The sequence below is a fragment of the Streptomyces sp. NPDC002574 genome (genome assembly GCF_042889545.1).
In the GTDB taxonomy this organism is placed as follows: Bacteria; Actinomycetota; Actinomycetes; order Streptomycetales; family Streptomycetaceae; genus Actinacidiphila.
On sequence record NZ_JBIARB010000015.1, the window covers coordinates 110,625 to 196,154 of the forward strand.

The following is an 85,530-nucleotide window of genomic DNA, read 5'->3' on the forward strand; positions in this document are numbered from 1 at the left end:
CCAGGCTCCGCAGGTGCCGGGGGTGGGCGGCGGCGAAGGTGATGCCGACGTGTCCGCCCCATGCGTTGCCGACCCAGTCCACCGGCTCGTCGATGCCGAGGTGTTCGAGGACGTCGAGCGCGGCGCCGGCACAGTCGTCGAGGGTGAACAGGTGCTGCGGAGCGGCGCTGCGGCCGTGGGCCGGGCCGTCGACGATCACCAGTCGGCGCGTGGCGGCCAGCTGCTGCCTGACGCGCACCCAGGTGGTCGAGTCGACGAAGAGGCTGTGCCACAGCAGTGCCGGCGGGCCGGATCCGATCGTCTCGACGCTCAGTGGCCCGAGCCGGGTGGGGACGGACTCGACTGCACCGGGCGAAGGCCGGTCCATGGTGCCCTCCAAAAACGTTTCGGTAGCCGAAGCTTCGGTACCCGAAGTATCCTTCGGTGCTATGCCCTCGTCAAGCGATCTGCCGGTCGACCGTCTCGCCATCGGTCAACTCCTGGTCCGCCTGCTCCGGGAGTTCAGGACCGAGATGTTCGCCCCCGCCGCCGCGCGGGGCTACGCCGATCTCCGGGAGCCGCACCTGCAGATCTTCGGCAACGTCGGTGTGGACGGGATCCGCCTGACCGACCTCGCCGCGCGGGCGCAGTTGAGCCTGGCGGCGACCTCGGAACTGGTCAACGAGCTGCAGGAGCTCGGCTACCTGGAGCGCCGCCCCGACCCCGGCGACCGGCGGGCGAAGCTGATCTTCCCGACCGGGCGCGGCCGCCAGGCCCTCGACGACGCCGGCGGCCGGGTCGCCGAGATCGAGCAACGCTGGTCCGAGGCTGTGGCACCGGGGGACTTCACGGCGGCGTGCCGAACCCTGCAGCACCTGCTGGACGCCCTCACCGGCGCGCAGGACGACCACGGGCCGGCGCCCACGTCGTGAGTCCCCGCGCCGTCGGTGACCCCACAGGTCAGCCGGGGTTGCCCGCGCCCGCGAAGGGGACGTGCGCCGAGTGGGCCGCCTGCTTGCCGACGGGGTGCTGCCACAGGCCCTGGGCCTGGAGCTTGGGCAGGACGCCCTCTCCGAACCAGTACGCCTCCTCCAGGTGCGGATAGCCGGAGAGGACGAACTCCTCGATGCCGAGGGCCTGGTACTCCTTGATGCGTTCGGCGACCTCGTCGTGGCTGCCGACCAGCGCGGTGCCCGCGCCGCCGCGCACCAGGCCGATGCCCGCCCAGAGGTTGGGGTGGATCTCCAGGCGCTCGCGGCTTCCGCCGTGGTGCAGGGCGAGCATGCGCCGCTGACCGTCGGACTCGCTGCGGGCCAGCCCCGCCTGGATGGCCGCGACGCTCTCCGGGTCGAAACCGTCCAGGATGCGGTTGGCCTCGGCCCATGCCTGCTCGGAGGTGTCACGCGTGATGACGTGCAGTCGGATGCCGAAACGCAGGGTGCGGCCCTGTTCGGCCGCCAGTCCGCGGATCCACGCGATCTTCTCGGCGACCTGGGCGGGCGGCTCGCCCCACGTCAGGTAGACGTCCACGTACCTGGCGGCGACCTCGCCGGCGATCGGCGAGGAGCCGCCGAAGTACACGTCGGGAACCGGGTCGGGCACCTGGGCGAGCTGCGCGTTCTCGACCTGGAGGTGCTCACCGCGCATGTCGACGGACTTGCCCTCCCACAGTCTCCGCACGATGTCGAGGAATTCACCGGTGCGGCGATAGCGGGCGTCCTTGTCGAGGAAGTCGCCGTAGGCCCGCTGCTCGTGGCTCTCGCCTCCCGTGACGACGTTGAGCAGCAGCCGTCCGCCGGTCTGGCGCTGGAAGGTGGACGCCATCTGCGCGGCCAGCGTCGGCGAGACGAAGCCGGGTCGGAAGGCGACCAGGAACTTCAGGCGTTCCGTGTTCTGGCTGACCATGGCCGTGGTCAGCCAGGCGTCCTCGCACCATGCGCCGGTGGGGGTCAGCGCGCCGACGAAACCGAGGTCCTCGGCGGCACGGGCGATCTGGCTCAGATAGGCGACGGTCGGCGGCCGGTCGCGCCCGGACCGGGTGGCCGGGGTGCCGTGGCCGCCGCCGACGACATGGCGACTGTCGCCGTTGGTGGGCAGGAACCAGTGGAAGGTGAGGGGCACGTCGGGTCTCCGATCGAGGTCGTCCGTCACAGCAGGCCGTGCCGGGGCGGCTTGGTGCCGTTGAGCACGTAGCGGCCGATGTGCTGGACCTTCCAGCGGGCCGGGTCGTGCAGGGTGTGGGTGCGGGCGTCCCGCCAGTGGCGGTGCAGGCCCAGGGAGTCGAGTGCCGAGCGCGTGCCGGAGACCTCGAAGAGCGCACTGGCGACCTCCACGGCTGCCTCTCCCGCCGTCACCTTGGCCGCGGCCACCGCGATCGACGCCTCGGCCGCCGAGTCCTCGGTCAGATCGGCCCGGGCGGCGTCCACGGCCCGGGCAGCGGCGTCGAGCAGCGCGTCGCAGGCCCGCACCCGGATCGCGAGTTCGCCGAACCGCTGGATCAGCAACGGGTCCTGTGCCGCTGTCTCGTGCCCCTCGTCGACGCTCTCGAACCACGGCCGGCTCTTGGTGCGGACGAACTCCGCCGCCTCCCCCAGCGCGCCGAAGGCGATACCGGCGTCGATGGCGGCGTGCAGCAACTGAGCCATGGAGCCGTGGAGTTGAGGACCCTGGAAGGTGAGGTGGTGCGGCACCACCCGGTCCGCGGGGACGGGCACCGACTCCAGCCGGACCGTGCCGCTGGCGGTCGTGCGCTGCCCCATGCCGTTCCAGTCGTCCACGACCGTCACACCGGGCGCGTCCCGCGGCACGTACGCCACGTGCAGGTTCTCGTCCTCGCCGCGGGCGAGGACCGGAATCCAGTCGGCGAACAGGGCCCCGGTGGAGTAGTGCTTGACACCGTCGAGTACGTACCCCCCGTCCGGGAGGCCTACGAGCCGTGTACGGATGTCCTGCACGTGCTTAGTGCCCGCCTCGGACTGCGCGTTGCCGAACCGTTTCCCCCGCAGCACCTCGCCGAAGAAGAACTCGTTCTGCTCGCGAGTCCCCTGCCGACGCAGCACATTGACATACACGAAGTGGCTCTGCGGGATCTGGGCGAGGCTGGCGTCGGCGGCGGCCAGTACCCGCAAGACCCGGGCCAGCGTCTCCGCGCTGACGTCCGCACCGCCGAACTCGGCGGGCACCGTCACCGCGAGGAGACCGGAGGCGGACAGCCGCTCCAGCTCCGCCTCCGGAAGCCGGCGCCGCGCGTCGCGCTCGGCCGCGCCCTTGCGGAAATCCGCGGCCAGTTCGGTCGCGACGGCGAGGGCCTGGGCGTCGCCGGTGATCACTGCCGCGTCGCTCATGCGGTGGCCGCCAGCAGGGTGGGGCGCCCACCGAGCGCACGCGAGAACTGGTCCGTGACCTGGGCCAGTGCCTCGGCCGGGGCCGGCGCGACGTTCAGCGTGCCGTCGGCGTCGACGGAGATGTCCTTGTCGAGAGTGAACCAGCCCGGTGTGATGTGTCCCGCGCCCATGGAGCTCAGTACGGGGCGGAGCGCGTAGTCGATGGCCAGCACATGGGCGGTGGTTCCGCCGGTGGCCAGCGGCAGGACGGTCTTGCCCGCGAGCGCGTACTGCGGGAGCAGGTCGAGCAGCGACTTCAGCAGTCCGGAGTAGGCCGCTTTGTAGACGGGTGTACCTACGACGACCCCGTCCGCCCGCTGGAACGAGCCGACGGCCTCGACGATCGCCGGATGACCTGTGTCGGCGTGCAGCAGTGCCTCGGGCGGGAGCGAGCGGACGTCCAGCGGTATCACTTCGTGGCCCTGGGCCCTGAGCCGGTTGTCCAGGTGACGCAACAGGTGCGCGGTGCGCGAGGTGGCGGAAGGGCTTCCGGAGACGGACAGGACGGCGGCCATACGGGGACCTCTCACGGATGTCGGATGCGGTCGGCGAGTGGTGCTGGTGGTGACGGCGAGTGCGCCCGCCCCGGTGGCACGAGCCGATGTCCGGCGGGTCCCGCCGGCTCGACCACGCCGCCGCTCACGACCGGCACCCGGTCGGCGAATGAGCGAAGGCGCGAAAGCGCGCGAGCAGGTGAATGCGGTGATCTGAATTCAGGCCTGCCACAACGGCGGCCCTGTGCAGGCCTTCATCGCGACGGCGAACGGCCCCGGGTGGGCATCATGAACACAAGCCCGCGCGTGTGCGAGGGTTTCCCTCGGGTGCGCTCAAGCCGAACGGCGACAGCGGGCGCTGGAGACACGCCCGAGATCTACGTGGCGTCGCCGCGTGAGCTCCTGTCGCTTCATGCCATCGATACAACCAGCGTCGAGTCCGGCCGGTCAAGAATGCCCGGAGCGGATTCCACATGCTGAGAGTCGGTATTCACGAGGCCGTGACAGGGTTTCCCTTGAACTCGACGCGGTGAGGTCGGCAGTCTCCAGTGGTGCGCATCGAACAGCTGGAATACATCGCCGCCGTGACACGGCTCGGGTCGCTGCGGCGCGCCGCCGAGGAACTGCACCTGTCCCAGCCCGCGCTGAGCGAGACCGTGCGCAACCTGGAGCGCGAGCTCGGCGTGGACCTGCTGGAGCGCAGGCGGACCGGGGCGAGGATCAGCGACGAGGGCGCGGAGTTGCTGCCGCACATCATGAGTGTGCTGGACGCTGTCGACCGGCTCCGCGACGCTGCGGGCGACCAGCACCGCATCAGCCGCATGGTCCGGCTCGGCACGGTCAACACCGCCACTGTTCCATTGCTCATCCCGACCGTGCGCGAGTTCCGGGCCTCGCACCCGGTCACCCAGGTCGAGGTGGTCGGCGCACAACAGGCGGACATCCACCGCGGACTACTGGAGGGCGCGTTCGACCTGGGGATGGTGAACCATCTCCAGGGCGACGACATGCCGCCCGGCTTCGAGGCCACCGAACTCCTGCGGGGGCGGCCCGTGGTGTGCGTGCGCCCCGACAGTCCTCTGGCGGCCCTGGAGGCCGTGGACGCGGACACCCTGCTCGCCGAGCCTCTGATCGTGATGCGGTCCGGCTACGTCATGCACCGCTTCGTGCACCGTCTACTGGGCGGCCGGACACCGGCCTTCTCGTACTCCACCGACGGGGCGGAGATGGGCAAGCTGATGGTCGCCGAGGGTCTGGGGGCCACGGTGCTCCCGGATTTCAGTGTCATCGGCGACCCGCTGGAGCGGCACGGTGTGATCACCGTACGGCCGCTCGCGGGCGACGCGACGGAGGTGCTGCTGGTCCTGCTGCGCCGCCACTCCGGTTCCGTCCCGCGGGCCGTTCGTGATCTCCACGAGCTGTTCGTGCGCAACGCCGCCGGGTACGACGCCTCTCCGTGAGGCGCCGTGGTTCCTGTCACGGGCATGCGGACGGCCCACAAGGGTATCCGCGCCGAAGTGCCGCAACAATAGGCGTCTACACTCTCCCCGCAACGGCCCGCGCGACCGTGGCCGAGAGCGGGCAGCTTCTGCCAGACCCGAAGGGTATTCGGCGTTTTGATACGGATAGACTCAGTTACCAAGCGGTACCCGGACGGCACGGTGGCAGTCGACCGGCTCTCACTCGAGATACCGGACCGCTCCATCACCGTCCTCGTGGGACCGTCGGGCTGCGGCAAGACCACCACGCTCCGAATGATCAACCGGATGGTGGAACCCAGCGAGGGATCGATTCTCCTCGACGGTGTCGACATCCGGGAGCAGCCCGTCAACACCCTTCGCCGGTCGATGGGTTACGTCATCCAGAACGCCGGGCTCTTCCAGCACCGCACCATCCTGGACAACATCGCCACCGTGCCCCGGCTGCTCGGCTGGGACAAGCGGCGCGCGCGGGCCCGGGCCGCGGAGCTGATGGAGCGGGTGGGGCTCGACACCTCGCTCGCCAAGCGCTATCCGTACCAGCTGTCGGGCGGCCAGCAGCAGCGCGTCGGCGTGGCGCGGGCGCTCGCCGCGGACCCGCCGGTGCTGCTGATGGACGAGCCGTTCTCCGCCGTCGACCCGGTGGTCCGCAAGGGCCTTCAGGACGAGCTGCTGCGGATCCAGGACGAATTGGGCAAGACCATCGTCTTCGTCACCCACGACATCGACGAGGCCATCAAGCTCGGCACGACGGTCGCGGTGCTGCGCACCGGCGGCAGGCTCGCCCAGTTCGCACCGCCCGCGGAACTGCTGTCCGCCCCGGCGGACGAGTTCGTCGAGGACTTCCTCGGCGCCGACCGCGGCATCCGCCGGCTGTCCTTCTTCTCCTCCTCGGAACTGGAGTTGAGGAGCGAGCCCGTCGTCGCCGTGGACGCCGCCGCCGAGCAGATCGCCGCCCGCACCACCGCGGACGTGCCCTACCTGCTCGTCACGGACTTGGACGGCAGGCCGCTGGGCTGGAGCGAGCCCGGTGTGCTCACCGCGGGGACGATCGATCCCGGTCGCCTGCTGCCCTTCGGGCGGCCCTTCGAGCACGGCCGGGAGTCGCTGCGGGCCGCGCTCGACGGCGCCGTGCTGTCGCCGACCGGCTGGGCCGTCGGCGTGGACGCCACCGGCCGGGCGGTCGGCGTCGTCTCGCAGCGGGCCATCGGCGAGGCCATCCGCACCGCCCACGCCCGGGTCCACGAGACGGGCGAGGTCCGCGCCGGAGCCGAGGCCGCCGGATGAGTGGCTTCTTCGACATCCCGAGCGACCTCCAGCACAGCTGGTTCGGCCTGATCGGACTGCATCTGCGCGAGGCCCTGCTGCCGGTGCTGGCGGCCCTGGTGATCAGCCTGCCCATCGCGCAGCTCTGCGTCCGCTACCGCTGGGTCTACGCCCCGACGCTGGGCGTGACGACCGTGCTGTACGCCATCCCGTCACTGGCCTTCTTCGTCGTCCTCATCGACTACACCGGCCAGACCGAACTGACCGTGATGATCCCGCTCGCCGTGTACAGCCTGGTGGTGCTGGTCCCGGCCATCGTCGACGGCGTCCGCTCGGTGCCGCAGGAGACCTTGGCCGCGGCGACCGCCATGGGGTTCGGGCCCGTACGCCGTTACGTCCAGGTGCAGCTGCCCATCGCGGTGCCCGCGATCATCGCGGGGCTCCGGGTCGCGACCGTTTCCAGCATCAGCCTCGTCAGCGTCGGCATGCTGATCGGCAACCAGGGCGCGCTGGGCAACCTGCTCAACGACGCGCAGATCTACCACCGGCCCGAGCTCGCGGTGAACTCCGTGGTGACGACGGCCGTGCTGGCGGTCGTGGTCGACGCGGTCCTCGTCGCCCTGCGCCTGCTGCTGACCCCCTGGATGCCGAAGGAGAGCGCGGCCCGGTGAACGTACTGCACTTCATCAACGCCTTCTTCAGCGACAGCGCCCACTGGCACGGCTACGACGGCATCCCCACCCGCGTCGTCGAGCACATCCGGTACTCCCTGGAGGCGCTCGCACTGGCCGCCGTCATCGGGCTGCCGATCGGCCTGGTCACCGGTCACTACGGACGCGGCGGCAACACCCTGGCCATGACCGCCACGGCCGCCCGGGCACTGCCCACCTTCGGCCTTCTCGTGCTGGTGGTCACCTGGCTGGGCTTCGGCCTGGGGCCGGTGATGATCCCGCTGGTCGTGCTCGCCGTCCCGCCGATCCTGGTCACCACCTACGAGGCGGTCCGCTCCGTCGATCCCTCGTCGGTCGACGCGGCGCGGGGCACCGGCATGCAGGAGTCACGGATCCTCTTCACCGTGGAACTCCCGGCCGCGCTCCCGCTGATCCTGAGCGGACTGCGCTCGGCCGCGATCCAGATCGTCTCCACGGCCACCATCGCCGCGTACGTGGGCCTGGGCGGGCTGGGCCGGTACATCATCGACGGCCTCTACCAGCGCGACTACGAGAAGGTCGTGGGCGGAGCCACGCTGGTGGCCGTGATGGCACTGGTGACGCTCGGGGTCTTCTGGGCGATCGCACGGCTCACGGTGTCCCCGGGAGTGCGCCGCGCCGTCTGACGCGCGCGGCGGTGCGGACCGCGGGCCCGGGGCGATCCACCATCGCCCCGGGCCCGTCCGCCTGTTCCGTGCCACGGCTCAGCCGCCGGTGCGCTCCAGCGCCAACTCCAGCACCACGAGTAGCGCGTCCCGCACGGAGCCGCGCTCGCGGGCGTCGAACACGACGACCGGTACGTGCTCGGCGACGTCCAGCGCCCAGCGGACCTCGTCCAGCGTGTGCTCGACGCGTCCGTCGAAGGCGTTGAGCGCGACGGCGAAGGGGATCCGCCGGTGCTCGAAGTAGTCGACGGCCGCGTAGCAGTCGTCCAGGCGGCGGCTGTCGACGATGACGAGACCGCCGACCGCGCCCTCCACGATGTCGTCCCACATGAAGCCGAACCGCTCCTGCCCGGGCGTGCCGAACAGGTACAGCTTCAAGGTGGGGTCGATGGTGAGGCAGCCGAAGTCCATGGCCACCGTGGTCGTGGTCTTGCGAGGCGTCTGGCTGAGGTCGTCCACGCCGGCCGCCACCTCGGTGATGGCGGCCTCGGTGGTCAGCGGCTCGATCTCGGAGATGGAACCGACGGCGGTGGTCTTGCCCACGCCGAAGCCGCCCGCGATCACCATCTTGACCGGCAGCGGCGGTCGTACGACGGCCTGCGCGGCCGGGCCGGCGCCGAGGAGCGGTTCAGTCGGTGTCACGGAGTACCCCCCGGGAGTCGGGGACGGCCCGCAGGCCATCGATAACCCTTCGCAGGACGGACGCGTCATGGGTGGCACCGGTGTCCGGCACATGGACCGTGAGCTGTCCCGCGGCGCGCAGGTCCTCGGCGAGGACCCGCACCACGTTCAGATGCAGCCGCAGCCGGGCCGCGAGTTCCGCGATGGACTGCGGCTGCCGGCAGGCGGCAACGATGTCGTGCTGCTCGAAGGCGAGCTTGTCGAGCGTCTTGAGCCCGGCGGCCGTGGCCACCACCTGGGTCTCCACCGGCACCGGACGGCCGGACGCGGGCGCCACCCGGCCGGCCGTGAGGAGGAACGGGCGCACGGCAGAGGCGGGGCCGACCGGCTCGGGGGCCGGGGGCGTCACGCCGTCCTCGCCGGCCGGTGTGCGGCCGTCCGCCATAAGTCGTGTCTTCCTCTCCGGACCGGGGGGACGGCCGGTCAGCGGGCCGACGCGGCGCCGACGGTGTTCTTGAGTTCGAGCACCAGCTGCGGGCTGAGCGCGGTGCCGGCGCGGTTGGCGAACAGCGTCATCTCGTAGGCGATGTTGCCGAGTTTCGCCTCCTTGTCGGTGACGACGCCGAGCACGGCGCCGCTGCCGATCGCGGAGACGATGACGTGGCCGCCCTCCAGGTCGATGATGACCTTGTTCAGGCCGCCCAGGCCGTAGTTGCCCGAGGCGCCCGCGGCCAGGCTGGTGATGCCGGAGACGATGGCGGCCAGCCGCTCGGAGTGAGCGCGTTCGCGCAGCTCCGACACGGCGATGAGCAGCCCGTCGGAGGAGACGGCGATGGCGTCGACGACGCCGGCGGTCTCCGTGGCGAAACGGTTCAGCAGCCAGTTGAAGTCGGCTGCGGCGGCCTGCAGGTCGGTCGTCGGAGTGTCACCTGTCGGCGTGCTCACTGCTCGGCTCCTTCTGGGAGGTCGTTCGGGCGGTGCGTGGTCCCGGTTCCGGGGTCCGCACCGGTGTCGGTGCGGAGGTCTCCTATGGCGTGGGTTCCGGTGTCGCTGTCGCGGTGGGCACGCTCGACGGCGGCCTCGAACTCCTCCAGCGCGGACCGTACGGCCTCGGCGTCCGCGGGTTGCGCGGGTGCGTCCTGGAGGCCCGCCTGCTCGGCGGCCGCACCGGTGGTCGTCCGCAAGGTGGCACCGCGGACCCGGCGGCGCAGGCCGGGCTGGCCGGCGGAGTCGTCGGCCGGTGTCTCCTTCCGGGGCCCGGGCACCAGCGGACGCTGTCCACCGGATCCGCTCGCCTCGCGCCGGGGGACGCGCCGTGGGAGCGGCGTCCCTTCCCCGGTGGCGGCCGCAGTGGTGGCGGCGGCGTGCGGGCCCGTGGACGGGACGACGTCCGCGACGGGGGCGGCGGCTTCAGGGTCCGGCGCGGGCTGCGGGCCACTGCCGGCCGGGCTCGTCGCCGGGGCGCCGGAGCCGCCCACCGCGCTCATGCTCAGGAGCAGCGTCGCCGGGATCGCGACCTCGGCGGTCACACCGCCGCCCGGGGTACGGGAGAGGGTCACCCCGACCTCCCAGCGGCGCGCCAGCGTCCCGACCACGAACAGGCCGAGCACCTTCGTCGGGACCAGGTCCAGGCGCTCGCGGCGGATGAGCCGGGCGTTCTCCTCGGCGAGGCGTTCTGCGCTCATGCCGAGGCCGTGGTCGGCCACGGCGATCAGGGCGTCGCCGTCGCCGGAGCGCACGGTCACCTCGACGGGGCTGCCGACCGGGGAGAAGGAGACGGCGTTCTCGACGAGTTCGGCGACCATCAGCGTGAGGTCGCCGATGATGTCCGGCTCGACCATGGACTCGGTCTCGGCGTACAGCCGCACCCGCTGGTAGCCCTCGATCTGGCCGAGCGCGGCCCGCACCACGTTGGTGAGCGCGGTGGGACCCGAGTCCAGGACGGTCTCCCGGATGCCCGCCAGCAGCATCAGGCTGTCGGCGTTGCGGCGCAGGCGCACGGCGATGTGGTCGATGGAGTACAGGCGCTCCAGGAGTGCCGGGTCGGTCTCGCCCCGTTCGACCGCGTCGATCAACGCGAGCTGACGAGTCGTCAGGTTGCTGACCCTGCGTCCCACGTTGCCGAACATCTCGGCGACGTTGCGGCGGCTGAGCACCTGGCGGGCCAGCAGCGCGGTGGCGGTGGTCTGCACCTGGTTGAACGCCTGGGCGAGCTCGCCGATCTCGTCCCGGGCCGTGACGGGCACCTCGCGCACGCGCGGCGGTCCGGTGTCCTCGGTGTCGTCGTCGGCCACCCGGGAGAGCTCGCGGCTGGTGGCGGCCGAGACCTCCTGCGCGGCCGCGGTGAGCGCCTGCACCGGGCGGACCACCGACCGGCGGACCACGACCGAGAGCGCCAGCCACACCAGGAAGCCGAACAGCGCGACGGCGAGCAGCAGCGCGGCCCGCCACCACGCGTCGCCGGAGGCGTCGTCGGCGCGGTCGGCGATCTGGTCGATGAGCGAGGAGGTGATCCTCAGCCGGTTCGCCGCCTGCGCGGGGTAGGCCGGGTAGTCCGTCAGCGCGCCCCGGAACGCCCGGTGGATCTCGGCCGGGGTGTCGGCCTGCAGGGAACTGGGGTCGATCTGGAGCTCGGCGTAGGCCTGCGCGATCCGGCTCTGCGGGTCGCTGTGCTCGATCCCGGAGAGCTCGTCGGACTGATCCTCGGTGGCGAACCGGGCGAACCGGTCGGCCTGGTAGGCGTACAGCTGGTACGAGCCGACCGCGGCGTTGAACTCGATGAGGGCGTTGGCGTCACCGGTCGTCGCCGAGAACACGCTCGTCTCGAAGGAGCTGTGCGCGGCGTCCGCGCGCAGCAGGGAGTCCAGCAGGTTGCCCGTGAAGGTGGCCGCGAGCGCCGCGTTGCGGTCCAGGCCGAGGCCGTCGATCAGCCCCTTGGCCACGCCCGTGTAGGCGGGGTCGATGTTGTCGGCGGGCAGGTAGCTCTGCTCCACCGTCTCGCGCAGGCTGGTCAGGCCCTCGATCTCGCGCAGGGACTGCGCCTCGGTGTCCGGCAGCCGGTCACCGAAGGCCCGGCGCACCGTCGCCACCTGGGCGTCCACCGATCGCTGCGCCGTGCGGTACGCCTCGATCGAGGGCCGTTCGCCGCGGCCGGCGGCCTCGTACCGCACCGAGAGCAGGATCGCCTGCTGGTGCTCGGCCTCCACCCGGTCCGCCAGTGCCGCCACTTGGGCGCTGTCGCGGACCAACTGGGCCGCGGACGCCGCGTCCCGCGCCCGTCCCACCTGGTCGGCGATGAGGTAGGTGAGCAGCACGGCCACCACGGCCAGCGGGACACCGACCAGGAGGTTGAGCTTGCGCCGGAAGGGCCAGCGGTCGGCGAACCCCAAGGGCCCGTCGCCCCGCGGCGGGGCAGCCGGGCGGGTGGGTACGTCCACCTGCACCGTGGACACCTGGCCTCCTTCATGGGGGTGTGGTCGATGATGCGCGACGACATCGAAGCGGCCCCCGCACACAGCTGTGGCCGATGCAACAGCGGTGAATGTATCGCGCCTTCGAAGCTGCGTTCGCCACGCCCCATGTCAAGAGTTCGTTACAAGGCGACCGTCCACTCTTCACATTTGTGCACCAAGGAGGCCAATCGGCGATCCGAATGCTCTTGACTGACGGGGAACCGGCTGGATTGGATCAGGATCGTACGTGTCCCCGCACGCCGCACGCCCTGCCACGACCCAGCCTCCACCAACCTCAGAGTCCGGAACGGGAATTGTGACTTCTAACGCGAAGAGCACCAGGTCAAGCACGCGAAACCGCGGCGTGGCCGCCGTCGCACTCGCCGCCGCCGCGGCACTCGTCGCCGGGTGTTCGTCGTCCTCCGACGACAAGTCCGACAACCCGCTCTCGGAAGGCAAGGCCAGCGGCAACAACGTCGTCGTCGGCTCCAACAACTTCGCCGAGAGCATCCTGCTGGCCGACATCTACGGCGAGGCCCTGAAGGCCAAGGGCATCAACGTCACCTACAAGCCCAACATCGGCAGCCGTGAGACCACCTACGGCCTGCTGAAGAACGGTTCCATCACCGTCCTGCCCGAGTACAACGGCGCGCTGCTGGCCTACCTCGACAAGGACGCCACGCCCAAGACGGTCGAGGAGACCACGGCCGCCATCGGCGGCAAGCTGGACCCCAAGCTGACGCTGCTCGACCCGGCTCCGGCGCAGGACAAGGACTCGGTCACGGTGAACGCGGCGACGGCCGCGAAGTACAAGCTCACCGAGGCGTCCACGATCGCGGACCTGAAGGACATCGCCAAGGACCTGGCCATCGGGGCCTCCCCCGAGTTCCAGACCCGGCAGCAGGGCCTGGTGGGCCTGAAGGACGTGTACGGACTGGACTTCAAGTCCTTCAAGGCGCTGGACGCGGGCGGCCCGCTGACCGCGGCGGCGCTGACGAAGAACACCGTTCAGGTGGCGGACATCTTCACCACGGACCCGACCATCGCCAAGGAGAAGTTCGTGGTCCTCCAGGACCCGAAGAACCTCTTCGGGTTCGAGAACGTGCAGCCGCTCGTCTACAAGTCCGGGCTGGACCAGAAGGGCGTCGACGCGCTGAACGCGGTCTCCGCCAAGCTCGACACGGCGGCCCTGCTCGACCTGGACACCCAGGTGCAGTCGCAGAGCAAGGACCCGCTGGACGTGGCGCAGGCCTGGCTGAAGTCCGTCGGTCTCGGCTGACCCACCGCAGATGGACACGACCCTGAACGGCTCGACGCGGGTGCCCCCGGATCCCGAGGGCGCCGGCGTCGAGCTGGACGGGCGTGGCCTCACCGTGCCGGATGTCGTGCGGCTGGCCGACGCGGCCGCCGCTCCGGCCGTGCCGCCCGGGGCTCTCGACCGGGCCCGGCGCTCCTGGCAGGCGGCCGAACGGCTCGCCGCCGCGGGGCGCCTGTACGGCCGCGGCACGGGCGTGGGCGCGCACCGCTCGGTGCCGGTCGCGGCTCAGGACGAGGCCGAGCACGGTCTGCGCCTTCTGCGCAGCCACGCCGGCGGCGCCGGGGCACTGCTGCCGGCCCGCCAGGTCAGGGCGATGCTCGCGGTCCGCGCCAACCAGCTCCTCGCGGGCGGATCCGGCATCCAGCCCGCCTTCATCACCGCCCTCACCGACGCCCTGCGCCTCGGCGTCCATCCGGCGGTCAACGAGTACGGCGGCCTCGGCACCGGCGACCTCACCGCCCTCGCCGCGACGGGCCTCACCCTGATCGGCGAACGCCCCTGGCTGACCGACCGCCCGGACGGGTCCGGGCCGCCGAGTGGTGACGACGGGGGTCACCCTCGGACGGAGGCCGGCTTCCTGCCGCCCGGGTTCCCCGTGCAGCGGCATGGTGGAGCCGCGGGGACGGGGCCGGGACACACCGCGGAAGCATCTCCCGCCGGGCCGTCGTCCCCGCTGCCCGCGCCCGTGGTGCCGCAACCCGGCGACGCGCTCGCGCTGCTCAGCAGCAACGCGCTCACCCTGGGGCAGGCCGCTCTCGCCTGCCACCACCTCGATGTTCTGCTGCGGGCCACCCACGCGGTCGCCGCCCTGTCGCTCGCGGCGGTCTCCGGCTCACTGGAGGCGTACGCCCCCGAGGTGCACGCCCTGCGCCCCTATCCCGGGGTCGCCCGGGCCGCCGCCGAGGTGCGCAGGCTGCTCGGCGTGCCCGGCCGGGCGTACGGCGCGGGCCGCCGGATCCAGGACCCGTTCGGTTTCCGCGCCTTCCCGCAGGCACACGGCCCCGCCCTGGACGCCGCCGGCGCCCTGCGCGGCATCGTGGAAGTCGAGATCAACTGCCCGTCGGAGAACCCTCTGATCTCCGCCGACGGCACGGCGGCCCATCACCATGGGGCGTTCTACGCCGCCCCGCTCGGTCTCGCCCTGGACGGGCTGAACCTCGCCGTCCTGCAGACGGCCCAGCTGTCCGCCGCCCGGCTGACCGCCCTCGGCCGCCCCGACCTGACCGGCCTGCCCGGATTCCTGGCCGCGGGCCCGGCGAGCAGTTCGGGCGCGATGATCCTGGAGTACACCACCAACTCGGCCCTGGCGGAACTGCGCTCCTGCGCCACGCCCGCGTCGGCCGGCCACGCGGTGCTCTCGCACGGCCTGGAGGAGGCCGCCAGCTTCGCCTCCCAGGCGGCCCGCCAGTCGCTGCGCGCCGTCGACGCGTACACCACTGTGCTGGCCTGCGAACTCGTCACCGCCGTGCGGGCGTTGCGGCTGCACCCGTCGCCGCCGCCCGTGCCGGTGTTCACCGTCGCCGCCGCCGTGCTCCCGGCCGGTACCGAGGACCGTCCGCTGACGGCGGACGTGACGGCCGCGGCGGAGGTGCTGCCGGTACTCGCGGATCTGTGAGGGCTGCTGCCCCGACGGTCATCGGGTACCGGGGAGCTTCGGTCGTCCGGCGGCCACGACGGCGGTGATCTCCGCCGCCTGACGGCGGGCCTGTGCGTGCGCCTCCTCCAGGCAGGCACGGTGCGCAGGGAGCAGGTGCCGAAGCGGCTCCATGGCGGGGGCATAGGTCAGTTCGGGCGTGATCGGGCGGACGTCCAGGGACATGAGGTTCGCGTCGCCGAGAATCGTCCGCAACGCGGGGACCAGGAAGTCCTTGCCGTGCTGGGGCGCACCGGGGCCATAGCCGCCTCCCCTGGCGGAGACGACGACGGCGGGGCGGCCAGCGCTCGGGGCGCCGCCGGCGACGCCGATGGTCCTGCCGACGATCATGATCTGGTCCAGCCAGGCCTTGAAGACCGACGGCATCGAGTAGTTGTAGAGCGGCACCGCGAAGAGGTACGCCTGCGCGCCGAGGAATTCCTCGACCAGCTCGTCCTGGAGGACTGCGGCGGCCTTCTGCGCAGGGGTGTGGTCGTCGGCGGGGATCGTGCGGGCCGTGATGCCGGCCGTGTCCAGGTGGCCGACGGGGTCGAGCGCGAGGTCGCGGCGGACGATGTCCCCGCCCCAGCCAGTAGTGAAGGAGTCGGCGACCTGGCGGGATATGGAGGCGTCGCCGGAGGCGGAGGCGTCGATGCGCAGCAGGTAGGACACGGTGGTGGCTCTTTCCTGTCGATGGGTGGGTGGTGACCCGCTCGCCGGGCGCCGGCGAGCGGGCAGGGGTGGATCGTGGCGTCAGGGCACGGGGGGCGGGGGCACGGCGCAGCCCTCCGGGCCGCAGACCCCGTCGGCCGCGCCGGGTACCTGCAGCGGCCGCGGCACGGGGCGGGCTGCCTCCCATGCCTGGGCCATGGCCGACAGCAGCGCGTCGGTGCCGACGGCGCCGGGGACGGCGTACCGTCCGTCGATGACCATGAAGGGCGCGCCGCGGGCTCCCAGGCGCTCGGCTTCCCGCTGGTCGGCGGCGACCCGGGCCCGGTAGCGCCGTTGGTCCAGCGCCCGAGCGGCCTCCTCGCGGTCCAGGCCGGCCCCGGCGGCGAAGTCGAGCACCTGCTCCTTGGTCCACAGTTCGCGCCGCGCCCCGAAGTGGGCACGGAACATCGCCGTCCACACCTCGCCGCCGCGGCCCTTGTCGGTGGCGAGGGCGAGCAGCTCGTGGGCGTAGTCGGTCGGGCCCAGCGTCCGGTCCAGCGCGTGGAAGGGGTCCAGCCCCTCCGCGTGGGCGGCGCCCTCGATCGACGCGAACATCCGCTGCGCGTCCGGTGCGGGGATGCGGTGCGTCCGGAGCAGTTGCCGCTGGGAGACGCCCTCGCGGGGCAGGTCGGGGTGGACCTGGAACGAGCGGTGCACGACCTGGACCTCGTCGGCGTGCTCGAACCGCTCCGCCGCCAGCCGCAGCCGGTTGTCCATCAGGCCGCAGTACGGGCAGACGATGTCCGACCAGAACTCGATCTTCATGGTGGGCTCCTCCCGAAACTCACTATCTGTTCGTAGCCCCACTGTGGATTAGGATGACAAGCAATACAAAAGGCACATTGATGTGCGTGGAACACGAGGGAGGCGGCTGACGTGGGCGCCGGCGGCGAGCTCCGGCAGGGGCGCACGAATGTACGGGCGAACGTGCGACGCGTCCCGGGTCCCTGCGCGCGCTGGGACGACGAGGACGCCGACTTCATCCGCGAGGTGCTCGACCTGGTCGGCGACAAGTGGAGCGTGCTGATCGTCGGGACGCTGTCCGACGGACCCGTGCGCTACTCCGACCTCGCGCACGCCATCCCCGGCATCTCCCAGCGGATGCTCACCCTCACGCTCAAGCAGCTCCAGCGCAGCGGACTCGTCGATCGCACGGCCTACGCCGAAGTCCCGCCCCGCGTCGAGTACTCCCTGACCGGGCTCGGCACGTCACTGCTGTCCACCGTGCTGGAACTGGCGGCCTGGTCCGCCGACAGGCACGCGGAGATCCGGCGCCACCAGGGCGACTACGACGCACGGAACGCGTAGCCGGCGACCTGCGAGACGGCCGGCCGACACCTCGACAGGCCGGTGGATCGGGGTTTGGGATACCGATCGGCCGTCATGGACGGTCCCCTGAGGCACATGCGTTGACTCACGACGCGATATCACACAACTCTCACGATTCCGCGCCAACCTGACCGGGCATATCTACAGATATTCGTCAGCATCGGCACCTTCGGCTGGTTCCGTCGCCCGTGCTCATCGGCACCGGGCGGCAGTCACTGGGAGGGGTGGGCATGTGGGCATCGTTTCTTTGATCCTGACCGTCTCGGTCCTCCTCCTCGCGGGCATGGCGTGGCGGCTCCACCGCTATCCCGGGGGCTGGAGCTACGCGTTCTCCGGCAGTCACGGCATCGACAGGAGCGGCCTGGACCGCGAACGGCGGGCCGTTCGGCAGGTGCGGAGCAGGGCCCGGCGGGAACTGGCCGTCGCGGAGGGCCGGGTGGCACGGGCCGAACAGGCCTACCGGAGCCGGATCAGTACCGCCGAACGACGGCTGAAGGGGCTGCGCCGGTCGGGCAACGGCGCCTTGCTCTCGGCGATGGGTCACCTGTCCCTGCACGAGCACGTGGTGGTGATATCCGGGCCGGGGACCAAGGTGCTGCCGCTGGGCGGTGCGCAGGTGCAGTTCGAGCACAGCCCGATGGGCAACCACATCTACCTCCGACGTCCGGACGGTGTGCACTGGGAGTCCTACGCGACCGGCGAGCACAGCGAGGACAGCGTGCGCCGGTTCAGCGTGCGCATCGAGAACCAGGTCGCCAAGGAGAACCGGCTTCTCACCGAACGCGCCGCGGCGGTCAAAAGGGCCGAGGACGAGCTCAAGGAGGCCCGGGCCGACACCCGGCCCGCCGACCGGGCCCGGCGGCATCTCAGCGCGGTGACCGCTCGCCAGAGCCGCGACAGGTCCCTGGACGAGGCGCTCACGAGGCTCGAGAACGCCCGGGACCGGTGGCAGCGACTCACCGGCCGGCGCCCTCCGCGCTGACTCCCGGCCGGTGTCGGTCGGCTCCGTCCGGTTGGTCAACCGCCGCGGGAGCGGGGCGGTTGCCCGCCCCGCCGCGACCGACCCGGCGCAGGCCGCCGGGCAGCCGTCACTCCCGCCCGGGTCCTGACACGGGCGTGCCGTGCGACGCCGGCTCCGGAGCGGTCCTGCGGACGTGCAGCACACTGCCGTCCAGGGGCAGCGGTGTCCGGCCCACCAGGGTCAGGCCCGCGTCGGCGAACAGCCGGGCGTAGTGGTCGGAGCGCCGTTCGCGGCCGCCGACGTTGCACATCATGTGCAGGTCCCAGGCCGTGGCCAGCGAGGCCGAGCCGTCGGAGGGCAGGACGCGCTCGACGACGAGCAGATCGGCGGTGTCCGGCATCGCGCGGGCGCAGTGGCGCAGGATCTCGCGGCAGCGGTCGTCGTCCCAGTCGTGCAGGACCCGGGACAGGACGTAGACGTCGCCGCCCGCGGGCACGTCCGCGAAGTCGCCCGCCAGGAAGGCGCACCGCGCCGCGTGGCCGGCCCCGCCGAGGAGCCGGCGGGCGGTCTCGACGGTGTGCGGGCGCTCCAGCAGGAGGCCGCGCAGGCGGGGGTGCGCGGAAAGGATGCGGCCGAGCAGTTCCCCGTTGCCGCCCGCGATGTCGACCACGGTGGCCCCTTCGGCCGCCGCGGCCAGGACCGGGTGGGCGGGCAGCGGGTCGAACATGCGTGAACCGGCGGCCATCGACCGGTCGAAGAGCTCGGCGAGTTCGGGATCGCGGGCGAAATGGTCGAAGTGGTTCTCCCCGAAGCGCTGCTCGAAGGCGACCTCCCCGGTGCGCACGGTGTGCCCGAGCCCGGCGAAGGACTCGTAGAACGGTCCCCCGTACATCAGCGCCAGCGGCCGCATCGACCCTTCGGCGTCGGCGCGCAGCAGTCGGCCCGTGTCCGTGAGCCGGAAACCGCCGTGGTCCTCGCGCACCACGCCGAGCATGGCGAGGTAGCGCAGCAGGGTGGCCAGGTTCGGGGCGAAGGCACCGACGTCACACGCCAGTTCGGCGACACCGGTGCTCCGCTCCTCGTCCATCGCGTCGGCCACCTCGAGCCGGGCGAACGCTGCCAGGGCCTGTGTCGTCCAGGCCCCGGTCAGCAGGCGCAGCAGGGCCTCCGGGGGCTGCCGCCTGCGGTGCTCGTCGAGGTGGGCGGCGAGGACGTCGCGGTGGTCGCCGGGGACGTACAGCTCCACGCGCCGGTAATCGGCCTTGGCGTCCGCGGGAGCGGTGAAGTAGAACACCGTGCCGTTCTCGTGCGGGTTGTAGCCGCCGCCGTCGGGGGTGGCGCCGTACCGTCCGAAGGCGGCGCACAGGCCGCGCAGCACCAACGGGTCCGGCGCCTCGACCTCGAAGGCGACATGTGCCTCGTGCTGCCGCTCCCGCTCGTGCGCGGCGATCGTGTCGAGGTCCGAGCCGGGCGGCACGGTCAGCGCGAACACCTCGACCACGCGCCGCGCCCCGTCCCGGCAGGGGACCGCGGGGCGCAGCACGGCGACGTCGAGTTCCGCCACCGACCGGTGGTGCCGCGCGGCCAGACGTTCGCGCACCACGACGCTCGGCCGGGGCGGCTCGTCCGCGTGCAGCCCGCAGTCGGCGAGCGCTGTCTCCAGCGCCGCCTCGTCGGGCGGGAAGACCAGCAGCGCCGCGTGCGAGAAGTCGCAGCGCTCCACCAGGGTCCGCAGCTCCGGGCCGTCGAGCCCGGGGAGCAGGAGCGGGAGCAGCCTGGCGGTGTCCTGTTCCTTGACGAAGTCGACCGTCGCGCGCAGGCGGGACGTATCGCCCGACAATGCCGTGATCATTGCGGGGGGATCCTCATTCCGGGGTTCGGATGTACGCATACGGATGTACGCGGATGCGGAGCTCGGGAGGACGGGTCAGACGCCGACGTAGTGCTCGGCGAACCAGTCCTGCTGGCTGCGGGAGGTGCGCAGCGAGGTGAGGCGCGCGCGGCGCAGGGAGTTGTGGAACAGCGACTCGCCGTCCGCGCCGGACGGGCCGTGCAGCAGCCCGATCATCCAGTGCGAGAACTCCTGCGCACGCCAGATGTGCGTCAGGCACCGCGCCGAGTAGGCGTTGAGGCCCTCGGGGTCCCCGACGGTGAGGTCGTCGATGAGGGCGCGGGCCAGGATCTCGGCTTCGAGGACCGCGAGATTGGCGCCCTTCGCGGCGGACGGGCTGATCAGGCCCGCGGCGTCGCCGGCGAGGAACAGCGCGCCGTGGCGCAGCGGTTCGAGCACGTCGGACTCCAGGTCGACGACGGCACGCTGCACGAGGCGGCCGCGGCGCAAGGGGCCGTACTCCCGTGCCCGCATCCGCAGTTCCAGCTCGTCCCAGATCCGTTCCTCGGACCAGGCGCCGACCGGGGCGCCGCGCTCGCACTGCAGGTAGTAGCGGGTGATCTCGCTGGTGCGGGCCATGTGCCCGGCGAACCCGCGCTCGTGCACCGCGTACCCGACGGCGTCCAGACTCGGCGGCGCCTCGGCGAGCAGGCCCAGCCACGTCACGCCGTGATCGCGGTGGTGGCGGACCGCCCCGGCCGGCAGGGAGCGCCGGGCCGCGCCGTGGCGCCCGTCGCAGCCGGCCACGTACCGCCCCCGCCACCGGCCGGGCCGCCCGTCGGCGTCGCGTACGTCCACCTCGGGCCGCCCGCTGTCGGCGCCGTGCACGGCCACGGCCTCGGTGTCGAATCGGATCTGTCCGCCGCGTTCCAGGAATCGGGTCAACAGGTCGGTCACCAGATCCTGTTGGGGGTAGACGGTGTGCCGCTCCCCCTGCCCGAGCCCGCTGTAGTCCAGCCGGAAACGGCCGTCCTCGGTACGGAACTCGCAGGTGCTGTGGAGCTGTCCGCGCCGGTGCAGCCCCTCGGCGAGACCGTGCTGTCGCAGGATCCGCACGGTGTTGGCGGCGAGGAAGCCGGCGCGGGCGCGCGTCTGCACATGCGCGCGCTCGGCCCGTTCCAGGACGACGCAGTCGATCCCCCGGTCCAGGAGGATGTTGCCGAGCACGAGCCCGGCCGGCCCGGCCCCGAGGACGACCACATCGGTCGTGTGGTCCACCGGTCGCCGCCGGCTCATACCGTCTGTCACGGAACCAGATACTAGGTAACCGAAAATCTGTGGTTGCACCGAAATCACCTGAATGCGCGGCCCGAACGGCAAAATGATCACAGCTCCGGCCGGCACGCCCGGGCCCGCACCGCCCGGCTCAGGAGGCGTCGGGGTCCAGCCGGGCACGCAGGGCCGCGGCGATCTCGCCCGCGACGGCCAGCTGCTCCGCCGTGAGGGGATCGACGAACAGTTCGCGGACCGCCTTGAGGTGCGGCAGCGTGGCCCGCCGGAAGCCCTGGGCGCCCTCGTCGGTGAGCAGCACCTCCGCACCCCGGTTGTCGGTGACGCACTCCACGCGCCGGATCAGCCCGCGGCGTTCCATGCGTCCGAGGTGGTGCGACAGCCGGCTGCGTTCCCAGCCGACGGCCGCCGCGAGTTCCGAGGAGCGCAGCCGGTGCCCCTCCGCCTCCTGCAGCGCCAGGAGCACCGAGTAGTCCCCGGTGGACAGCCCGGAATCGCCCTGGAGACGTGACGCCAGCTCCGAGCGGAGCCGCTCGGTCGTCTCCACGAAGTCGCGCCAGACCCGCAGTTCCTCAGTGGTGGGCAACCGCCCGTGCCGCCGTTCCATGACCGACCCCTCTGTTTGACATGTCAATCATATCGATGCATGCTTGACGCGTCAATGACTGGGCCGCCGGGCGCGCAACCGTTCCGGGGGCGGGGAGGAGAGGACCATGACGGCCACTGCCTTCGAACTGGGTCTGAACTCGTTCGGGGAGGTCGCGACGGACGGCGGTCGCGTGCTCAGCGACGCCGAAACCGTCCGGCTGCTCGTCGAGGAGGCCCGCCTGGCCGAGGCGGCGGGACTCGACGTCTTCAGCATCGGCGAGCACTACCGCCCGGGACACGTCGACACCGCCACCCCCGTACTGCTGTCCGCGATGGCCACGGCCACCGAGCGCATCAGGCTCGGCACCTCGGTGACCGTGCTCAGCACCAACGACCCCGTACGGCTCTACCACGCGTTCTCCACCCTGGACGCCGTCTCGGACGGCCGGGCCCAACTGGTCCTCGGGCGGGCGTCGGTCACCGAGTCCTTCGCCCTGTTCGGCCACGACGTCGCCGACTACGACCGGCTCTTCGACGAGAACCTCGACCTGTTCATGCGCCTTCAGCGGGAGGAGGCGGTGACCTGGTCCGGCACCGTCCGGTCACCGCTGGTCGACCAGCGCCTGCTGCCCCGGATGCCGAGCGGCGGCATCCCCACCTGGATCGGTGTGGGCGGCAGCCCCAACTCCACGATCCGCGCGGCCCGGTACGGCCTGCCGCTGATGCTGGCCGTCATCGGGGGCCGTCCGCAGCGCTTCGCCGGCCACGTGGACCTGTACCAGCGGGCCCTGACGCAGTACGGACACCCCGTCCTGCCCATCGGCCAGCACTCGCTGGGCCTGGTCGCGGACACCGACGAGGAGGCGGCCGACACCTGGTGGCGGTACTGGGAGCCGGTCGTGACCGCACTCGCCGAGGAGCGCGGGTTCTACAAGCCCACACGGGAGCGCTACGAGGCGGAGATCCGCGACGGCGCGCTGTACGTCGGCTCACCCGGGACCGTGGCCCGCAAGATCGCCCGGACGGCCCGCGACCTCCACCTGAGCCGCTTCGACCTGAAGTACGACATCCTCCACCTGCCCCGCCGGGCCCGCGCCCGCACGATCGAGCTCCTGGGCCGCGAAGTGGCCCCGCTGGTACGCGAACTGCTCACGAAGGAAACCGCTGATGTCTGACCTCGTCTTCGGCCTCGACACGTTCGGCGACGTGCCGGTGGACGACACCGGTGCCCCCGTCTCCCACGCCGCGGCCATCCGGCAGGTCCTCGACGAGGCGGTCGTGGCCGACCAGATCGGCGTCGACGCCATCGCGCTCGGCGAGCACCACCGCCCCGAGTACTCGGTGTCGACCCCGGAAACGGTGCTCGCCGGCATCGCCACCCGCACCGAACGGATCAAGCTCGCCTCCGGCGTGACCGTCCTCAGCTCCGACGACCCCGTCCGCGTCTTCCAGCGCTTCGCGACGGTGGACGCGCTCTCCAACGGCCGTGCCGAGGTGATCCTCGGCCGCGGGTCCTTCACCGAGTCCTTCCCGCTGTTCGGGTACGACCTCAGCGACTACGACGTGCTGTTCGAGGAGAAGATCGAGCTCTTCGCGAAGCTCCTCGACGAGAAGCCCGTGACCTGGAGCGGCACGACACGGGCGCCGCTGAAGGACGCGGACGTCTTCCCCAAGACCGAGTCCGGCCGGCTGAACACCTGGGTCGGCGTGGGCGGCTCGCCCCAGTCGGTCGTCCGCACCGCGCGCTACGGCTTCCCGCTCATGCTCGCCATCATCGGCGGCGCCCCCACGCGCTTCGCGCCCTACATCGACCTGTACCGGCGCGCGGCGGAGCAGTTCGGCACGACCGCCCATCCGGTGGGAATGCACTCCCCCGGCTTCGTCGCGGACACCGACGAAGAGGCACGCGAGGGGTTCTGGCCCGCCTACAAGGTGATGCGCGACCGGATCGGCAAGCTGCGCGGCTGGCCCCCGGTCCGCCGCGAGGAGTTCGACGCCGAGGTCGAGCACGGCTCCATGTACGTCGGGTCGCCCGAGACCGTGGCCCGCAAGATCGCCGCGGCCGTCGGCGACCTCGGGGTCGGCCGGTTCGACCTCATCTACACCGTGGGCCCCCAGCCGGCCGGCGCCCGTATGCGTGCCGTGGAACTCTACGGCACGAAGGTGATCCCCATGGTCCGCGACATCCTCGCGAGCTGACGCCCGAAGGCCCCGTAGAGGGCGCACAGAACGGAGCAACGACATGAACACCGAGGGCGTGCGCACGATCGGCATCCTGGGCGCGGGGAAGGTCGGGACCGTACTGGGCCGGCTGGCCCTGGCCGCCGGTCACCGGGTGCTGATCGCGGGCTCGGGCGACCCGTCGGCCATCGGGCTGACGGTGGAGGTCCTCACCCCGGGCGCCGTCGCGGTCACCGCCGCGGAGGCCGCGGCCCGTTCCGACGTCACGATCCTGGCGCTGCCGCTGGGCAAGTACCGCAGCATTCCGGCCGAGGCGCTGCGGGGCAAGCTCGTGATCGACGCGATGAACTACTGGTGGGAGGTCGACGGCATGCGCGAGGACCTGACCGACCCCCGCACCTCGTCGAGCGAGACCGTCCAGGCGTTCCTGCCTGCGTCGCGCGTGGTGAAGGCGTTCAACCACATGGGGTACCACGACCTGGAGGACGGGGCACGGCCCGCCGGAGCACCCGGGCGCAAGGCGATCGCCCTCGCGGGCGACGGCCCCGACGACCTGGCCGAGGTCGCCGGCCTCGTCGACGCGCTCGGCTTCGACCCCGTCGTCGCCGGCCCGCTCGCCCACGGAGTCCGCCTCGAACCGGGGACCGAGCCGTTCGGCGCCAACGTCGACAGCGAGGAACTGACGGCCATGCTCGCCCGCTTCCCGGAGACCGAGCGCGGCCGTGCCGTCGCCCGGGCCAGGACCGGGGCTTCCACCGCGGACCCGGTCGGGTAGCGCTGCCGGTCAGTGCAGGTCGGGGCAGATGAACTTCTCCGCCGCGCGGACGATCCGCCGTGCCTCCGTCGTGGCCACCTGGTGGCCCGAGTTGCTGAAACGGTCGGCGGTCCTGGCGATCACGGCGTCGTGGGCGACATCGGCCGCGAGGAGTACGCAGATGTCCCGGCCCGCCCAGACGGCCGGGTCCATGCCTCCCGCGTCCAGCGCGGGATCGATGTCGCCGATGGCCCGGAGATAGGCGTCGCGATGCGCGGGGCCGAGGTACGAAGGGACGTCACCGTCGGCCACCGCGTCCGCCAGCACGTCCTCGGAAACCGTGGTCCCCGACGTTGTCGGCTCGGTACGCGTGGTACTCGCGGCGCACGCGCAGACGGTGATCAACGTGGTGACCGCGGCGGCGAGGCGGAGGATTCTCATCGCCCCACACTCACCGATCGCCGCCCTCGATGTCGGCGCACCAGGCGACGTGGCCGGGCCGCTCAACCGAATGGAGGACACGGGCCGGCGACGTGATCACGGCATGCGGGGCGTCCCCCGCGGCCCCGTCCTCACACGGGGGCCACCAGATCGAACCCGGCCTTCCCCTGCGCCACACCGTTGATCTGCAGTTCCAGCAGGTGACTTCCGGGATGGAGGACACGCGTGCTGATCCGTTTGAAGGAGTGCCGACGGCTGATGGACAGCCGCTCCCCCGCCTCCAGGGTCCTGGTCGTCAGCTTGAACACCTTGGGGGCCGTACGACCGTTGGCCTTCTGGTAGTGGATGACGTAGTCGATCGCCAACTTGGCCGGGGTGTCGCCCGTGTTCTCCAAGTGGAAGGTGAAGGTCAGCTCTTCACCGACCGTCACGCGCCCCGCGGCCAGTTCGAGGCCGGTGAGGGCGACATCGGCGGCGGGTTCGAATCCCAGCAGGGCCAAGGCGCCCGGGTGGCCCTTCTTGACCGCGGTGCGCAGGGCGTGCCGGACCAAGCGGGGGGTGTGGTCGTCAGGGGCGGCCGCCCAGCGGGTGACCACGTCGACGGCGAGGTCGGGGTCGGCGTGGCTGATGTCGTTGACGTGGTTCGCGACCGAGCGCCGGACGTACTCGGAAGGGTCGCGGTAGAGGGCGTCCAGGATGCGCAGCGTCGCCTGGGGGCGGGCGAGGATCTCCGGGACGCGGATCGCCCAGGGCAGCCTGGGACGGGTCCCTTCCGTGGCGAGACGCCGGACGTGCTCGTCCGGGTGGCGCACCCACGGCTCCACGACCGCGAGAGCGCGGTCGAGGTCCGCGACGAGTACACGCCGGATCGCGAATTCGGCCGTCAGCCGCGGAGTGAGGTCGGCGAGCAGTGCCAGGGCGGACTCGAAGGCGTCGGGCTCCGCGGCCTCCAGAGCGCGGGAGACGACGGCTTCCGTGACGGGCCAGATCATCCAGCCGGTGAATTCCGGGTCCCGGAGCGCGGTGCGGACGACCGCCTCCACGGGTGGGTAACCGTCGGGCAGGTCCACCAGCAGCGCGTCGCGCAGCAGGTCACTGCGTTCCCGCAGCGCCAGTCCGTCGAGTCGCGCCGCGGCGGCGCGCACCGCGTCCGCGCCCCGGGGCCCGTTGGCCCTGTCCAGGCAGGCACCGAGTCCGGCCGCGGCGGCAGGACCCAGCAGTTCTTCCGCGAGGGGCACCGACGCGGTCCTTTCGGTCTCTCCCGGCCCCGTACGCGCGGGCGGGAGGCGGGTGGGCGTCGCGCGGCCGAAGGGACGGCCGGGCGACTTCGATCATAGCAGTCACTCGCCGCGGGCCCTTGTCCCGCCGCGTTCATGCGCCACCCAGCAGCGCCCCCAGCGCCGCGGCCGTTTCGGGGTGGCGCGCGACCAGCACCGCGCCGGACGAGCCGGGATCCGCCGTCAGCCACGTCCCCTCGCAGCCCAGGAGGTCCGCCACCGCGTCGCACGTGGCCGGGTGGGCGGCGAGCAGCGTGCCCGCGCGGGTGCCGCCCGCGGGCAGCGCCCGGTGCGCGGGCTCCGGCTCGGGCCGCGCGCGCCACGGCGGCACCCACGCGTCCAGCGCTTCGAGCCGGCCGGGGAAGGTGCGTCCGGCCTCGCGGATCAGCAGCGGGGCCGCCTCGGCGCCACTCGATCGCAGGTGGGCGATCAGCACGGGCAGCCAGGGCAGCAGCACCGGGTCCGGCAGCCGTGCGAACGCGTTCGACACCGCCTCCACGACGAAGCCGGCGAGCCCGGGAACGGGCTCCAGACTGTGGAGGAAGCCGCTGAGGTAGCGCGGGTAGGCGGGCACCACCAAGGGGTTGCCCAGCAGTTCGTCGCACCGCGCCCGCAGGTCCGCGCGGGAGAGGTCCCCCAGCTGTACCCGGGCCGCCCACAGCAGGGCCGTCTTCGACGGATCCCGCGGATGCGACTGGGCGACCGCCAGCTCGAGTTGGGTCCGGTCGCAGCCCAGCGACAGCGCCAGGCCCTCCATGCCGAACAGGAAGCCCAGCATCGCCGCCACCTGGCCGACCGTGGCGTCGTCGTCGGTGAACGCCGTGGGCAGCAGGGTGCAGTAGTGGGCGTATCCGGTCTTGGTGAAGGACTCGATCCACGGGGGCAGCACGGGTTCGCTGGTGCGGTAGTACGAGAGCAGGCGTCGTACCCGGCGCAGCACCTCGGGCGCGCCGTCGACGCCGCGTTCTGACGACAGCACGTCGAGCGCGTGGTGGCCCAGTTCGTCGGCGATACGGCGGCTGCGCAGGTACAGCGTCGCGTCCTCGACGGCCTCCAGGACGGTCGCGGCGGTGGCCTGCGGGCCGTACGCGGAGCGGCGCAGGCGCTGCTCCAGGACCTGCTCGATGCTGACGCCCTCGTAGCCGAGCTCGATGAGCGCGCGCTGGTGGGTGCCCAGGGCCAGGTCCCAGGACTCCTGGATCGGCCGCTCGCCGAGCTTGCGCTCGCCCATGATCGGCCGTGCGGTGCCCGGCGGCATGAGGTGGCGCAGCATCCACAGCACATCGGAGCACCGCGCCAGTTCCGGCCGGCCGGCGATGTCGAGCAGCGCCCGCTGCACACCGCGCTGCTGGAGCCTCAGGTTCAGGGGTGCGAGGCGGTCGTGCACGTCGCGGGCCAGAGGTGGCAGCGCGTCGTAGCCGACCTGGCCGATCCGGTCGCCCCCCATCATGATCTCCACGAGCCGGCGCACGTCCCGCCGGCCGGGCACGGAGTCCTTCTCGATGCAGGTGACGGCCGCGTCCTGGAAGTCGTACGGCGTGGGCCTGGCCCGGTCACGCATCCCGGCCAGCAGGATCGACGTCTCGAACACGGCGATGGCGTCGGCGGTGGAGGCGAGGTAGCCGTTGCGGCGCGCGGCGCGGACGATGTCCACGGACCAGCCGAGCAGTTCGGCCTCGTCCAGCCGGTCCAGGACCGGCGGTCGCTGGAGGAAGCCGGTCAGCTGGTCCATGGGCGGGACCTCCGCCACCGGAGCGTTCGCGGCCTTCTTGACCGGCGCCGCGCTGGTGCCCGCCTGCCCGGTCAGCCGGTAGGGCTTCACATGCGTCCGCTTGAGGTTCTTCGCCCAGACCGTCGCGGCGATCGACACCGAGCCGGCGGCGAGGCCGAACTGCGCCTCGATCGCCGCGTGGCTGGACGGGATCAGGCCGTGCAGCCACTTGGTGGCACTGCGCGGGCCGATCTGGAAGGTCTCGGTGCCATGGACGCCGAACTCCGCGACACGACTGGCCGCATGGAAGGCACCGCAGACGTAGAGGCACTCCGCGGGATCGGTGCCGGTCGCGGCCAGGTGCTCGCGCATCCTGGTCCACATGTGGCGTTCCCGGTCCTCGTCCACGCGCACCCGCCGGGGGTCGCCGGGCGCCAGACGCCGGAAGAGGCTCCCTATCAGGAGCATGACCTGCCGATAGGTGTCGTGGTCACTGTCGCCGAGCGGCAGTTCGACGTACTGGTGCCACCACTCCGACCAGTGCCGGACCCGGCCGTGGCGCAGCAGGTGTTCCTCCAGTTCGGCGAAGCGCGGCCGCAGGTCGCCGATCTCCACACCGACCGCGTCGCCGTGCAGCGCGGCCTCCTCCTCGGCGGGCGGCGCGTCCGGATCGCCGGGCGCGTCGGAGTGCTCCGCCGATGCGTCCCATTGGAAGACGTGGTCGGAGGAGCGGTCGACGAGCACCAGCTCCACCCCCGGGGTGTCCAGGGCGTAGGCGATGGCCTGGTACTCGGCCGAGGCCTCGGTGATCGGCGCGACCACCGACAGCGGGGCCCAGTCGGCCGGGAAGCCGTCGACCTCGGTGGCGAACGCCTGGACCGCCACCGGGAGCCTGCAGTTGCGCAGTTCGGTCAGCAGCGGCGCCATGTCCTCGCACAGCTCCAGGTAGACGACCTTCGGCTGCTTCTCCCGCAGGCGGCGCGCCATCGCGACCGCCGAGGCGGGCGAGTGGTGGCAGACGGGGAAGATCTCCAGCGGCTCGCGCACCGCGCGGTCGACGTCGTCGACGATGCCCAGGAGGATGCCCTCCAGGGTGTCGGGCCCGTCGGCGAAGGTCGCGGCGGCCTCCTGCAGCTGGGTGCGCAGCGCTTCGAAGGTGCCCTCGTGCGTGCCGGTCATGACAGGGTGGCGATCGCGTCGCGGCCGCCCTCCAGGAACTCCGGCCAGGAACCGCCCTCTTCCTTGCTGCGCGGCTCGACGACGCCGTGCAGGTACTTGTTGAGGATGGCCAGGTCCTCGGGCGCGCGCCGGGCGAGGGACCCGACGAGCGACGACGCGAGGGTGTGGGCGGTCAGGGCGCGCTCGCCGAAGAAGTTGCTGTGCAGGATCGAGTCCTCGAGCACGCCGATCTGCTCCGCGGTGGACAGCGCGGACTCCAGCTTCTCGTCGTCGCTGCCGGCCGCGGCCGCCGAGGCCCGCAGGTCGGCGAAGCTCTGCAGCAGCACGTCGAGCAGCGTCGGCGGCACGTCCAGCTCGATCCGGTGGCGGCGCAGCAGTTCCTCGGTGCGGAAGCGGACGATCTCCGCCTCGCTCTTCTTGTTCGTCACCATGGGGATGCGGACGAAGTTGAAGCGGCGTTTGAGTGCCGACGACAGGTCGTTGACGCCCCGGTCACGGCTGTTGGCGGTGGCGATGACCGAGAAGCCGGGCTTGGCGAAGACGATGCCGTCGCTGTCCAGTTCGGGAACCGAGATGTACTTCTCGGAGAGAATCGAGATCAGCGCGTCCTGGACGTCGCTGGTGGACCGGGTGAGTTCCTCGAACCGGCCGATCGATCCGGTCTCCATCGCCGTCATGATCGGTGAGGGGATCATCGACTCCCGCGACTGGCCCTTGGCGATGACCATGGACACGTTCCAGGCGTACTTGATGTGGTCCTCGGTGGTGCCGGCGGTCCCCTGGACGACCTGGGTGGAGTTCCGGCAGATCGCGGCGGACAGCAGTTCGGCCAGCCAGCTCTTGCCGGTGCCGGGGTCGCCGATGAGCAGCAGGCCGCGGTCGGAGGCGAGCGTGACGATGGAGCGCTCGACGAAGCTGCGGTCGCCGAACCACTTCTGCGGGATCTCCCGGTCCAGGCCGTCGGAACGCTCGGAGCCCAGGACGAACAGACGGACCATCTTGGGCGACAGGCGCCACGAGAACGGCTTGGGGCCGTCGTCGACGGACTCCAGCCAGTCCAGCTCCTCGGCGTACTCGGTCTCGGCGGGGGCGCGCAACAGGTCGGACATGAGGGGCCTTTCCAGGTTCTAGGCGAGGAACGTCTTCAGTTCGTGGACGAGCTTGCGGATGTGGCCGGAGACCACCGGCGTACCGAGGGCCTTGAAGCGCTCCCGGAACCACGGGTTGACCTCCTGGCGCCCGGAGCTGGTGACCGACCCGACCGGGATGAACCTCACCCCGGCGCGGTGGACCGCCTCGATGCCCTCGAACAACGGCTGGGAGCGGTCGAACTCGTAGAAGTCCGAGATCCACACCATCACGGTGTTCCGCGGCTCGGTGATCTTCGGCAGGGCCATCGCCATCGCGACCGGGCCGTCGTTGCCGCCCCCGAGGCTGGTGCGCAGCAGCACCTCGAACGGGTCGCCGACCCACGGGGTGAGGTCGAGGGCGCGGGTGTCGTACGCGATCAGGTGGACGTCCACCTTGGGCAGCCCGGCGAAGATCGATGCCAGAATCGTGCAGTTGACCATGGAGTCGACCATCGAGCCGGACTGGTCCACCACGACGATCAGCCGCTGCGGCGTGGTCTTCCTGGCCGTGTGCCGGTAGTAGAGGCGGTCGACGTACAGCCGCTCTTCCTCCGGGCTCCAGTTGGTGAGGTTCTTCCAGATCGTGCGGTCGAGGTCGAGGTTGCGGAACACCCTCTTGGGCGGCACCGAGCGGTCGACGGCGCCGACGGTGGCCTTCGCCACCTGCGTGCGCAGCACTTCCGCGACCTCGTCGACGAAGCGGCGGATCAGGGCCTTGGCGTTGGCCAGGGCCACACCGGACAGGTTGTTCTTGTCCCGCAGCAACTGCTCGATGAGCGACATGCTCGGGGTGAGCTGGGCGGCGAGCCTGGGGTCGGCCAGCACCTCGCGCAGCTGCATTCGCTTGACGAGGTCGGCCTCGATCGCGCCGAGTTCCGGGCCGATCGCCGGGATCAGCCGGCTGAGATCGGGCATCGCGCCCGCGGCGCCGGTCCCGGTCGCGCCTGCCCCGGGTGCTCCGGCCGGTCCCTTGGCGGCCGCGCCGGCCCGGCCGCCGCGCAGCTCGCCGGGAGGGCAGCCGAGCGCCCGCTCCAGCCAGCCGGCGTCGGCCTGCCAGCGCGCCAGCTGTCCGGCCGTGACCGTGCCGGAGCCGGTGGCGAAGACGTTGAGCAGCACCTTGGACACCAGCGCCGCGCGCCGTACCTCGGCGGCACGGTCGCGTGCACCGGCGTCGGCGTCGGCGTCTGGCTCAGGGACCATCAGGCCGTCGAACTCCGCGGCCAGTTCCGGGTGACGCTGCACGACCGCGTCGACGGAGGCCTGCGGGTCCAGGAGCGCGGACGGCAGCCCGATGTCCTCGACGACGGCGAGGCTCGCCGATTCCAGCGCGACCTGCTCCTCCGGGTCGAAGAGGCGGGCCAGGAGCCGCCAGTACAGGACCTGGCGGCGGTTGTCCTGGGCGGCCGCGTCGAGGCGCCGCACGGTGTCGTCCGAGGTGGATCGTTCGGTGGTGTGCTCCGTCATTTCCGCAGCAGCCTTCCGGCGCGTTCCCGCAGTACGGCCACGGCGTCGGTGGCGGCCTTCTCCGCCTTGGCGCCCGCCTTGTCGGTCGTGCCTCCGGCCCACCCTCCGGCGTGGAGCGCGACCGCCTTGTTCCGGACGGTCGTCTCCACGGCGAGGGGCTGTACGCGATACGTCCCGGCGTCCCAGCGGAGCAGCCCGATGCACGCGCCCGACGCGGCGACGGCCTCGGGGGTGAGGGGTCCGGCGGTCGGAATGCGGTCGGTGTCGACGGCGAGAGGCTGTCCCGCGACGGTGAACATCACCGTGTCGTCGTCCTTGCCGGCGGCGTACCCCTCCAGGAAGACGGGTACGGCGATGCGCGCCGGGTGGCGGTCCAGGGGTGCGGTCACCGTGTCGGTGGCGGTGGGCAGGGCGACCCGGGCGGTGGCGAAGGCGTCGGCGGGCTCACCGGCGTTCGCGTTCTCGTCGTTCCAGAGCAGGTCGCCCTCGGCCGTCACCGGCATGGCGTGCAGCTCCATCGAGCGGCCTTCGCCGACGGCGGCGAGGAGTGACATGTGGGCACGGAGCAGTTGCCAGATACCGGCTCCGACGACCGTGTCGGGCTTCGGCACCGACACGCTCGCCCGCACCAGGCGGGCGGCGGTTCCGTCCGCCGGCTCGAACACCGCGTGGACCTGGGCCTGTACGGCGGTGTCGTGCTCGTGCAGGTCGACGCCGAGCGGCAGGAGACGGCCGGTGACCGTGCCGGTCGCGGGGGCGTCGGCCGCGCCGGGCACGGTCAGCAGGATCGCGCGCGACCAGAGGTCGGCCCATCGGCGCACCGGGAAGCGGTCCACGGCCGCGCCCGGGCAGGAGGCGGCGAGTTCGGCGGAGAACCCGTCGAGCAGCGTCGCGAGGCGGCGCAGGGCCGGGTCCGGGAGCATCGCGGAGACCACCTGCGCCGACCCGGAGACCACGTCGTGGTCCATGCCCTGCCACCCCGAGCGTGCCAGGTCGCAGAGCCAGGAACGGGCGGCGGCGAGCAGGTTCGCCGCCTGCTGCCCCTCGTTCGCTGCCGGAACCGGTTCCTCGCCGCTGGACCGCCCGGTCGCCTCCGCGACACGGGCCGTCAGCGCGTCGTGGACGGAGCCGAGCAGCGCGGTGCGTGCGGCGGCGAGAGCGACGAAGTGGTCGTCGCCCGCGACTCCGCCTGCCGCCTTCTCGGCCGCCTCGGCGACCCGTGCGGCCAGCGGTGTTCCCGCGACGGCGTGGGCGAGTTCCGTCAGACCTGCGGCCTGGGCGGGCTGGGGACGGAGCAGACCGGCGACGAGGACCTCGTCGAAGGCGTCGACGGCCGCCAGGGCCTCTTCGAGCCCGGCGATGCTCTCGCGGAGCAGGTCGGCACGCATCACGCCACCGCCCTGGTCGGCGGGAACCACTGCATCTCCGGCAACGGCGCGGTGGTGGGGGCGAGTTCCAGGTAGGCCAGATGCCGCAGGAACCGGCTGAAGACGAGCGCGGCCGCCTGGGTGTCTCCCTGGGCCGGACGGGTGCCGCTCATGACGTCGGTGATCGTCTGCGCGCTCGGTTCCTCCCCCGCCGTCGCGTCGACCCGCAGGTAGCGGCCGACGCGGTCGGCGCCGTACTGCAGGACCGCCTCGCCGATCAGGGCCCGGATGTGATTGCAGAAGCCTCCCCGCGCGCCGCCGCAGGGCCGGTTGTTGTTGGTGCTGCAGGCGTACGCGTAGGTGCCGGCGGTGACCGACGAGACGTACACCCGCTCGACGTCCGAGCCGCTGGACACCACGCCCTGCAAGCGCCCGTCGGCCAGCTCGACGAACGGCACCTTGGCGAGCTTGCGCGGCCGCGCGGGTGCCGTCACCCGTGCCGTGCTCGACCTCTCCCGATCCGACAACGCCCATCTCCTGTGCACCGAGGGGGAATCCACGCCACACCGGCGGGACGCGACTGAACATACTTCCGATCACTGACAACGCCGCTCGAGCGGGTTCGGCCGTGGCGGGGCGCGAGCGGACCGGCCGGCGCCGCCCCTGTTCCGCGCTACGGCGACCCGCCCCCAGGTCCATCACACGATCTCCGTATGATCACCACACCTGATCCATCGATGAGACCACCCGGGGGACCGCCATGACCTGGTCGATCGCAGCGATCTGGCACGCATGGACGGCACGCAGACAGGGGTGGCACCCGGACATCGTGCGGGCGCTGCGGCTGCCGGTCCCCTCCCCCGTCCAGGACACCGCCCGCAGCCTGATCCACGCCCGCCGCTGGAGCGACGCCGTCGACCACATACGGCAGTCCACCGGACACAACCGGCGTGACGCCCGCTGCATCGCCCTCGCCCTGCAGTACGGCTGGCGGCTGCCCCTCCCGCGCGACGGACGGCCGGCAGGTCGCACCCGGCGCTGAACGGAACCCGCCTCACCGCTGCTAGCGTGCGCCTGTGCCTTCAGCGATACCACGCCTGGTCGACGAACTCGTCACGCAGATGGAGTCCGGCTCCGCACCCGCATATCGAACCGCGCTGCGGCAGCTCGCGGAGACCGCTCGCGCGGGTGGCCCCGAGAGCCTGACCGCCGCTGTGGAGGCACTCGCGCCCTTGCTGCCGGGGCTGAGCGGCGACTTCGCCAAGACCGCGGTCCTGGCAGGCGCTTGCGTCGAGTGGGGCGCGTCTCCCATGGCCCTCGTCGACGTCCTTCCGGCACGCGCCGCGGAAGCCATGATGCTCAACGCGGTTGTGCCGGAATTCTGGGAGAAGGCAACCTCCCCCGCACGGCCGCTGCCCGAACCGGTCAGCGCCGGCACGGCGGAGCTGGTGCGGACATTGACCAGGCTCAGCCGATGGCGCCGGGGCATCGACAAGGAGACCCTGACACGGATCGCCATGTCCTGGTCCGACATGGAGGACTGGCTCAAAGCCCTGATCACCGTCATGGCTCACACGGACTTTCGCGCCGCCGTGCCCGAGGACGTCAAAGCCGAGTTGCGCGAGTACGCCGCCGCGGTCGCCGACCGGTCCCAACGTGCCGGCTGGGTCGGCGCCCTGGCCGCCGTCCTCGATGACGAGCCCTTGATCGTTGTGGACCCCCGCACCCGCCGGGGATATGCCCTCACGATGACCGGCGTCGGGGACAACGGCCAGTTGCACATCCTCCTCGCGGACCGGCTCATCGGGGATCCCGCACAGGGATGGGTCGCCGGGCAGCGCCCCGCCCGGTCCTGGGTCGGCGCGGCGACCGACGGCGACCCCCGCCTCGGATTCGACGACGCTGCCATCCGTGCCTTCCGGCTCTTCGACGGCAAGGGCAACTACGTCGGCCCGCAGGGCGCCCCCGCCGACATCGAACCTCTCGACGGCACCCGTGTCCTCGTCCTGCATCCGCCGAACGGCACGTTCGGCCTGAGCGTGGGTCGAGTGTTCGAGAGCATGACACCGAACCTTCGACTCGACCGGATTCTCGAACCGTCCGAGACCGAGCAGTGGCTCGGCCGTCTGTCCCCCGCGGTTGAGGACGACCTCATGGCGCGTTAGGCGGTGCGGGAGTCTTCGACGCCGCCCGATCCGACGTGTCCCCGAGGCCCGGGGGCCGCCCCGCCACGTCATCGGGCGTGCCTTGTCCGGGAGTTGATCCGGCGTCGGGAGGCCGGTCGGTGCCAGGGCCGATGCCCGGCCCGTGGGGCGGATCTGGTAGATCTACCGCGGGTGGGTGTTGGTCTTGTACGAAGGGTTCAGTGTGGACGCTGTTGCCGATGTCGCGGGGTCGGACGCCGCCTCGGGCCGGGTGGTGGTCGACTGGTTCTCCGATGCCCTCGACAAGACGTACTTCCAGGGGGTGTTCGTCGGCAATCTGTCGGCCCTGGCCCTCGACCCCGAGGGCCGCATCGCCGCGCTTTCGGACCGCTCGACGCTCTTCACCCTGGACGCCGCGACGTATGAACCCGTGGGTGTCATGAGGCTGATGGACGAGCACGGGCGGGAGGCGGACTTCGAGGCGCTGGTCTTCGACCACGACGGCTCGCTCCTGGTCGCTTCCGAGAGGTCGGACATCCGGCGCTGCACGCGGCAGGGGACGTTCGTCCGCATGCTGCCGGCGCAGGACAGCCTCAAGGTCGCTCCGGCAGGGCGCGCCAGGGTCAAAGAGACGTTCGAAGGTCTCGCGCTGCAGCCCGGCGGTCTCACGCTGGTTGCCTCCATGGAGGGTTCGCTGGTGGGGGACGACCGCCGGCTGGTGCGCTTCCAGACCTGGGAGCGCGACGGACTCGACGCGGAGTTCCGGATCGCCGCGCAGTACGGCTACGAGTGCGACGCGGGTCTGGCGATATCGGACATCAGCGCGTCGGGCGACGGCAGGCTCCTGGTGGTGGAACGCGGCTTCGACAGAAGCGTCGGCAACATCATCCGGCTCTGTCTCGCCGACCCCCGCGGTGCGAGCGACGTGAGCGGCGTCGAGAACCTGACGCGGCGGGACGACGTCCGGCTCATGGGCAGGACCTTGCTGGTCGACATGGTGAACTGCCCTTCGCTGGGCGCCACCAACCCGCAGCCGCAGGCCAACCCGCTGCTGGGCAATATCGAGGGAATGACCGTCACGGGCCGCATCCAGGACGGCCGTCTGAAGCTGCTCATGGTGACGGACGACAACCAGAGCGCGAACCAGATCACCCGGTTGTACGGACTCACCGTCCGCCTGCCCGGGCTCTAGCGCCGACGGGCTTCGCGGTGCCGCCACTCGGGACGGGCGGCAGGAGTAGCCTGAGGCGATCCGGCCGTCTGCAGAAACGGGACTGACGTCGTGGAACTCGTCTTCGCCGGCCGTGTGATCGAGTGGCGCGGACCGTCACCGTACTTCTTCGCCGTCGTACCGGACGACGAGTGCACGCAGATCCGCGAGGTGGCAGCGATGGCCTCCTACGGCTGGGGGGTGATCCCGGTCGAGGCCCGCATCGGAGAGGTCGCCTTCACGACCTCGCTCTTCCCCAGGGACGGCGGTTACCTCCTGCCGCTCAAGAACGCCGTCCGCAAGCCGCAGGGCCTTGTGGCAGGCGACGAGGTGACCGTGGGCATGACCGTCCGGCTCTAGGGCACGCGTCGAAAGCCGATCTGCGATGTGAGCGGAGTCCGTTGCGGGGGTGGCGCCCGGCGGCCGTCTTTCCAACACTGGTGGCAGACAGGCGACGGGGGGCACAGACATGGCGACGCGCGCGGAACCGGCGCAGGCACCGCTACCGCAGCGGCGGCCGGAGCTGGACGCGATCCGGATGGTGGTCGTGATCGGACTGGTCTTCTTCCACTCGGCGCTCGTATTCGCCACCGACGACGACTTCTACGTCAAGAACGCCGAGACCACCGAAGCCATCATGATCATCGCCGGGTTCGGGGTCGTCTGGGCTATGCCCTTGCTGTTCCTCATCTCCGGCCTCGGCGCCTGGCACTCGCTTCAGCGCCGCGGCGCGGGCGGCTTCGCCGGCGAGCGGCTGCTGCGGCTCGGCGTTCCGCTGGTCTTCGCGACCCTCGCGCTGAACCCGCTGCCGCAGTGGCTGCGGCTGCGCTCGGCCGACGCCGACTACCACGAGTCCTACCTCGGCTTCCTGCCCCGCTTCTACGACGTGCACCTGGAGCTCAAGGAGTTCCCCTTCCTCGTCCAGGGCGAGCACTTCGAGACCGGCCATCTCTGGTTCGTCGTGCTCCTCCTGGCGTTCTCCCTCATGCTGGTGCCGTTCCACCGGTGGATGCCGCGCGAGCGCGTCCGCCGCATCCGCGACCGGGTGGCGGAGGCGACCCTGCACCGGCGGGGCGTCGTGTTCCTGCCGGCCCTCGCCTTCGCGGCGATCTGCGCCTTCGCACGGCTGGAGGAGGACTACGCGGGCTGGCACCGCTGGTCGTACCTGCTGTTCTTCGTCGCCGGCTTCGTGCTCGCCTCCGACGACCGCTTCCGCACCGTGATGCGGCGCGACGCCGGGACCGCGGCCTGGCTCGGCGCCCTGCTGTTCGCGGCGGCCGGCCCCGGCTTTGCCCTGGCCGACGAGCCCTTCACCGAGATGACCGCCCTGGCCACCGCCTCACGGGCACTGTTCGGTGCGGCCGGATGGTGCCTGGTCGTCGCCATCCCGGGCCTCCTGGACCGTCGGCGGGCGGAGCAACCGCGTGCGGCGCCGAACCCGACCCCGACGACGCGTCAGCGCCTCTACGGCTATCTCGCCGCGGCCGTGCTGCCGCTGTACGTCCTGCACCAGCCGATCGTGGTCGCCGTCGCATACTTCGTGATCGGCTGGTCCGCGCCGATCCTCGTTGAGTACGCCGTGCTCGTGGTGATCGCCCTCATCCTCACCCTCACCGCGTACGAGCTGCTGGTCCGCCGCACGCGGGCGACCCGCTTCCTGTTCGGCATGCGACCCTGAAGGCCTGTCGAACGCGCCGGTCACAGCCACTCGTTGACAGCGCCACGAGGACGGTCGCCTCGGCCGGGTGTCCGTGTATCGCGGGCGTATCGAAAACCGCATACGGCACCGCAACCGCCCGCCGGGTCCCATGGGCGCCATGAACCATGACACACCCTTGTCGGCACCGCCCCGCCGCATCCGCGGGATCGTGCTCCTCGCACTGGCGGTCCTCGTCCTGGCGGGCGGCGCGTTCGTCATACGGCGGCCGCTCATGATGTCGGCTCCGGTGTGCATGGCCGGGCGGTGGCACGGCTGCTTCGACACGTTCAACGGTGTGGTGCTCATGACGTTGGCCACGATGCCGTTGTCCCTGCTGGTGGTGTGGGCTCTGGCGGCCTGGCGGCGGGCCGCCGGGGGCACCTCGGCGTGGCGGATGTCGCTGGCCGAGGTGGGCATGGTCCACGGGACGGTGCCGTTCCTCTGGATGACCCTGATGCCGGGCGGCGGCGCGGGCGTCGTGCCCGAGCGGGTGAGCCTGGTGCCGTTGCGGGACCTGGTCACGATGGGGGCGGGCGGGATCGTCGGCAATCTGCTGGTCTTCGCGTCGCTGGGGTTCTTCGCCCCGATGCGGTTCACGGCGCTGGCGTCCCTGCCGCGCATCCTGGCGCTCGGGGCGGGCTGCTCGGTGCTGGTCGAGACCGCGCAGTACGTCCTGCGGCTGGACCGGGTGTCCTCCGTGGACGACGTACTGGTCAACGCCGCCGGCGCCGTGCTGGCCGCCCTGGCGTCGCGCCGCTGGTGGCGCACGAGGGCGGAAGCGCCCTCGGACGGGCAGCCCCGCCCCGTCCCGGAACCGGTCGGCTGACCGGCTCGACCGGGGCACGCGCGTCCCGCATACGTCGGCGATATCGCGTGCTGCTTAGGCTTCGGACATGCGCGTACTGATCGTGGAGGACGAGCCCTACCTGGCCGAGGCCGTCCGTGACGGCCTGCGGCTGGAGGCGATCGCCGCCGACATCGCCGGCGACGGCGACACCGCCCTGGAACTGCTCAGCGTCAACTCCTACGACCTCGCGGTCCTCGACCGCGACATCCCCGGCCCCTCCGGGGACGAGGTCGCCCGGCAGATCGTCGCGTCCGGCAGCGGCATCCCGATCCTCATGCTCACCGCTGCCGACCGGATCGACGACAAGGTCTCCGGGTTCGGGCTCGGCGCCGACGACTACCTCACCAAGCCGTTCGAGCTGCGGGAGCTCGTCCTGCGGCTGAGGGCGCTCGACCGCAGGCGCGCGCACACCCGGCCCCCGGTCCGCGAGATCGCGGGCCTGCGGCTGGACCCCTTCCGCCGGGAGGTCTTCCGCGACGGACGCTACGTCGCGCTCACCCGCAAGCAGTTCGCCGTGCTGGAGGTCCTCGTCGCCGCCGAGGGCGGGGTCGTCAGCGCCGAGGAGCTGCTGACGCGGGCCTGGGACGAGAACGCCGACCCTCTCACCAACGCCGTGCGCATCACCGTCTCCGCACTGCGCAAACGGCTCGGCGAACCGTGGATCATCGCGACGGTGCCCGGCGTCGGCTACCGGATCGACACCGGCTCCGAGTCCACCCGTCCCGGCCGTACGCATGCCTAGACGCCCAGGGCTCAGCGCCCGGCTGAAACTCGCCGTCAGCTACGCCGGATTCCTCGCCGTCGCCGGCGCGCTCCTGCTGACCGTGGTGTGGATGTTCCTGCTGCGCTACGTGCCCGACAACTCCCGCGGCCTGCTCGGGATCTCGCCCAACCGGTACCTCCTCGTGCACACCTTCGCCCCCGCCGCGGCCGTGGCGATGGCCTTCCTGCTCGTCTTCGGCCTGCTGGGAGGCTGGCTCCTCGCCGGGCGGATGCTGGCACCGCTCACACGGATCACCGACGCGGCACGGACCGCCGGGACGGGGTCGCTTTCCCACCGGATCCGCATGAAGGGCCGCCAGGACGAATTCCGTGAACTGTCCGACGCGTTCGACTCGATGCTGGAACAGCTCGAGTCCCACGTAGCCGAGCAGCAGAGGTTCGCCGCGAACGCCTCCCACGAGCTGCGCACCCCGCTGGCGATCTCGCGCACGCTCCTCGACGTCGCCCGCAAGGACCCCACGCGCGACCGGGGCGAACTCATCGAGCGCCTGCACGCGGTCAACACGCGGGCGATCGACCTCACCGAGGCCCTCCTGCTGCTCAGCCGCGGCGACAGCGGCACCTTCACCCGCGAGAGCGTCGATCTCTCCCTCACCGCCGAAGAGGCCGCCGAGACCCTGCTCCCCCTCGCCGAACGACGCCGGATCACGCTCGACGTCTCCGGCGGGGCGGCCCGGACCAGCGGATCCGGGGAGCTCCTGCTGCAGATGGTGATGAACCTCGTCCAGAACGCCATCGTGCACAACCTCCCAACGGGCGGCACCGTGACGGTCCGCACCGAGGCACACGCTGACGCGAGTGTGCTGCGGGTCGAGAACACGGGCCGCCGGCTCGCCGCGGAACTCGTCCCGACCCTCACCGAGCCCTTTCAGCGCGGAACGCAGCGCGTCCGCACCGACGAGCACGCCGGCGTCGGCCTCGGGCTGGCCATCGTGCGCAGCATCGTCCGCGCCCACGGCGGGACCCTCGACCTCGTCCCCCGGCCCGCCGGCGGGCTCCTCGTCACGGTCCGGCTTCCGGCCATGCCGTAGGCCTCGCGCGGGCGGGACGGACTACCAGGCGCCGTGGTGGGCCAGGCCCAGGATCAGGGCGGCTGCCGCGGTGGCCAGGAACACGATCGCGCCCACGATGTCACGGGAGCCCACCCGCAGGTGGGCGATGATCGCGCCGATGAAGTACAGCACGAGACCGGATGCGGCGAGGGTGCCCGCAAGGGGCACGGCGAGACCGGCCGGCAGGCCCACGGCGCCCAGTGCGAGCAGCGTGCCCAGCACCGGCACCCACGTGCGGGGCAGGCCCTTCATGTCCGCCTGGGCCTTGGGGTATTCATGGCCGATCAGGTAGGTGACGGCAGCGGCGCCATTGAAGACCGCGCCGAGGACGACGACCGTGACGTAGGCGGCGAACACGCTTCTCCGCTTCTGTGGGAACGGGACACTGCCGCTCGGCTCCCCGTGTGCGGATGCCGTTCTCCCGGCACGACGACTCGGCGGCACTCGATGGGTGGCATCGACGGCCCACCGAGTGTGCCACCGATCTCCCCCACCCGATAGCCGTCGGCTCGGCTCCGGGTACGCGAACGCCCGCCGGGCAGGGGCCCGGCGGGCGTGGCGTGGCCGGAGCCGGAGAGGTCAGGGCTGGAGCCACCAGGGGCTCGAGTAGGCGACGCCCAGGTCGTTGCAGGCGTGGCCGGCGGGACCGGGCTGGGCGTTGGGCTGTGAGGGGTCGGAGACACGCAGGACGACCCAGTTGCCGTCCGCGACGTCGAGCGGCACGGTGAACTCGGCCAGGCCGCCGGACGCGGTCGGGACGACGTCGACCACGGTCGGCGCGTTGGAACCGGGGCGCAGGACCTGGACGTTGAGCGACTTGCCGGCCCAGTCGGGGCCGCGGTCGAGGTCGACGGCGAAGCGGACGTCGCCCGCGGCGAGCGACAGCACGCCGCCCATCTGGACGCCGTTCGCGGTCGCGTCGAGGCGCAGTCCGGAGTACCGGGTGGCGAAGAAGCGGCGGGCGCGCATGGCTTCGAGCACACCGGCGCGGGTGTTCTCGGTGACCCAGAGGCCGGCGCGGCCGACGCCCTCGGCCTTGCCCCACTCGGTGCCGTGGTGGTCGCTGACGCCCGTGACGCCGGTGCGCCAGCCCGCGTTCAGAACGGCGTTGAGGTGGGAGGACTTGCGGTCGGACCAGCCGTCGAAGAGGTAGTCGTCGCCGCGGTTGAACATCTCGACGCTGACCATCTTGTCGCGTACCGCGGCCGAGTAGGAGAAGTCGTTGAAGCGCCCGATCTCACGGCCCGGGTGGTTGAAGCCGGCGACGGCGTCGCGGCCGCCGATCCAGTTGTAGAGGGAGCCCATCGAACCGGCCCCGCCGAGGTCGACGAACTGGTCGGTGAACCAGACGTTGGCGTGGCCGAGGAGCGGATGCGACCACTCGAAGCCCCGGATCGCCGTGTAGCTGCCCGGATCGTTGGCGGCGTCCGCGAGCTGCCGGGTGCGGTCCCACTCGCCCTTGGACAGGCCGTTGATCGCGAGGAGGGTGGTGTGGTCGGTGAGGGCCGCCACGTCGAGCCCCGCGTCGCGCATGGAGGCGAACGCGAGGGCCGGGTCGCCGTCGCCGTCCGACATCAGCGTGTGGTTGTGCAGGTCGGCGTGGACGAGTCCGCTCCCCTGGGTGACCCGTGAGGCGCGGGAGGCGCCGGCCCGGCTCGTGGCGGGGGTGTCCGCAGCGGTGCGGGTGTCGGCCGCCTGGGCGGTGCCGGGCATGGAGGCGGCGATCAGCAGACCGCCCGCGCCGGCGAGGAGGGAACGCCGGCTGGGTCCGTGAGAGTGCGTGTGCGCCGTGTGGGCGTGGGGTTCACTCATGACCGCCATGACAGCAGCTTGGCAGGAGCATGCCTAAAATTTGGGGTTCCCGAGGGGTGAACGCCACGCGCCCGCCCGATGCTCGCCCTACGTGCCGGCGCCGATGTCGTCCTGGCGGGCCACGAACCGTGTCGTGCCGTCCTGGACGTGGTACAGGAACCAGCCGCCGTCCGGGGTGGTCCGCAGGTACTGGGACTGGCTCTCGTAGCTGTAGCGGCGGGTGACGCCCTGCCAGGGGGCGCGTAGGAGTTCCGCGCGCAGCGACTCGCGCCGTCCGTCGCCGCCCGGCGCGGCGAGTCCGTGGGCGGCGAAGCGGACGGCGTCGTACGCCTCCGCCGCCCAGGGCCCCGGCGTGCCGCCGTGGCGGGCCCGGTACGCGGTCGCGAACGCCCGCAGCCGGGGGTCGGCGCCCGCGTCGGCGTACCCGGTGCCGATCCACCACCCCTCGCCTTCGCGCAGGAAGGACGCGGACAGCACGTACTCGTCCGCGGCGCGGACGCCCCTGTGGTCGGCGGCCCGCAGCGCCTTGGCGCAGGCCGCGGCGCGGGACGGGGTGATGCCCGCGAACAGGACGGCGTCGTCCGGGCGGGCGGCGATGGCCTGCGCGGCGGCAGTGAAGCCCTCGTCGGCGGCGACCTGCACGACGTCGACACGGCCGTTCAGATTGCCGTGGACGGTGACGATCCGGACGGTGGGCAGCCCCTCCTCCTCGTCCGCGAGGTCGTGCACCACGACCGTGCGCGACGGGCGGACGACCCGGTTCAGGTAGCGCACCACGGCACCGGGACCGGCGGTGCGGGTGGAGCGCAGCAGCAGCGCGCTGGTGCTCTGGACGACGTTGAGCTGCGTGGTGTCGGCGCGGGTCACCAGCAGGCAGACGCCCGCCTTGGTGCACACCGGCACGGCGGCGGGCACGGCCTGGTTGGTGCCCGCGCCGATCACCGCGTGCACGTCGGGGTCGCCCGCGAGCCGGGCGGCACCGGCGGCGGAACCGGCCGCGGTGCCCAGGTCGTCGACGGCGCGCAGCGCGAGGTCGAAGGCCCGGTCCGCCCGGCTGTTGTGCTCGGCGACCGCGATCCCCGCTCCTCGTTCCTGGGACCGGACGACCTCGGTGGAACGGTCGCCCAGGAGGCCGATGACGCGGGTGGGCAGCGTCCGCCTCCCCGTCCCGCCCCCGGCGTGCGGGCGCCCCCACCGCCACCAGGCGGTGCCGCCGCCGATCGCGCCGACGCCGAGCGCGGCCGACACGGCGAGCAGGCGCCGCCGGGACGTCGCGGGCGGAGGGTCCGGGACAGGGGCGGCGGGCAGCGCGGTCGGCTCCGGCACCGGCAGGTCGAGGACGCGGCCGGCGCGCTCGGCGACCACAGCGGGCAGTCCCCCGGGCAGCCACGACCGGGAGTCGAACGCACCGAAGAGCTCGCGCAGCCCGGCCACGGTGGGACGTTCGTCCGCGCTCTTGGCGAGGCAGGACCGCAGCAGGGCGTCGAGTTCCGGGGGCAGGCCGGCCAGGTCGGGTTCCTCGTGCACGGTCCGGTACAGCACGGCCGCGGCTCCACCGGCACCGAACGGGGGGCGTCCGGTGAGGGCGTGGACCAGCACGCAGCCCAGGGAGAAGACGTCGCCGGCGGGTCCCACCGTCGTCCCCCGGGCCTGCTCCGGGGAGAGATAGCCGGGAGAGCCGATGACGGAGCCGTCCGCGGTGAGCGCCGTCGCACCCACCGCCAGCGCGATGCCGAAGTCGATCAGGCGCGGTCCGTCGGCGGCGAGCAGGACGTTGGCCGGTTTCATGTCCCGGTGGACCAGGCCGGCGCGATGGACGTCGTCCAGGGCCGCGGCCAGCGCGGCCGCCAGCGTGCGTACCTGGGGCAGCGGCCAGGGTCCGTGCAGGGCGAGGGCCTCGGACAGCGGCAGACCGGGGACGTAGGCGGTGGCCAGCCAAGGTGAGCGCGCCTCCGCGTCGGCCGTGAGCACGGGCACCGTCCACCGGCTCGACAGACGGGTCGCCAGCTCCGTCTCACGGCGGAAGCGCGCCAGGAAGTCCGGGTCCTCGGCGTACTCCGAGCGGATCACCTTCAGCGCGACCCACGCGCCGTGCGGAGACCGCGCCAGATACACGACTCCCATGCCGCCGGCCCCGAGCCGCGCCACGAGTCGGTGCCCACCGACCCACGACGGGTCGGTGGCCAGCAGCTGATCCATGGTCCTACTGGTTCCCCTGGCTCGGCAGGATCGGCCCCACCTGGCGGAAGCGCCCGCCGCGTACCTGGTGGACGTACGTCTCACTGCCCATGTTCTGCGCCGTGACGGCGTACTGGTGGTACTCGCTGAAGGCGTAGGTGCGCGCGACACCGTGGTACGTGGCCTTCTGGAGCCGCGCGGCGAGCGCGGGCCGGGCCGGACGCCCGCCTCCGGAGGGCACCGTACGGGCGAACTCCCGCAGCACCATGCGGACGCTGTCGTACGCCTCGGTGGCGTACGGCTCCGGGGTGCTCCCGTAGCGCGCCCGCCAGGCGGCCGTGAAGCGGGTGGCCTCCTTCGTCCTGAGCACGGCCGGGTCGACGGCGGGGGTGACGACGTACCAGCCCTCGCCCGCGGCGCCCGCGAGGCGCGGGAAGTCCGATCCGTACAAGAGGTGGGACATCCACCGGGGGCCGGTGAAGCCCGCCCGGGCGAGTTGCCCGGCCGCGCGCACGGTCGCCTCCAGGGGCGCCAGGTACACGAAGTCCTGGACACCGCGCGACAGCAGTTCGCGCACGGCCGCCGGGCCGTCGTCGGTGTCCTCGGCGACGACCCGGGGCAGCACCTCGGCTCCGAGGGTCTGCCGCCACGAGGTCACCACGACGTTGCCCTGGTCGTGCATGATCGACCCGCCGGCCCGGTCGATGACGACCCCGGCCCGGCCCACCTGCCCGGACGCCAGCGCGCTCAGCGCGATCGCCGTGCCACCCGCCTCGTGGGGCGCGCCGGTCTGGAAGGTGACCGTCGGGGACGACACGAAGAAGTCGCTCTGCCCGGTGGTGCTGGAGACGTTGGTCAGGTTCGCGGCCGCGTAGACCCGCGAGGCCGCCCGCATGGACACCTCGCCGGTCGGCCCGAACACGGCGAACACGTCGCGGTCGGCGGCGAATTCGTGGGCGACCGAGGTGGCCCCGTCGACGGTCCCGTCGTCGTCGCGGACACGGGTCCGCACGGTGAAGGCGCTGCCGGCGGCGGCGTTGTGCTCGGCGACGGCCAATTGCGCGGCCCGCTCGCAGGCCTTGCCGAGGTTCGCGTCCGGTCCGGTGCGGGTCACCTGCACGCCGAGCACGTACGTGGGCTCGGCGGCCGACTTCGCCTCGCCGCCGGTGTGGTCGGTGTCGCGGCCCGCGGCCCACAGCGCCGCGCCCGAGGCGCCGCCCGCCAGCAGCACCGCCCCTCCGGCCACCAGCAGACGGCGGCGCGACGTGAGGCGCTTGCGCGGTCGCGAGGCGTCGCCGGGCTCGTCCACCACGGTGGGTTCGATGTCCGGCAGGGCGAGGCTCTCGGCGGAACGTTCCGCGACCGTGCGGGCCACCGGGTCCGGCAGCCAGGCCGAGGGAGCTGCGGGGGCGTCCTCGGCGAGCCGGGCCCGCAGTTCCTCCGGTGCGGGCCGGGCCCGCGGGTCCTTGGCGAGGCAGGCGTCCAGGACCGCGCGCAGCTCGCCCGACACACCGTCGAGGTCGGGCTCGTCGTGCACGGTGCGGTACAGCAGGGCATCAGGGGTGCCGCTGCCGAACGGGGTCCGGCCCGTCGCGGCGTACGCCAGGACACAGCCCAGCGCGAACACGTCGCTCGCGGGGCCGGCCTGCTCTCCCCGGGCCTGCTCGGGGGCGAGGAAGCCGGGCGTGCCGATCACCAGGCCAGAGGCGGTGAGCGCCGTGTCGTCGGCGGCCCTCGCGATCCCGAAGTCGATCAGACGGGGGCCGTTCACGGCCAGCAGGACGTTGCCCGGCTTCACGTCACGGTGCACCAGTCCGGCGTCGTGCACGGCCCCCAGCGCCTCCGCCAGCAGCGTTCCCAGGACCCGCACCGCGGACGGCGGCAGCGGGCCGTGCTCCCCGACCGCCTCACCGAGCGAGGGACCGGCGACGAACGCGGTCGCCAGCCACGGCTCGGGCGCCGTGGCGTCCGCCCCGAGCACCCGGACCACCCAGGGGCTCTCGACCCGTCCCGCGAGCTCCGCCTCCCGGGCGAACCGGACGCGGAACTCCTCGTCGGCCGCGCTCTCCGCCCGGATGACCTTCACGGCGGCCAGCGCACCGGCCTCGGAGCGCCCCAGGTAGACGACGCCCATACCGCCGGCCCCGAGCCGCCGCAGCAGCCGGAAGCCCCCCACGGCCAAGGGGTCGGAAGGCCGCATCGCCTCACTCATCGCCCGCGCCCTCCGCGTCGCCACTGGGCACCTGGGCGCCCTTCGCCTCACCACTGGGCGCCTGCGTGCCCTGCGCCTGCCTGCCCAGACGGTCGATGTCGGCGGTGACGTATCCGACACCCGCCAGGGCCTGCTCGGTGACGGCCGTCTTCTCCTCCTCCGTGCCGCCGGGGGCGTGCCGTACGGTCGCGGCCACGGTCACCGGGCCGAGGCGGTGCTTGAACCAGTCGAAGCGACGGGGGGTCCCGTCGCCGTCCGCGACGTACTCGCCGAACTCGGTGAGGTTGTCGTCGGACGTGGCCGTGCGCTGCTCGGTGAACGGGTCGCCGCGCGAGGCCATGTGCTGCACCCGCTCCGTGGCGGTCAGTTGCTGCGTCGGGCAGCGCAGGGGTTCCTCGAGGGAGACGGCCATGTCCCTGCGCGCCGCGACCACCGAGGCGTGCACGGTGACCGTCAGAGACAGGTAGGCCGGCCCCTTTCCGCCGGCGGCCGGCCGGACGAAGGCGCGCGTCAGACTGGCCAGCACGGTGGGTGCGAGCGACTCGCGCCGCCAGATGCAATCGTCGCCGAGCACCGTCCAGGTGGCCGGCCCGGTCTCGTACGGGTCCCGCCTGCGGTATCCGGACCCGAAGTAGTCCGGCCGCACCGTGAGCCCGCGGACGAAGTCGGCCGCGGCGGACCGGGTCTTCGGTGCCACGCTCTCGGCCAGGGTCAACGGCTCGTTCGCCGGTGTCGCCGACGGGGACGGGCTGCCACTGCTCCGGCCGCTCGCGGAGGCTCCCGGTAACGAGACCGTGCCCTCGTCCGTCGGGACCCCGCCCGTGCAGCCCGCCAGCAGCAGTGCCCCTGCCGCCGCGAGCAGCACCGGCTCACGTCTGTTCACCCGTACCCGCCCCCATCATGCTCGCCGTGCTCTCGTCCACCGGTCATCGCTTGCCGCACGCATGTGCCATCATGCGCCAACTGGGCTGATCCAGCTACGCGTTGGGCTGAACAGTGACCGCTCGAGCACCACTGGGGAACACGGGATCCCCCCCCGATGCGGGGATCAGACCCGGGCTGCCGGCCGGTCCTCCCACGCCTGCTCCAGCGCCCGGGCGAACAGCTCCACCGGCTGCAGGCCCGTGACGCCGTACTTCCGGTCGAGGACGAAGAACGGCACACCTCCCGCGCCGAGTTCGGCCGCGAGCCGCTCGTCGGACCGGACGTCCTCGGCGTACGCGTCGGGGTCGCCGAGCACCGCGCGCGCCTCTGCGGCGTCCAGCCCCACCTCGACGGCGAGGGCGACGAGGGTCTCGGTGTCGTGGACGGAGCGCTCGTCCGCGAAGTTGACCTCGAAGGCGAGGTCCCGCAGCTCGGCCTGGCGGCCGCGGGCCATGGCGAAGTGCAGGAGGCGGTGGAGGTCGAAGGTGTTGCCCTCCACACGGCCGCCGATCCGGAAGCCCAGCCCCTCGGCGCGCGCCTCGGACGCGGCCTGCTCCTCCCGGGCGATCTGCTGCTCGCGGGTGCGCCCGTACCGGGCCGCCACCGCGTCGATGATGGGGGTCGCGCGGTTCTCGGCGTCCGGGTTGAGCTCGAACGACCGGTGCACCACCTCGACCTCGTCGCGGTGCTCGAAGCCTGCGAGGGCCCGCTCGAAGCGGGCGTTGCCGATGTAGCACCAGGGGCAGGCGATGTCGGTCCAGATCTCGACGCGCATGTGTCCGTGTCTCCATGAGTAGACGTTCAGTCCACTACAAAATAGACGACCGATCGACTAGCACCAAACAAGGGTGTCGCGCGCGACCCACGCCCCGGGCCGTACGAAAAAAATAACGAGCAGTTCGACATATTCGGGATGAGCCTCCCGATGTGACGCGTTCTATGGGAAAGCGTCAAACGCCGATTCCCGATTACCTCCTGGTGATCCCCTAAACGGCACCCGGCGCCAGACAGGGCACTGGACTTCCAGCCCCCGTCCCCCATTGAGGTGTCATTCGTGCAATCGATCCGCCTTGGCAAACGCTTCGCCGTTCTCGTCCTCTCCGTTGTCCTGTTCTCCGGCCTCCAGGCCGCCCTGGCCGTGGCGCACGTCTACGTCATGGGACTGCCCGAGTACTCCGTGCTGATCCCCGTGGTGGCCGGCGCCCTGCTCCCGTTGCGGCAGACGGTGATCGTGGGCGTACTCAACCTCGCGGCCGTCTCCGCGGTCTACGGGATCCTCCGCCCGGACCTCGGTGCCGACAGCCGGATCACAGTCGTCGCGGCAATCGCGGCCGCGGTGGGTATCAGCGCGGCCGTCTGCCGTGTCCGCGTCGCCGGCGAGAGGCGGCTCGAACGGCTGATGATCGCCCGTGACCGGTTGAGCCTGCTGAGCGAGGCCGGCAGCCGGATAGGCAGCACCCTGAGCGTGACCCGGACCGCCGAGGAACTGGCCGACGTGGCGGTTCGCGGTTTCGCGGACGACGCCACCGTGGACATCTTCGACTGGGTGCTGCGCGGCGTGGACGACCCCACCGGGGCCGCCGGGCCCCGGCTGGGCGACGTCACGCTGCGCCGCACGGCCCGGCGCTCGGGCTCGGCCGACCCCCAGGCGCCCGCGCGGCCGGGCGAGGCCGTCACCTATCCGCAAGGGTCGGCACCGGCCCTCGCCCTGAGGACGGGCGAACCCATGCCGGCGCGGATCCCCGGTCCCGCCGACGCCGTCGGCGGCGGCGCGGAGGCGGCACACTCCACCCTGGCGGTCCCCCTGCGCGCCAGGGGAGTGACCGTCGGCGTCGCGCTCTTCTCGCGCTCCGGGCAGCGGGCCGCCTTCGACGCCGACGACGTACTGCTGGCCCGGGAGATCGGGGCACGGGCCGCCGTGTACGTGGACAATGCGCGTCGCTACACCCGCGAACGCAACACGTCCCTGGCACTCCAGCAGAGCCTCCTGCCGCAGGTGGCCGCCCAGCAGCCGGCGGTGTCGGCCGCCACCCGGTACATCGCCGCGGACTCATGCGCAGGAGTGGGCGGCGACTGGTACGACGTCATCCCGCTCTCGGGAGCCCGGGTCGCCCTGGTGGTGGGCGACGTGGTCGGGCACGGCCTGCACGCCTCGGCGACGATGGGGCGGCTGCGCGCCGCGGTGCGCACCCTCGCCGACATCGACCTGCCGCCCGACGAACTGCTCACCCACATCGACGACCTGATCATCCGGCTCGGCACGGACATGGAACGCGTGCAGGCGGACGACAACGGCGCACCCCAGGCCGGCGAGCTCGCCGCGACCTGCCTGTACATGATCTACGACCCGGTCTCGCGCGTCTGCACGGCCGCCAGCGCCGGCCATCCCCCGCCGGCCCTGGTACGTCCGGGCTCGCCGGCCGAGTATCTCGACATCCCCGCCGGTCCCCCGCTGGGCGTGGGCGGACTCCCCTTCGAGACGGCCGAACTGCACGTCCCCGAGGGAAGCCTGCTCGCCCTCTACACCGACGGTCTCGTCGAGTCCGCGAGGGACGGGCTGGACGAAGGACTCGAACGGCTGCGGAAAGCCCTGTCCGAGCCGAGCCCCTCCCTGGAGGACACCTGCGACCACGTCCTGAACCTGCTGGTGGACGTGGACTCGAAGGACGACGTCGCCCTCGTCATCGCCCGCACCCGGGAACTCGACGGCGAACAGGTCGCCGACTGGGAGGTGCCTCCGGATCTCGCCGAGGTCGCACACGTCCGCGACCTCGCCTCGCGCCGGCTGGCGAGCTGGGGCCTGGAGGACATGGCGTTCACCACCGAGGTCGTCATCAGCGAGCTGGTCACCAACGCCATCCGCTACGGCGTGGGGCCCGTGCAACTGCGCCTGATCCGGCAGGACACCCTGATCCTCGAAGTGTCGGACGGCAGCAACACCGCTCCCCATCTGCGCAGGGCCCGGGTGTTCGACGAAGGAGGGCGCGGGCTGTTCATCGTGGCGCACCTCGCCGAACGCTGGGGCACCAGGCAACGGCCCGACGGAAAGACCATCTGGGCCGAACTGGCCCTCTAGAAAGGCCGTGCCATGCACAGCGACTCGAACACGGCGCGCGACGACGCACGGCCGGCGATCTCCCCGACCGCCACGGCGATCGTGGACCTGCTCAACTCCCGGCCGCACGGCACCACCCCCGCGCTGCCCGAGGCGCTGGGGACGCACCGGGCGGCGGGCATCATCCTGCGCCCGTTCGGGCACCCCGACACGGCGGTGCCGTCCGCGGAACGGATCGCCGAGGTCCGCTCCCTGCGCGACCTCCTCATGCGGATGGTGGTCTCACGGGACAGCGAGGAGGCGGCGCCGGTCCGGGCTCAGCTCACGGAGCGCGCCGCCGCCGTCACGCTGCGGCCGGCGTTCGTCGCGCCAGGACAGGTACGCCTGCGGCAAGTGGACGGCGACCCCGTGATCGGCGGCATCTTCCTCGCGGTGGCCAGGCTCATGGGCGACGGCACCTGGCCGCGCATCCGCGCCTGCGGCAACGAGCTGTGCACGCACGTCTTCTACGACACCACGCGCAGCGGCACCCGGCGCTGGCACGCGTACGAGTCGTGCGGCAACAGGCGCAACGTCGCCGCCTTCCGCGCACGTTCGAAGGCCCGGCCGGGTGACTGAACACCCCGCGCACAGCAGACGCGGCGCAGGGCCGGCGCGTCCACGGCCCGGTCGCCCCTCAGCTCTGCGCGATACGCACCTCGACCTGGCCGTCGGGCGATATCCGGCACTCGAAGCGGGGCTGCGGCGCGGTCGCGGGGCCCTGGACGTTCATGCCGTCCGAGAGCCGGAACTGGCTGCCGTGCCAAGGGCATTCGAGGCAGCCCTCGAGGACCTTGCCCTCGTGCAGGGGGCCGTCCATGTGGCTGCAGCGGTCGGCCAGGGCGTAGAGCCGGCCGTCGTCCTCGTGCACCACGACGACCGCCACCTCGTCGGCCATGCGCCGCACCGGCTCGCCGACCGGGAACTCCTCCGGCACCCCGATGCGGTGCCAGCCGGGCTCGACCAGTACGGACACCGCCTCCGCGTGGTTGACGCCGGCGCCCTGCCGGTACGCGAGATGGCCGCCGAGCACGCCGCCCACCGTGGCGATGGTCATGCCGCCGAAGCCCAGTGCCTTGCCGAGGAAGGGGCGTCCCTTGATCCGGGCCGTCAACGAGCCGGCGTACGCCGTGACGGCCGCGAGGTTGGCCACCGCGTGCACCAGGCCCACGCGGGCCTGCCGGGGACGCTGCTCCGCCCAGTCCACCCATCCGGCCAGGGCCGCGGGCCCGGCGGAGACCAGGCCCACCGCCACCAGCCGGCGGGCGGCGCGGCTCTCGCCGGGGAGCAGGTCGAGGATCCCGGCGGAGGTCCAGGCCCCGATCGGTATCTGCACCAGGACCGGGTGCAGCGGGTGGCCGAGCCACAGGCCGCGCAGCGCGTCCCGCCCCCGGCCCAGTGGAAGGGCCCGTACGGCCTTGCGGACGATCCCGGCCGGGCCGTCCAGCCACGTCCCTTCCTCGAGGGTGTCCACCGCGCGCGGGAGCACACCGCCCGGGGTGCCTCGCGTTGTCGTCGTCAGCGTTGTCGGCGTCGTCGGCCTCATAGGGAGCGGCCTTCCTCTGTGGTCCGGGACGGGCCCGGCGTCGGGTCGCGCAGGGACGAGCGTCCGCTGCGCCATGCGCTCAGCAGGTGGTCCTCCAGGCGTTGTTCGAGCAGTCCGGTGGCGCGCACCCCGAACACGGCGTCCGGTGTGAGCGCGGGTTCGCGCGCCAGCAGGTCACCGACGACGTCGCGGCGCATGACCTGCTCGTGCACCGCGTCGGCCTCGATGTGCTCGCTGTAGAAGTGCCGGCACGCGGGACCGCCGTCGCCGAGGCGGTCCAGCGCCCGCACCATGCGGCGGGCGCTCGGCGCGGTGGAGATCTCCCCCGCGGCGAAGTGCCCGACGAGCGCGCCGCGCAGCCGGCGGTGCAGGCCCAGGTGGGACATCAGATTGACGGTGGCCAGCGTGACCGCGGGGACCGAGTCCACGTAGTGGCCGTAGGCCGGGTCCAGATCCGCGTCGCGCAGCAGGTCGGCGAAGAGCTGTGCGTGCACGCGCTCGGCACGTCCGCTGCCGAACTCGTCGTACTCGACGGCGACCAGCGCTGCCTTGGCGCGGCCGGTCAGCCGCGGGATCACCCAGGCCTGCGGATCGGCCTCCTTGAGCTGGTACACCGACCGGTGGACGAAGTACTCGCGCATCTGCTGCCATGTGCCGTCGTCGCGCAAGTGGTGGGAGACGCCGTGTCCGTCCACGGGCTCGGTCAGGAGCGCGTCCAGCTCCGCTTCGAGCGCCGGGCGGTCGTCGGCGCCTGCCGTGTCCGCCCGCAGCGCGCTCTCGAAGACGGCTTCCATGCCGGCGCGCAGTCGCAGCAGGGAGGGATCCCATTCCCAGGCGGGGTCGACGCCGGCGAGTCCGCGGTAGTGCAGTTCGTAGCAGACGTGGAGGGCCAGGTGCAGGTCCTCGCCGTAAGGGTGCGCCCGCTCGACCGCCGCGCCCGGGTCGGGCAGCGGGGCGGCGGGCGGCCCCGCGGTCAGCGCGTCCAGGACGGCCGCGGACAACGGCCCGCGTGCGGCAGGGGCCGCGGGTTCGTTCCTCAGGTCGGGGGCGATGGTCATGACGCGCCTCCCCTCGCTCCGCCGGGTCGGGCCACGGGGACGCCTGCCCAGGGCCCGGCGCTCCATGCGGGACGCGCGGCCCGGGCCGCGGCATCGGCCGCGCGGAAATGGAGGCGGCGGGCGCGGCCGCCGTGCACCGGGACCCCCGCGACCTGCCGGCCCGTCTCGACACCGATCCCCTGTGGCGTCGACCGCCGCGTCGCAGGCAGCACGTTTGATCGCGAACGTCTGGGTAGTGGCGCTTTATGCGGCTTTTGTGCCCACCGGGGGTCTACCGGCCACAGGACGACACGCTCCTGCTGAGGGACGCGCTCAGGCGTGAGCCCCTGCCGGACGGCATCGCCGTGCTCGATCTGGGGACCGGCTCCGGCGTGCTCGCCCTGGCCGCCGCCGAGCGCGGTGGCGCGCAGGTGACCGCCGTCGACGCCTCCGTCGGTGCCGTGTGCACGACGTGGTGCAACGCGCGCCTGAACGGGCTGCGCGTCAGGGTGCTGCGGGGCGACCTCACCGAGCCCGTCGCCGGCCGTCGCTTCGGTCTGGTCGTGGCCAACCCGCCGTACGTGCCGTCACCGCGGGCCGGGCTGCCCCGCCGTGGCCGCACCCTGGCCTGGGACGCGGGGCCCGAGGGCCGGGCGCTGCTCGACCGGATCTGCGCGGAGGTACCGCCGATGCTGGCACCGGGCGGGGTGCTGCTGCTGGTGCACTCCGGGCTGTGCGGTGTGGAACGCACCCTGATCCGCCTGCGCCGTGCCGGGCTGCGCGCGGTCGTCACCGAACGCCGCTGCGTCGCGTTCGGGCCGGTGCTGCGCCGCCGTGCCCGCTGGCTGGAGTCCCGGGGGCTGATCGCGCCCGGCGAGGAGAAGGAAGAGCTGGTGGTGGTCCGTGGCGAACGCGAACGGTGAACCGTCCCCGACCCGCGTGACGCTCACCGCGGACGGCCCGATCCTGATCGAGGGTCCCGTGGAGGTGGTCCTCGACGACGGCCGGGTCGTGCGTTCCGACCGGTTCGTGGTGGCCGTCTGCGCGTGCCGCCGCAGTCGCAGCTACCCCTGGTGCGACACCAGCCATCGCCGCCGCGCCGGACGTCCCGGAGCGGACGGGACGGGGGCGGCCGCGGGCCGTTCGGGCCCCTCGTAGGGAGCCGACCGGAACGGGACGGTCGCGTCGCGGGTCCCCACGACGCGACCGTCCCCGACCGCACAGGTCACGTGGTGCGGCGGGCCACCGTGAAGTGGTCGATGCGCTGCCCCGTCTCGGCGATCGCGGAGACGGTCAGCTTCGCCTCGTGCCCGGAGCGGGCCGGCTCGACGTCCACGGAGATGAACGAGTAACCGGTGTAGCGGACCCGCGACCAGTGCACGGTGTCCACGACCTGGCCGCCGCCCTTGGCCGAGTGCCAGGTCGGGACCGGGTCGACCTCGTTCTCGTGGCCCTCGTAGCTGTCCGCGACCGGGAAGCTGTACAGGCTGCGGCCGGCGCCGCCCGCGGTGATGTAGACCGTGCCGTCGGTGGCGGGGCGCGTGGTGTCGCCGATCCGCACCTGGTGCGACACCGCGCCCTTGCGGATCGCGTCGGTCCGCTCGTAGACGTGGTTGTGGCCGTTGATCACCAGGTCGACCTGGTGCTTCTCGAAGATCGGCACCCACTCCGCCTGCACACCGCCGTCGGAGGCGTGGTTGTTGGTGGTGGAGTAGGCGCAGTGGTGGAAGAACACCACCAGGAAGTCGATGCCGCGCTGCTTGCGGTAGCCGGCCAGGGTGCGGTCCAGCCACGCGGTCTGCTTGCCGCCGGTGATCCCGTAGTTGGCCGGGATCTCGTAGGACACGTCGTTGGCGTCCAGCGCGATCACCGCGGTGTTGCCGTAGACGAAGGAGTAGGCGCCCGGCTGGGTCTCCGGGGCGTGGCCGGTCGCGGGGAGCGTCCAGCGGGCCTCCTGGCCGCCGTAGCCGTTCGGCGAGTACCAGGCCTCCATGTCGTGGTTGCCGGTCGTCACCATCCACGGCACGCGCGAGGCGACGGACTCGGTCTGCGCGAGGAACTGGTCCCAGGTGCGGGCGTCGTAGTCGGCCGAGTCGCTCTGCTGGCCGGAGCCGTCCGGGTCGGCGTAGCAGATGTCGCCGGCGTGCAGGTGGAAGGCCGGGTTCCGGGCCAGGATCAGCGAGTCGTTGGCCAGGGCGTGGTAGCTGACGCCCTGGTCGCCGAAGGCGGTGAAGGTGAAGCGCTCGTTGTGGGCGGGCGCGGTGGTGAAGGAACCTATGGTGGCGAAGGCCGCGGCGCCGGCCGGGTCGAAGCCGTCGTGACCCACGCCGTAGTAGTAGGTCGTGCCCGGGCGCAGACCGTGGACCTGGGCGTGCAGGTAGTACTGGTCGACCGGCGGCAGCTTGCTGTTGAGCAGCTGCGGGGTGTGCAGGTCGCGGACCTCGGCCTCGATCTTGTGGCTGAGCGACCACGGCTGCAGGCCGATCCGGACGAACGGCTTGCGGACCGCCAGCGGGACCTGCCAGGAAATGGTGAACTGCGTCTTCGGGTCGGCGCCGAACTGCAGGTGCCGACCGAACGGGGCGACCAGCGCGCCGTCCACGTGGCCGGTGGCCGGCTTGGTCAGCAGCGAGGGGGTCGGGGCCTGTGCCCGCGCGACCCCGCCGAGCATTCCGGACGCGGCGACGGCGCCGGCGCCGGCGATCCCGCCGAGCACCACGCGACGCCGCGTCACCTTCGAGCGCAAGTACTCGTGCTGCTCCGCCATGCTCATCTTCGCGGCGAGCCCGGCATCGATACCCATGTGAGGTGTCTCCATGCCGCGCAATTTCGCACCGTCCGGGGTCAAAGGCCCGACCTGACAATGAACGGTCCGTGGCTGCCGGTTCTGGCTTGTGTCAAGAATTGCCAATGGTCGTCCATTGTCCGGAAGATCACACGCACCCCGGACGCCCGCGGCTTTTACGGACCTTCGACCCGGGACCTTTGGCCGGCGTGGTCGATGTGAGGACTTTCACACACCATGTCCGCTTGGCTCACAAGGCGTTCATAGCAGCCCAATTGACATCCCGAGTGGGGAATTAATCAGGGATGCACCTTTCATGGCCGCTTGGCGGGAGTTACCTTCGTGCGAAGTACGTGTGTTCGCCATCGGCTCGATCCGGGAGGTGGGAGTGTCCGCTGGGAGGTCTTCGCACTTCATGCACAATCTCGCGGGTTCCTGGGACCACACCTCGTGGTCCCTCGGTCATTTGCACTGGTACGGAGTGGCCGTCGGTTCCCTCCTCGCCCTCAAGCTGCTGCTGTCCATACGCCGGCGCCGCCGTCCGGAGCTGACGTTCGACGAACCGGCCGGCCGCCTTCGCATCCACGGAGTGGTCACCGCATACAACGAGGCCCCCGCGATGCTCCGCCGCTGCCTGGAGTCGCTCCTCGCGCAGACCCTCACGCCGCACTCCCTGACCGTCGTCGACGACTGCTCCTCGGACCACTCGGCCGGCGCCCTGGTCGAGGAGATGCGTCCCCAGTTCCAGCGCGCCGGGGTGCGCCTGGACTTCATCCGCTTCCCCGCCAACCGCGGCAAGCGTCACGGCCTCGCCGCGGGCTTCGGGCAGGAACCGCACGCGGACGTGTACCTGTGCGTCGACTCCGACACCGTGCTCGACCAGCACGCCGTCGCCGAGCTCGCCGAGCCCTTCTCCAAGCGCCGTGTGCAGTGCGTCACCGGGCTGGTGCTCGCGCACAACCGCGACACGAACCTCCTCACCCGTCTCATCGACATGCGCTACGTCAACGCCTTCCTCGGGGAGCGGGTGGCGTACTCACGACTCGGCTCGGTGCTGTGCGCCTGCGGGTCGCTGGCGATGTACCGGGGGTGGGTCGTCCGCAAGCACCTGGACGACTTCCTCGACCAGCGTTTCCTCGGCCGCCCCGCGACCTTCGGCGACGACCGCCGGCTGACGTACTACTGCCTCACCGAGGGCCTGTCCCTCATCCAGCCCTCCGCGGTCGGCTACACCGACGTACCCGAGCGCCTCGGCCACTACGTCCGCCAGCAGATCCGCTGGGGCAAGTCGTTCATCCGCGAGGGCTCGCTGCTCCTCGGCAAGTTCCGTCTGCGACGCATGTACTGGTGGCTCAACCTGGTCGAGCTCGCCAGTTGGGTGGCCTTCACCGGCGCGCTGTTCGCCTCGCTCGTCGCGATCCTCATGAACCCGCACGGCTGGACCCTGCTGGCCGGCTACGTCGCCTACATGTGCGTCATGGCCTGGGTCCGCTCCGTCCACTACCTGCGCGGCGCCGCGCAGGTGGGCATCGTCGACCGCGTGCTGACCTTCCTCGCCGCCCCGCTGTACGCGCTGCTCAACCTCGGGCTGCTGCTGCCGCTCCGGCTGTGGTCGCTGGCCACCCTGCGGAGCACGAACTGGGGCACCCGCGCCAAGATCGAGGTCGGCGGCGTCGGAGCCGACGCCCCCGATGTGACCGCCCCCCAGCCGGCGCCGCAGGCCGCCGTCCCGGAACAGCGGTGGACCACCGCCGAGGACTCCTGGAGCCTGCCCGCCCCGGGCCGCGCCTCCTAGCCCGCGCGGGCCCGCCGCCCGGCCACAGAGACCGACGAACGCACCGCATGCCCTCGGCATCGCCCCTCCACCGAGCTAGGAGCCTCCGTGGGTTCTGCCCGCCCCTCCACTGGTTCCGGCCGCCCCGGCCGTCCCACCCGTCCGACGCGCCCCACCCGTCCCGTGGATGCCGGCCGACGGAGTCCGCGCCGGCGTGCGTGGGGAGTGGTGAAGCTCCTGCTGCTGGTGGTCGTTGTGGCCGCGGGCGGCACGGCGCTCTACCCCGTGTGGAGTGACGCGCACCAGCCGCCCCCCGAGCTGACCGTCCGGTACAAGGCGGGCGCGCCGGCGACCGCCGCGGCGGCACGACCGTGGCTGGAGATCGTGAACACCTCCGACCACCGGGTGAGCCTGGGCGACGTGGCCCTGCGGTACTACTACACGGCGGACGGTCCCTCCCCGTACGCGTTCAACTGCGTCCAGGCCTCGACGGGCTGCTCCGACATCGTCGGGAAGTCCGTCGCGATGGACACCCCCAGCCCCACCGCCGACCACTACCTGGAGATCACCTTCACGAAGGCCGCGGGCACGCTGGCCCCGGGCGCGAAGAGCGGGGCCATCGGGCTGCAGTTGTACCGCCCGGACGGCGGGAAGCTGAACCAGAGCAACGACCGCTCCTTCAGCCCCGCCCACGACACCTTCCAGGCGTCGAAGCTGGTGACCGGGTACGTGGACGGCAGGCACGTCTGGGGCGACGAACCCGACGGCGGTGCCGCCGACTCGTCGGCGTCCCCGTCCTCGGCCGCGTCCCCGTCCGCTGCGGCGTCCGCGTCAGCCCGGGGCTCCGCCGCCCCCGCCGTCCGGCCCGCGCCTCCGTCCGGGATCATGTTCGACGACTTCCACTACAGCGGCCCCGGCGACCCGGCGCTCCACGCGCACGGCTGGCTGGTCCGCACCAGCGAGGGCGGCCCCGGGATCCGGAACACCTGGTCGGCCGGCGGCGTCAGCTTCCCCGCCGACAAGGACGCACTGGGCGGCCAGGTCCTGCAACTGCGGGCCACGACCGACGGGACGCGGCAGGGCACCACCCAGGCCGAGGTGCACACCACCGGCATGAAGTTCGTGACGGGGACCTACGCCGCCCGTATCCACTTCAACGACCGCCCCACGAGCGGCGCCAACGGCGACCACATCAACGAGAGCTTCTACATGATCTCTCCGCACCACCGCGCCCGGTACAGCGAGCTCGACAACGAGTACCAGCCCAACGGGGGCTGGGGCGCCCCGGGGCCGAGGCTCGACACGACGACCTGGCGCAGCGCCGTGGAGGGCGACCGGGTCACCCGCGCCACCGACTCCAGCCTCGACGGATGGCACACGATGGTGACGACGGCCGCGCATGGGGTCGTCACCTACAGCATCGACGGGAAGGTCCTGTACCGCACCAGCGGCGGGTACTACCCGACCGAGAACATGTCGGTGAACTTCAACACCTGGTTCGTGGACCTGCCGTTCACCGGGAAACGCACCTGGGACATGCAGGTCGCCTGGTTCTACCACAACGCCGAGCGGGCCCAGTCCCTGCCGGAGGTGCAGAAGGCCGTGAGCGGCCTCGCCGGCAGCGGGACGAGCTATGTGAACACCCTCGGGACGCCCTGAGCGGACCCCGCCGCCCCGCGGGCCGCCGAATGTGACGCGGACCACTGAGCGGGCATCGAACTTCTCCCCGCCTCCCGCGTCCTGTCGGCGACACCGCACCACCGGGCGCCCGGCACGCCGCGCCCGGGCCACCCGAGGAGACGCCATGTCCGACACCCACGACACCTCCGGGACCTCCGCGACCGCACCCGGCTCGCCGACCGTCGACCCGCTCGCCCTTCCCGCCCTGCTGCGGCCCGCCATCGAGGCCGCGAGTGAGGAGGCCGACCGCCGGGCCTACGTCCCCGCGGAGCTGTACGGGGCGCTCCGCGACGCGGGAGCGTTCCGCCTGCTCACCCCCAGGGAACTCGGCGGATCGCAGACGCCGCTGACCACGGTGCTGAAGGTGTACGAGGAGTTCGGCCGCATCGACGCCTCCGTGGCGTGGCTGGTCTGGAACGCCAACTTCGGCTTCGTGGGGGCGCTGCTGGACGAGTCCGCGACGGAACGGATCTGGGGCCGGGGGCACGAGCCCGCCTTCGCCAACTCCGGGATGCCCGGGGCGGCCGTTCCCGCCGAGGGCGGCTACCGGGTCTCCGGCCACTGGAGGATCGTCAGCGGCATCAACGCGGCCCAGTGGCTGGTGGCGGTCGTCGTCGTGATGGAGGACGGCGCACCGCGCACGACCGCCGCGGGCACGCCCGACGTACAGCTGTGCGTGCTCAGCCGGGACCAGTGGTCGGTGAAGGAGACCTGGGACGTCAGCGGCATGCGCGGCACCGGCAGCAATGACGTGGTGGTCGAGGACGCCCTCGTCCCCGCCGACTTCCTCTCGCCCCTGGACGCGCCCCTCAGGATCGACGAGCCGCTGTACCGGGGCTTCCTTCCCGCGCTGGTGCTGCCCGGCTGCACCGCGATCGTCCTCGGCGTCGCGCAGGCGGCCCTCGACGAGACGGTCGCGCTCGTGCTGACCAAGAAGAACGCCACGGGCGCGACGTTGGCGGAGTCCCCGCGCACCCAGTACCTCCTGGCCGACTCCGAGGCGGCGCTCCAGGCCGTCCGGCTGCTGCTGACCTCCGCCGCGCAGGCCCTGCAGGACGCGGCCGAGCGCGGGGACACCCCCACGCTCGAGCAGCGGGCCGCCCTGCGCGCCGCCATGACGCACACCGCGCAGGTGAGCCGCCGGACCCTGGTGGCGCTCTACGAACTGGCCGGTTCCACCCCGCTCTACCGCGGGAACCGGATGGAGCGCCTCTTCCGCGACGGCATGGCCGCACTCCAGCACGCCAACCACTCCGCGCTCCCCATGGAGGCCGCGGGCCGCGTCCGCCTGGGCATGGACCCCGGACTCGGCCTGTTCTGACGCCCCGTCCGGCGCCGGCGCGGCCGTGCGTCTACTCGTAGCCCCGCGCCCTCAGCCATCGGCCGAGCGCGAGGACGTCGAGGGTCACCGACAGCGTCTCGGCGCGGGTTCTCTCGGCGTCCTCGGGCGATTCGGACCGTATCAGCGGCCCTTCGCCGGCCGTCGCGCCGAGTATGTGGAGGCGGGTGCGCTCCCGGTACCAGGCCGCGAGCCGGCGGGCGTCGCCGGGATGGAGCCGCCCCGACTCCCGCCATCGTCGCGCGGGCTCCGCCGCCGCCTCGGGTCCGAGCTCGCCGAACCAGACCTCGACCAGCCGGGCCGCCGTGGCGGCGTCCTCGTCCGGTGCCTGCTGTCTCTTCGTACGGCTCCCCCAGAGCTTCATCCGCCCCCCCGCTCCCCGGCCAACAACTGTAGGGAAGCGGCCAGTTCGGCAACAGATCTCCGGGTGAACGGGTGGGGTCCCCGGCTCCCGCGCGGGAGCCGGGGACCCCACCGGGGATCAGTCGGCCGTGCGCCGGGCGGCCAGGCCTGCCGGTGCGCCGCTGATGGTGAACTGGGAGCCGGGCTCGATGAGTACGTTGCCCTGCGCCGAGTTCGTGATCGTGACGCTGGTCAGGGCGGCGCTGCCGCGGGCGCCGCTCATCGCGAGGATGCCGGAGCCGTTGACGGAATTGTCGATGCGGACGTCGGTGACCTTGACGCCGGGCATCGAGCCGCCGCCCGTCTTGAACTGGATGCCGTCGTAGGTGGAGTCGTGGATCTCGGTGTCCCGGATGGTCACGCCCGGGATGTCCGTGCCCTGGGCGAAGAGGGTGATGGCGCCGAACTCCTGCGCCTCGCCCCAGAACGCGCCGCCGGTCCGGTACAGGGCGTTGCCCGAGATGGTGGTCTGGCCCGAGAAGGGGATCGGGTCGTGGTCGGTGGCGAGCATGATGCCCGGGTAGTTCATCGTGTCGGAGACGATGTTGTTCTCGATGGTGTTGCCGTATCCGCCGTACACGGCGATGCCGTTGGCCCGCCAGGGCAGCTGGACGGTGTTGTTGCGGAAGTGGTTGTCGTGGCCGACGTCGACGGAGGTGTCCTTCACGTACTTGCTGGCCCACACCGCCAGCGCGTCGTCGCCGGTGTTGCGGAACGAGGAGTTGTAGACGGTGGAGTTGCGCGAGCCGTTGGCGAAGTTGATGCCGTCGGCGTAGGTGTCGCGAACGCGGACGCCGGTGAACTCCAGCCCGTCGGCGGGGCCCCACAGCTCGGGGATGTTGGAGTAGTCGCGGCCGACCCAGACGCCGACGTTGGCGTGCTCGATCCACACGTTGGTGATCTTCGTGTTCTTGCCGAAGCGCCCGTTGAGGCCCACGCCGCCCTCGGCGTTGCCGTCGCCGCCCCGGATGGTGCCCGAGCCGAAGATGGCGATGTCGGAGATCTGGGTGTTGTCGTCGATGTCGAAGCCGAAGTTGCCCTCGTGCGGGTGGTTGATGCCGCCGGCGTTCTGCGGCGGGGTGAGGGTGTAGAGCTGGGAGTGCCACATGCCCGCGCCGCGGATGGTGACGTCCCGGATGCCGACCTGGTTGTACTGGCCCCGGTTCAGCGGGTCGTCGGTGAGGATCTTCTGCTCCTGGCGCCACTGCCCGGCCGGGATCCACACGCAGGAGATCTGGCCGTTCTGGTCGGCGGTGACCGCTCGCTGGATGGCGTCGGTGTCGTCGAGCCCGTCGCCGGGGACCGCCCCGTACGCGGTGATCGAGGTGCAGTTCGCCGGCTTGGCCGCCGGAGGGGCGACCTGCTCCAGGTCGATCAGGTCGATGATGTAGTAGGCCGCCGAGTCGCCCGCGTCACGCTGCAGACGGAACGTCGTGCCCTGCGGATAGGTCCGCGACAGCAGCGCGTGCGCCTCGTCGAAGAGCCGCCGCGCGTCGCCGCCCGGCCGGTTGGTGAGCCCCTCCGGGTCGTCGGTGCTCCCGTACAGCCAGCTGTACTTGGACGACAGGTTCAGCTTCTGCACGAACGTGCCGTCGGCGTACAGGCTGATGGTGGCGTCGGCCCCACCGCCCGCCGAGGCGTCGGGGACGGAGTTGCGCACCACGATGGAGTTGGTGGAGGTGGTCGAGGTGAACTCCACGTACTGGCCGCCGGAGTCGAGCCGGACGGACCTGCGGCCCGAGGACTCGGTGGCGAAGTTGGTGTGCCCGAAGGTCCGCTTGGCGTCCGCGGCGAGCAGGGTGCCCGTGTAGCGGCCGTCCTCCGCCTCGTACTCGGTGTACGGCACGGCGGCGCCGCGCCCGACGACGAGCGACTTGGTCAGCACGTTGTTGTTCTCGTTGGTCTCGGTGACCACGCCGGTGGCGTCCGCGGTGGCGGTGAGGGTGGCACCGCCGGAGGTCGCCGTCCATGTGCCGCCGATCGCCACGTCGACCGTGGCACCGGCCGCGACCTGGCCGGTCGTGCCGTTCAGCGTGGTGGTGCCGGCCTGGAGCCGGGTCACCGAACCGGCCGCCGCGGCGGTCGTGCCGCGGTTGTGCACGGCGACGGTGAACGAGACGGGCGAGCCCACGGCCGGATTCGCCGGGTTCGTGGTGATCGCGCCCACCTCGAGGTCGGGGCCGGGGGCCTGGCTGACGACCAGCCGGCTCGCGGCGTTCCGGCTGTTGTTGGTGTCGTCGAGTTCGGCGACCGTGTTGCGGGGGTCGACCACCGCGGCGACCGCGTAGCTGCCGGCCGCGCGGGTGCCGGTGGAGACGGCGACGGTGGCGGAGGCACCCGGGTCGAGGGCGGGCACGGCGGCGCCGCCGGCGACCGTCCCCTCCACGCTGACGTCCACGGTCGTGGCGGCCGACCGCGCGGTGCCGGCGTTGCGGACGCCGGCGTTCACGGTGACCGCATCCCGCTCTGACGGCGCGGCCGGTGTCCAGTCCAGGCTCGTGACGGTGAGGTCGGGCGCGGGCGCGGCGGTGCCGACGACCTGGAACTCGGCGACCTGTCCGCCGGGCGCGCCGGAGTTGGAGAAGATCCGGAGCCGCACGTCGGCCCAGCGGCCGCTGACCGGAATGGTCACCGCGTTGCCGGTGCCGGGGCTGAAGGCGTAGTCGGCGCGGTCGCGCAGCGAGGTGAAGCCGGTGTCGGACGCTCCTCGGCCCAGCACCTGGATCCCCTGGGTCCTCGGGCCCCACGCCGGGTCCGGGTTCAGCTTGACGACGACCGCGGTGACGTCGGCGGCGGCCCCCAGTTTGACGGTGAGGTCCGCGGGGTTGCCCGCCGCCTCCCAGTAGGTGGAGGTGGAGTCGTCGGTGGCGTTGGCGGCGACGTAGGTCTGCGTCGACGAGGTGGCCTCGACCGGCTTGTTGCGGGCCAGGTTGGTGCCGGTGGGCGGCGGGTCGGTGGGGCCGCCGTCCTCGCCGTACACCTCCAGTTCCGACAACTGCGCCGCGTTCCAGCCGGTGTTGCCGGCGACGTTGACGCGCACGTACCGGGCGTCGGTGGGGGACGTCAGGTCGACGGTGACGGTGTTGGCCTGCGCGGGGTTGAACACCCGCCCGGCCGATCCGGAGAGGGTGGCGAAGGCGGAGCCGTCGGTGCTGCCCTGGAGGGAGAGCGTCTGGGTGCGGGTCTCCCATCCGGAGGGCAGCTTGAGCACGACCCGGTCGACGGCACGCGTGGCGCCGAGGTCGACCTGGACCCACTGGGGGAAGGAGCCGGTCGGGCCCTCCCAGTAGGAGGCCTGGGCGCCGTCGGTCGTGTTCCCCGCCGGGTACGCGCCGAGTGAGCCGCCGGCCGTGGCGGGACGCCCGAGCGCGAGGTTGACGTCGGCGGCCGCCGCCCGCGCGGTCGGGGCGGCGGCCTGGGCGGCCGAGGCGAAGGGCAGCGGTAACAGTCCGACCGTCATGAGCCCGGCCAGAACGGCGCCGGACAGCGACCGTCGGCCGAGGGGTCTCCATTGCATGGGGGTCCTCTATTCCGTGGAGGGGGGAACGCGGCAGGAGGGCGAAGGGGACGAGCCGTGCACGGCGCTTGAGCGAGTCAGTCGACTTCTTGCGGAAACTGCGTCATCAGGTTTCTAGCGTGTCTCCGCTTTGTCAACGGCTCGTAATGTCACGGCAGTTGTGGCGGCTGACCGCTTACGCGGCCTGCTTTCCGCTTGCGTTCACCGGCCGGCACCCGCTTACCGCACTCAACGGGGGTGATTCCTCCGCGTGATCGCGGCGAGAGGACACCGCCCCCGCACGGGACCTCACAACGAGCGCAAATTATTGAGCAACTTTACGTAAGATCGCTGTTATTGATCCCGCTCGGAGATCCTCCGGCAAGGCGGCCCGCGACCTGGACTTCGCCTGCGTCCTGTGCGAGCATCAGCGCCCGTCAGGTGGTCGGCCGACTGCCTGACCGCATCGATCTCCCTGCCGGCAGGTAAGGGGGTCCCTCTCGAAGGAGACCCTCGTGCCTGCCGTTCGTCATGTCGCTCAGCCCGCGCAGTGGCCGCTCTATCTGAGCGCGGTCGTGGACATCGCCTTCCCCGCCCACACGGTGCGTGTCGCGCCGGGCCCCGCCCCGCGCGACCTGGCAGGTCTGCCCCATCCGCTCCCCGACGGACGGGCGATCCACATCCTCACCGCCTTCAACCCCGCCGGCCGGCCCACCACGGATCGGGCCAACCTCCGGGCGCAGCACGACCTCTTGGGCCGGCTCCACACCGCCGGCCTGCGGTGGTGGCCGGCCGTGGGCGGTGACCGGGCCGGCACCCACCGCGAGATCAGCGCGGCCGTCACCGGCTTGACCGACTCCCGAGCCCGGGCCCTGGGGCGGCACTTCGGACAGGACGCCGTCTTCGCCTGGTCGCCCGCCTCATGGCGGCTGCTGGCCTGCGACCCCGCAACGCCCGACGCCGCCACCGCCGACTGGCACGCGACTCCCCTTCCGCCCCTCTAATCCGGTGGCGGACGCGCGCCGCCGCGGTTCACCAGGGGAACCCGACCGCGCCATCGGTGAACGTCGCCCCGGCCTGCTCCCGATGGCCTCCTTCTCGCACGCACGGCTCACCGACGCCGCGGAGGTGCGCGGCGAGTTCGCCCGGGTCCACGTGTGCCGCCGCTTCTCGATGCCCCTGTGAGAGCCGGTGGGCCGGTCCCGCGCGGGACGCGGCGGCTCAGCGGCCCGCGAGCGCGGTGTCCACCAGGTCGCGGAGCGGCTCGGCGAGTTCGGCGGCGGTGGCCGAGGCGAGCGGTTCGAGTCGGGTGGAGGAACGCAGCAGCGCCACTCCGAGCGAGAGCGCGAGGACGAGCTGCGCCCGCAGCATGAGCGTGTCGTCCCCGGGGTCCCCCGCGGGGCGACCGGCCGCCGCGGCCAGGCGTTCGCTGTAGCCGCGCAGCACGTTGAGCCGCAACCGCTCGGCGCGCTCGTCACCGGACGAGCGCAGCAGGAGCATCAGCATGACCTGGTTGGGGCCTTCCGGGCCGGCCTCGGCGGCGCCCCTCGCGATCATCTCGGAGATCTGACCCAGGTCCTCCACGGCGTCCGCCGCGCGGCCGACCTCCTCGACGCTGGTGGGCAGGCACGCCTCGAACAGCCCCTCCTTGGACTCGAAGTAGCGGCTGATCAGCGCCACGTTGACGCCGGCCTCGTCGGCGATCTCCCGCACCGTGGTGGCCGCGTACCCCTGGGTGGCGAACCGCCGCCTGGCGGCGTCGAGCAGGAGCCGCCGGGTGTTGGCCGCGTCGCGCCGTCGCTGCGGCGCCGGCCGGGCGGACGACGCCGGGTCCTCACGGGTGGAGAGGTGCGGGGGGATGCTCGCTGTCATGGGTTCCTTCCGGTCTGCCACCAGCGTAGCCCGCACGGGGCGACCGATGTAAACGTGCGTTGACTTCACTCCCCCGGCCTGACTAGGCTTCAAGTCAGCGGATGTTTACATACGACTTCGAGGATCCTCGTGACGCAATCTGTAGAGGAGTCGGGCGACCTCGCCGACTCAAAGGGCGCACCGGAAAAGGCAGTCGGCGGGCATACCAACGGCACGATGCTGGTGCTGTTCCTCTCCCTGGGCGGCCTGGCCTTCGCCGTCCTGCAGTCACTGGTCGCGCCCGCACTGGCGACCGTCGGGCGCGAACTGAACGCCTCCACTGGGAACGCCAGTTGGGTGATCACTGCCTATCTGCTGTCCGCGTCGGTCCTGACGCCGATCCTCGGCCGTCTCGGTGACATGGTGGGCAAGCGCCGGGTGCTGATAGCCGTCCTGGCGATCCTCGCCGCGGGGACCCTGCTCGCCGCGCTGGCCCCGAACCTGGTCGTGCTGATCGTCGCCCGCGCCCTGCAGGGCGCCGCCGGCGCGATCCTGCCGCTGTCGATAGGGATCGTGCGCGACGAACTGCCGCGGGAGAGGGTCGGCGTCACCGTCGGACTGCTGTCGGCGATCTTCGGCGTCGGCGCCGGTGTCGGCATCGTGGCCGCGGGCCCGATCGTGGAGCACCTGTCGTGGCACTGGCTGTTCTGGTTCCCCCTGGCCCTGGTCGTCATCGCGCTGCTCGGGGCCGTCTTCGGGATGAAAGAGTCGCCGGTTCGCACGCCGGGACGCCTCGACGTGCTCGGCGCCGGGATCCTGTCGGTGGCCCTGGTCTCGCTCCTGCTGGCCATCAGCAAGGGGCAGACCTGGGGCTGGGGCGAGACCAGGACCGTAGGACTGCTCGTGCTCGGCGTGGTCGCCCTGGCCGTCTTCGTCGCGGTCGAGCTGAGGGTCCGTGAACCGCTCGTCGACATGCGCCTGATGAAGGTCCGCGGTGTCTGGGCCACCGACCTGGTCGCACTGATCCTCGGCTTCGCGATGTTCGGCACGTTCCTGCTCGTCCCGACGCTGCTGCAGCTCCCCGCCGCGACCGGTTACGGCTTCGGCAAGTCGGTCTCGCAGGCGGGCCTGTTCCTGCTGCCCACCGTCCTGACGATGATCGTGTTCGGCCCGCTGGCCGGCGCCCTGGACCGCCGGTTCGGCCCCAAGGTGCCGATGCTCATGGGGGCGGTCTGCGTCGTGGTCGCGTTTGTGCTGCCCGCCCTCGGGCACGGCGCGATCTGGCAGGTGCTGGTCTCCGGAGTGCTCACCGGCGCCGGTATCGGCTTCGCGTTCGCGGCCATGTCCAACGCCATCATCGAGAGCGTGCCCGCCGCGCAGACCGGTGAGGCCAGCGGCGTCAACACGATCGCCCGGACGATCGGCAGCAGCATCGGCACCGCCGTCGTCGCCGCCGTCATCACCTCGCACACCACGGCCCAGGGCCTGCCCACGGACGCGGCGTTCACCTCCGGCTTCTGGACCTGCGCAGGCGTGGGCGTCCTCGCCGTGGTCGCCGCGCTCGCCCTGCCCTCGGCGCGGCGTTCCTGACGTACCGCTCGCGACGCGGCCCCCGAGGTCAGGGGGTCGCGTCCGGGGCGTCGAGCAGGGCGCACTGATCGAAGTTCATGCAGCCGCATTCCAGGCAGTCCGCGACCGCCTGGCGGAGGGCCTGGGTCTGTGCGATGTGCTCATCGAGTTCGGGCAGCTTGCGTTCTGCCATGTCCCGCCACTGGCGGGTGGCGGACGGTGAATTGTCGTCGGCCAGCAACTGTGTGATCTCGGCGAGGGTGAACCCGGCCCGCTGGGCCATCTTGATCAAGGCGACCCGGCGCACGGCGCTCGCGGGCCACACCCGGCGCCCGCCTTCACGGTGCGCGCCGGGCAGCAGCCCTCGCTCTTCCCAGTAGCGCAGCGCTGAGGCGCGCACGCGGGCCCGGTCCGCGAGCTCACCGATGGACAGATACCGCAATTCCCGCCCCTTTCCCGGTCTGGCCTTGACTTCAAGCACGCTTGAAGCACGAGCGTGACCCGCATGTTCTCAGCACAACCGGGACGACCGGTGCCCGGACCGTACCGCTCGCTGTTCGCCGACCGGACCTTCCGGCGGCTGATGCCGGTCTTCGCGCTGTCGGACCTGGGCGACGGGATGAGCGTCGTCGCCGTCGCGTGGCTCGCGCTCACGCTGGGGCCGGACGGCGGTCAGGGGTCGCTGGTCGGTGTCGCTGTCGCCGCGTACGTCCTGCCCGGCGCCCTGGGCGCACTGCTCCTGGGCAGATGGACACGGCACCTTCCCGCTCAGCGGCTGCTGGTCGCCGACTCCGCGGTGCGCGCCGTGCTGTTGGGGGCCGTTCCGGTCGCGCATGTGGCGGGGGTGCTCACGCCGGCCGTGTACGTGGGGCTCCTGGGCGCTTCCTCGCTGCTGCACGCCTGGGGCAAGGCGGGCAAGCACGCGCTGTTCGTCCCCCTGCTCCCCGCCGACCAGCGTGTGGCGGCCAACAGCGTCCTCAGCACGAGCCTGTGGGGCGCGACGACCGCGGGCCCGGCACTCGCCGGCCTGCTCGTAGGGGTGGTGTCCCCGGTGTGGATCATCGGCCTGGACGCCATGACGTTCGCGGTGCTCGCCGTGCAGGTCGGCCGCACCACCCTGCGCGATTCGGCGACACCACGGCCGAGGCCGGCCACCGGCACCAAAAGCGGGCTGAGCATTCTGTGGCACCGACCGGAACTCCTCGGCCTGCTCCTTGTGACCTGGGTGTTCAACTTCGCCTTCGGCCCCGTCGAAGTCGCCCTGCCCCTGTTCGTCTCGGGTGACCTCGACGCCGGTGCGGGGCTGCTCGGCGTCTACTGGGCCGCCTTCGGCATCGGCGCCGTCACCGGCGCCCTCGCGCTGGGCGCGGCCAGACGTCTTCCCCTGTGGCCGGCCATGCTCGGCATCATCGCGGGCCACGGCGTCGGCATGCTCCCCTTCGCCTTCACGCACACCGCAGTCCCCTCCCTCATCGGCTTCGCTTTCGCCGGACTCGTCTACGGCCCCTACTCCGCGCTCTCCTTCACCCTGATCCAGGACCGCGCGCCCGCCGACTCCCTCACCACGGTTCTGGCCGCGCGTGGCGCCGTACTGCTGACGGCCTCACCCATAGGAGCGGCGCTCGGCGGATTCCTCCTCGACCGCACGAGCGCCCCCTCGATCCTCGTCGGCTGCGGTGCCCTGATGATCGCCGTCGTCCCCGTCAGCGCCGTCGTACTGAAGCGTTCCGCAGACCGTCCACGGCCCCATCGGCCCGCGCACGGCCCGGCCGAGCACGCGAGACGCACCGCCTGAGAGGAGGTCCCTGCGGGGGTCCCGCACCGAACCACGGTCCGCCCGAGGGTGATCACTCGCGCACATGTGCTCGTGGAGCCCGGGGCACGCCCCGACCTAGAGTTTTGTCGTGGCCGTCCTCCCGGAGAGCGGCCGCCGGCGGGACATGGTTCGGTTCGGCGTCGAAGGGGGCCGCTCGTGGCCAGTGCGTTTCAGGAGCGCAAGCTCAAGGGGATGTTCGCCGCGTTCGACGCGGACAGTGACGGCTATCTGCGCGAGGAGGACTTCAGGGCGCTCGTCGCCCGCTGGAGCCGGCTGCCGCGAGTGGGCCCCGGCACGGAGCTGCGGGCGCGGGTGGAGACGCTGCTGATGGGGTGGTGGGCAGCGCTGCTGGATGTCGGGGACACGAACGGTGACGGCGCGGTCGACATGGGGGAACTGCTGTCGCTCGTGGACAGGTTGCCCACGATGACCGCGGACGTCACCGCCACCGCGGAGACCGTCTTCGACGCCGTGGACGCCAATGGCGACGGCCGCATCTCCCCGGAGGAACACCACAGGCTCGTCGAGACCTGGAACGGGCGGCCCATGGAGTTGACGGGCATCTTCGAACTGCTCGACCTGAACGGCGACGGCCACCTCAGCCGTGCGGAGTTCGCGCTGCTGTGGCGTCAGTTCTGGATCAGCGACAACCCGGTGGAGCCGGGCAACTGGCTCTGCGGCCGCATCCCGGCCGCCTGATCACGCCGCGTTTCACGTCACGTTGCCCGGCCACGGTCGGCGGCCCGTGCGGGGCCGCCGACCGTGGCCGCGTGTCCGCCCCGTTCTCGTCCGGCAGCCGGCGTGAGCACGAGGTACGCGAGCGCGTCAGGCCGCGGGCTCGTGCGAGCCGGCCGGTCCGGACAGCAGCCGCGCGTTCACCCGGTCCGGCCTCGGCCAGCGCACGTCGTGGACCCAGCCCAGCTTCTCGAACATCCAGATGAGGCGCGCCGAGGGGTCGAGCTGGCCGGGCAGAACGCCGTGGCGCGCGCCTGTGGGGTCGGCGTGGTGCGAGTTGTGCCAGCTCTCGCCGAAGGACAGCAGGGCGAGCGGCCAGAAGTTGGTGGCCTTGTCCCGGCTGATGAACGGGCGGTTGCCCGCGACGTGGCAGACCGAGTTCACCGACCAGGTGACGTGGTGCAGCAGGGCCATCCGGATCACGCCGGCCCAGAAGAACCCGGTCAGCGCGCCGGTCCAGGAGCCGGTGACGAGCCCGCCGATGAGCGCCGGGACCAGGAGCGAGACGGCGGTCAGCAGCCCGAAGAGCCGGCCGACGACCTGCATGTCGCGATCGGCGGCGATGTCGGGCGCGAACCGCGCGCGGTTGCTCAGCTCACGCTTCAGCATCCAGCCGATGTGGGCGTGCAGCAGCCCCTTGAGGAGCGCGCGGGTGTCGGAGCCGTAGCGCCACGGCGAGTGCGGGTCGCCCTCGCGGTCGGCGAAGGCGTGGTGGCGGCGGTGGTTCGCCACCCACTGGACCGGCGAGCCCTCGACACCCAGGGACCCCGCCACGGCCAGGGCGATCCGCAGGCCGCGCCGCGCCTTGAAGGAGCGGTGCGTGAAGAGACGGTGATAACCCACCGTGAGGCCGAACCCGGACACCAGGTAGGCGACCACCGCCATGCCGATGTCGAGCGTGGACAGGCCCCATCCCCACACGAACGGCACCACGGCGATGAGGGCGAGCGGCGGACCGACAACGAAGAGCCACATCGCCACCCCCGCCGCGGACGTCTGCGGGGCGTCGAGCAGCGGCCTGGCCTCGGCCGCGGGTTCGGCGTCGCGCTCGGCGACGACCTGTTCAGCGCGGTCAGCGTCGCTCGGGTTCATGGGTTCCTCGCCGTTGCTCGAGCCATTTCGGAGGTGGTGCCGGACCGACCGGGATCATGCGCACCTGTGCGCACGTTGAAACGCACTCGCCGGCCCAGGCACAGAATCCCACCGGACGGCATCGGCGCAGGTCGTCGCCGATGTCCAGGGTGTGAACGGCGCGGGACCGAAATTCGCTTGACACGCCTCGCGGCACTGCACCCGTCCCAGCCTGCCCACCCGCGCCGTCGGTCACCTCCCGCGCACGGACCGGGTGTCAGACCCCCGCGACATGATGCAGCGCATGACGACAGTGATCGCCGCACCGCCGGCCTCCCGGGACGACTACGACTCCGCCGTGGACACGGCCCTGCGAGCGTGCGCCGCCTACTACCGTGACGGGACCAGCCCCCTCGACGACGCCGCCTACGATCTGCTGGCGGCCGGGATCCGCGCCTACGAGCTGGAGCACCCGGACCATCTGCGGGCGGACTCCCCCACGGGCAAGGTGGGCGGCGGGGCGGCGCCCACCGGCGATGTCGCGCATGTGGTGCCCATGCTCTCCCTGGACAACGTCTTCAGCGCCGAGGACCTCGTCAAGTGGGGCGCCTCCGTGGAACGTCGGCTCGGCGGCCCGGTGCAGGGCGGCTATGTCGCCGAACCCAAGCTGGACGGGGCGGCCATCGCCGCGCGCTACGTGGACGGTCGGCTGACGCAGTTGGTCACCCGTGGCGACGGCGCGCACGGCGAGGACATCTCCCACGCGATCGGTTCCGTCGTGGGTCTGCCCGCACGGCTCACCTCACCGCTGTCGTTCGAGGTGCGCGGCGAAGTGCTGCTCACGCGCGAGCAGTTCGACAACGCCAACGCCATCCGGCGGGCGCACGGCGCGAAGGTCTTCTCCAACCCGCGCAACGGCACCGCCGGGACGCTCCGCGCGAAGGACCGTCCGTACGTGATCGAGACGACCTTCTACGCCTACGGCGTCGTCGGCCTGACCGGTGACACGCACGCGGCGATGATGGCCGCCGTGGCGGCCACAGGGGTGCAGACCACGTCCGCGACGCCGGTGGGGCTCCAGGTGTGCGCCACGCTGGAGGAGGTGCAGCGGCGCGTCGAGCAGATCGCCGCTCTGCGTGCCGAACTGCCGTTCGGAATCGACGGCGTGGTCATCAAGGCCGACGCCGTCGCCGAGCAGGAGAAGGCCGGTCTCGCCACTCGCCACCCCCACTGGGCCACGGCCTACAAGCTTCCGGCCATGGAGCGCCGGACGAAGCTGCTGGCCGTCGAGTGGAACGTCGGCCGCACCGGCATCATCGCCCCGCGTGCCGAACTCGAGCCCGTGGAAGTGGACGGCAGCATCGTCCGCTACGCCACACTGCACAACCCCCGGTTCATCCGCGACAGCGGACTGATGATCGGCGACACCGTCAGCGTCTTCAAGGCGGGAGACATCATCCCGCGCGTCGAGGCCCCGGTGGTGGACCTCCGAACCGGCGCGGAGACGCCGATCGAGCTGCCCGAGGCCTGCCCGAAGTGCGGCGGCGACATCGACGCCTCCGGCGAGCGCTGGGAGTGTGCCGGCGGCACGGGCGGCGGCTGCGGGCTGCTCGCCGCGCTGCGGTACGCCGTGGGCCGGGACCAGCTCGACATCGACGGTCTCGGCACCACCTTCATCGAGGCCCTGGCCGACAGCGGGGCCGTCGCCGACGTCGGCGACCTGTTCACTCTCGGCCGCGAGCAACTGGTCGAAGCGACCAGGAGCGAGAAGCGTGCCGACACCGTGCTGGCGCAGATCGAGGCGGCCAAGGCCAAGCCGCTGAACCGCGTGTTCTGCGCCCTCGGTGTGGTCCGCACCGGACGCACGCTCTCCCGCGAGATCGCACGGTACTTCGGCACGATGGACGCGATACGCGCCGCGGACGCCGACACTCTGGCCAGGGTGCCGAAGCTTCCCGCCGCCAACGCGCCCAAGATCGCCGCGCACATCGCCGCGCTCGGTCCGGTCATCGACAAGCTGGTCGCTGCCGGAGTCACCATGACCGAGCCGCCCGCCCCCGTCGTGGCGGGGGGTCCCCTGACCGGCGAGACCGTGGTGGTCACCGGCGGAATGAAGGGAGCGCTCGCCGGAAAGAACCGCACCGAAGTGAGCGATCTCATCCTCGCGGCCGGTGGTACGACGTCGGGCACCGTCTCCCGGAAGACCACGCTGCTCGTCGCCGGGGAGAAGGCCGGCTCGAAGCTCGCCAAGGCCAAGGAGCTGGACGTCAAGGTGGTGACCGAGGAGGAGTTCGCCCAACTCCTCGCCGACTTCCTGCCCTGACCGGCCGTCGGCTGCCTTGGTCACCGGCCGCCGGCCTCGTCCTGAGACGCGCGTCACATGCGTCCATGTCACAGCGTGCCGGGCTGTTCCGTCCAAGAGACGTAACCGCCAGCAACGACACAGGAGTGCACCATGGAAGCTCGGTTGAACATCATGGCCAGCCCGGTCGCGGCCAAGGCCATCAAGCACATCATCGCCGCGGGCCAGGCGCTCGCCGAGTCGACGCTGCCGGCCGCGACCCGCGAACTGGTGAACATCCGCGCCAGCCAGATCAACGGCTGCGCCGGATGCATCGACATGCACACCAAGGACGCGGCCGCGGCCGGCGAGACCGCCGTACGCCTCAACATGGTCGCGGTCTGGCGCGAGGCCACGGTCTTCACCGACGCCGAGCGCGCCGCGCTGGAGCTCGCCGAGCAGGGCACCCGCATCGCGGACGCGGCCGGCGGCGTCCCGGACGAGGTGTGGGCCAACGCCGCCAAGCACTACGACGAGGACCAGCTCGCCGCCCTGGTGACCCAGATCGCCGTCATCAACGCCTTCAACCGCGGGAACGTCATCACCCAGCAGCCCGCGGGCGACTACCAGGTCGGGCAGTACCACTGACGGCACGTCAGTGACCGCTGCCGGAGCCCGGCTCCGCCAGCGGCGGCGGCACACACCCCGGGTACCACTCCGCGGAGCGGTACCCAGGGTGTCGCGGGCCGCTCCCGCGGGTGTGGTCGAGCGGGCAGCCGCCGACGTCCGGTGCCGATCCGTTCGCCCCTCCCCTGTGAGCGGCAGGCGGCGACAGGCCCGGGGAACCGCCCGTTCGGCGCCGGGGCATCACGTGACGTGAGCAGCCGATACACGGGGCACCGCGGCACGCCGACGGTCTCCCCGATCGGCCGGTTCTCCACGTACGATCACCCGATGGCCGACAAGACCGAAACCACGCCCGGCTGGCTGTCTCCCGAGGATCTGGAGCTGACCCGCGCACGTATGCCGATCCTGTACGTCGACGCCGTGCCCGTCCGGGTCGACGACAGCGGAGAAGTCACCCACGTCGGTCTCCTGCTGCGCATCGGGCCGGACGGGACCGTCAGCCGCGCCCTCGTCTCCGGCCGGGTCCTCCACCACGAGCGCGTCCGTGAGGCGCTCATCCGCCACTTGGAGAAGGACCTCGGGCCGATGGCGCTGCCCCGCATCCCGGCCTCCCCGCAGCCCTTCACCATCGCCGAGTACTTCCCGACGCACGGGGTGACCCACTTTCACGACCCCCGGCAGCACGCGGTCTCCCTGGCCTACGTCGTCCCGGTGGTCGGCGACTGCCACCCGCGGCAGGACGCTCTCGACCTGGTCTGGTTCACCCCTCAGGAGGCGTCGTCGCCCCACCTGCAGCAGGAAATGCCGGGCGGCCAGGGCATCCTGCTCAAGCAGGCCCTCGCGCACGTGGGCTGCCTGTCCTGACCTCCGCGGCGGTGCGGGCGGGGTCCGTGAGCACCGGGGGCGGCGGCTTCGTCGCCCCCCCCGAACCCCCCTCGCGGCGGCAACCCCGGTGCCAACCGGCCGGACCGGTGATCCGGTCCGGACATCCGATGTTCCATGTAAGGACCATTTACATCCAGGGCGGTGTTGCCGGGACGGACCAGCGTGTCTCCGATCTTGCACCTTGGCGCATCCGCGCCTCGCACCGTCGGGACTTACATGTCTGATCTGCCCGTGTCGTCCGGCTCCACGCACGACGCCTGCCACCACACCGGCGTCGGCCGCCGCGGCTTCCTCGGTCTCGCCGGCGGCACGCTCGCCTCGGCCGGACTCGCCTCCCTGCTGGGCGCCGCACCGGCGAACGCCGCACCGGCCGTCCAGCCGGACGCGCCCCTGCGCTTCGCGCTGGTGACCGACACTCACGTGAACGTCGACACACCGCAGTCGACCGTGTACCTGACCCAGGTGTGGGCCTCGATAGCCGCTCGCACCCCGGACCTCGTGCTGCACTGCGGCGACATCACCGACACCGGCCGTCCCGACGAGTTCGACCGTTACGCCGAGGTGCTGCCCGCCGCCCTCCACGGCCGGATGCACTACTCCCCCGGCAACCACGACGTGCGGTGGGACCCGTCCGCCAAGGAGCAGTACCACTCCCACTTCGGCCCGGGGCCCTACTCGTTCGACGCCGGCGGCGTGCACTTCATCGGCTTCGACCCCACCCAGGTCCTGCAGGAGCCCGGGCACTTCGGCCCCGGCGGCCTGGAGTGGCTGGAGGCCGACCTCAAGAGCCTGCGTCCGGGAACGCCCGCGGTGCTCTTCCAGCACTTCCCGATGGGCAACACCTTCTACTACGTCGACGACCAGCCGGCCGTCCTGGACCTCCTGGCCGACCACGACGTGCGCGGCATCTTCGCCGGCCACATCCACAAGGAGGTCGTGAGCCGGTTCAACGGCCTCACCCAGATCGGCCTCAACGCGGTCCGCAACGGCGCCCTCTACTACTGGGTGGAGCGCACCGCGGCCGCCGACGGCACGCCCGTGCTGCGGGTCAGCCGGGTCAACGTGGCCGCCGACGGGACCGAGACCGAGGTGCCCGTCGCGGACATGCCCCTGGCCGGCGACGGCCTCGGCCGCCCGCAGCGCCCGCGCGGAGTCCGCCTCGGCACGGTCGCCGACGGCCTGCTGCCGGTCTCCGTCCGGCTGGACGGCGACGCCGCCCCCGCCCAGGTCGCCGTGGACCTCTACCCGCAGTCGGTCTTCGGCGGTGCCGCCACCCCCGCCTGGAAGCCGCTCGCCCCCGAAGCCGGTTCGGACCGGCGGTGGGAGGGCAGCGTCGACGTCTCCTCCGTGGTCCCCGGCACCCAGCGCCTGCGCCTGCAGGTGACCGCGGCCGACGGCACCTGGTGGGAGGGCACCGCCCTGTTCGACGTGGCGCGCGGCGCCGCCGACCCGAAGCCCCGCTGGGAGTACCAGCTGCCCGGCTCGGTCCAGGGCGGCATCGCCAGGGTCGGCTCCGGCGACGAGCAGACCGCCGTCATCGCTTCCAGCAGCGGCGACGTGGTCGCCCTGCGGCCCCGCCACCGCTCCTCCGCGAGCCGCGTGTGGCACACGCAGGTCGGACCGGTCTACCGCCTGCCCGCGGTCGACGCCGCCTCCCGTACGGTCTTCGTCCCGTCCGCGGACCACCGGCTCTACGCCCTCGACGCCGCCGACGGCCGCCAGAAGTGGGCCTTCGACGCCGGGGCGCCGGTACTGAGCGCTCCCCTGGTGACCGAGGTCGACGGCCAGGAGCGGCTGTTCGTCTCGGCCGGCCGCACGCTGTTCGCGCTGGACGCCGCGAGCGGGAACGTGCTGTGGTCGGTGCCCGGCCGCGGCTTCTCCTCCGGCCGTGCCGCGAGCGACGGCCTCCGCGTCTTCACCGCGGCCGACGACGGCTTGGCCCGCGCGCACGACGCGGTGACCGGTGCGCCGCTGTGGTCGTTCTCCATGGCCACCGGCACCGAGAACCACATTGCTCTCTACAGCGGTTGGGACAACGTCGTCGCGGTCGGCGACGGCGTCGTGGTCGTCGGTTCGGTCTCCAGCTCCTGGGGCCTGGACGCGGCCACCGGCGCGCTGCGCTGGAAGCTGGCGGGCAGCGCCATGTACGCGCCGACCCTCGTCCTCGGCGACGGCACCGCGCTGTTCACGACGGAGGTCGGCGTCATGACGCGCGTCGAGCTGGCGACCGGCACGGTGCGCTGGAAGACCGACCTGGCGGTCCGTGTCTTCAACGCCGGTGCGGTGATCGCCGACGGCGTTGCCTGGGCCCAGTCGGCCGACGGCAAGCTGCTCGGGGTGAACCTGGCCGACGGCTCCCGGCAGGGCCGGCTGCAGCACAGCCTGGTGTACTGCTTCAGCACTCCGGCGGTCGTCGGCGACGTCCTGGTCGTCGGCAACCAGAACGGCCTGGTGACCGGCGTCGAACTGCCGTAGGCGGTGGACGATCCGGGCCCGCCCCCGCCAGGGCGGGCCCGGACACGTCGGCTCGACCACCGCGGCGAGAACGAGCCATCACGTCCGGTGCCCTGCGGCACGACCGGAGAGGCGGCCCGCCGGCTCCGAAGGCCCCGGCGGGAACGGCGCGCCGGGCGGAAGGTGATCTGCCGGAAAAGTGCCATGAGCCGGAAACACGGTGGTCGGTCCCGGTCCGGCGTCGGCGGGGCCGACCGGAGCCGGGGGTGCCGCGGCGGGCAGGGAGTACGGAGCCCGAGCGCCGCGTGACGGTGTTCCGAACCGGCTTCGGTCGTCACAACACGTCAATGTGCGGTACACGGTCCCTTGCTGTCCGAAGACGCCTGGAACAAACTTGCGGCGCTTCGCACACAGGCTCGACTCGGTGGCCCCGAGGTCGCCGCAGTCGCGCCCGCCAAGCCGGCCACACAATCACTGTACGCGCCATCCAACCAGGGGGAACCATGTCCGCACGTCCCTTGCGAAAATCTCTGGCCAACGCTGCCGCCGCCTCCGGCCTGGCGCTGGCCACGATGTTCGCGAGTGCCGCGATCGCACCGAGCACGGCCGCCGCCGACACGGGCGACCGCACGCAGACCGTCGGCTGCGCCTCGCTGTGGGTCAACGACTCGGCGGGAGCGACCCACGCGCGGCTGCAGAGCTGCACCGTCACGTGGGGGAAGAACATCTTCGACGGCTCCTACTGGCAGACGGTGAAGTTCCAGCTGCTCGACGCCAGGACCGACGGCGTCTGCGCCAAGTCGAACGTGATCCTGTCGCCCTCCGGGTCGAGCGCGCAGGCCAGCGAGTGCAACGGCGTCTGGACGACGAAGACCGCGAGCTTCAACGGCCGGGCCACGAACATCTTCATCCGCATCGCCTACGGATCCAGCTCCTCGTACGGCAACGTCAGCACCAACGTCACGCCTCCGTCCGGCTTCTGAGCACCGAGGGGATCAGCCATGCGAACCACGCAACGGGCACAGCTGGCGGCACTGGCGGTCGGCGTGCTCGCCGTGCCGGCGGGGCTGGTGGTGGGCACGGCCGGAACGGCGTCCGCGAACGCCTCCTGCGGCCGCGCCGGAATCATCGCCGACGGCACCGACGTCAGGATGCCGGCCGGGGTCAGCGCGAACATCCGCAACGGGTCCAGCACCAACTGCTCGGTCGTCGGCTGGGCGGACAACCAGGATGTCCTGATCTACTACTGCTGGACGTCGGGCCAGAACGGCACCTGGACGTACCTCTACGACCAGCACGACGACCGCTCCGGGTGGGTGAAGGACTCCCTGCTGCCCAACAACGGGTCCTACGTGTCGTGCGGCTTCTGACGTAACGGCCACCCCGGCCCTCACCGGGCGACGACGTCGGCCCGCGCCCAGGCGCGGGCCTTCGTCGCGCCCGCGCCCGGCAGCCGCACGACCCCTTTCAGGAGCCCACACCATCACGCGTGCGGCGCTTCCTTTCCGCGTACAGCGCCGGACCCGAGAAGCCGGCGAGACCCAGGCCCACGACGACGAACCCGGACGGGACCAGCAGCGCCCCCTTTTCGATGTCCCGCGCCGCGACGACCTCCTGCGGATGCCCGGACCGGTGGACAACGGCGATGGGGTCGCCGTCGTCCACCGCCCTGAGGTCGGTCCTACGAGGCAGTGGACGGGTGACCACACCGTTCGCCGTGCTGAAGGTCACCCACAGCCGATCGTTCTCGGCGCCCCGGTAGTGCTCCCGGACGATTCCGGTCGTGCGCACACCGTCGCGGAACTCGAGAGCGTCCCGCACCGCCATGGTCAGCAGCACCGCGCCCACGGCGAGGAACAGCACCCCGACCACAAGGGTCGGCAGAGGGCTTCGCATTCCGCCGCCGGAATTCCTCCCGGCGTTCGCCGCGCGGGAACACCCGCCCGGAACACGCCCCGTTGAAGGCCCGGCCGAGCAGGGCCGGGACGCATAGCATCGCAGCCGTGACGACGTTGACCGACGACAGCATTCACCCCTTCCGTGTCGACATCCCCCAGGGCGACCTGGACGATCTGCACGAGCGGCTCGACCGGACCCGCTGGCCGGACGAACTGCCCGGCGTGGGTTGGGCGTACGGCGTTCCGCGCGACTACCTCAGGGAGCTCGCGCGGTACTGGCGGCACGAGTACGACTGGCGTGCCGCGGAGGCCCGGTTGAACGAGTGGCCGCAGTTCACCACGACGATCGACGGGGCCGACGTCCATTTCGCGCACATCCGGTCGCCGGAGCCCGACGCGACGCCTCTGCTCATGACACACGGCTGGCCGGGATCGATCGTCGAGTTCACCGAGGTCGCCGGTCCGCTGACCGACCCGCGCGCCCATGGCGGCGATCCCCGCGACGCGTTCCACCTCGTGCTTCCCAGCATCCCGGGGTTCGGATTCTCGGGGCCGACGAAGGAGACGGGCTGGGAGTACCGGCGCGTGGCGGCCGCGTTCGCGGTGCTGATGGAGCGCCTGGGCTACGCGCGGTACGGGGTGCAGGGCGGCGACTGGGGAGCGGCGGTGTCGCGGGAGCTCGGCCGCACCCGGCCCGGCCGGGTCGTGGGCGTGCACCTGAACCTGCTGCCGGACTCGTCCGCGAAGCAGTCCGACGCGGCCGAGTGGGAGCGGCTGGGCCCGGCGGAGCGCGAGCGTGCGGCGGCCTCCGCCGAGAGGCTCCGGGCGTGGACCCGCGACCGTCAGGGGTACGCGGACATCCAGTCGACCCGGCCGCAGACGCTGGCGTACGCACTGGTCGATTCACCGGTGGGTCAATTGGCCTGGATCGCGGAGAAGTTCAAGGAGTGGACCGACTCGCGGGACCGTCCGGAGGACGCCGTCGACCGGGACCGGATGCTCACCAACGTGATGCTGTACTGGCTGACCGGCACGGCCGGTTCGTCCGCCCGCATCTACTACGAGCGCGCGCACGCCGACTACTGGGGCACGCCGCCCGAACCGTCCACGGCGCCGACCGCCCTGGCCGACTTCCCACGCGACAACTTCATCCCCGTGCGGCACGTCGCGGAGCGGACGAACACCATCGTGCGGTGGACGAGCTTCGACCGCGGTGGCCACTTCCCGGCGATGGAGCAGCCGGACCTGCTGGTGGCCGACATCCGGGCGTTCTTCCGGCAACTGCGTGAGGCGGGGTCCGAGCGCGATTCCGCGTAGGCGCCGACTCTGGAGAACACGTAGGGTGTACGTCCTGTCACTTTCCGCAATGGGCGTGCAGCGCGCGCCGGGTCCGGCACCGGCGTAGAAAAGGAAGGGGGCCCGGTACGACTCAGGGAGTGACGGGCCATGCAGATGGTTGTGGACCTCACGCGCTGCCAGGGCTACGCGCAGTGCGTCTTCCTCGCGCCGAAGGTGTTCGAGCTGCACGGAGAGGGTTTGCTGTACTCCCCGGCCGTCCCGGACGACCAGGCCGAACGCGTGCGCCAGGCCGCGGCCGCGTGCCCGGTCCAGGCCATCCTCGCGGGCGAGGGGGTGGGCGCCGGTGCCCGGTGAGCCGCAGGACGGCCGGATCGTCGTGGTCGGCGCGTCGCTCGCCGGGCTGAGGGCCGCGGAGGCGCTGCGCGAGGAGGGCTTCACCGGGTCGCTGACCGTGGTGGGGGACGAACCGTGTCCGCCCTACGACCGGCCGCCGCTGTCCAAGCAGGTGCTGCTCGGGAGAGCACCGGCGGACAGTACGGGGCTGCCGATGCGCCGGGACCCGGACGCCGAGTGGCGGCTGGGCGTGCGTGCCACCGGCGTGGATCCGCTCGGGAAACGGGTGCTGCTGGCCGACGGCGACTCCCTGCCCTACGACCGGCTGCTGATCACCACCGGGACCCGGGCCCGGCCCTGGCCGAACCCGGAGGAGGCATCCCTGGACGGGGTGTTCACCCTGCGCACCCGCGACGACGCCGCGGCGCTGGCGGAGCGGCTGGCCGCCGGACCGGACCGGGTGCTGGTGATCGGCGGCGGCTTCACCGGTTCGGAGATCGCCTCGGCCTGCCGGGAACGCGGACTGGACGTGACGGTCGCCGAACGCGGCGTCGCGCCCCTGGTGGGCGCGCTCGGCGGCACGCTGGCCAAGCTCGCGGCCGTCATGCACCGCAACCACGGTGTGGACCTGCGCTGCGGAGTGACGGTCACCGCCCTGCACGGGGACGGGAACGGCCGGTTCACCGGTGCGGACCTGTCCGACGGCAGCCGGGTGGACGCGGACGTGTGCGTCGTGGCCCTGGGAGCCGTCCGCAACGTCGAATGGCTGGCGGAGTCGGGGCTGGCGGCCGGTCCGCGCGGCATCGCCTGCGACGCCGGGTGCCGGGCCTTCACCAGGTACGGCATCGTCACCGACGACGTCTTCGTGGCGGGAGACGTCTCCCGCTTCCCGCACCCGCTGTTCGGGTACCAGATGCTCTCCTTGGAGCACTGGGGGAACGCGGTCGAGCAGGCCGGGATCGCGGCCCACAACATGGTCTGCCCGGGACCGCTGCGCCGCCCGCATCTCGCCGTCCCGACGTTCTGGTCGACCCAGTTCGGGCTCAACATCAAGTCGGTCGGCGTGCCCATGTACTCCGACCACGTGGTCATCGCCCAGGGGTCCCTGGAGTCGCGCCGGCTGGCGGTGGTCTACGGCTACCGGGGGCGGGTCACCGCCGCGGTCACCGTCGACATGGCCAAGTCGCTGGACTACTACCGGCACCTGATCGAGACGGCCTCCGCGTTCCCGCCCCCGCCCGGCGCCGCGGACCGCGCGATGGCGGCCGACATCCCGATCCCGTCCGACGTGCCGGACCCGAAGGGGCTCTCCCACGGCCCGACCGTGACGCTCACCGGTCATCTGCCCGATCGCCGGCTGACGGTGGTGCAGCCCACCGACTGACCCACGTCCCGCCCGACCACGAGGGGCCACCATGGACTCCGACACCCTGCTGGCACGGATCACCGACTACGCGAACCGCCCCGACCCCTACCCGCTGTACGCGGAACTGCGCGAGGCCGGCCCCGTGGTGCGGCAGGCGGACGGCAGTTACCTCATCGGCGGCTACCACGAGATCGCCGCGCTGCTCCACGACCCCCGGATGAGCGCCGACCCGCGCTCCCGCCTCACCCCGTCCGCGCCCGAGGACGCCCCGAAACCGCCGTTCCTGCGGCTCGACGACCCCGAACACCAGCGGCTGCGCGACTCGGCCATGCGGCCGTTCGGGCCGCCGCACAACCCGGACCGGATCGACGCCCTGCGCGGCGACATCGCCCGGCTCACCGAGGAGCTGGCGGAGGCCTTCGGGCCGGGCCGGCGGATGGACCTCGTCGACGATTTCGCCTACCCGCTGCCCGTCACGGTGATCTGCCGTCTGCTCGGCGTCCCGCACGAGGACGAGGCGCTGCTCCAGGCCTGGACCGACTCCATCGTCGCGTCCGCCGACATCGGTCCCGGCGGTGACGCGGCCGAACGGGCCCGGAAGGGCCTCCAGGCCCGGCAGGAGATGGGCGCGTACCTGACGGGCCTCGCCGAACAGCGCCGCGGCAACCCCACCGGGGACATGCTCTCCGACTTCGTGAACGAACCCGACCCCGCCCTGCGGCTCACCACCGAGGAACTCGCCCAAACGACCGTTCTGCTGTTCATCGCCGGACACGAGACCACCGTCAACCTGATCACCAACGGCGTGCTCACCCTGCTGCGCCAACCCGGCGAACTGGACCGCCTGCGCCGCGAACCCGGCCTGCTGCCGCGGGTGGTGGAGGAGCTGCTGCGCTACGAGCCGCCGGTCCACATGCGCGAGCGGATCCCGCTCGCCGACCTCGACGTCGCCGGCACGACGATCCCCCGGGGCACGTCCGTCGTCCTGGCGCTGGCCTCGGGAAGCCGGGACCCGAAGCGGTTCCACGAGCCCGACCGGTTCGACCCCACCCGCCAGGACAACGAGCACTTCGGCTTCGGCAGCGGTGTCCACCTCTGCTACGGCGCGCCCCTGGCCCGCGTGGAGGCCGAGGCCGCGCTGGCCGCGCTCCTCCCCCACCTCGGCTCGGCCCACCTGGTCGAGGACCCGCCCCCCTACCGGCAGAACGCCATGCTCCGCGGCCCCCGCCACCTGGCCGTGCAGCTATGACGGAGCGGGATCCAGCAGGTGGGGGCCGTTGTTGCGGACACTGTTGACGGCGGTCGACACCGGGCGCGTGACCAGGTGACCCTCGGCGGGGGCGGTGAGGAGGGCGCGGAGTCCGTCGGGGTCCTGGTGCTCGGGGTCGAGCCAGGCGTCGTAGTCGGCGGCGGCGATGGTCAGCGGCATCCGCGGGTGGACACGGCCGGCGGCGTCGGTGGCCTCGGTGGTGATGATCGTGCACGTCGTCCACCACGCGCCCGGCTCGTCGTCGCCGGCGATCTCACGATCGCGCCAGAACTCGTACAGCCCCGCGAAGGCCATACCCTGCCCGTGCCCGCCTTCGGGACTGATGAAGTACGGCTGCTTGTGGGCCTTGGTCGTCCCGGTCGCCGCGACGGCCTGCCACTCGTAGAAGCCGTCGGCCGGCAGCAGGCAGCGGCGCTTGGCGAAGGCCCGGCGGTAGGCGGGCTTCTCGTGCACCGTCTCCACCCGCGCGTTGATCATCTTCGAGCCCGCACTCAGGCTCTTCGCCCACGACGGCACCAGCCCCCACCGCAGCGGCCGCAACTGCCGCTCCAGCGCGCCGGTCCCCCGGTCGACGCCTTCCAGAACGGCCCACACGTCATCGGTCGGCGCGACGTTCCAGTTGGGCGCCACCAAGGCCTCGGGGTTCCACTCGGTGACCTGGAACTGCTGGACCAGGTCTTCGGGACGTCGGGTCGAGACGTAGCGGCCGCACATGCCCCTACCCTGCCACGCCCCTGTGACAGCCGCGGTGACCGCGTCACCGCGCCCCCTATGGACTGAGCGGCTCGGCCGCGCCCGGGTGAGGGGTCACCGGGGCGCGGCCGAGTGGGGTCAGCAGGTGGCGTTCA

Annotated in this window: 78 protein-coding genes (1 of these 78 cut by a window edge); 42 read left to right on the forward strand and 36 right to left on the reverse strand. The window is 72.2% G+C overall.

Annotated features, from left to right (window positions below; genetic code table 11):
- Positions 1 to 367 carry the start of an alpha/beta fold hydrolase gene (locus ACFYXS_RS32240; protein WP_389254585.1) on the reverse strand. 521 nt of this gene lie to the left of the window's left edge, so only the first 367 of its 888 coding nucleotides appear in the window; its start codon is at positions 365 to 367; its stop codon lies beyond the left edge, outside the window.
- Between the two features lie 61 nt (positions 368 to 428).
- Between ACFYXS_RS32240 and ACFYXS_RS32245 the strand changes: the two genes are divergently transcribed.
- Entirely contained in the window at positions 429 to 911 is a 483-nt protein-coding gene (locus tag ACFYXS_RS32245) for a MarR family winged helix-turn-helix transcriptional regulator (RefSeq protein ID WP_389254587.1), read from the forward strand.
- Between the two features lie 28 nt (positions 912 to 939).
- Here the strand turns inward: ACFYXS_RS32245 and ACFYXS_RS32250 are convergent, their stop codons facing one another.
- From ACFYXS_RS32250 to ssuE, 3 genes are read right to left on the reverse strand one after another with little or no spacing between them, the layout of a single operon-like run.
- Positions 940 to 2,100, reverse strand: coding sequence for an LLM class flavin-dependent oxidoreductase (locus ACFYXS_RS32250; protein WP_389254589.1), 1,161 nt, complete (start codon positions 2,098 to 2,100; stop codon positions 940 to 942).
- Positions 2,101 to 2,126: 26 nt separating this feature from the next.
- On the reverse strand, positions 2,127 to 3,323 hold the full coding sequence (locus ACFYXS_RS32255) for an SfnB family sulfur acquisition oxidoreductase (protein ID WP_389254591.1): 1,197 nt from the start codon (positions 3,321 to 3,323) through the stop codon (positions 2,127 to 2,129).
- Positions 3,320 to 3,877, reverse strand: a complete 558-nt coding sequence (gene ssuE / locus ACFYXS_RS32260) for an NADPH-dependent FMN reductase (RefSeq protein ID WP_389254593.1) — start codon at positions 3,875 to 3,877, stop codon at positions 3,320 to 3,322. Before ssuE ends, ACFYXS_RS32255 begins: the two co-directional genes overlap by 4 nt.
- A gap of 530 nt (positions 3,878 to 4,407) precedes the next feature.
- Here ssuE and ACFYXS_RS32265 point away from each other — a divergent pair.
- The 4 genes from ACFYXS_RS32265 to ACFYXS_RS32280 all read left to right on the forward strand — a co-directional run bounded on the left by ACFYXS_RS32265 (position 4,408) and on the right by ACFYXS_RS32280 (position 7,936).
- Positions 4,408 to 5,316, forward strand: coding sequence for a LysR family transcriptional regulator (locus ACFYXS_RS32265; protein ID WP_389254595.1), 909 nt, complete (start codon positions 4,408 to 4,410; stop codon positions 5,314 to 5,316).
- A 156-nt stretch (positions 5,317 to 5,472) separates the two neighbouring features.
- The gene (locus tag ACFYXS_RS32270) at positions 5,473 to 6,621 is read left to right on the forward strand and encodes an ABC transporter ATP-binding protein (protein ID WP_389254598.1); all 1,149 of its coding nucleotides are present in this window, start codon (positions 5,473 to 5,475) and stop codon (positions 6,619 to 6,621) included.
- Positions 6,618 to 7,271 carry an ABC transporter permease subunit gene (locus ACFYXS_RS32275; protein WP_319662426.1) on the forward strand — a complete coding sequence of 218 codons (654 nt, stop codon included), beginning with the start codon at positions 6,618 to 6,620 and terminating at the stop codon, positions 7,269 to 7,271. The genes ACFYXS_RS32270 and ACFYXS_RS32275 overlap by 4 nt, the downstream gene beginning before the upstream one ends.
- Positions 7,268 to 7,936 (forward strand): ABC transporter permease, encoded by a 669-nt coding sequence (locus ACFYXS_RS32280; protein WP_389254600.1) that lies wholly within the window; start codon positions 7,268 to 7,270, stop codon positions 7,934 to 7,936. The genes ACFYXS_RS32275 and ACFYXS_RS32280 overlap by 4 nt, the downstream gene beginning before the upstream one ends.
- A 78-nt stretch (positions 7,937 to 8,014) precedes the next feature.
- Here ACFYXS_RS32280 and ACFYXS_RS32285 read toward each other — a convergent pair whose 3' ends face one another.
- Genes ACFYXS_RS32285 through ACFYXS_RS32300 form a run of 4 tightly spaced genes read right to left on the reverse strand, consistent with a single transcriptional unit; the run spans position 8,015 to position 12,048 of the window.
- Entirely contained in the window at positions 8,015 to 8,617 is a 603-nt protein-coding gene (locus ACFYXS_RS32285; RefSeq protein ID WP_389254602.1) for an ATP/GTP-binding protein, read from the reverse strand.
- Positions 8,604 to 9,041, reverse strand: coding sequence for a DUF742 domain-containing protein (locus tag ACFYXS_RS32290; protein ID WP_389254604.1), 438 nt, complete (start codon positions 9,039 to 9,041; stop codon positions 8,604 to 8,606). Before ACFYXS_RS32290 ends, ACFYXS_RS32285 begins: the two co-directional genes overlap by 14 nt.
- A gap of 38 nt (positions 9,042 to 9,079) precedes the next feature.
- Positions 9,080 to 9,541: a roadblock/LC7 domain-containing protein gene (locus ACFYXS_RS32295; protein WP_319662430.1), complete on the reverse strand. Its 462-nt coding sequence runs from the start codon at positions 9,539 to 9,541 to the stop codon at positions 9,080 to 9,082.
- Complete coding sequence (locus tag ACFYXS_RS32300) at positions 9,538 to 12,048, reverse strand: ATP-binding protein (RefSeq protein ID WP_389254606.1); 2,511 nt, start codon at positions 12,046 to 12,048, stop codon at positions 9,538 to 9,540. Before ACFYXS_RS32300 ends, ACFYXS_RS32295 begins: the two co-directional genes overlap by 4 nt.
- 316 nt (positions 12,049 to 12,364) lie before the next feature.
- Between ACFYXS_RS32300 and ACFYXS_RS32305 the strand changes: the two genes are divergently transcribed.
- Entirely contained in the window at positions 12,365 to 13,327 is a 963-nt protein-coding gene (locus ACFYXS_RS32305) for an ABC transporter substrate-binding protein (protein WP_389254608.1), read from the forward strand.
- A gap of 10 nt (positions 13,328 to 13,337) precedes the next feature.
- Complete coding sequence (locus tag ACFYXS_RS32310; RefSeq protein WP_389254611.1) at positions 13,338 to 14,981, forward strand: aromatic amino acid ammonia-lyase; 1,644 nt, start codon at positions 13,338 to 13,340, stop codon at positions 14,979 to 14,981.
- Positions 14,982 to 14,999: 18 nt separating this feature from the next.
- On the opposite strand, the gene ACFYXS_RS32315 is transcribed toward ACFYXS_RS32310, so the two are convergent.
- The gene (locus ACFYXS_RS32315) at positions 15,000 to 15,671 is read right to left on the reverse strand and encodes an FMN-dependent NADH-azoreductase (protein WP_389254613.1); all 672 of its coding nucleotides are present in this window, start codon (positions 15,669 to 15,671) and stop codon (positions 15,000 to 15,002) included.
- Positions 15,672 to 15,752: 81 nt separating this feature from the next.
- Positions 15,753 to 16,475 carry a DsbA family protein gene (locus tag ACFYXS_RS32320; protein WP_389254615.1) on the reverse strand — a complete coding sequence of 241 codons (723 nt, stop codon included), beginning with the start codon at positions 16,473 to 16,475 and terminating at the stop codon, positions 15,753 to 15,755.
- Positions 16,476 to 16,637: 162 nt separating this feature from the next.
- On the opposite strand from ACFYXS_RS32320, the gene ACFYXS_RS32325 reads away from it, so the two are divergent.
- Both ACFYXS_RS32325 and ACFYXS_RS32330 read left to right on the forward strand, forming a co-directional pair.
- Entirely contained in the window at positions 16,638 to 17,018 is a 381-nt protein-coding gene (locus ACFYXS_RS32325) for a winged helix-turn-helix transcriptional regulator (RefSeq protein WP_389254617.1), read from the forward strand.
- 253 nt (positions 17,019 to 17,271) lie between these two features.
- The gene (locus ACFYXS_RS32330; RefSeq protein WP_389254620.1) at positions 17,272 to 18,021 is read left to right on the forward strand and encodes a hypothetical protein; all 750 of its coding nucleotides are present in this window, start codon (positions 17,272 to 17,274) and stop codon (positions 18,019 to 18,021) included.
- 106 nt (positions 18,022 to 18,127) lie between these two features.
- Here the strand turns inward: ACFYXS_RS32330 and ACFYXS_RS32335 are convergent, their stop codons facing one another.
- The 3 genes from ACFYXS_RS32335 to ACFYXS_RS32345 form a co-directional block, all read right to left on the reverse strand.
- Positions 18,128 to 19,852, reverse strand: coding sequence for a methyltransferase (locus ACFYXS_RS32335; protein WP_389254622.1), 1,725 nt, complete (start codon positions 19,850 to 19,852; stop codon positions 18,128 to 18,130).
- 75 nt (positions 19,853 to 19,927) lie between these two features.
- Complete coding sequence (locus ACFYXS_RS32340; RefSeq protein ID WP_389254771.1) at positions 19,928 to 21,091, reverse strand: 4-hydroxybenzoate 3-monooxygenase; 1,164 nt, start codon at positions 21,089 to 21,091, stop codon at positions 19,928 to 19,930.
- Positions 21,092 to 21,257: 166 nt separating this feature from the next.
- Entirely contained in the window at positions 21,258 to 21,728 is a 471-nt protein-coding gene (locus ACFYXS_RS32345; RefSeq protein WP_389254623.1) for a MarR family winged helix-turn-helix transcriptional regulator, read from the reverse strand.
- A gap of 106 nt (positions 21,729 to 21,834) precedes the next feature.
- Here ACFYXS_RS32345 and ACFYXS_RS32350 point away from each other — a divergent pair, with 106 nt between their 5' ends.
- From ACFYXS_RS32350 to ACFYXS_RS32360, 3 genes are read left to right on the forward strand one after another with little or no spacing between them, the layout of a single operon-like run.
- Complete coding sequence (locus ACFYXS_RS32350; protein WP_389254625.1) at positions 21,835 to 22,884, forward strand: LLM class flavin-dependent oxidoreductase; 1,050 nt, start codon at positions 21,835 to 21,837, stop codon at positions 22,882 to 22,884.
- Complete coding sequence (locus ACFYXS_RS32355) at positions 22,877 to 23,908, forward strand: LLM class flavin-dependent oxidoreductase (protein ID WP_389254627.1); 1,032 nt, start codon at positions 22,877 to 22,879, stop codon at positions 23,906 to 23,908. The genes ACFYXS_RS32350 and ACFYXS_RS32355 overlap by 8 nt, the downstream gene beginning before the upstream one ends.
- 43 nt (positions 23,909 to 23,951) lie before the next feature.
- Positions 23,952 to 24,665 carry an NADPH-dependent F420 reductase gene (locus tag ACFYXS_RS32360; protein ID WP_389254629.1) on the forward strand — a complete coding sequence of 238 codons (714 nt, stop codon included), beginning with the start codon at positions 23,952 to 23,954 and terminating at the stop codon, positions 24,663 to 24,665.
- Positions 24,666 to 24,674: 9 nt separating this feature from the next.
- On the opposite strand, the gene ACFYXS_RS32365 is transcribed toward ACFYXS_RS32360, so the two are convergent.
- From ACFYXS_RS32365 to ACFYXS_RS32395, 7 genes are all read right to left on the reverse strand, one after another.
- Positions 24,675 to 25,085, reverse strand: coding sequence for a DUF732 domain-containing protein (locus ACFYXS_RS32365; protein ID WP_389254632.1), 411 nt, complete (start codon positions 25,083 to 25,085; stop codon positions 24,675 to 24,677).
- Positions 25,086 to 25,216: 131 nt separating this feature from the next.
- A complete protein-coding gene (locus ACFYXS_RS32370) occupies positions 25,217 to 26,323 on the reverse strand; it encodes a DNA alkylation repair protein (RefSeq protein ID WP_389254634.1) in 1,107 nt (368 codons plus the stop codon).
- 133 nt (positions 26,324 to 26,456) lie between these two features.
- Positions 26,457 to 29,252, reverse strand: a complete 2,796-nt coding sequence (locus ACFYXS_RS32375; RefSeq protein WP_389254636.1) for a hypothetical protein — start codon at positions 29,250 to 29,252, stop codon at positions 26,457 to 26,459.
- Positions 29,249 to 30,361, reverse strand: a complete 1,113-nt coding sequence (locus ACFYXS_RS32380) for an AAA family ATPase (protein ID WP_389254638.1) — start codon at positions 30,359 to 30,361, stop codon at positions 29,249 to 29,251. Before ACFYXS_RS32380 ends, ACFYXS_RS32375 begins: the two co-directional genes overlap by 4 nt.
- Positions 30,362 to 30,379: 18 nt before the next feature.
- Positions 30,380 to 31,846 carry a VWA domain-containing protein gene (locus ACFYXS_RS32385; protein ID WP_389254640.1) on the reverse strand — a complete coding sequence of 489 codons (1,467 nt, stop codon included), beginning with the start codon at positions 31,844 to 31,846 and terminating at the stop codon, positions 30,380 to 30,382.
- Positions 31,843 to 33,264, reverse strand: a complete 1,422-nt coding sequence (locus tag ACFYXS_RS32390; protein WP_389254642.1) for a hypothetical protein — start codon at positions 33,262 to 33,264, stop codon at positions 31,843 to 31,845. The genes ACFYXS_RS32385 and ACFYXS_RS32390 overlap by 4 nt, the downstream gene beginning before the upstream one ends.
- Positions 33,234 to 33,740 carry a hypothetical protein gene (locus ACFYXS_RS32395; RefSeq protein ID WP_389254644.1) on the reverse strand — a complete coding sequence of 169 codons (507 nt, stop codon included), beginning with the start codon at positions 33,738 to 33,740 and terminating at the stop codon, positions 33,234 to 33,236. Before ACFYXS_RS32395 ends, ACFYXS_RS32390 begins: the two co-directional genes overlap by 31 nt.
- A 233-nt stretch (positions 33,741 to 33,973) precedes the next feature.
- On the opposite strand from ACFYXS_RS32395, the gene ACFYXS_RS32400 reads away from it, so the two are divergent.
- The 8 genes from ACFYXS_RS32400 to ACFYXS_RS32435 all read left to right on the forward strand — a co-directional run bounded on the left by ACFYXS_RS32400 (position 33,974) and on the right by ACFYXS_RS32435 (position 40,927).
- Entirely contained in the window at positions 33,974 to 34,255 is a 282-nt protein-coding gene (locus ACFYXS_RS32400; protein WP_389254646.1) for a hypothetical protein, read from the forward strand.
- A 34-nt stretch (positions 34,256 to 34,289) separates the two neighbouring features.
- Entirely contained in the window at positions 34,290 to 35,378 is a 1,089-nt protein-coding gene (locus tag ACFYXS_RS32405) for a hypothetical protein (RefSeq protein ID WP_389254648.1), read from the forward strand.
- A 202-nt stretch (positions 35,379 to 35,580) separates the two neighbouring features.
- On the forward strand, positions 35,581 to 36,549 hold the full coding sequence (locus ACFYXS_RS32410; RefSeq protein ID WP_389254650.1) for an esterase-like activity of phytase family protein: 969 nt from the start codon (positions 35,581 to 35,583) through the stop codon (positions 36,547 to 36,549).
- Positions 36,550 to 36,639: 90 nt separating this feature from the next.
- A complete protein-coding gene (locus ACFYXS_RS32415) occupies positions 36,640 to 36,927 on the forward strand; it encodes a DUF1905 domain-containing protein (RefSeq protein WP_389254652.1) in 288 nt (95 codons plus the stop codon).
- 109 nt (positions 36,928 to 37,036) lie between these two features.
- Entirely contained in the window at positions 37,037 to 38,245 is a 1,209-nt protein-coding gene (locus ACFYXS_RS32420) for an acyltransferase (RefSeq protein WP_389254654.1), read from the forward strand.
- Between the two features lie 139 nt (positions 38,246 to 38,384).
- The gene (locus tag ACFYXS_RS32425) at positions 38,385 to 39,092 is read left to right on the forward strand and encodes a VanZ family protein (protein WP_389254656.1); all 708 of its coding nucleotides are present in this window, start codon (positions 38,385 to 38,387) and stop codon (positions 39,090 to 39,092) included.
- Positions 39,093 to 39,159: 67 nt separating this feature from the next.
- Positions 39,160 to 39,855: a response regulator transcription factor gene (locus ACFYXS_RS32430; protein WP_389254658.1), complete on the forward strand. Its 696-nt coding sequence runs from the start codon at positions 39,160 to 39,162 to the stop codon at positions 39,853 to 39,855.
- On the forward strand, positions 39,848 to 40,927 hold the full coding sequence (locus ACFYXS_RS32435; RefSeq protein ID WP_389254660.1) for a sensor histidine kinase: 1,080 nt from the start codon (positions 39,848 to 39,850) through the stop codon (positions 40,925 to 40,927). Before ACFYXS_RS32430 ends, ACFYXS_RS32435 begins: the two co-directional genes overlap by 8 nt.
- Positions 40,928 to 40,948: 21 nt before the next feature.
- Here ACFYXS_RS32435 and ACFYXS_RS32440 read toward each other — a convergent pair whose 3' ends face one another.
- From ACFYXS_RS32440 to ACFYXS_RS32465, 6 genes are all read right to left on the reverse strand, one after another.
- Positions 40,949 to 41,305 (reverse strand): DoxX family protein, encoded by a 357-nt coding sequence (locus ACFYXS_RS32440; protein WP_389254662.1) that lies wholly within the window; start codon positions 41,303 to 41,305, stop codon positions 40,949 to 40,951.
- A 222-nt stretch (positions 41,306 to 41,527) separates the two neighbouring features.
- The gene (locus tag ACFYXS_RS32445; RefSeq protein WP_389254664.1) at positions 41,528 to 42,760 is read right to left on the reverse strand and encodes a CehA/McbA family metallohydrolase; all 1,233 of its coding nucleotides are present in this window, start codon (positions 42,758 to 42,760) and stop codon (positions 41,528 to 41,530) included.
- 87 nt (positions 42,761 to 42,847) lie between these two features.
- Complete coding sequence (locus ACFYXS_RS32450; RefSeq protein ID WP_389254666.1) at positions 42,848 to 44,959, reverse strand: protein kinase; 2,112 nt, start codon at positions 44,957 to 44,959, stop codon at positions 42,848 to 42,850.
- Positions 44,960 to 44,963: 4 nt separating this feature from the next.
- The gene (locus ACFYXS_RS32455; RefSeq protein ID WP_389254668.1) at positions 44,964 to 47,150 is read right to left on the reverse strand and encodes a bifunctional serine/threonine-protein kinase/ABC transporter substrate-binding protein; all 2,187 of its coding nucleotides are present in this window, start codon (positions 47,148 to 47,150) and stop codon (positions 44,964 to 44,966) included.
- Positions 47,143 to 48,033 carry a hypothetical protein gene (locus ACFYXS_RS32460; RefSeq protein ID WP_389254670.1) on the reverse strand — a complete coding sequence of 297 codons (891 nt, stop codon included), beginning with the start codon at positions 48,031 to 48,033 and terminating at the stop codon, positions 47,143 to 47,145. The genes ACFYXS_RS32455 and ACFYXS_RS32460 overlap by 8 nt, the downstream gene beginning before the upstream one ends.
- A gap of 165 nt (positions 48,034 to 48,198) precedes the next feature.
- A complete protein-coding gene (locus ACFYXS_RS32465; protein WP_389254672.1) occupies positions 48,199 to 48,849 on the reverse strand; it encodes a DsbA family oxidoreductase in 651 nt (216 codons plus the stop codon).
- Positions 48,850 to 49,128: 279 nt separating this feature from the next.
- Here ACFYXS_RS32465 and ACFYXS_RS32470 point away from each other — a divergent pair, with 279 nt between their 5' ends.
- Positions 49,129 to 51,150: a SpoIIE family protein phosphatase gene (locus ACFYXS_RS32470; protein ID WP_389254674.1), complete on the forward strand. Its 2,022-nt coding sequence runs from the start codon at positions 49,129 to 49,131 to the stop codon at positions 51,148 to 51,150.
- A gap of 12 nt (positions 51,151 to 51,162) precedes the next feature.
- Positions 51,163 to 51,747 (forward strand): CGNR zinc finger domain-containing protein, encoded by a 585-nt coding sequence (locus ACFYXS_RS32475; RefSeq protein ID WP_389254676.1) that lies wholly within the window; start codon positions 51,163 to 51,165, stop codon positions 51,745 to 51,747.
- 58 nt (positions 51,748 to 51,805) lie between these two features.
- Here ACFYXS_RS32475 and ACFYXS_RS32480 read toward each other — a convergent pair whose 3' ends face one another.
- Both ACFYXS_RS32480 and ACFYXS_RS32485 read right to left on the reverse strand, forming a co-directional pair.
- On the reverse strand, positions 51,806 to 52,714 hold the full coding sequence (locus ACFYXS_RS32480; protein ID WP_389254678.1) for a Rieske 2Fe-2S domain-containing protein: 909 nt from the start codon (positions 52,712 to 52,714) through the stop codon (positions 51,806 to 51,808).
- Positions 52,711 to 53,772 carry an iron-containing redox enzyme family protein gene (locus tag ACFYXS_RS32485; RefSeq protein WP_389254680.1) on the reverse strand — a complete coding sequence of 354 codons (1,062 nt, stop codon included), beginning with the start codon at positions 53,770 to 53,772 and terminating at the stop codon, positions 52,711 to 52,713. The genes ACFYXS_RS32480 and ACFYXS_RS32485 overlap by 4 nt, the downstream gene beginning before the upstream one ends.
- A 245-nt stretch (positions 53,773 to 54,017) precedes the next feature.
- On the opposite strand from ACFYXS_RS32485, the gene ACFYXS_RS32490 reads away from it, so the two are divergent.
- Positions 54,018 to 54,674, forward strand: a complete 657-nt coding sequence (locus tag ACFYXS_RS32490; RefSeq protein WP_389254682.1) for a HemK2/MTQ2 family protein methyltransferase — start codon at positions 54,018 to 54,020, stop codon at positions 54,672 to 54,674.
- Positions 54,655 to 54,909, forward strand: a complete 255-nt coding sequence (locus ACFYXS_RS32495; protein ID WP_389254684.1) for a CDGSH iron-sulfur domain-containing protein — start codon at positions 54,655 to 54,657, stop codon at positions 54,907 to 54,909. The genes ACFYXS_RS32490 and ACFYXS_RS32495 overlap by 20 nt, the downstream gene beginning before the upstream one ends.
- Before the next feature lie 67 nt (positions 54,910 to 54,976).
- Here the strand turns inward: ACFYXS_RS32495 and ACFYXS_RS32500 are convergent, their stop codons facing one another.
- A complete protein-coding gene (locus ACFYXS_RS32500) occupies positions 54,977 to 56,569 on the reverse strand; it encodes a purple acid phosphatase family protein (RefSeq protein WP_389254686.1) in 1,593 nt (530 codons plus the stop codon).
- Positions 56,570 to 56,951: 382 nt separating this feature from the next.
- Between ACFYXS_RS32500 and ACFYXS_RS32505 the strand changes: the two genes are divergently transcribed.
- From ACFYXS_RS32505 to ACFYXS_RS32515, 3 genes are all read left to right on the forward strand, one after another.
- Positions 56,952 to 58,331, forward strand: a complete 1,380-nt coding sequence (locus ACFYXS_RS32505; protein ID WP_389254688.1) for a glycosyltransferase family 2 protein — start codon at positions 56,952 to 56,954, stop codon at positions 58,329 to 58,331.
- Between the two features lie 207 nt (positions 58,332 to 58,538).
- Complete coding sequence (locus ACFYXS_RS32510; protein ID WP_389254690.1) at positions 58,539 to 59,969, forward strand: cellulose binding domain-containing protein; 1,431 nt, start codon at positions 58,539 to 58,541, stop codon at positions 59,967 to 59,969.
- 145 nt (positions 59,970 to 60,114) lie between these two features.
- Positions 60,115 to 61,311 (forward strand): acyl-CoA dehydrogenase family protein, encoded by a 1,197-nt coding sequence (locus ACFYXS_RS32515; protein WP_389254692.1) that lies wholly within the window; start codon positions 60,115 to 60,117, stop codon positions 61,309 to 61,311.
- A gap of 31 nt (positions 61,312 to 61,342) precedes the next feature.
- On the opposite strand, the gene ACFYXS_RS32520 is transcribed toward ACFYXS_RS32515, so the two are convergent.
- The gene (locus ACFYXS_RS32520; protein WP_389254695.1) at positions 61,343 to 61,693 is read right to left on the reverse strand and encodes a hypothetical protein; all 351 of its coding nucleotides are present in this window, start codon (positions 61,691 to 61,693) and stop codon (positions 61,343 to 61,345) included.
- Between the two features lie 117 nt (positions 61,694 to 61,810).
- Positions 61,811 to 65,248 carry a CARDB domain-containing protein gene (locus tag ACFYXS_RS32525; protein ID WP_389254697.1) on the reverse strand — a complete coding sequence of 1,146 codons (3,438 nt, stop codon included), beginning with the start codon at positions 65,246 to 65,248 and terminating at the stop codon, positions 61,811 to 61,813.
- A gap of 494 nt (positions 65,249 to 65,742) precedes the next feature.
- On the opposite strand from ACFYXS_RS32525, the gene ACFYXS_RS32530 reads away from it, so the two are divergent.
- Together ACFYXS_RS32530 and ACFYXS_RS32535 are read left to right on the forward strand one after the other, a co-directional pair.
- On the forward strand, positions 65,743 to 66,231 hold the full coding sequence (locus tag ACFYXS_RS32530) for a DUF3293 domain-containing protein (RefSeq protein WP_389254699.1): 489 nt from the start codon (positions 65,743 to 65,745) through the stop codon (positions 66,229 to 66,231).
- Between the two features lie 4 nt (positions 66,232 to 66,235).
- Positions 66,236 to 66,412 (forward strand): hypothetical protein, encoded by a 177-nt coding sequence (locus tag ACFYXS_RS32535; RefSeq protein WP_389254701.1) that lies wholly within the window; start codon positions 66,236 to 66,238, stop codon positions 66,410 to 66,412.
- Between the two features lie 36 nt (positions 66,413 to 66,448).
- Here ACFYXS_RS32535 and ACFYXS_RS32540 read toward each other — a convergent pair whose 3' ends face one another.
- Entirely contained in the window at positions 66,449 to 67,099 is a 651-nt protein-coding gene (locus tag ACFYXS_RS32540; RefSeq protein ID WP_389254703.1) for a TetR/AcrR family transcriptional regulator, read from the reverse strand.
- Between the two features lie 129 nt (positions 67,100 to 67,228).
- Between ACFYXS_RS32540 and ACFYXS_RS32545 the strand changes: the two genes are divergently transcribed.
- Positions 67,229 to 68,668: an MFS transporter gene (locus tag ACFYXS_RS32545; protein WP_389254705.1), complete on the forward strand. Its 1,440-nt coding sequence runs from the start codon at positions 67,229 to 67,231 to the stop codon at positions 68,666 to 68,668.
- Between the two features lie 28 nt (positions 68,669 to 68,696).
- Here ACFYXS_RS32545 and ACFYXS_RS32550 read toward each other — a convergent pair whose 3' ends face one another.
- Positions 68,697 to 69,089 (reverse strand): MerR family DNA-binding protein, encoded by a 393-nt coding sequence (locus ACFYXS_RS32550; protein ID WP_389254707.1) that lies wholly within the window; start codon positions 69,087 to 69,089, stop codon positions 68,697 to 68,699.
- A 63-nt stretch (positions 69,090 to 69,152) separates the two neighbouring features.
- Between ACFYXS_RS32550 and ACFYXS_RS32555 the strand changes: the two genes are divergently transcribed.
- Positions 69,153 to 70,442: an MFS transporter gene (locus ACFYXS_RS32555; protein WP_389254709.1), complete on the forward strand. Its 1,290-nt coding sequence runs from the start codon at positions 69,153 to 69,155 to the stop codon at positions 70,440 to 70,442.
- A gap of 177 nt (positions 70,443 to 70,619) precedes the next feature.
- On the forward strand, positions 70,620 to 71,162 hold the full coding sequence (locus tag ACFYXS_RS32560; protein WP_389254711.1) for an EF-hand domain-containing protein: 543 nt from the start codon (positions 70,620 to 70,622) through the stop codon (positions 71,160 to 71,162).
- A 126-nt stretch (positions 71,163 to 71,288) separates the two neighbouring features.
- Here ACFYXS_RS32560 and ACFYXS_RS32565 read toward each other — a convergent pair whose 3' ends face one another.
- Entirely contained in the window at positions 71,289 to 72,290 is a 1,002-nt protein-coding gene (locus ACFYXS_RS32565; protein WP_389254713.1) for an acyl-CoA desaturase, read from the reverse strand.
- 283 nt (positions 72,291 to 72,573) lie between these two features.
- On the opposite strand from ACFYXS_RS32565, the gene ligA reads away from it, so the two are divergent.
- The 6 genes from ligA to ACFYXS_RS32595 all read left to right on the forward strand — a co-directional run bounded on the left by ligA (position 72,574) and on the right by ACFYXS_RS32595 (position 79,886).
- A complete protein-coding gene (gene ligA, locus ACFYXS_RS32570) occupies positions 72,574 to 74,592 on the forward strand; it encodes an NAD-dependent DNA ligase LigA (RefSeq protein WP_389254715.1) in 2,019 nt (672 codons plus the stop codon).
- Positions 74,593 to 74,724: 132 nt separating this feature from the next.
- Positions 74,725 to 75,198 carry a carboxymuconolactone decarboxylase family protein gene (locus tag ACFYXS_RS32575; protein WP_389254717.1) on the forward strand — a complete coding sequence of 158 codons (474 nt, stop codon included), beginning with the start codon at positions 74,725 to 74,727 and terminating at the stop codon, positions 75,196 to 75,198.
- 306 nt (positions 75,199 to 75,504) lie between these two features.
- Complete coding sequence (locus tag ACFYXS_RS32580; protein WP_389254719.1) at positions 75,505 to 76,041, forward strand: NUDIX hydrolase family protein; 537 nt, start codon at positions 75,505 to 75,507, stop codon at positions 76,039 to 76,041.
- 237 nt (positions 76,042 to 76,278) lie between these two features.
- Positions 76,279 to 78,537, forward strand: a complete 2,259-nt coding sequence (locus ACFYXS_RS32585; protein ID WP_389254721.1) for a PQQ-binding-like beta-propeller repeat protein — start codon at positions 76,279 to 76,281, stop codon at positions 78,535 to 78,537.
- 482 nt (positions 78,538 to 79,019) lie between these two features.
- Positions 79,020 to 79,499, forward strand: coding sequence for a hypothetical protein (locus ACFYXS_RS32590; RefSeq protein WP_389254723.1), 480 nt, complete (start codon positions 79,020 to 79,022; stop codon positions 79,497 to 79,499).
- Between the two features lie 18 nt (positions 79,500 to 79,517).
- Entirely contained in the window at positions 79,518 to 79,886 is a 369-nt protein-coding gene (locus tag ACFYXS_RS32595; protein ID WP_389254726.1) for an SH3 domain-containing protein, read from the forward strand.
- Between the two features lie 97 nt (positions 79,887 to 79,983).
- Here ACFYXS_RS32595 and ACFYXS_RS32600 read toward each other — a convergent pair whose 3' ends face one another.
- A complete protein-coding gene (locus tag ACFYXS_RS32600; protein ID WP_389254728.1) occupies positions 79,984 to 80,412 on the reverse strand; it encodes a hypothetical protein in 429 nt (142 codons plus the stop codon).
- A 107-nt stretch (positions 80,413 to 80,519) separates the two neighbouring features.
- Between ACFYXS_RS32600 and ACFYXS_RS32605 the strand changes: the two genes are divergently transcribed.
- The 4 genes from ACFYXS_RS32605 to ACFYXS_RS32620 all read left to right on the forward strand — a co-directional run bounded on the left by ACFYXS_RS32605 (position 80,520) and on the right by ACFYXS_RS32620 (position 84,661).
- Complete coding sequence (locus ACFYXS_RS32605) at positions 80,520 to 81,731, forward strand: epoxide hydrolase family protein (protein ID WP_389254730.1); 1,212 nt, start codon at positions 80,520 to 80,522, stop codon at positions 81,729 to 81,731.
- 129 nt (positions 81,732 to 81,860) lie between these two features.
- On the forward strand, positions 81,861 to 82,067 hold the full coding sequence (locus tag ACFYXS_RS32610; protein WP_389254732.1) for a ferredoxin: 207 nt from the start codon (positions 81,861 to 81,863) through the stop codon (positions 82,065 to 82,067).
- On the forward strand, positions 82,057 to 83,430 hold the full coding sequence (locus ACFYXS_RS32615; RefSeq protein WP_389254734.1) for an NAD(P)/FAD-dependent oxidoreductase: 1,374 nt from the start codon (positions 82,057 to 82,059) through the stop codon (positions 83,428 to 83,430). The genes ACFYXS_RS32610 and ACFYXS_RS32615 overlap by 11 nt, the downstream gene beginning before the upstream one ends.
- Positions 83,431 to 83,461: 31 nt before the next feature.
- The gene (locus ACFYXS_RS32620) at positions 83,462 to 84,661 is read left to right on the forward strand and encodes a cytochrome P450 (RefSeq protein ID WP_389254736.1); all 1,200 of its coding nucleotides are present in this window, start codon (positions 83,462 to 83,464) and stop codon (positions 84,659 to 84,661) included.
- Here the strand turns inward: ACFYXS_RS32620 and ACFYXS_RS32625 are convergent.
- Positions 84,656 to 85,396 (reverse strand): SOS response-associated peptidase, encoded by a 741-nt coding sequence (locus ACFYXS_RS32625; RefSeq protein ID WP_389254738.1) that lies wholly within the window; start codon positions 85,394 to 85,396, stop codon positions 84,656 to 84,658. The two genes, ACFYXS_RS32620 and ACFYXS_RS32625, sit on opposite strands and share 6 nt — an antisense overlap.
- Positions 85,397 to 85,530: the final 134 nt, after the last annotated feature.

Bases quoted from the DNA above. Each gene is read 5' to 3' on its own strand.
- ACFYXS_RS32245 (WP_389254587.1), top strand. From the start codon at position 429: ATGCCCTCGTCAAGCGATCTGCCGGTCGACCGTCTCGCCATCGGTCAA.
- ACFYXS_RS32255 (WP_389254591.1), bottom strand. From the start codon at position 3,323: ATGAGCGACGCGGCAGTGATCACCGGCGACGCCCAGGCCCTCGCCGTC.
- ssuE (WP_389254593.1), bottom strand. From the start codon at position 3,877: ATGGCCGCCGTCCTGTCCGTCTCCGGAAGCCCTTCCGCCACCTCGCGC.
- ACFYXS_RS32275 (WP_319662426.1), top strand. From the start codon at position 6,618: ATGAGTGGCTTCTTCGACATCCCGAGCGACCTCCAGCACAGCTGGTTC.
- ACFYXS_RS32290 (WP_389254604.1), bottom strand. From the start codon at position 9,041: ATGGCGGACGGCCGCACACCGGCCGGCGAGGACGGCGTGACGCCCCCG.
- ACFYXS_RS32310 (WP_389254611.1), top strand. From the start codon at position 13,338: ATGGACACGACCCTGAACGGCTCGACGCGGGTGCCCCCGGATCCCGAG.
- ACFYXS_RS32320 (WP_389254615.1), bottom strand. From the start codon at position 16,475: ATGAAGATCGAGTTCTGGTCGGACATCGTCTGCCCGTACTGCGGCCTG.
- ACFYXS_RS32335 (WP_389254622.1), bottom strand. From the start codon at position 19,852: ATGATCACGGCATTGTCGGGCGATACGTCCCGCCTGCGCGCGACGGTC.
- ACFYXS_RS32345 (WP_389254623.1), bottom strand. From the start codon at position 21,728: ATGGAACGGCGGCACGGGCGGTTGCCCACCACTGAGGAACTGCGGGTC.
- ACFYXS_RS32350 (WP_389254625.1), top strand. From the start codon at position 21,835: ATGACGGCCACTGCCTTCGAACTGGGTCTGAACTCGTTCGGGGAGGTC.
- ACFYXS_RS32355 (WP_389254627.1), top strand. From the start codon at position 22,877: ATGTCTGACCTCGTCTTCGGCCTCGACACGTTCGGCGACGTGCCGGTG.
- ACFYXS_RS32360 (WP_389254629.1), top strand. From the start codon at position 23,952: ATGAACACCGAGGGCGTGCGCACGATCGGCATCCTGGGCGCGGGGAAG.
- ACFYXS_RS32365 (WP_389254632.1), bottom strand. From the start codon at position 25,085: ATGAGAATCCTCCGCCTCGCCGCCGCGGTCACCACGTTGATCACCGTC.
- ACFYXS_RS32375 (WP_389254636.1), bottom strand. From the start codon at position 29,252: ATGACCGGCACGCACGAGGGCACCTTCGAAGCGCTGCGCACCCAGCTG.
- ACFYXS_RS32380 (WP_389254638.1), bottom strand. From the start codon at position 30,361: ATGTCCGACCTGTTGCGCGCCCCCGCCGAGACCGAGTACGCCGAGGAG.
- ACFYXS_RS32385 (WP_389254640.1), bottom strand. From the start codon at position 31,846: ATGACGGAGCACACCACCGAACGATCCACCTCGGACGACACCGTGCGG.
- ACFYXS_RS32400 (WP_389254646.1), top strand. From the start codon at position 33,974: ATGACCTGGTCGATCGCAGCGATCTGGCACGCATGGACGGCACGCAGA.
- ACFYXS_RS32420 (WP_389254654.1), top strand. From the start codon at position 37,037: ATGGCGACGCGCGCGGAACCGGCGCAGGCACCGCTACCGCAGCGGCGG.
- ACFYXS_RS32425 (WP_389254656.1), top strand. From the start codon at position 38,385: ATGAACCATGACACACCCTTGTCGGCACCGCCCCGCCGCATCCGCGGG.
- ACFYXS_RS32430 (WP_389254658.1), top strand. From the start codon at position 39,160: ATGCGCGTACTGATCGTGGAGGACGAGCCCTACCTGGCCGAGGCCGTC.
- ACFYXS_RS32435 (WP_389254660.1), top strand. From the start codon at position 39,848: ATGCCTAGACGCCCAGGGCTCAGCGCCCGGCTGAAACTCGCCGTCAGC.
- ACFYXS_RS32445 (WP_389254664.1), bottom strand. From the start codon at position 42,760: ATGAGTGAACCCCACGCCCACACGGCGCACACGCACTCTCACGGACCC.
- ACFYXS_RS32450 (WP_389254666.1), bottom strand. From the start codon at position 44,959: ATGGATCAGCTGCTGGCCACCGACCCGTCGTGGGTCGGTGGGCACCGA.
- ACFYXS_RS32455 (WP_389254668.1), bottom strand. From the start codon at position 47,150: ATGAGTGAGGCGATGCGGCCTTCCGACCCCTTGGCCGTGGGGGGCTTC.
- ACFYXS_RS32465 (WP_389254672.1), bottom strand. From the start codon at position 48,849: ATGCGCGTCGAGATCTGGACCGACATCGCCTGCCCCTGGTGCTACATC.
- ACFYXS_RS32475 (WP_389254676.1), top strand. From the start codon at position 51,163: ATGCACAGCGACTCGAACACGGCGCGCGACGACGCACGGCCGGCGATC.
- ACFYXS_RS32480 (WP_389254678.1), bottom strand. From the start codon at position 52,714: ATGAGGCCGACGACGCCGACAACGCTGACGACGACAACGCGAGGCACC.
- ACFYXS_RS32485 (WP_389254680.1), bottom strand. From the start codon at position 53,772: ATGACCATCGCCCCCGACCTGAGGAACGAACCCGCGGCCCCTGCCGCA.
- ACFYXS_RS32490 (WP_389254682.1), top strand. From the start codon at position 54,018: ATGCGGCTTTTGTGCCCACCGGGGGTCTACCGGCCACAGGACGACACG.
- ACFYXS_RS32500 (WP_389254686.1), bottom strand. From the start codon at position 56,569: ATGGAGACACCTCACATGGGTATCGATGCCGGGCTCGCCGCGAAGATG.
- ACFYXS_RS32505 (WP_389254688.1), top strand. From the start codon at position 56,952: ATGCACAATCTCGCGGGTTCCTGGGACCACACCTCGTGGTCCCTCGGT.
- ACFYXS_RS32515 (WP_389254692.1), top strand. From the start codon at position 60,115: ATGTCCGACACCCACGACACCTCCGGGACCTCCGCGACCGCACCCGGC.
- ACFYXS_RS32520 (WP_389254695.1), bottom strand. From the start codon at position 61,693: ATGAAGCTCTGGGGGAGCCGTACGAAGAGACAGCAGGCACCGGACGAG.
- ACFYXS_RS32525 (WP_389254697.1), bottom strand. From the start codon at position 65,248: ATGCAATGGAGACCCCTCGGCCGACGGTCGCTGTCCGGCGCCGTTCTG.
- ACFYXS_RS32540 (WP_389254703.1), bottom strand. From the start codon at position 67,099: ATGACAGCGAGCATCCCCCCGCACCTCTCCACCCGTGAGGACCCGGCG.
- ACFYXS_RS32555 (WP_389254709.1), top strand. From the start codon at position 69,153: ATGTTCTCAGCACAACCGGGACGACCGGTGCCCGGACCGTACCGCTCG.
- ACFYXS_RS32565 (WP_389254713.1), bottom strand. From the start codon at position 72,290: ATGAACCCGAGCGACGCTGACCGCGCTGAACAGGTCGTCGCCGAGCGC.
- ligA (WP_389254715.1), top strand. From the start codon at position 72,574: ATGACGACAGTGATCGCCGCACCGCCGGCCTCCCGGGACGACTACGAC.
- ACFYXS_RS32575 (WP_389254717.1), top strand. From the start codon at position 74,725: ATGGAAGCTCGGTTGAACATCATGGCCAGCCCGGTCGCGGCCAAGGCC.
- ACFYXS_RS32580 (WP_389254719.1), top strand. From the start codon at position 75,505: ATGGCCGACAAGACCGAAACCACGCCCGGCTGGCTGTCTCCCGAGGAT.
- ACFYXS_RS32585 (WP_389254721.1), top strand. From the start codon at position 76,279: ATGTCTGATCTGCCCGTGTCGTCCGGCTCCACGCACGACGCCTGCCAC.
- ACFYXS_RS32590 (WP_389254723.1), top strand. From the start codon at position 79,020: ATGTCCGCACGTCCCTTGCGAAAATCTCTGGCCAACGCTGCCGCCGCC.
- ACFYXS_RS32595 (WP_389254726.1), top strand. From the start codon at position 79,518: ATGCGAACCACGCAACGGGCACAGCTGGCGGCACTGGCGGTCGGCGTG.
- ACFYXS_RS32600 (WP_389254728.1), bottom strand. From the start codon at position 80,412: ATGCGAAGCCCTCTGCCGACCCTTGTGGTCGGGGTGCTGTTCCTCGCC.
- ACFYXS_RS32610 (WP_389254732.1), top strand. From the start codon at position 81,861: ATGCAGATGGTTGTGGACCTCACGCGCTGCCAGGGCTACGCGCAGTGC.
- ACFYXS_RS32620 (WP_389254736.1), top strand. From the start codon at position 83,462: ATGGACTCCGACACCCTGCTGGCACGGATCACCGACTACGCGAACCGC.
- ACFYXS_RS32625 (WP_389254738.1), bottom strand. From the start codon at position 85,396: ATGTGCGGCCGCTACGTCTCGACCCGACGTCCCGAAGACCTGGTCCAG.